Raw genomic sequence first — 115,343 nt, forward strand, 5'->3', positions numbered from 1 at the left:
CTTTTCATTGTCATGGCATTGAATATATCCGAAATCGCCACAATCTTTGCATAGGGGTGTATCTTGGAAGACTCGACGCCTAATGGATAACCACTTCCGTCGACTCGTTCATGATGCTGCAGCGCCGCTAACTTAACACCCTCATTAATAGCGGTTACTTTCAGCAATACTTGATAGCCGAGAACGGTATGCCGCTTCATCTCTTCTGATTCTTCAGCATTCAATTTAGTTGGTTTATTCAAAATGTTCCTATCTATCTTTGCATTACCGATATCGTGAAGCAGACCAGCAAGAGCGGCCTGCATCCAATCTTTCTTTGGAAAGTCATTCCACTGCGCTAACATGTAGCAGCTCATCGCAGACATAACGCTTTTGTGATACAGGTAATCTTCATTCTTAATTGTTACCGGCGAGAAGGTTAGAATCTTATACTCTTGAATATGAACCAGAAGAGCCTCAAGCTGATTCCTTATTTCAAGAATAGAGATCCCCATACCACTCATCACTTGATTAGATACACTCTTAAGAAGTACAACCGTACGGTCATATTGTTCTAAAAGAGGAGATTTCACGGTCGTTTCTTTAGAAAGTTCCTGCGTTTTGTCACCGACTGCTTCTTCTTCCTCTTTCTTGTCCCCAGGTAGACCTACAACGACGGTAGGGACAAGAAAGGCTTGAAGGATTTCTAGCTCACGAGAAGTGACCACTTTTCCTTTATGAAAAAGCACACTGCCAAGTGGGGTCAGAACGTCTTGTGCAATTTTATCGCCAAGCTTAACTTGCGAAACCGCTACCGTTGCCATAGCTCTCTCCTCCATCCATCTGCGGTTGCTTTACACTTCTTTAAGTTTCATCCGTTTCTGAAGGTGTTCCTTCCGCCTCGACGTCTTCTGCCAGCTCATCCAGGTTTTCCTGTTCATCACTTCGCGCTACTCGTGTTACAGTCGCAACAGAGTCATCCTCACGAATATGAATGAGTTTAACGCCCTGTGTATTACGGCCCATTGTAGAAATACCATCCATGCTCATACGAATCATCGTACCAGAAGAGGTCATAATCATAAGATCCTCATCGTTTTGGACAACTTTAAGACCAACAATCGGTCCATTCTTATCCGTAACATTCAAGGTCTTAATTCCTTTACCGCCACGACTCTGTATCCGATAGTCACCGATTGGCGTACGTTTACCATAACCTTTGGATGTAACAATAAGCACTTCATTCTCAGGTACTACAATATCCATATCGATGACAAAATCATCATCATCGCTGTTAATGCCTTTAACTCCTGTTGCGGAACGCCCCATTGGTCGTACATCTTGTTCTGGGAATCGGATAGACATCCCCTGACTCGTACCCATAATGATCTCCTGGTTACCATCCGTCAGCTTAACACCAATTAACTCATCCTCTTCACGGAGGTTAATTGCGATTAGACCGATTTTACGAATGTTCGAGTAATCATCAAGTGGCGTCTTCTTAACAACACCCTGCTTAGTTGCAAAGAACAAGAAACGATCTGGCTCGAAGGATTCCACTGGGATAACCGCATTAATCGTTTCACCTTGTTCGATCTGCAGCAAGTTAATGATCGGTGTCCCTCTTGCAGTCCGGCTCAGATCAGGAATCTCATAAGCCTTTAATCGGTACACTTTTCCTTTGTTTGTGAAGAACAAGAGGAAATGATGCGTATTAGATACAAATAGATGTTCGACAAAGTCGTTGTCCTTCGTATCCATCCCAATGATACCTCTACCTCCGCGCTTCTGGCTGCGGTAAGTTGTAACTGGGAGACGCTTCACGTATCCAGAATGAGTGACTGAAACGACAACATCTTCGCGTGGAATGAGATCTTCATCCAAAATCTCCTCATCACTTGCCATCAATTCAGTACGACGGTCATCACCGAATTTCTCTTTCACTTCATTCAGCTCTTCGCTGATGATTTGTAGAACAAGCTGTTCATCAGCCAAAATAGCTTTGAACTCCGCAATTTTTTTCTGCAGCTCGGCATACTCGGCTTCAATTTTATCGCGCTCGAGTCCAGTGAGTCTTTGCAGACGCATATCAAGAATGGCCTGAGCTTGATCAAAGCTGAGATTAAATCTCGTAATAAGGCCTTCACGTGCTTCATCTGCTGTCTGCGACGAACGGATAAGCTTAATAACCTCATCTAGATGGTCAAGCGCAATACGCAGCCCTTCAAGAATATGCGCGCGTGCTTCCGCTTTTTTAAGCTCAAATTGCGTACGGCGACGAATAACTTCGATTTGATGCTGTAAGTAGTAATACAGAATATCTCTTAAGTTGAGAACACGTGGTTCGCGATTAACAAGAGCGAGCATGTTGTAACTAAAGTTCATCTGCATTTGAGTTTGTTTATAAAGATTGTTAAGAACAACACTTGGCGTAACATCGCGACGCAGCTCGATCACGACACGCATACCGTTGCGATCAGACTCATCACGAAGATCCGTTATGCCTTCGATTTTCTTTTCCCTAACTAGCTCTGCGATTTTCTCAACAAGGCGAGCCTTATTTACTTGGTATGGCAATTCATGCACGATAATACGTGCCTTACCGCCATTCTCTTCAATAGTCGCACGAGCACGCATAGTAACCGAACCGCGGCCCGTTGTATAGGCTTGACGAATTCCTTCGCGTCCCATTACGAAACCAGCCGTTGGGAAATCGGGCCCTTTTATATAGTCCATCAATTCAATTGGTGTAATGTCTGGGTTGCGAATTAGAGCTTGGACCCCATCAATAACTTCACCTAAGTTATGAGGAGGGATGTTCGTTGCCATACCAACTGCAATACCCGTCAATCCATTAACTAGCAGGTTGGGAAACCGCGCTGGTAAAACAACTGGCTCCTGCTCTTCTCCATCATAGTTTGGAATGAAGTCAACCGTTTCTTTATTTATATCACGAAGCATCTCCATCGCAATCTTGGATAGTCGTGCTTCTGTATAACGCATCGCTGCTGCAAAGTCTCCATCAATGGAACCAAAGTTGCCATGACCATCAATAAGCATATAACGGAGCGAGAAATCCTGTGCCATACGTACCATTGTCTCATACACAGCAGAGTCACCATGCGGATGATATTTACCAATGACTTCGCCAACAATTCTGGCAGATTTCTTATATGGTTTGTCCGAAGACATACCTAGTTCCGACATCGCATACAAAATGCGGCGGTGCACCGGTTTTAATCCGTCTCTTACGTCGGGGAGCGCACGGCTTACGATAATGCTCATCGCATAATCCATAAACGATTCTCGCATCTCGACGCCGATGTCGCGATCTCGTACTTGCGAACGTTGTTCTTCCGCCATTGTTGACCTCCTAAAAGTTTTCGAAGAAAACTTGCTTCGAAATCATACACCAGTATAACAAATGCTGGAAATCTGTTTATTATAGTGTTTGCACAATAATGCCTTTATTAAACGTTCCAAATGATATTCTTGCACTTCGGCAATTTTTCACATCAATCTGGAAGCGGTAGGTATCCGCCCTATCCACGATAGTTATGTCGCCATAAACTAAAAAGAACACATCAGCGAGAACCTACAGTAGACCTAAATATTGAATAACGCAAAAAGTAGGCATTATCCTTATTATAACACCGTTTTCCACCTCTGTCTCCTGCATGCTTCGTATTCCTCAGATCTACAACTATTGATTCCGAAAGGCGGAGCCCTATTGGCTATTCAGCGTATTAAAAGCAAGTGGGCAAAAACCAATGTTCTATTAAAATCCGAAGAGCTCCGTGATCAAATACCCCTTACTAGCATGTGGAGCCCTCTATCTTTAAAAGAAATGCTAAATGAATATGAAATGGTCTATATAAAGCCTGATCGTGGTACGTTTGGAAAAGGCGTTATCCGTGTCGAGAAGCAAGTAAATGATCACTATAGCTTTCAACTAGGAAAAAAGAAACGGGTTTTCTCTTCTTTTGAGAATATGTTAATCCCATTACAGCGTAAAGTTGCTTCTCGTTTTTATTTAATTCAGCGTGGCATTCATCTTTTGACGTATTTGGGACGTCGCTTTGATTTAAGAGTTATGGTACAGATAAACAATAACAATGAATGGGAGTCTACCGGTATCATCGGCCGTCTTAGTCACCCGAATAAAATCATCACGAATTATCATGGCGGCGGCACGCCTATGTCGATGAATAAGCTTATGGGACGTCATCTCACCTTGCGTGAAACTGCTGATTTCAGCATTCAATTACAGAAGCAAGGCGTTGCTATAGCTAAACAATTACAAACCGAATATCCTAGACTTAAGGAAATAGGCATTGATGTTGCTGTAGATACCGGACTGAAACCTTGGATTCTTGAAGTAAATACACTGCCGGATCCTTTTATATTTCGTAAACTGGAGGATAAACGTGTCTTTCATAAAATCTATCGCTATTGCAAAATGTATGGTCGTTTCTAGCCGATTTACCTTCTAAAGAAATACAAAAAAGCCATCCGGACAACCGGACGGCTTTCGTTTTAAACGAAACATTATTCTCTTCTATACATCTAGGTTCTTAACGAACTTAGCGAACTGTTGAATGAATTCACGCCGTGGCTCAACGTTATCACCCATCAGCGTCTCAAACATATTATCGGCTTCAATAGCGTCATCTATCGTTACCTGCAGCATGCTTCGACTTTCTGGATCCATTGTCGTTTCCCATAATTGGGTAGCATTCATTTCACCTAGACCTTTATAACGTTGGATATTAACTTTTACGCCTTCTCCAAACTCAGCGATAATATCATCCCGCTCTTTTTCACTTTGAGCGTAGCGGATGACCTTATTTCGTTCAATTTTAAAGAGTGGCGGCTGTGCAATATAAATATAGCCGGCTTCAATAATTTTGCGCATGTAGCGGAAGAAGAAAGTTAACAGCAGCGTACGAATATGCGCACCATCAACATCGGCATCCGTCATGATAATGACCTTATGGTAACGAGCCTTTGCAATGTCAAAATCATCAGCAATACTTGTACCGAGTGCCGTAATAATAGCGCGAATCTCTGTATTGGATAAAATACGATCCAAACGAGCTCGCTCCACGTTTAATATTTTTCCCCGTAGTGGTAGAATCGCTTGGAAATGACGATCACGGCCTTGCTTGGCCGACCCACCAGCGGAGTCACCTTCTACGATATAGATTTCACTGATTGAAGCATCTTTGGATGAACAGTCAGCAAGCTTACCTGGTAATGAACTAACCTCAAGGGCACTCTTACGGCGGGTGAGCTCACGAGCTTTACGCGCTGCTTCACGCGCACGCGCGGCTTGAAGACCCTTCTCTACGATTTTCTTAGAGACAGCTGGGTTCTCGTTAAGAAACTCCGTAAATTTCTCAGCGAAGAATGATTCCACGATACCGCGGACTTCACTGTTTCCTAGTTTTGTTTTCGTCTGCCCTTCAAATTGCGGCTCTGGAATTTTGACCGAGATGATCGCTGTCAAACCCTCACGAACATCATCACCAGATAAATTGGAGTCGCTATCTTTGATCGCATTCATTTTACGAGAATATTCGTTAATTATTCGTGTCAGCGCACTCTTGAAACCAGATTCATGCGTTCCGCCTTCATGCGTGTTAATGTTGTTCGCGAAAGAATAAATGTTCTCTGTGTAGCTGTCGTTATACTGGAGCGCAACTTCAACTTGAATGTTGTCTTTCATGCCTTCAACGTAAATTGGAAACTCGTGAAGAGCCTCGCGACTACGATTCAAATACTTAACAAACTCGATAATACCGCCATCGAATTTGTACGTATTCGTCATCTCTGTTCGTTCATCGAGGAGTACAATTTCGATCCCTTTGTTCAAAAAGGCAAGCTCACGAATACGTGATTGAAGTACTTCGTATTCATAAACGAGCGTTTCTGTGAAAATCTCAGAATCTGGTTTGAAGTGAACGGTTGTTCCCGATTCTTCTGTATCGCCAACAACTTTCACATCATACTGAGGAGCACCTCTGCGGTACTCTTGTTGGTAAACTTTTCCTTCACGCTTTACAGTAACGACAACCTGCTCGGATAAAGCATTAACAACCGATATACCTACCCCGTGAAGTCCGCCTGATACTTTGTAGCCTTCTCCGCCAAACTTACCTCCAGCATGAAGAACCGTCATAACAACTTCAAGGGTGGAACGCTTCATCTTGGCATTCTCACCGACCGGAATCCCCCGGCCATTATCAACGACAGTAATGCTGTTATCTTCATGTATAGTTACTAAAATACGATCGCAATAGCCAGCGAGCGCTTCATCGATACTATTATCAACGACTTCCCATACAAGATGGTGAAGGCCTTTGGTGCTAGTGGACCCGATATACATACCCGGACGTTTACGTACGGCTTCTAAGCCTTCTAGTACTTGTATTTGATCCTCATCATACCCGTGCTGCTGATTTAATGACATGCTGGAATTCACTGCTCCTCTCAACTGCTCTTGACACATCAATAAGCTTAATCGTCTTAGTTATAACGCTTAATTCGTCGCAAATTGATGGGAACGTTTCTTAAGCGTGGAGGACGATATCGGCGAATAATAGATTCTGTGCTGCGTCACAACAATCGATTTCGCTTCTTCTTCTCCTATGATTTCAACGTCTTTCCGCTTCCGAGCCTGTGCGACGAACTGCTTGGACAGCTTGGAGGATTGCTCGATGGAAATATCAAAAATCGCCACAAGCTCCGATGCACGAATAATTTTTTCTCCGCCCAAATGAATATACATAGCAGCTCCACCCTTCACTTCTTCGCTATCAGCATTAACGTGCTACTTGACCATCCCGCACATAATAAATTCGGGAATCATGCAGCTTACTCACATTGACGCTTTCAAGCCCGGTCGTCGTAATAAACGTTTGTACTTTACTTTGAAAGGTTTCAATTAGCTGCGTCTGCCGGTTCTGATCGAGCTCTGACAAAACGTCATCAAGCAGCAGCAGCGGATACTCACCAATTTCTTCGTGGATGAGTTCAATCTCTGCCAGCTTAAGTGATAACGCAGTCGTTCTTTGTTGTCCTTGAGAACCATATATGGACGCTTCTTTGCCGTTTATATAAAAGGCCATATCATCACGATGAGGGCCGACTAATGTCATTCCTCGGCGCATCTCCTGATCCTTTACCTGTGTTAACTTTATCATAAATTGCTCAAATAAAACAGATTCTTCTTCTATGGCGTCCGTTTCAAACGATGGCCGGTAGACAATGGTCAGCTCTTCTGCACCAGCTGTAATGCCCGAATGAATATGTTGAGCCCACTTTTGCAGCTTATGAATAAAGTTTTGCCTTTTTTTCACAATTTTAACACCATGCTCGGCAAGCTGCATATTCCAGACCTCCATCATGGTCTGCTGAGCGCTCCCTGGTGAGGCTGTTTTCAAGTAATTATTACGCTGCATCAGCACCTTGGCATATTGGCCTAATGAATATAAATAACCGGGCTGTACTTGGCCGATTTCCATATCAAGAAACCGCCTGCGTATGCCCGGTGTGCCTTTAACGATTTCTAAATCCTCCGGTGCAAACATAACTACGTTTAGCGCACCTACAAAGTCACTTAATTTACGCTGCTCTAGTCCGTTGATTCTGGCTCTCTTCCCTTGTGTGGACAAGGTCAAATCAAGTGTTAAGGGGCCATATTTCTTCTCAACTTCGCCTCTTATCCTCGCTTCTGAAGTATTCCAGCCAAGGAGTTCTTTATCCTTACTTGTTCGGTGAGATTTAGTCAGTGCGAGGACAAAAATAGCTTCAAGCAAATTTGTTTTTCCCTGTGCATTTGGACCAACAAATAAATTCACTTGATTGTCGGTTTTAATTTCAAGCTTTTCATAGTTCCGATAATTGCTCAGTTGAATGGAATTTAAATACACGCCGCTGCCTCCCGGGTTGTTGCTCGCGATTAAGCCCTTTGGCGCATTACCGCTTCACGACCGTAAAGACATGAAATCCTTCTACTTCTACAAGATCTCCCGGATAAAGCTTGCGTCCACGGCGGTCATCCGGTTCTCCGTTAATAACAACCTTTTTCTCCTGAAGAAAAAACTTAGCAGCTCCACCTGTATCGATGCAGCCAGCTAGTTTCAAAAATTGCCCCAGCGCTATATATTCCGTCGAAATTTCGACTTCGTTATCGTTCATTGTTTATTTCCTCCTGTTTAACCCGTTGTTCGGTACGGCAGTATAAGGTGCAAACTATGTGGGTGATCAGTCGGCTTAATAATAATGGGGCTCATTGCTCCTGTAAAGCCGATAAACAAATATTCACTGTCAATAACCTTGAGCGCATCAAGCATATATTTGGAGTTAAAGGCGATACGAAGAGATTCCCCTTTGAACTCTTTAACTTCAAGCTGTTCCGTAACACGTCCGAGCTCCGTTGAGCTAGATGAAATTTCGATAGTCCCATCTTCTTGCGTAATTAATCGCACAATATTCGTTTTCTCTTCACGTGACATCAGATAAGCACGATCAATTGCATCCATTAATTTTTTTGTATGCAGAACTAGTTCTGTTTTGAAGTTCTGCGGAATAATCTTAGAAGTGTCTGGGTAAGTACCGTCTAAGATACGGGAGTAGAATAACATATTCCCCATTTTGAAAAGCACCTGGTTAGCGGTTACTACGATTTCGACCTCACTGTTATCATCTGCTACCAGCTTCGACAATTCATTCAGTGTCTTGCCTGAAATGACAATGTTCGAGAATTTATAATCGTTTTCTGCTTGAACAGTTGCGGTACGACTTGCCAAGCGATGACGGTCTGTAGCAACAAATTTAAGCTGTCCTTCACTTAAATTCCAAAGTGCACCCGTTAGAATTGGCGTCTGTTCGCTTGTGGACGCAGCAAATACGGTTTGTCTGATCATCGATTTAATGAGATCGCCAGGAACCGTGATTGACTCACTCTCTTCAATTGTCGGCAATACAGGAAATTCCTCCGGATCAAGTCCAACCATTTGGATATCTGTCGAACCTGAACGAATCGAGGTTTGATGATGATCCTTGACTTCAATCTCAATCTCATCGGATGGCAGCTTCTTTACGATCTCAACAAAAAATTTGGCTGGAAGGACAACACTTCCTGGTCTCTCAACTTTAGCAATGACAAATTCTCCATTCTCAACAGGAATGAAGCTTTGAATAGATATATCGGTATCACTTGCTGTTAACGTGACGCCTTGATGTGTGACATCAAATTTGATTCCGCCAAGAATCGGTATCGCTGGTCTTGATGAGGATGCTTTGGATACTTGTTGGATCGCATCGTTTAATTGATCTTTTCTGATGGTTAACTTCATGATTTCACTCCTAGATTGAATGCTGCGAAAACGGGTGCGGAATTCGCTTCGTTTCACCTTATATTGATGATGTTTTTTAGTTATTTAAAGATAGTCGTAGTAGTAGGGACACTGAATATGTGGATAAGTGGATAATTCCCTGACAAAGTAAGCCTATCCACATGTGTATAGAGTGTGCATAGGCTTAAAGGTTGTTCACGTGTGATTTTTAATTTTTTCAGTCAAAGTTTGAACAATTTTGTATAAGTCATTATCCACTTTTAACTGCTGCGTTATTTTCTCATGGGCATGTATGACTGTCGTGTGATCACGGCCGCCAAATGCTTCACCAATTTTGGGCAGGGAGTGGTCCGTCAGCTCTCGAGACAAGTACATTGCTACCTGTCTTGGAAAGGCAACGGCCTTCGTACGCTTACGTGCTTTAAATTCATCAAGCTTAAGACCGTACAGCTCCCCAACCTTCTGCTGGATATCCTGCATCGTAATCATTTTTGGTCGACTTGATGGAATAATATCTTTAAGTGCTTCAGCAGCAAGATGGGACGAAATATCTTCGTTAATGAGCGAGGAGTAAGCGACAACACGGATCAACGCACCCTCGAGCTCTCTAATATTCGTATCAATATGACTTGCGATATACGCCATAGCTTCGTTCGGGATCTCTAGATTCTCAGCTTTCGCCTTTTTTCTTAAGATCGCGATACGTGTTTCTAAGTCGGGCGGTTGAATATCGGTAATGAGTCCCCATTCAAACCGTGAGCGAAGTCTTTCCTCTAGGGTAGGGATTTCTTTGGGCTGCCGGTCACTGGAAATAACGATTTGTTTGCGTTCTTCGTGGAGCGCATTGAAGGTATGGAAGAACTCTTCCTGTGTCTGCTCCTTGCCAGCTAGAAACTGTATATCATCGATGAGCAGTACGTCGATGTTTCTATATTTATTACGAAAGCTCTCGCCTCGATTATCACGAATGGCATTAATAAATTCATTGGTAAACTTCTCCGAGGATAAATAAAGCACGCGAGTACTCGGATTATGTTCAAGAATGTAATGGCCGATCGCATGCATTAAATGCGTTTTGCCAAGTCCTACACCGCCATATAAAAATAATGGATTATAAGCCTTGGCAGGAGCTTCCGCAACAGCGAGAGATGCAGCATGGGCAAATCGATTGTTAGCTCCAATAACGAAATTATCGAACATATATTTGGGATTCAACATATGCGAGAAGGTTTCTTCCGGCCCGACGTGAACTGTAGGGAGGATTTGTGGCTGAATTACGGCAGGTTCAGGCGGTTTATTTTCTTCAATTACAAATTTGATGTCATACTGACGGCCCATAAATTCTTGCAGCGTCGTCCGCACAAGCTTTGTATAACGACTCTCTAGCCACTCGGCCGCAAAAGTCGTAGGTGCTGTCACAATAACCATTGATTCACCACTAAAAGAAGCTTTAGTTGCTTTAAACCAGGTATCAAAACTTGGTTTACTAAGCTTCGTTTGAATGATCGACAGCACCTGCTGCCACATTTCGTGCGTATGGCTATCCACAGATTGTCACTCCTTATCCAATTCAACGAAAAACGGCACTGCTGTGCATAAATGGTGTCGAAATATACGGTTTGCTGTAGATTCCATCCACATTACTAACTTCGTGTATAAATTATTATCAGATGGGGATAAATGTTGTTCACATTATTATCCACAGCCTGTTGATAATGTTGTTTGTCACTCGATGTCATCCACACCGAAAACAAGTCTATCATAGCAAAAGAACCCTTGATATTCAACGATTCTGCGGAATTTATCCACAAATTCTATAGGTTGTGTATAAAAGTTATGGACAACACTAGATATTGTTTATATCTTGTTATCAGTTCGACATAATGCGGGAAACATAGAAAAAAGTATCCACATGTTATTAAAATATTATTTTTACCCCATCATTTGAATGTTATCCACAACACCAAGTACGCATTCATTCAGGTTGACTTTCAGAGGGTGACATGGTTTAATTAAAAAAGGCGTTTTTTCGCGATTACCGTTCGCAGTTGAGTTAGCGAACTGCGATGCTGTTTACGCTTTTTGAGGAAACTGATCATCGACGATCGTGAAAACGACGTGAAATAGGTTTTCGCAAGATGCATTAGTTAGGTTATAGGAGGTGCAATAAAATGAGACCGACATTTAGACCGAACGTGAGCAAACGTAAGAAAGTTCATGGTTTCCGCAAACGTATGGCTTCCGCAAATGGACGTAAAGTGCTGAGCGCCCGCCGTCAGCGTGGAAGAAAAGTATTGAGTGCGTAAGCTTAAGACCACTTCAGGTGGTCTTTTTTTCATTTTTATGGGAATCATTAGATTATAAGGGTATGGGTGAAGATACAGCCATGCAAAGAAAGCTGCGATTACGTAAGCGCGAGGATTTCAGCCGTATCTATAGGAATGGCAAATCGTTCGCAAATAATCAATTTGTCGTCTACTGGTCGCGTCAGCATCAAGCAGATCCGTTTCGGCTTGGCGTATCGGCTAGTAAAAAAATCGGTAATGCTGTTGTGCGTAACCGAATGCGTCGTATGGTGAAGGAGATTGTTCGACAGCATACGGAGCGAATGGCAGGTCAGCTGGATTTTATCGTAATTGTACGTAAACCGGCTGTCGGCATGAAGATGAAGGAATTGGAGAAAAGCTTGCTTCATGTCTTTAAACGCGCGGGGCTTTTGAAGCAGTCTCGGTAACGCTTGAAATCGCTTTTTCAGGCGCCGGAGGCTTGTTTCTTTGTGCCATAAAATGTGATATAGTTTACGTGAAATGAATTTGCTGGCGGGTAGTCCATTTGGACATGACGCCTTGATGGTGCGCAGAGAGGAGTTTTACATGTTGTCCCGTATTTCGAAACGTACATGGTTTACTGCACTTGCTTTGGTTGCGGTGATGCTATTTTTAAGCGGCTGCTCATCAGCTACTCACCCAGTTTCAATGGATCAACTGTCGCACGGAAACTTCTGGCAGCGAAATGTAGTGTATTATTTCTCATTAGCACTTGAAACTTTTGCGAAATGGTTTGGCGGAGAGTATGGTATAGCGATTCTATTAATGGTAGTTATCGTAAGAACGTTGATACTTCCTCTTACAATAAAGCAATATCGCAGCTCGAAGGCGATGCAGGCTCTGCAGCCGGAACTTGCTAAATTGAAGGAAAAGCATAAAGACAACCCGCAAAAGCAGCAGGAAGAAACAATGAAGCTGTTCCAACAGCATCAAGTTAATCCGCTGGCAGGCTGTTTACCTCTAATTGTTCAAATGCCAATTTTTATCGCTTTGTATAACTCGATCTATATGAATCAAAACATACGTGAGCATACGTTCCTGTGGCTCCAGCTTGGCGAGAAGGACCACACTTATGTGCTGCCAATTCTTGCTGCAATCACAACCTTTATTCAATCGAAGATGATGCAGTCGCAACAAAAAGCAATGCCTGCCATGCAGAGCATTATGTTAATTTTCCCTGTTTTAATCTTCGTCATGGCATTAAATTTCCCAGCAGCACTACCGCTTTATTGGATATTCAGTAATATCTACACCATCATTCAGAACTATTTCTTGTACGTACGCAACTCTAAGGGCAAGGAGAGTGTACCTGCAAAATGACGAAAATCTTAGCATCGGGAAAAACGATCGAAGATGCTGTACGGAATGGTTTAACAGAATTGCAAGTATCCGCAGATCGTGTGAATGTAACGGTGATCGGACAGCCTTCAAGAGGGCTGTTCGGTTTCATTGGCGCGAAGAAAGCAAAGGTGGAGCTGGAGCTTCTACCTGAGCTTCCGATTGTGGAGACACAAGTAACAACTGATCCAATTACGGAAACGGAGCGCTTTGTTACTGAAGTGGCACGTACGATGGGGCTTGACATTACCGTCACTCGACAAGATTCGAGAGATGGTGTAGTACTCGCATTGTCTGGAAGCGGCGATCTTGGCATGCTTATAGGACGTCGGGGTCAAACGTTGGACGCTTTGCAATACTTGGTCAATATTGTGGCCAACCGTTATTCTGACAGTCATCTACGAATCGTCCTTGATGCTGAGGATTTTCGTGAGCGTCGTCGTAAGACGCTAGAGGATTTATCCGATCGATTAGCGGGGCATGTCATTCGCACCAAGAAGGAAGTTGTTCTTGAGCCTATGTCTCCCCAGGAGCGGAAAATCATTCATTCGCAGCTGCAAAACCACGCCAAAGTAAAAACGTTAAGCAAGGGCGATGAGCCCAATCGACGTGTTATTATTTCGCTTAAGTAAGACTGCATATTGTCCTAATCCCTAGCAATGGCTCTTTACGGTCATTGCTCATTTTTTTAAAGTGCGCCTTGGAGGCTTATAAAGACATGATGAATCAGGATACAATTGCCGCCATCTCGACTGCTGTCGGTGAGGGCGGCATTGCCGTTATTCGGGTAAGTGGTCCGGATGCAGTTAGAGAATCGGCAAAGTTGTTTCGTTCCAAATCGAATATAACGGATGCGATATCGCATACGGTTCACTATGGTCACATTGTGGATCCCGTAACTGGTGATATCGTCGAAGAGATCATATTAACGTTAATGAGGGGACCGCGTTCTTTTACTGCTGAAGATGTAGTGGAGATCAGTACGCACGGCGGTGTTGTCGCTGTTAAGCGTGTGCTGGAGCTGTTACTGCGTGCAGGAGGAATTCGGATTGCGGAGCCTGGTGAATTTACGAAGAGAGCTTTTCTTAATGGACGTATTGATTTAACTCAGGCTGAGGCCGTTATTGATTTAATTCGATCCAAATCGGATCGAGCATTCTCTATCGCAATGAAACAATCAGAGGGAGCACTCTCTAAAAAGGTGAAGTCACTGCGGCACACCTTAATCGAGACATTAGCTCATATTGAAGTCAATATTGATTATCCAGAGCATGATGTAGCGGATCTGACAAGTGCTTTTATTAAGGAACACTGCCTTGAGGCTTCGAGCGAAATTAATCGTTTATTAAAATCAGCTCGTGAAGGCAAAATATTAAGAGAAGGGATCGTAACCGCTATTGTCGGGCGTCCCAATGTCGGTAAGTCCTCGCTGCTTAATGCACTTGTGCAGGAGAATAAAGCCATTGTTACAGATATACCTGGTACGACTAGAGATGTCATTGAAGAGTATGTAACGGTTGGCGGAATACCGCTTAGGCTGCTTGATACAGCTGGAATTCGGGAAACATCAGATGTTGTGGAGCGTATTGGCGTGGAACGTTCTAGATCTGCACTTGAAGGAGCAGATTTGATTCTATTCATGTTGAATGTGAATGAGCCGCTGCATGAGGATGATCGTCTTCTCATGGAGCAGCTGCGTAACCGACAAGTTGTGATTTTATTGAATAAAACAGATTTGCCTGTAAATCTTGAAGTTGCTGAGCTGGAGAGCATCTTTGATGCGCAATCCATCGTTCGTTTATCTGTTCTTGAAGAAAAGGGTTTAGATGTATTAGAGGGCGTCATAAGTCGAATGTTCTTCAATGGGGAACTGGAATCGGTGGATCTGACCTATGTCAGTAATGTTCGACATATTACGTTACTAGGTCATGCTTTACAATCTCTTACAGATGCTGTTGAAGCTGTTGATATTGGAATACCCATTGATATTGTGCAAATTGATGTCAGAACAGCCTGGGAGCTGCTTGGAGAATTGATAGGTGATTCGGTATCGGAGTCGCTCCTCGATCAAATTTTCTCTCAGTTTTGCTTGGGTAAATAAAGGTCATTTTCAAGAAGGTAAGTAAGGAGGGATATTTAATGGGTTATGAAGCAGGACAATATGATGTAATTGTTATAGGAGCAGGGCATGCGGGATGTGAAGCTGCTCTTGCAGCTGCCCGTATGGGTTGTGAAACGTTATTATTAACCATTAACTTGGATATGGTTGCGTTCATGCCATGTAATCCGTCGATCGGTGGTCCAGCTAAAGGGCATGTTGTACGGGAGATTGATGCTATTGGTGGAGAGATGGGACGTAACATCGATAAGACCTTCATTCAAATGCGGATGCTAAACACAGGGAAAGGTCCAGCTGTCCATGCGCTTCGTGCGCAAGCGGATAAATTCCTTTACCAGCATTTCATGAAGCAAACCATCGAAGAAACGAAGCATTTGACTCTACGTCAAGGAATGGCGGAAGATCTTATTGTCGAGGATGGAGTTTGCGTCGGTATCGTTACGAAAACTGGAGCAGAGTATCGTGCTAAGTCTATTGTCGTGACTACAGGTACTTATCTGCGCGGAAAAGTTATTATGGGTGAATTAATGTATGAAAGCGGGCCGAACAATCAGCAGCCTTCGATTAAGCTCTCGGCTAGTCTGAAGGCAAATGGATTTGAACTCGTTCGATTCAAAACGGGTACGCCTCCTCGTGTGCATAAGGACACGATTGATTTTAGTAAAACTGAAATACAACCCGGTGATGAGAATCCGAAGTTTTTCTCCTATGACACTGAATATTCCGATAATGAGCAGCTGCCATGCTGGCTTACTTATACTTCTGAAGAGACGCATAAGATTATTAATGATAATTTGCACCGCGCTCCGATGTTTTCGGGTGCAATTGAAGGGACAGGACCTCGATATTGTCCTTCTATTGAAGATAAAATTGTGCGTTTCGCAGATAAACCGAAGCATCAGATCTTTTTGGAACCGGAAGGAAAGCATACATCGGAATATTATGTACAGGGATTATCCACTAGTATGCCGGAAGATGTTCAGCTTAGTATTTTGCGATCCATTCCTGGCTTAGAAAAGGTAGAGATGATGCGTACCGGCTATGCCATTGAATATGATGCGGTGGTTCCTACACAGCTTTGGCCTTCTTTGGAAACAAAGCCACTGCCAGGATTATTCACAGCGGGTCAAATTAATGGAACTTCCGGTTATGAAGAAGCCGCTGGACAGGGTGTCATGGCAGGCATCAATGCTGCACGCAAAGTTCAAGGAAAACCTCCGGTCATTGTGGATCGTTCACAGGGCTATATTGGCGTTCTTATTGATGATCTGGTGACTAAGGGAACAACGGAGCCATATCGACTATTGACTTCTAGAGCTGAATATCGTCTGCTGCTTCGTCATGACAATGCGGATCTTCGTTTAACACCGACTGGTTATGAGATCGGCCTTATTCCTGAGGCTAGACATCATAGATTTTTGCGTAAGAAAGAGCTAGTTGAGCAGGAGATTGAACGCTTGAAAACGGTCAAAGTAAAACCCGATGAAGAAGTACAAACCCTATTGGCTGCATTCAACTCGACTGCACTTCAAACTACAGTTGATGCACTTTCCATGCTTCGTCGTCCTGAAATTACTTACGCCTTCGTGGATGCTATTTCTCCATCGCCAGAAGAATTATCGGATGAAATGAAGGAGCAGGTGGAAATTCAAATTAAATATGCAGGATATATTGAGAAGCAGCTCATTCAAGTTGAACGTCTTGCAAAGATGGAGAAGAAGCGCATTCCGGATGATATTGATTACAACACAGTCCATAGCTTAGCGATGGAAGCCAAACAAAAGCTTTCGAATATTCGTCCGCTATCTATTGGTCAAGCTTCACGCATTGGCGGCGTAACGCCTGCTGACATCTCGATTCTACTTGTCTATCTAGAACATTATAATCGGGTTAAAGCTGCACGGGGGTAAAAAGATGAATCAAACGGAACAATGGTTTTCCGAACTGCTGAGTGAACATGGCATTACATTATCCGAAGAGCAGCTGCATCAGTTTGATACGTATTATCGTCTGCTTGTCGAGTGGAATGAAAAAATGAATTTAACTGGAATTACAGAGAGAGAAGCGGTGTATGAGAAACATTTTTACGACTCCATCTCTCTGGCCTTTGTTAAAGACATGACATCAATTAAACGTCTAGCGGATATTGGGTCTGGAGCTGGGTTTCCAAGTATTCCACTCAAAATATGTTTTCCTGACCTTCATATAACGATTGTTGATTCTCTAAATAAACGCATCCAATTTCTTCAACATTTGGTTACTGAGCTTAAGCTTGAGCATGTGGAATGTGTACATGGAAGAGCGGAGGATATAGGAAGACTTCTTGAACATAGGGATTCTTATGATCTTGTTACTGCTAGAGCTGTTGCGAGATTGGCAGCCCTTAATGAGCTTTGTTTACCTTTTGTTCGTAAGCATGGCGTATTCGCAGCAATGAAGGGCGCTGATCCTGCTGACGAGCTGAAGGAAGCAAAACGCAGCATGTTTGAACTTAAGGCGAAGCCTCTTTCTTCTCATCATTTGAAATTGCCTTTCGAGCAGTCTGATCGACATCTCATCTTAATTGAGAAGACGAGTGGGACACCTAGCAAATATCCTCGAAAAGCGGGATTGCCTTTAAAGCAGCCCCTTATATGATGCGAAGGTTATGCGGAGTTTATTGTTCCACGTGAAACAATTGATTTCATTCAGATTATCTTTAAGTCAAGCAGGAAATCAACTTAAAGCCGACGAATTAATAAAGACGACAATACTCGGCACTTTGAAATCGGGTGGTAGTTGACGCGATGAAAGAACAATTTTCACGATTATTTGGCCTTAATGATCAGAAGAGCAATCAAGATGAAGTCAAACAGCTTATCTTAAACGATGTGGATCCCAGTCCGTATCAACCCCGAACCGTCTTTGATGATGATCGGATTGATGAACTGAGTCAAACGATTAAGACGCATGGTGTTATTCAACCTATCGTTGTTCGAGTGCGTAATGGACGTTATGAGATTATAGCGGGGGAACGTCGTTTTAGAGCAGTGAAGAAATTAGGGTTGGAGACCATTCCAGCGATCATTCGTGAATTCAATGATTCTCAAGCGGCTTCCATTGCACTTATCGAAAACCTGCAGCGAGAAGGATTAACGGCGATTGAGGAAGCTTTTGCTTATCAAAAGCTAATTGATCTTCACCATTTAACCCAGGAGAGCTTGGCTCAACGTCTGGGGAAGAGTCAATCCACTATCGCGAATAAAATTCGTTTGTTAGGACTTGGGGAACGAGTGAAGAATGCGTTAATGGAACGCAAAGTTACAGAGCGTCACGCAAGAGCTTTGTTATCGCTTGATACGGAGGAATTACAAGACAAGGTTCTTGATGACGTTATTTCGAAAGAGCTGAATGTTAAGCAGACAGAAGCTCGCGTTGCTTTTTATAAAGAAGCAACAACTTTGAAGAAATCAAAACGTGTTTCCTTTACAAAGGATGTGCGGCTTGCCCTCAATACGATACGGCAATCTATTGATATGGTTTCTGGTTCAGGGCTGCAAATTAAGACCAAAGAGCAGGACCATGAGGATCACTACGAAATTATTATTAAAATTCCAAAGCGTTAAAACTATCTATAATGTAGTTCAGAGCCGTCCTGGTTAAGGACGGCATTGTCGTTTCTGCATTAAAAAGATAGGCAATATAAACTTTGCTAGGCTATTGTATTTGAATAACTACATGGAATGATTTTTAATGAACGTGGTAATAAGCAAGCTCCACTACCTTAGTACCTAAAGTAAATGGTCAATCATTCCCATGCTCACTTTGGTCCGTGGTTTATGCTAGGGTGACTGTTTTGAATTTATAAGCAACAACAAGTTATCTACGTAGAGGTGAATGGTTTGTCTAAAACGATTGCGATTACGAACCAGAAGGGCGGTGTCGGAAAGACGACAACGTCCGTTAATCTAGGAGCTTGCCTAGCATCACTCGGCAAAAAAGTTCTCTTAGTTGATATTGACCCTCAAGGGAATACCACGAGCGGTATTGGTATTAATAAAGCGGATGTTGAGTATTGCATTTATGATGTGCTTATTAATGATGTACATCCTAAGGATGCGACAGTTCCGACCAATATAGAAGGTCTTAATATTATTCCGGCTACTATTCAACTGGCTGGTGCAGAGATTGAATTAGTCCCGACTATTTCACGTGAGCTGCGGTTGAAGAAGGCTCTTTCTCTTGTGAAGAGTCAATATGATTATGTATTGATTGATTGTCCCCCGTCACTTGGTATTTTAACAATCAATTCACTTACTGCTTCTGATTCCGTCATTATTCCCATTCAATGTGAATATTACGCTCTTGAAGGATTGAGCCAACTACTGAACACGGTTCGACTGGTCCAAAAGCATTTGAACACCACCTTGCAAATTGAAGGTGTCCTTTTAACGATGTTTGATGCGCGTACCAATCTTGGCATTCAAGTTATAGAGGAAGTTAAGAAGTACTTTCAACAAAAGGTATATCAAACGATAATTCCACGCAACGTTCGACTAAGTGAAGCCCCTTCGCATGGTCAATCCATTATTACTTATGATCCTAGATCTAAAGGGGCCGAGGTTTATCTTGAACTCGCGAAGGAAGTGATTATGTATGAGCAAACGGCTAGGTAGAGGACTTGATGCGCTTATCCCATCACTCTCTGTTAATGATGACGATAAAGTTACTGAAATTCCATTAAATCAACTAAGACCGAACCCGTATCAGCCCAGAAAAACATTTGATGATGATGCGATCAAGGAATTAGCAGAATCCATAAAACAGCACGGAGTCATTCAACCAATCATTGTGCGGACGGTGTTGAAAGGTTATGAAATCATTGCGGGTGAGAGAAGATTCCGCGCTTCTCAATATTGCGGTAACGCAACGGTTCCTGCTGTAATTCGAAATTTCTCTGATCAACAGGTAATGGAGATTGCTTTAATTGAGAACCTTCAGCGTGAGGATTTGAACGCTATTGAGCTTTCTCTTGCGTATCAAGCGTTAATGGATAAGTTTGACTTGACCCAAGAAGAATTATCGATGAAGGTTGGCAAGTCGAGATCGCATATCGCAAATTTCCTTCGACTGCTAACTTTGCCGGAACAAATCAAAGATAATGTTTCACGTGGAACATTATCGATGGGTCATGCAAGAGCGCTTGTAGGCGTGAAGGATGATTCACGAAAGAAAGAATTGGCTGATCATGCAATAGCGAATGAATGGAGTGTTCGCGACTTAGAGGAAGCTATTCAAAAGCTGGACCAGCAGCTTCCGCTTAAGACGAAGCCAACTTCAAAGAAACGAGATCCCTATATTGAAGAGCTGGAAGAAACATTGAGAGATCAGTTTAAAACCACAGTGAAAATAAAACAGCAGAAGGATAAGGGACGGATCGAATTGTTGTATTACAACAAGCAAGATCTCGAACGGTTGTTGGAATTGCTGAAGTAAGCTGCTCTTATTCATAACTGTTTCATCTATAGCATACTTGAACGGTTATCTGGGTTATAGATGCCGATCGAGTATGCTATTATTAGCATATAGGAAGATAAAGGTTGCCATCCAAATGTGAAGAAACACATTGATTTGGAGATAATAATGCGAAATGAGGAAATAGGAAAAGAACCAGTAAAGCAGGTTTAGATGATTTCGTAGCTATGTGGATGTTGAGGGTGAGAGAAGAAAGACCGTAATAATAAGGGAGGTCTAGTATGATGTCGGTACAAACGGAATCGGTGATCTATCTAGATCATGCAGCTACTTCCTGGCCTAAGCCTCCTGAGGTTATTCAAGCTGTTGTGAAGGTGATGGAACAGGATGCGGCAAATCCGGGACGAGGCAGTCATCAAATGGCTGTTAGGGCAAGTCGTGTACTGTTTGAAGCTCGGAAGGGAATCGCAAAGCTGTTTCGGGTGAATAACCCGAATGATATCGCATTCGCGCTAAATACAACTATGGCACTTAATATGGCGATTAAAGGGATGGTTCAAGCCGGAGATCATATTATTGCAACAGCAGTTGAACATAATTCAGTTCGAAGGCCATTGGAGTATCTAAAGAGGGTGCTTTCAATTGAGGTTACCTATTTGGAATTAAATGCTGAAGGCGCATTGGATATTAAACAGGTGGAGCAAGCTATTAAATCGAATACGAAAATGGTAATTGTTAATCATAGTTCTAATTTGTTGGGGTCATTAATTGACGTAGCTGCCATTGGAGAAATCACACGAAGAAAAGGTGTAAAGCTATTAGTGGATGCTGCCCAAACCGCGGGCATGATTGATATCGATGTGGAGGGTATGGGGATTGATTTGTTGGCTTTTCCCGGCCACAAAGGGCTATTAGGGCCTCAGGGGACAGGTGGGTTATATATTCATCCAACTGTTGAGTTAACGCCGCTCCTGCATGGTGGTACGGGCAGTCAGTCGGAGTCGGTGGAGCAACCTACAGTCAGACCAGATCGATACGAAGCAGGCACACAAAATACACCAGGTATAGCTGGATTACATGCAGGCATACAGTTCGTCTTGCATGAGACGGTTCAAAAAATCCATACTAGAGAATGGATTTTGACACAACGGTTAATGGAAGGTCTGCAGACAATGAATGGTATAAACATTCTGGGTCCTGCATTAGGTCATCCTCGTACAGGCATCGTATCTTTTGTTATTGATGGAGCAGACCCATCCGAAACGGCATTTATTCTAGATCAGCATTATAAAATTGCTGTGCGGTCAGGTTTTCATTGTTCACCGCTAGCGCATGGAACCGCAGGGACATTGGAGACGGGTGCAGTGAGGGCGAGTGTAGGCTGCTTTTCAAAGGAGTCTGAAGTTGACGCCCTAATCGATGCCGTGAAAGAAATCAAACAACATTACAGCTAATGGGATTGACAGGGGAGCGTAATCATAATGGATCAAATCATACAACGTCCTGCAGATTGGGTAACAGTAGGACTAACAGCAGCAGTGATTATTCTTTCAATTAGAAGTCTGGCATTGGGCAGAAAACTCAAACGGTTAAAGAAAAGCTATGGAGAATTTATGAACGGGACAGGTGTTGAAGGTCTAGAGCCCATTATTATTGATATTAAGGAACGCATAAATGGGCAAGAGGAAAGCTATAGTAAACTCAAACACAGTGTAGAAAAGCAAAACGAAATTTTGAAACAGAGAAAAGGCAATGTCGGTCTACTGCGTTACAATGCATTTGGCGATCGTGGAAGTAATCTAAGCTTCTCCATTGCTATTGTTGATGACCAAGAGGATGGACTGGTACTAAGTGGTTTACATAGCCGTGAGGAAACGTTTGTTTATGCGAAACCCGTAAAACAAGGACAATCAGAGTATTCCCTTACACCAGAGGAGAAGCAGGCTATTATTCAGGCTGTGCAATCGAAATAGAAGAACGAACACTTCGGGCAACTGCAGAGAACAAGCTTTGTGCAATGATGTCGGACATGCGCATAACAAGATGCAGGCGAGTATTCTGTAAGACAAAGTATTCCATGAAACCCCCGACGTTTACGATCCCTGTGATATGAATATCACCAACAGGGGGAAGGTCTTTGTTGACCCCGGCACCAGGACGAACGGGTCCTGTTCCAACTTGGATACAGCCTACGCTGGCGGCCTGACCGAGGCAAGCATCGATACCAATAACAAAGGGCTTGCGGACATATTTATTAATATGAATTAACGTATCATCTAAATTCATGGCGTGAACAGGATCTTCTAATGTACCATAGAGATCAAAGAAAGGGCTTCGATATTTACTTAGAGAAGTTCCTACAAGTGGACCAAGGGAATCGCCCGTAGAACGGTCTGTTCCTACACATACAACGACAATTCTTCGATCCTTTGGTAAATTGTCAATCAAGTAAGCAATGCGATTAACAAGGACACCGGTAACGTTAGGCTCTGTATAAGGCACTTTAAGGGATGATTCTTTCACGCTAGATAGTTTCATAGATTTCCCTCCCACAATCTCATCGACCTCTAGGTCATAGAAACGGTTAACATTTACTAGTGAAGAACAGAAGAGGGAATTCAACTTTCCTAAATGGCTAGCCACTTCTTCTTGGTTACTAGTATATGGATAGGACAACCATTTTATACGTAGTTGGATGAGTAAAACACGATTAAAATGCAGAAGGAGGAGAGCTGATGCTACTTGCATTCGATTCAACGCAGCAAGCTTTGAGGGCAGAGATGCTATTAGAATACGCTGACATTGATATAGACATATGCCCAACGCCGAAAGGGATAACAGCTGGCTGTGCACTCTCTATTCATTTTCCGGAAGAAGATTTACTAGTCGTTACAACCGTTATCACTAATGAGCATGTGGAGATTCGTGGGGTCTATCGTCAGGTTGGTGACCAGTTTGAACAGATATCCATCTAAAAAGAGGTAGGGAAGAGAGGAGAGGGAGCTGTGGAACCGAAAAAGTTTGAACTCGGCGATATTGTGCAAATGAAAAAGCAGCATCCATGTGGAACTAATGAGATGGAGATCATACGCATGGGAATGGATATTCGAATTAAGTGTGTAGGTTGTAAACACAGTGTGCTCATTCCAAGGGCCAAATTCGAGAAAAACATGAAAAAGGTGCTGCGATCAAAGGAGACAAATGAGGGAGAAGAGGGGTAAGGAGACAGGTAATCGATTGCAGTTGAATTTTAGTGTTAAGACTTGCAATCAGACAAGCATCATGATAAGATAATTTCTGCTGACACAAATGGAGAGGTACCCAAGAGGCCCAAGGGGGCTGACTCGAAATCAGTTAGGCGTGTCAAAGCGTGCGTGGGTTCGAATCCCACTCTCTCCGCCATACTTAATAAGCTGAACGGTTCATTATGAGCCGTTTTTTTATTGTCTTTTTTCAATTTCAGACATAGAAAAAAGGGCTCTTGCGAGCCCTTTCTCGACGGTGGTTAATCGAAACGTAATTAGTCATCACTACTAGCCTTTTTGAAGAAACCTCGGTTTACTGGTATGACCCAGTGCGTGTGTTACAGACAGTAGTCTTTGGCACATCCCTCCGCCTCTATGCTGAGTGGACAAAATCACTTTGCGGCTCTTGCTCCAAAAGGTTCAACGGAACCACACCTCTCTTTACACCGTCACAACTATGATGCTCAGGAAGCGACAATCTTATACATCATGCTATACAAATTTTAATTATGCAGTCGTTTCCACTTGCGGTCTTTGTTCGAGGTTTCTGGGAAAGGTTCGCCTTTATGAAGCTCAACTTTCTTGGGGTTATTGATTCCCATGTGAAAAGAGGCTTCACCAATTTCAATATACTTGCCGTCGTTCGGCGCGCGGTCACCTGGTCGGTATTCTGTCCATTCACCCATTGAGGCTGCATCTCCTTTGTAACTTAGTGTGCGGACATAATTAGTCCAGTAGTTAGTGTGCGACTTTAATGGACAGAACATGAACGGAAGAATGCGGCATTGAGACTAATATATATGAGGTACTTGCGGAAAGGCCCTAGTATTTGATATAGTATTCAGGTATGCGAGAAACTAATCTCGCTCCTTGCTCCCTTTATTGGGGGCCGCTAGTCCAAGAGGAGGTGAAACAAATGCGCAAATATGAAATAATGTACATTATTCGTCCGGACGTGGAACAAGAATCAGTTCAAGCACTAACTGACAAGTTCCAAGGCATCATCGGAAACGGCGGAGAAGTCACAAAGCATGATGTGATGGGTAAACGCCGCCTTGCGTATGAGATCAACAAGATTCGTGACGGTATTTACGTGCTCGTTCATTTTAATGCAACTCCAGAAGTTGTAGCTGAACTTGACCGCGTCATGAAGATTACGGATGAGATTATCCGTTTCTTGATCGTCAAAGACGTAGCTTAGTCTTAAACAAGCGCAAGGATTGTCTGATTGGAGGCGAAAAACGATGTTGAACCGCGTTATTCTCATAGGTAGATTAACGAAGGACCCTGAAATGCGTTATACACCTGCAGGCGTTGCGGTAACGCAATTTACGCTCGCAGTGGATCGTCCGTTTACTAGCGGTGGTCAAGGTGAAAGGGAAGCAGATTTCATCCCGATCGTTACTTGGCGGCAGCTTGCAGAAACATGTGCTAACTATTTACGCAAGGGCCGTTTAACAGCAGTTGAAGGCCGTATCCAGGTTCGGAATTATGAGAACAACGAAGGCAAGCGCGTCTACGTGACGGAAGTCATTGCTGATAACGTTCGTTTCTTGGAATCCGGTAATCGTGATGGCGGTGGCTCACGTGAAGAGGGAAGCGGCAGTTCAGGCGGCGGAGGCAATAGTGGTCAAGGTGGAAACCAAGGCGGCTATGGTGGAGGTTCACAAGGTGGAGGCAACCGTTCCGGAGGCACACCAAAGAACGACAATCGTGATCCGTTCTCAGATGACGGACGCCCGATCGACATATCGGAAGATGATTTGCCATTCTAATCGAAAGGACGGATGAACATGAGCTTTAAACAAAGAGATACTGGCGGCGACGAGCGTCCAGAACGCAAATTCGGCGGTCGTAAAGGCCGTAACAAACGTCGTAAAGTATGTTTCTTCACTGCTAACAAAATTACACACATTGACTATAAAGATACGGATCTGCTTCGTAAATTTATCAGCGAACGCGGTAAAATTTTGCCACGTCGTGTAACAGGAACTAGCGCGAAGTACCAACGTCTACTGACAATCTCCATCAAGCGTTCACGTCAAGTAGCGCTTTTGCCTTACACAACGGAATAGATCTTATCAATCAAAGGCAGCCTAACGGCTGTCTTTTTTTATTTCAGAGATGTTTTTCTATAACTCAAAGAGGTATCACATGACGACACGAACAAAAACCGTCTTCTCTCGGAAGGCGGTTTTTGCTTGTGAAAAATAAATGGATATGTAGGTTAGAAGCGGTTTGCTTGCTCCTGGGCATAGTCGCCGATTATCGGTAACTTGAACCATTTTCCCTGTAAAGCAAGCAGCATGAGCACAATCCACAGTACAAATGCCACCGGTGCTAAAAAAATACCAAGAATCCAACCGATAAAAGGGATAAAGCCGAGCACAATATTAAGAACAATAAATACAACGCTTATGATAATGGACTGCATCGCATGAAACTTAACGAATCGGCTTTTCTTCTCCAGTACAAGAAATAAGATGCCAGTAATAAACATCCCAAAGTAACAAAGTAAGCCTAAAATCTTAGGATCAATACCGGTTGATGATGGTTCTGGTGAAAGAGAGGGTGATTGCATGTTTAAATTCATTCCTTTCCAAATGGATTAACTATTATGTATTCTGATTATATCAGATGTATGCAATTTCAGGGAAATAATGCTAAGTAAGCTTTATCCATAACTGTTATTAAGCAATCGTTAATGATTTGTAACCTTCATATAACGACAATCGTTTACAATAGTGTAGAATTTGTTTAAATAGAAATAAGAGAATGGGAGAGGGCTTTTTTAATATGGATAAATCAGCAAGATCTTTATCATCAAAAAGAAGTAAATGGTTCCTATCTATATTGGCAATTGTAATCATAGCTGGAATTGTAGGCTACTATAACCGTTCTGCTTTAGCGATGTGGGGTTTTGATGTGTTCTTGTCTGATAATGTAGAGAAGAAGCTCGAGAAGTCCTATAAACCGCTTGAAGGTCGTGTGACAACGCCTGTAGCTTACAAGAAAGAAAGTCCATTTTCCCTGCTTCTGCTTGGCGTTGATCAGCGGGATAAGGAAATTGGACGCTCAGATACGATGATTTATACCGTTGTCAGGCCTATTGATGACGCTATTCTAATGGTATCTATTCCACGTGATACGTACACGGAAATTATAGGTAAACAAACAAAATCAGGGAAGCAATGGAGTGACAAGATTACACACGCGTATGCATTTGGCGGAGCCAAGATGTCATTGGACACGGTCGAGAATTTATTTGGCTCCCATGTAGACCATTATGCTACAATTAACTTCCAAGGTTTCCGTGACGTCATTGACGCTATGGGAGGCATTTCATTGCCGATTACCGAGGATTTAGTTAATCGTGGTGCAGATCATGAGAAATTCACCGTTAAGGCTGGCCAAGACTCATACAATGGTAAGGATGCACTTAACTACGTGCGCTATCGGGAGGATGCAGGCGGCGATACAAGCCGGGCTGGTCGTCATCAAGTGTTTTTGAATGCTATCATGAGTGAGGCTTCCAAAGTCGGGCAATGGACTAAAATTCCAACTCTCATGGATACGATGGGTAACAATTTCAGTACGGATTTAACACCGGAGCATATGATTGATTTGGCAAAAAGCATGCTGCAAGCGAACAACAGAACGATCTATAGCCATACTCTTAAAGGAGATGGACATCGTTTAGTTGATGGTGGGGCTTGGTACTTTTTTGCCGATGAAGAGGATTTGACAGCTACCCAAGCTTTAATTAAGGCTTGGCTTGATCCGGCCAAGACAAAGTCCGAGTTACCGTTGCCCGTAGAATACCAAGTGAAGGACAAGAAGCCGGTAGAATCGCTCTCAGCGAAGCCGGAAGCAGCCGGGAGTAAGTAATTACGGTCTGTGGCCGAGGCCCGTTACTAAGTGGCTCCTTAAGTCTGCACAGGACTTTAGAAGAACGAAAGTGGGCGAAATCATTGAATATTGCTTTTTTCCTATTACCTAAGCAAGAGGTTGTTTGGTTGACACTTGATGCAACGCTGCGTCAAACATTGGAGCGGATGGAGCATCATCGTTATACAGCAGTACCGATTCTGGATAAGAATGGCGCTTACGCGGGTACGCTTACTGAAGGTGATTTATTGTGGTTTATGAAGAATAACCCTAGTGTATCCTTTGAACAGGCTAATAAAGTGAAGCTAGCCGACGTCCAAATGCGTCTGAACAATCAAGCTGTAAGCATTGATGCGAATATGGTCGATCTGGTCTCATTGGCTAAAGTGCAGAACTTTGTACCAGTTGTGGATGATATGAATCGGTTCATTGGTATTGTAAGACGGAGCGATATTATTGATTATTGTGCGAAGCTGATAGTGAATGGAAATACTCTTGGGGATAAAGAAATGGCCGCTGGTTAATCAACCATGCGATTGCGCTCTTGTCCGAAGCATAGTAGGATAGAAGGTAACAGTTGGAAAAGAATCTTGGGATTCATAACGGCGTCGTCCTCCTGGGGGATGACGCTTTTTTAAAATGTAAGAAAGTATAAGTTTTTTCCATACTTTGCTTATATTTCAGAGGGAAGAAACTTGCTTCGCCGCCAAGGACGGCGTTAGCTGTTTCTTCTTGATAAGCAGGAGGCAGATGAATGAATAGAAGTCGAGGTAGGAAGCAAAGCGGAAGGCGTCCGCTTCGTGCATTTATGGCAATCGCTATTGTTGCAGTAATTATTTTAGGTGGTTATCTAGCCTATTCCCTTTTCCAATCAGATGAGAATGCACCTGGCAAACAGCCGGGTCAATCAGCCGATGGGGGAAGCAATAACGGTAAGAATGGGACAGGCGAAAACGGGCAGGATGGCAATGGAGAATCAAGCGGCGATAAGGATGGAAATAAAGACGGCACGCAAGTGAATCCAACCGAAGCATTGGAAGCAGATGTTACGGAAGCAGACGTCTCTAAGATGTATGACACGGTCATTGCTGGAGGAAGAGTCATTAATCCGGAGACGAAGCTGGATCAAGAGGGATTGAACGTCGGCATCATCGATGGCAAAATCGGGGTTATTACGGCGAAGTCCTTGCAAGGAAAACGGGTTATTGATGCAAAGGGACTTATTGTATCACCCGGCTTCATCGATAATTTATCCTATGATCCTAACCCACTTGGAGTTTGGCAGAAGATTGGTGATGGGGTAACGGCGAATATCGCGATGCATGGCGGTACATCCACACCGAGCAAATGGTACAGCTATTATGAGCGGAACCATACTCCCGTTAATTTTGGAGCCTCTTACTTCTACACACAGGCTCGCAATCAATTTAAGCTAAGCCGATATGCTGCAGCGAATTCAAGCCAGATTGCGGAGCTTAGGACGCAAGCAGAGAAAGCGCTCAACGATGGCGCTTTAGGCATTTCCTTTAGTCTTGAGTATGTTCCAGGAATCGAGGCTGCCGAGATCGTTCCTCTTATGGAGCTAGCTGAGGAATATAATGTTCCGGTGTATTTTCACGGTCGATATTCCGATGCAGAAGAGCCAGGAACTGAGCTTGAAGGAACGCAAGAGCTTGTTGATTACGCAGAGAAAACAGGCGCTGCGGTACATATTGATCATATCAACAGTACAGGCGGAACCTTCTCTATGAAGGAAGCGCTGGCTATTATTGACAAGGCAAGAGCAAAAGGATTTGATATTACAGCTTGTACGTACCCCTACGATTATTGGGGAACCTATTTGAACTCTGCACGCTTTGATACGGGTTGGCAGGATCGTTTCCGCATTACCTATAAGGATTTGCAGATCGCAGGAACAACAGAACGTTTAACGCAGCAAACGTTCTCGATGTATCAGAAGCAAGGTAAGCTTGCTGTTGCTTATGCGATTCCGCCGCAAGCGGTTATAGACGCATTCAAAGAACCTTATGTGATGATTGGAAGCGATGCTATATTAGAGCCGGGCTTTAATAATCATCCGCGTGCTTCAGGAACATTTGCACGTACAATTGGGTTGTATGTTCGTGAACAGAAGGTCATGTCTCTGATGGACGGTATTGCGAAGCTCAGCTTACTTCCTGCACAGCGGTTAGAGAAGCAAGCCCCTGCATTGAAGAAAAAGGGACGTCTGGCCAAAGGCATGGATGCTGATATCGTGATTTTCGACTACAACACAATAAGCGATCGTTCCACGGTCGAGCATCCGGATCTTATGTCTGCTGGTATTAATTATGTCATGCTTGCAGGTCAGGTTGCATTGGATAATGGTAAGCTGAACAAAAAGGTGCATGTTGGGGAACCGATCCGCAGTCACTTCGACCGTGTGAATGAGATGGCGGGCACGCTGCAATGGGAGGATAAAAGTTATCCACTTGTGAGTTATAATAGCGCAGCCTATGTTGATCTTGCAGCACTGTCTGAGCATAACTACGGTGTAACCTGGGACAAGCTAACGCACACCTACAATTTATCGGAAAAAAGTAAATCATCCGATCCAGCTGTTGTTCCACCAACTCAGTCGCCGAGCAAAGGCGAGCTAATGCTGGATCGAGGGTATACAGCAAAGTCAGGAAAGCTATCCACTGCTGTGGTATCTATTGGCAAACGAGCCTTTGTTCCCATTTCTTATCTTCAAGGGATTGGATTACAAGCAGAGAATGACGGCGATGTGTGGACGATTCAATAGAATGCGCTATTCTTACTAGCTTCATCTACATGGAGGCAGTGAGCGAAACACCGGACAACTCCGAACTATGTTGTCCGGTGTTTTATGTTATAATGGGGAGTAAAGCTTAGATAAAGAATGAGTAACTTAGCAAGAGGTGAACGGTTTGAAGACCGGAGTGAAGTCTGTTTTGTGGAGTGCCGTTGCGCTCCTATTGTTACTGTCAATTGCAGTCCCCTTGCTGAATGTGTTTACCGCTGTGGTTATGATGGTACCTACGGCAATTTTGTACACAATGCTTTCTAAACGAGCCTTCACCTTGCATATGCTTGTCGTATATGTGATTGCCGTTATCGTACTTGGGCCCCCAGCTATAATAGTTGGGTTGTTCTTCCTCGTACCATCAATCGTCATGGGGCATCTGTACCAGAAGCAAACGGCTGCTCGCAAAGTATTAACCGCGACGGTATTGACGCTACTTGCGCAAATGCTGCTAGAACTTGTTTTGTTTGATGTGCTGTTTAATATGTCACTGCTGACCGAACTCAGAAAGCTAATTCAACAAACCGTAGACAATCTGAATTCGCAAGGCTTGTTGATGAACAGCCTATCAGCTGAACTTACGGAAAGCTATATCCAGGTATTGATTCATTCGATACCGATGGCATTCATTACGGTTTCCTTCCTGTTAGCCGTTATTACACATGCTATCGTGAGACCGATTCTTCGATCGATGAAACTATCGGTTCCTGGCCTGCAGCCAGCTAAGGATTGGATGCTGCCGCGTATTTTCGTCTTTTATTATTTAATCGTACTTCTAGTTGATTTGGCCACGCCAGGCAACAATAATTCATTTTTTACGGTAATGCTGCTGAATTTGGTTCCACTCATGCGACTTGCCTTTTCGATTCAGGCGATGGGGTTCTTCTTCTATATTGCAGATCAGCGCAAATGGAACAAAGCAGTGCCATTGCTCTTATGCGCAGTAGTGGTGATTTTCCCGCCGCTTAGCTTGATCGGTGTTATGGATGCAGGCTTTCCGATTCGAAAAGCGTTTAAGAAACCTTGATCACAGGGGCGAATAAGTAGATGCCAAAGTTTCTCGTAAAACGATGGCACGGAATGCACCATTTGTGGGCGTTCGTGCTGATGATATTACTGACCGTAACGTTAGCTTCGTATGAATGGTTGTTTGGCTTGCTCGGGCTTCTTCTGTCCGGTGCAGTTGGCCTTTACTCCGTCATGGCGGAGCGAGCCTTCCGGCGTGATCTAAAGGCTTATTTAGGAACGATATCTTACCGAGTAAAAAGAGCCGGCAATGAAGTGATTAGCGAATTGCCGTTCGGCATTATTTTGTATAATGAGGATAAGACGGTGGAGTGGCATAATGCTTTTGTCACCGACATGCTGGAGCGGGAATCCGTAGTAGGTGAATCGCTAAACGACTTGTTTCCAATGCTGTCTCAGGCAAAGGAGCGGGAAGGCACTGTTGAGGCTGTTGTAGGCAACGCCGTATTTGAGCTGATGTTCCGATTCGATGAGCGCCTGCTGTACGTTCGCAACATCACGCAGCGCTGGCAGCTTGCCAAGCGATATGAGGAAGAGAAGCTTGCTCTTGGTATGGTCTTGATGGACAATCTGGAGGAAGTTACACAAGGGATGGATGATCAGCAGCGGGCGACGCTGCTGTCGAAGGCAACGGCAGAGATTACCGAGTGGGCCAGCAAGTTCCATGTCTACTTGAAACGGTTGACCTCGGATCGTTATCTTGTGATTACGGATCAGAAGACGCTGAAGCAGTTAGAACTCTCACGCTTCGTTATTCTTGACGAGGTACGGGAGATGACAGGGGAGAATAAGATTCCCATGACGCTCAGCATCGGCTTTGCTGCAGGGGCAGATAGCATTGTAGATCTTGGTCATTGGGTGCAGACAAGTCTTGATTTTGCTCTGGGTAGAGGGGGAGATCAAGCTGCCGTTAAAGTGGGACAGCGACAATCGTTCTATGGCGGCAAGTCCAACGCGGTGGAGAAACGGACGCGCGTTAGAGCTCGGGTCGTGGCTCATGCACTGCGTGATCTTATTAAAGAGAGCGACAATGTCGTGATTATGGGGCATAAGATGCCCGATATGGATTCGGTCGGTGCTGCTATTGGGGTACTGAAGGCTGCGATGATGTTTAATAAAGAAGCTTTTATCGTGCTGGAGGGTGTCAATCCAGCCATTCAGAAGATGATGGAAATGCTCAAGGAAGATGAACGGTTCACGAAACGGTTCGTGACACCAGAGCAAGCGCTCGGTCTTGTTGGATCTGGCACGCTTGCTGTTGTCGTCGATACGCATAAAGCGTCGATGGTGAAGGAGCCGAAGCTGCTCACGCTAACGGAAAAAATTGTTGTCGTCGACCATCATCGCCGTGGAGAAGAGTTCATTAACAATGCGATTCTGGTCTATATGGAGCCTTATGCTTCATCGACCTGTGAGCTTGTAACCGAGCTGCTGCAATATATTCATGACCGCGTTATGCTGGATGTACGAGAATCTACTGCGCTGCTAGCGGGTATTACGGTCGATACGAAGAGCTTCTCGCTTCGAACGGGTTCGCGAACGTTCGAGGCGGCATCCTTCCTTCGGCGCAATGGCGCTGATTCGATGTTGATTCAACGGATGCTTAAGGAAGATTTGGCCGAATACATTAAGAAAGCCGATATTATCAAGCACGCAGAAATCGTCTATGAGCATATTGCTATTGCAGTGACGGAGCAAGGGAGGCAGTTCTCGCAGCTGCTTATTGCACAGTCGGCGGATACACTGCTCAATATGACCGATGTGCTCGCATCATTCGTTATTGGTGAGCGACAGGATGGTTTGATTGGGATCAGTGCACGTTCGCTAGGACATATGAATGTCCAGATTGTAATGGAACGGATGGGCGGCGGCGGACATTTAACGAATGCGGCCGCTCAGCAAGAAGGTACAGTATTAGAAGTTGCCCAGCGCTTGAAGCAGGTGCTGCAGGAAATTGATAAGGAAGAGGGGTTATTTGAATGAAAGTGATCTTTTTGCAGGATGTTAAAGGACAGGGTAAAAAAGGCGAAGTGAAGGAAGTATCGGAGGGGTACGTTCGGAATTTCTTATTCCCTAAAGGGCTTGCGAAGCTGGCCTCTGACGGTAACCTCAAGACGTTGGAAGTGCAAAGCGCCTCCGAGCAAAAACGTAAGGAAAAAGAGAAAGAGGATGCCAATGCACTTGCAGCGCGCCTCGAGGCCATGATTATTGTCGTGAAGACCAAAGCCGGTGAGGGCGGTAAATTGTTCGGTGCGATTACAAGTAAACAGATCGCAGAAGCACTAGAAGCGCAAGGCTTTAAAGTGGATAAACGGAAGCTGGAACTGGAAGAACCTATCCGTACGCTTGGCGTTACTGAAGTTCTCCTTAAGCTGCACCCTGAAGTGAAAGCGAAGCTAAAGGTTCAAGCGACAGAGGAATAAACTAAAGGCATAAAAGGAGCCATACGAAACAAATGAGCAATGAGCTGATGTTTGACCGTGTGCCCCCGCAAAATGTAGAAGCTGAACAAGCTGTGCTTGGTGCGATTTTGCTGCAGTCAGAAGCATTGATTACGTCAATGGAACGGCTGCGCAACGAGGATTTCTATAACTCAGCGCATCAGCTCATCTTCGAAGCGATGGTGGAGCTTGGTGAAGCGAGCCAGCCAATTGACTTGGTGACGTTGACGGCTTATCTGCAAGACCGACATCAGCTGGAAGAGATCGGCGGCGTAAGCTATCTAGCAAGGCTCGCCAATTCTGTTCCTACGGCTGCAAATGTTGATTATTACGCTCAAATTGTAGAAGAGAAGTCTATGCTGCGCCGGCTGATCCGGACAGCTACTAATATCGTCTCCAATGGTTATGCGGGTGAGAATGAAGTTGGGATATTGCTAAGCGAAGCTGAGCAGCGCATTATGGAGCTGTCTAATCGTCGTTCGAGCACTGGCTTCGTGTCGATCCGTGATGTATTAATGGAGGTATTCGAGAAAGTCGAGCTTCTCTATTCCAATAAGGGTGGCTCGACGGGCATTCCATCAGGATTTATCGATCTCGATAAGATGACGGCAGGCTTTCAGCGCAATGATCTTATTATTGTAGCTGCTCGTCCTTCTGTAGGTAAGACAGCTTTTGCACTGAATATTGCCCAAAACGTAGGCGTTAGAGCACGTGAGACGGTTGCAATCTTCAGTCTTGAGATGTCAGCGCCCCAGCTTGTCCAGCGGATGATCTGTGCGGAATCCAACGTAGATGCGGGACGACTGCGGACGGGTTTCTTAGAAGGCGATGATTGGGAAAAGCTAACGATGGCGATCGGTTCCTTGTCTGAAGCGCAAATCTTCATTGATGATACGCCAGGCATAACTGTTACGGACATTCGTGCCAAATGTCGGCGGCTGAAGAAGGAACGCGGTCTGGGTATGATTCTGATCGATTATTTGCAGCTCATTCAGGGACGAGGCAAAGCCGGCGAGAATCGTCAGCAGGAAGTCTCTGAGATTTCACGTACCTTGAAGCAAATTGCCCGTGAGCTGGAAGTACCCGTTATCGCACTATCACAGCTAAGCCGGGGTGTTGAGCAGCGGCAGGATAAACGTCCAATGATGTCCGATCTTCGGGAATCCGGATCGATCGAGCAAGATGCGGATATCGTAGCATTTCTCTATCGGGATGATTATTATGACAAGGAATCCGAGAAGAAGAATATCATTGAAATTATTATCGCCAAACAGCGGAATGGTCCTGTTGGAACGGTCGAATTAGCCTTTTTGAAGCAGTTCAATAAGTTCGTTAGCTTAGACCGGCAGCACCAGGATCCAAGCCAAGCTTCCTAGAAAGAAGAATATTAGGTCTGTCATCGTTCTAATTCCGAACAATTGTATGGGCAACCGTGCAATTGTTCGTTTTTCGTTGACTTTAAAAGAGTGGACTGCTAAACTAATAATGCTGCCTGAGATTGGCAGTCATTTTGCTTGTGTGCAAAACTTGTAATGGGGGTATATCCATGTCAACGGTAGTTGTAGTTGGAACGCAATGGGGAGACGAAGGCAAAGGAAAAATTACCGATTTTCTAGCGGATGGTGCAGATGTAGTAGCCCGTTACCAAGGTGGTAACAATGCTGGACATACCATTCTTATCGGCAACAAAAAGTACAAATTGACCATGATTCCTTCTGGAATATTCAATGAAAATAAAGTATGCGTCATCGGGAACGGAATGGTTATTAATCCATCTGCTTTGATCGACGAAATTAATTATATACATGAACATGGGTTCTCATCCGACAACTTAAAAATTAGCGACCGTGCGCATATCATTATGCCATATCATCTGGTACTTGATGGTCTTGAAGAAGAGCGCAAAGGCGACAACAAAATAGGTACAACTCGTAAGGGGATTGGTCCTTGCTACATGGATAAAGCCGCTCGTAACGGTATCCGTGTTGCGGATTTGCTCGATGCGGAGGAGTTCGAAGGTAAGCTTCGCCGTCTTGTTGTTGAGAAGAACCAAGTCATTCAACAGGTATACGGCGGCGAGCCAATTGATTGCGATACGGTACTTACTGAATACCTAGGGTATGCAGAGAAGCTTCGCAAGTATGTAACGGACACATCTGTTGTGTTGAATGATGCGATTGATGGTGGGCAGAAGATTCTATTCGAAGGCGCTCAAGGCGTTATGCTTGATATTGACCAAGGTACGTACCCGTACGTAACATCGTCGAACCCAACAGCGGGCGGCGTATGTATCGGCTCTGGTGTTGGCCCGTCCAAGATTCAACAAGTAATCGGTGTAGCAAAAGCATACACGACACGTGTTGGTGACGGTCCATTCCCAACTGAGCTTAACAATGAAACGGGTGACTGGATTCGTGAACGTGGTCATGAGTATGGAACGGTTACAGGCCGTCCACGTCGTGTGGGCTGGTTCGACACCGTGGTTGTCCGTCATGCGCGCCGCGTAAGCGGAATTACTGGCTTGTCGTTGAATTCGCTAGACGTGCTGTCAGGTCTTGAAACGGTTAAGATTTGCACAGGTTATAAGCTGCGCGGCGAAGTAATTGAGCATTATCCAGCAAGCCTGAAGCTTATCTCTGAGTGTGAAGCTGTTTATGAAGAGATGCCAGGCTGGAGCGAGGATATTACAGATGTAAAAACATTGGAGGAGCTACCAGTCAATACACGTCGTTACGTTGAACGTGTATCGGAGCTTACTGGTATCCCGATCGCAATCTTCTCGGTTGGTCGTAACCGGGAGCAAACGAATCAGGTTCTACCAATCTACATCTAGTTCTAATGCATAGATTTGGGTAAGGAATGAGTAGAGGGCAGCTGTTTATCGCTGCCCTCTTTTTGTGCTTTTTGTATTGATTTCACAAACAATGAATGCTTCCCCCACTGACTGCCCATAATAAGAAGTATGGGCTAAAAGTAGTTACGATAAATGGCAATCTACTCATGAGTTAAAAGAGAAGATAGGTCAGTGGAGGATGATAGTGATGTGGAAAATGACAGGGTGGCTGGTGAAGACGGTTGCGGCAGGATTGATTATTAGTTTTTTGTCGATTTGGACGACAGGCTATATTGTGAATAGTTATGTAGAGACACTGCTGGGGCAGTTTAATATACCGCTGGATAAGAAGCCGTTTGCATTGGATGGTGTGTGGGGCAGCATGTGGGGAGCTAATCCTACATTAAAGTCGGATAGTGCCTCGGCAACAGATGGGAAAGCATCGACGGATAAGAAAGATGCTCAGAAGAGTGGAGACGGGGCAAGTAGCGGAACGGAATCACCTCTTGCTATAGATGCATTTAGTTCTAATCCATCAGGATCACTGAGTGATATTGGTGGCGGTTCGGGACCAAAGGGGAATAGCGGCTCTTCTGCGGGTTCAAGCGGAACAGGCAGCTCTAGCGACAATGGAAGTGCAAAGAGCGATGGGACGGAAGGCTCACATTCGACAAGCGACAGCGGAGCGGGAGAAGCGTTGAAGGATGGCGTGGCTATGACGACAGATCAGCTTAATGAAGCGAAAAGCCGATTAAGTGATGCGGATAAAGATCAGCTCTTCAACGTCATGAAGAAACTCCCGCAAACCGCATGGCAGCAAATATCAAGCTTGATGGAGGGTGGACTGACTGCGGATGAGATGACGCAGGTCCAGCAGCTCATTGCACAGCATTTGGACCGTGATGAGTATGATAGTATGATGAAGATTCTGAAGAAATATTAATCTTTTGTAGAAGGGCGATTTGTTGATCCTGAAAGTAGCGTATGTTACAGTATTATTCGAGCCAATATTTGTGATTTTGTAGGTCGAATAACATCAAACCGTTGTAACAGAACGCGAAAAGGAGACAATCATGCCCTTTTTTACGGACAAGGGTCGGATTAGGAAGGTTTGGCATTCCATACGGAACACCTTTCAAAGAGACCGATCGCAACAAGCTGCATCCAGAACTGAACACAAGAAGAACGACAATGTGACACCACGTTGGGTACATAAGAAGCCGATCACATTAGCAATTGGTGCAATTGCTGCGCTAGTCATCGTCGGATTCAGCGGCAATCAATACGTGAAGGCACATGCCGTCGATTTTGTTCAAGTATATATGAACGGTAATCTTGTCGGTGAAGTGGCCTCCCAAGACCAGGTTAACCAGCTTATTAGTCGCAAACAATCCGAATTGAAGAAGAACAATCCCAATATCACGATGGTACTCGAAACGGGAACGCTCAAATTCGAGCATAAGAGCGCTTACAAAGCGAAGCCTGCCAGCTCAGAGACGCTGCAGAAGCTTGAAGGTTTGTTTAGTGCTCATGCCAAAGGTGTTGAGCTGGTTGTAAATGGCAAGGCTATTGGCATCGTTAAGGACCAAGCGACCGCAGATGCGATTCTTAAGCGGGTCAAGGGTAAATATGCGCCTCAAACCGTGGCCAAGAAGCAAGCAATAGAGGTTACAGCACTTGCCTTCTCAAGCAGATCAGTCGCAGCAAACTCGAATCCGACGAGGTCAGCACTTAAGTCAGTTAACTTCCTTGAGAAGGTAACGACTGACGTCAAAGATGTACAACCCACCGATATTTTGAATGCTGATCAGGTATATTTAATGTTAGTCAAAGGTACGGTCAAGGCGACGAAGTATACGGTGCAGGAAGGCGACTGTGTAGGCTGCATCGCTCATAAATTCAACATTTCCAAACAAGTGATCTACGATAGAAACCCATGGATTCAGGATGATATGATTAAAGTGGGTGATGAGCTTGATCTGACCGTACTTAAGCCGCAGGTCACCGTACAAACGATTGAGAACGTGACAGAAACCGTCTCGATCGAGCCGATTACGGTCATTCAGAAGAACAGCAATATGCGTGCTGGTGAGCAAAAGCTTATACGGCAAGGTCAAAGTGGTAAGAAGAAGGTTGTATATAGACAGGTCAAGCAGAACGGCTATCTGATGAGCGAAGAACTGATTGGCGAGCAAGTGCTGGAGAGCACCGTCCCTGCTATAATTATGAAGGGAACAAAGGTGATTCTTGGTGAAGGCTCAGGCAACTTCGCATGGCCTGTATCTGGCGCGAGACTTACAAGCGGCTTTGGCCAACGATGGGGCAGGATGCATAAAGGTGTCGACCTCGTAGGAAACAGCAGCATTTTGGCCGCTGATAACGGTGTTGTCTCATTCGCAGGCACCAAGAATGGATTGGGTAACTGTATAATAATTAACCATAAAAACGGATATGAAACCACATATGGCCATTTGAGTAAAATTTCTGTTAGTGAAGGGCAGGTTGTAGAAAAAGGAGACAAAATCGGTGTTATGGGAAATACCGGACACTCCTTCGGTACACATCTCCACTTTGAGGTTCATAAGAACGGTGAACTGCAGAATCCGTTGAAATATTTATAAGGAACAGGGAGCACTGCTCAGCCTAATAGGCTGTGGCGGTGCTTCTTTGCTTCCATCCTATGGATCATCACGTTCTCACAACCTCCTCAAGATGAGGGAACTTTCATTGGGAACAAAGACATATCCTATGGTAGAATAGAAGGAGATTTGTCAGAGCTCAATGAGCTCTCCAAAGTGATGCTATAGGATGAATAAGATGTACAAGCGGCGACGGGCGGTGTAATGATGCACGGAAAAATATTAGTCGTGGACGATGAACAACCGATTGCGGATATTATAAAGTTTAATTTGGAAAAGGAAGGCTATCAGGTTATCTGTGCCTTCGATGGCGGTGAAGCGGTTCGACTCGCATTTGAAGAGCTGCCGGATTTGATTCTGCTTGATCTTATGCTCCCGGTCAAGGATGGGATGGATGTGTGCCGCGAGGTGAGAGCCCGCTTGCAGACGCCGATTATTATGCTTACAGCCAAGGACACAGAGCTCGATAAGGTGCTTGGCCTTGAGCTTGGGGCAGATGACTATGTGACCAAGCCGTTCAGCACACGGGAGCTGCTTGCCCGGGTAAAAGCGCATTTGCGCCGCCAGAAGGCGGAATCTGCAAGTGCTGCAGCAGTTGGGGCAGGTGCGACAGCGACGGAGGACAAGCAGGGACTTGGGATCTTTAATCTTTTTATCGATACGGATATGTATGTGGTCTATAAAGACAATGAGCCGCTTGATCTAACGCACCGTGAGTATGAGCTTGTGTACTATCTGGCCCGTAATTGCGGCAAGGTGATGACACGGGAGCATCTGCTGCAGGCGGTATGGGGCTTTGAATATTTCGGAGATGTTCGAACCGTAGATGTTACGATTCGCAGGCTGCGGGAAAAGATTGAGGATGATCCTAGCAGGCCCGAGTATATTCTTACAAGGCGCGGCCTTGGTTATTTGATGCGTAATCCCAAATCTGGAGGCTTCAGCTACGGATGAACGGTATACGGTTCTTTCGCACGATTCAAGTAAAGCTAATCATTATTTATGTGCTGCTTATTCTCATCGCTATGCAGCTGATTGGTGTTTACTTTATTAGTACGATGAAGACTTCGCTTACGTCAACGTTCACGAATAATATGAATGAACAGGCGAACCTAATATCCGCTATCGCTGCACAGACCTTATCCAATAAGCCGGATAAGACAGGAGCATCAAGCGAACAATCGACAGAAGAGTATTTGAGCATGCTGGTTAGCAACTTATTCAGTATCAATGAAGCGGAGATTCAGGTGCTTGATTCGAGCGGGAAGGTAATGGCTACTTCTCAGCAGTCCCACCAATCCTATATCGGGAAGAAGAATACGGCGCTCGCCGTGAGCCGTGCGCTTCAAGGCATTCCGAATAATGAGCAGGAAGTTATCGATGAGGACGGAGTGCGCAAGAAGATCATTGCCAAGCCTGTCGTGTTCAGTAAGAAAATCGTGGGAGCCGTCTATATGGTTGCTTCTATGAAGGAGCTTTATCAGACTGTCGATCGAATTAACCGGATCTTCATGTCCGGTATGCTTATTGCGCTCGGATTGACCGGCGTACTGGGTGTACTGTTGGCACATACGATTACGAACCCGATTAAAGGCTTGACCCGTCAAGCGGCAGCCGTTGCAGAAGGAAGATTTGATCAGCAGGTCCCTGTCTTGGGTAATGACGAAATCGGCCGGCTCAGCGAAGTGTTTAATGATATGACGATACGGCTGCGCGATGCGCTCTCAGCTAATGAGGAAGAGAAGGAGAAAATAACTTCTATTCTTGCCAACATGAGTGATGGTGTCGTTGCAGCAGATGAACGTGGCGTTGTCATGATTACGAATCGTCGCGCTCAGCAGATGCTGCGCGTAGAAGAGTGCGGGGGCATTCATCTGACCGAGCTATTCAGTATGGCAGATGATCAGCTCTCGGCGTTAATGAACGGGTATGAGTCCTCGGCGGTTATTCATCATGTGCGTTCTGATGGTGAAGAGGATGAGCTGATGCGCGTGACGTTCACGCCGATTCATAAGCGGGATAAAGGGATATCCGGGACGATTGCAGTGCTGCAGGATGTCACAGAGCAAGAACGTCTGGAGCAGTCACGTCGAGAATTCGTTGCGAATGTATCGCATGAGCTGCGTACGCCGCTGACGACAATTAAGAGTTATGCGGAGGCACTCAATGATGGAGCGCTGGATGAGCGAGAGCTGGGTCAGCGTTTCGTAGGCGTCATCCGTAACGAGACGGAGCGAATGATACGGCTTGTTACGGACCTGCTGCACTTGTCCCGATTGGATTCCAATCAAGCGACCTTGCGCCGGCAGCAGACGAATGTTCCCGAGATGCTGGAGGAAGTGGCGGATCGCTTCTCCTTCCAGATGCGCAAGAAGGCCATTCGAGCAGGCGTTCGTGTTGAGGATGGGATCACGTCCATATGGCTGGATCGTGACCAAATTGATCAGGTACTTGATAATCTCGTCTCCAATGCGATTAAGTATACGCTGGATGGTGGTCGAATTGAGATTATGGCTCGTAAGACAGATGCTAACAACATTGCGATTAGCGTCAGGGATACGGGAATTGGAATTCCGAAGAAGGATCTAAGTCGCATCTTCGATCGGTTCTACCGTGTAGATAAAGCTCGTTCACGTAATATGGGAGGAACAGGCTTAGGTCTATCTATTGCCCGGGAAATTGTTAAGGCACATGGAGGTACTATTGCACTTGACTCCGAATTAAACGAAGGCACCACTGTAACCGTTATGCTCCCTATTCAAGCGGGAGGTGAGTCCGCATAATGGAAAAGCTGAAGACTGGCCTATTAGCAGCACTTGTCATTCTTAGTCTCGTTCAAAGCTATTTGCTCGCTTACAGCATGCCTGGTCTTGGGGCTACGATTTCCTCGGCGCAGGATTTAATCAATCCTGGAGAGCCGATCGGCCAAGAGGAGAAAGTAGAGAACGTGATTTTCCCTGAGGATATGGTTCTGCATCTCGGTAAAGGGAAGCACACGGTGCTCTATCCTGCAACGAACTTCTATAATCTGATCTATGGCAAAATTCAGAGCCGTGAGTTCAAGGGCTTCCAGCGGAACTCCTTATCGATTGTGGATTGGAATGCGGTTCGTAATAATGATCTTGGCGTTGAGCTTCGCTTCGGACAAGGCGTTCCGGCTGAGCTGTTAAGCAAGGCGCTGAAGCTTGAAGGCGCTCAGTTGATGCAAGATGATGTGATAAGCCGAATCTGGATCTTCAAGAATAGTGATCATGACGAGGTTCGCACCTATTTCTTCAGTAATGACGGAATAACCATCTATGAATCTGTTCGCGCAGATCTTACAGCTCAGGATGTACAGATGTATGTCGGCTATGGAGAATTTCAAGTGCAGTATCAGCTTGTTGGTGATGATATATATCTGCCTCTTGGTCCCGTTGAGGGCCTCCAGTCTACGGTTGGTTATGCTTTGTATTCGCCCGATCAGATGCAGCATAACTTGTTCTTTGATCCTGGTGTGACGCGAACGATTAGCGACCGCAGTGGGTCGCAGATCTACACGGATGGCAAACGAGGTCTGCAAATCGAGCAGAATGGGAAGTGGATGAGTTACACGGATCCCGTTGCGGGTCAGGGGCTTAAGGATAACGAGATCGAGAATGTGTATGCTGCGATCTCTTTCATCAACCAGCATGGCGGATGGGACGGATTACATCGGTTTATTCATTTTGACACTCTTGAAGATAGTCAAATGGTACGATTCCAGCAGTATTATGGCTCGTATCCCCTCGTGTCGATACAGTCGTTCATGTTCGGACAGATGAAGCTGAGGCTGCAGCAGGGAGTCGTGTCCGAGTATGAACGTTCCCTCCTTACGCTTCAGAACAGGGCGGAGTCCAAGGAAATTCTTTGGCTGCCTGGCGGCGATCTGCTGAAGAAGACGTTCAATAATTATGCGCGTCGAAGTGAAGTGACAGCTGTGTATCCGGCTTTACTTGTTGCACCTGCTGATAAGAATAGGTTGAAGCTGAAGCCTATATGGGCGGTTCGTCTGCGAGATGGGTCGCAGGAGATGCTGCTTGAGGCAATGCCCAATGGGATGAAGCCGCAGGCTGGTGATCCAGGCGGGGCAGCAATTGCGAGTGGTACGAGTAACAGTGTGACGAAATCGGTGAATGATGCTGCAAAGGTGAGCGGCACCAAGGTGAAATCGTAGATGTTGAGGGGATGAACGGGTGGACTGGGGCAGAGCGAAGAGTGTGCTGATTTTTTCTTTCTTACTGCTGAATCTTCTGCTTGGCTATCAGCTCTGGTCCAGCATCCGTGAAGGACTGAGCACAAGCGGAGATATGAATGATCTGCCGGTAGATACGATTAGATTGATGCAGGATAAAGGGATCAAGCTGGCACCGGGTACGAGCATTCCTTCGGAGACACCGGAGCTTGGTGATCTAACTTTTCGGTCGAAGACGAAGCTTGGTCAAGGTGAGATTATTAAGCTGAAGCAGCCGGTAGAGACGAAAATCGTCTTCAATGCGGGTGAATTGCTAGCAGGCTTGAGTGCTGTTATTCCTGATCTAAATCTGTATGCATTCGACTCTGCTTATGTTCCTGATCTAAGCAAGTTTAAGCTTGATGCCGCTTATGAAGGGGTGTACATTCTCTATCGAACGAACAAGCAGAAGCCCATCTTTGATGTGAAGCTGGAGCTGTATTATAACAATCAGAAGATTGTTGCTTATCGGCAGGATGTGATCGAGTTTGTCAATTCACAGGGTTCGCCGTTACAGTCTGTGCTCCCGTCAGTAAGTATTTTGCAACGACTGGTTGAGGGGCAGTATCTGAAGAACGGTGCTATTATTAAAGATATTAAGCTTGGGTATCATGGGCCCAATTTTGCTAATTCAGAGACGCAGGTGTCTGCTCCTTCTTGGCGTGTCATGCTCGAGGATGGCGGTATTTATTACGTAAATGCGATCAGCGGAGAAGTCGTGACAGAGTAAGTTGGAGTGTTCGTGTAGGAAAGATACTGATTCACCCTTATGGGAGGGGGAATCAGTATCTTCTTACGGGCAGGGGAAAGGACAGGTTTGAAGGAACATGGGACTGCGATTTACGGTATTAGCCAGTGGGTCGACGGGGAATGCGACGATCGTGCAGAGTGATAGCGCGACGGTACTGGTAGATGTAGGGTTAAGCGCGAAGAAACTTGAAGAGCTCATGCGCGAACGAGGAGTGGCAGGCCATCATGTGGATGCCATCGTCGTTACGCATGAGCATTCGGATCATATTAAAGGCTTAGGAGCCTTTGCACGGAAGTTCGATCTGCCGATCTATGCGAATGAAGCCACGTGGGGCGCACTTGAACGTCATGTCGGGACAATCGCTCCAGAGAAGCGGGTCATCATGGAGACCGGTGAGGAGCTTACGTTTGGCTCACTGCGGACAACCTCTTATGCGATCTCGCATGATGCGGCTGAGCCGGTTGGGTATGTTTTCGACGAAGATGGCGTGAAGCTTAGCTTGGCTACCGATCTTGGTTATGTAAGCGATAAGGTAAGGCGGATGATTGAGGATTCGGATGTCCTTGTACTGGAGTCCAATCATGATGTAGAGATGCTGCGTATGGGACGGTATCCATGGAATATTAAGCGGCGGATACTGAGCGACATCGGGCATTTATCTAATGAAGCGGCAGGCGAAGCGTTATGCCAGCTGCTGACGGATCGCACGAAGCGAGTCTATCTGGCTCATTTGAGCCTTGATCATAATCAAATGGATTTGGCCAAGCTTACGGTGAATAGCATATTAGAGAGCAACGGATTTTTCTTTAAAAAGGACGAGTTTCCACTAAGGGAGACTTATCATGATCGGCCTACCCCATGGGATGAAGTGAAGCGACGATAAGGTCATCGAGCTCCGTATCGAGTGCAGCGGTTTTCAACTCTAGCTCTTGACGGGTAATAAGACCTTTATCAATCAGCAGCTCCGTGACTGCACTTAAGGTCAGCAGGATACGATAGTGATCCTCCTTAAGATCGGCTAGCTTAGCTACAAGATTCAAATGATCACGTACAGAGGATGCTTGTTGAGACATCATTCATTCGCTCCTTTTTCCTAATTGGGATTCAAAAATAAAGTCGGTAGACAGACCATTTAGCCACCTATAGAGCTTCCATTCGTGCTATAGTTATTAGCGAGCTAGTTGTACGTTTGTGTAAGGTTTATGCAAGAATTCGAGAATGTGGTGACTCTCTCATTCGGTGACTCTAGTCTCTATTACTATTGTAGACAATTCTTCCGATATCATTCCTAGATTTGTAAAAAAAACTATCTTGATGGGTGGACATCGAGAGGAGAGATTATAGATGAGCTTGTTCGATGACGATTTCTATTCTACGCGCGTATCTCGTCGTACCCGGTTCGAAAATCGTGCCGGAAAGCAGGTTTCCTTCGGGAGAAAGAGCGGACGAGGCTGGACCTCTACCCGTATAGCGTTAACATCGTCAGTGGCAAGCTCACTCGCGGCGATGCTGGTCTTCGGCCTTATCACTGGATTTCATCCAGGCGGTTCCCAGACCACAGCAGCTAGTCCTGCCATTCATACTTCGGTGCAATCGGGTGATCCACTGGAAAAAACGATCTCTGCAGCGGCTAAGGTGAGACCAGCGGTCGTGAGCATTATTAATGAGCAAGCAGTGTCTACTGGAACGGATGCAGGCTCTGACTCGGCTAAAGCTGGTGATGGTTCGGGATTGCAGGAAGCCGCACTTGGCTCGGGGTTTATTTTCGAGAAGGTGAAAGGCAAAGCGCTTATCATTACGAATAATCATGTTATCGCGGATGCGGTAGCGGTTAAAGCGGTTCTGAGCAATGGTGAGACTCGTGATGCGAAGATTATAGGTTCGGATGCGATTACGGATCTGGCTGTTCTGGAGATTGACGACAAAGGCATTGACACGGTGGTGAGCTTTGGCGAGTCGGATAATCTTCGTGCTGGACAATGGGTAATGGCGATCGGGAATCCCCTTGGCCTTAGCGACTCCTTATCGATGGGCATTGTGAGTAAGACAAAACGAATTATTCCGGTATCGCTTAGCCAAGATGGCGTATACGACTGGGAGCAAGAGGTTATTCAGATTGATGCTTCCATTAATCAAGGCAACAGCGGCGGTCCATTGATTGATCTGGACGGCAATGTAGTTGGGATTAATAGTATGAAGGTTGCCGAGTACGGCGTTGAGGGTGTTGGGTTTGCTATCCCTTCTCATATTGCGATGCCAATCATACAGAGCTTGCTGGAATATGGCAAAGTAAAGCGTCCTTATCTAGGTGTCTATACGATGGATCTGGATCAGTACTTAGCCCAGCAGGCTGCAGGAGCTAAGGGTGGAACCAATCCTTCAGGCGATGCAGCGACTGGTGATAAGGGTTCGACGGATGGAACGACCGGCGATAAGTCGGATTCTTCGGGTTCAGGGGATGGCACAGCAGCTAGTGGCGATGACTTGGTGCCGCCGCACGGAGATTTGAAGCTGCCCGATGACGTCCATCAAGGTGTTATCGTCCTACAGGCAACTGGACCAGCCGATGAAGCGGGTCTGAAATTCAACGATATTATCGTGAAGCTGGATAAGCAGCCGATCAGCAGTACGATGGATCTTCGCAAGTACTTATACGGGAAGAAACAGATTGGCGATGACATCGAAGTTACCTTTTACCGGGATGGGAAGAAGGAGACGACTTCGTTCACGCTGGGTGAGAAGAAGGACGATTAGGTTGGATAGATGTGCAGCCGTGTAAAGCGAAGGATCGTGTGTGAGAAGAAGGCTGAAGAGAGCCGATGAATAGAGCTGAAAAGAGCTGAAAAGAGCTATAAAGAGCTATAAAGAGCTATAAAGAGCTATAAAGAGCTATAAAGAGCCATAAAGAGCGGTAAAGCTTGGGATGGATTCTAGAAGAATAGCGTGTTTAAGCGGGACGCTAAAATGGAAGACTAAGAGATAGGAGCGAAGTGGATCAGCTCTATGTAGAAGGCCTGTGCGTGAGCGGCGGGTTATGCTGCAGAGTTGGTCCCTTTCGTGTGTTTGGCCGGATGACGAAGGGGCATGGACAAAGCCTTGCATGACCGAATTCGATGACAGTTGGGGGAATTGGACAGATGTATTGTGTATGTAAAGAACATGTAGAGCTGGCGATTGATAAGTTCGTAGATGATTATGAGGATGCGCCGGATATCGTAAGCTTGATTACGACGAAGTTCACGGATTGGGAAGCGCCGGCGACCTGCGATATGTGCAGCAACATTGCCGAGTATTTGGTGGTGTAGCAGATGCTGATTCAGATTGCGGCGGTTGGGAAGCTGAAGGAGAAGTATCTTGTGCTCGGCATCGCCGAATACGCGAAGCGTCTGGGGCCTTACGTGAAGCTCGTGCTCACGGAGGTGCCTGATGAGCGGGCGCCCGAGACGATGAGCGCAGCCGAGGAAGCCATTGTTCGCGAGCGCGAGGGTGAGCGGCTGCTCGCGCAGATTAAGCCGGAAGCGCATGTCGTTGCGCTTGCGTTGGATGGGGAGCTATGGTCAAGCGAGGATCTCGCGGGCCAGCTCGATCGATTAGCCACGTATGGGCGAAGCCACGTGGCTTTTGTTATTGGCGGGAGCAACGGTCTCGCGCCCGCTGTGTTGAAGCGCGCCCAGCAGAAGCTGAGCTTCGGGCGCATGACCTTGCCGCACCAGCTGATGCGGCTGGTGCTGGTGGAGCAGATTTATCGGGCGGTGAAGATAAATCGGGGGGAACCGTATCATAAGTAGGCGAAAGTTTTTCACAGTAGCAGCTTAACGAACACGCTCCTGCTTTAGACCTATCCAAAGTAAGCTTAAATGTAACAAGCAGACTGCCTAATAAGGTAGTCTGCTTGTTACATTTATTGATGTTTTATATGGAATAATCTTGATGTAGAAGTATCAATAATAAAAAAACGTGCTTATAAAATGTTTAGTTAGTGCGGGCATTTGTTATTATTTTCTTAACCTTCTCCAGAGTTTCAGAAAAATCAGTGCCGTCGTTATTCCACACTATAGCATCTGCTACTTGAAGATACTCTTCACTTAATTCGATTTCTTTTGCCCTTAATATCCTTTGTTCTAACTCTTCACTTGTATTATCTCTTATTTGAAGTCTTCTCTCAATACTTTCAATATTTGCACCAATAAAAATTGCAAAGACATTTTGGTGTAGTTGTTTTAGGGAAAGGATCCCAGCAAGGTCTAAAATAATACTATTACATTTGTTTTCAGCTACTAACTTTTCTATGCTTGATTTTAACGTGCCATAAAGTTCATTGTTATACTCAGTCCATTCGATAAAACGGTTGTTCAGAATCTGATTTTGAAATTCGCTATTGTCCATGAAAATGTAATGCGTGCCGTCTATTTCTTTATTTCTTGGAGCGCGAGTTGTCGCCGTAATGATCCTAGGGAGATTACTGCAAGTAATATGCTTTTGAATCTCAGTTTTTCCTGAGCTAGATGGACCATAAAGCGCAAAAATTATTCCCACAAAAAACTCCTCACTTCCTATTATATATGTATGGTATAATTTCTCAGTTAAGTAATTTGAAAATATATAAACAAAATATAGGTAACAGGGGGTAAATATGATTCTTCACAAAGCCCTACAAAATTTATTGTACAATGAATTTGATATTAAGCGAAAGATTGATTCGGAAAATGCAAAGCAACGGGTTTCTGTACGCGATGACTTCGAAAGAGACTATGGTAGAATCATTCATTCAGCTGCCTTCCGTCGATTACAGGCTAAAACACAAGTAATAGCAGTTAGTGAAGGGGATTTTCACAGAACCAGATTAACTCATTCCTTAGAAGTTGCCCAAATTGCGCGTGGAATAGCAACTTCATTAAATGATAAAGATATTTTCTTAAAGGATACAGAGGATAAGATTGATACTTCCCTCGTGGAGGCAGCAGCACTCGCGCATGACTTAGGGCATCCGCCTTTTGGACATCAAGGAGAGCGAGCGCTTAACAAATGCATGAGGAGATTAGATCTTAATTTTGAAGGAAATGCGCATACTTTTCGATTATTAACCCACTTAGAAGGTTCGAGGGGGATTGGACTCGATTTAACTAGGGCATCGTTGCTGTCTATTTTGAAATACCCGGCTGTTATGAAAGACATAAATAATATTAATGTTCTTGATAAGCCACCCAAAAGTAGTGTTTTCGATGAAGATGAGGCTATGTTTAAGTGGGTTATTCATGAATTTACACCAGATGAACAAAAATATCTACTAAAAACGTCAGATACTGAAGATGGAAAACATCTTAAAACTTTAAACAAAACACTAGAGTGTTCAATTATTGAGTTTGCAGACGATATTGCATATGCAACATATGACTTGGAGGATTCTCTGAAATTAAATCTTATTGAGCAAAAGCATCTTCGTGGGGTGCTTGAGAGTCATAAAGGCAAAACTTCAGATAGGATTACCGCGGCAATAGATAGATTTCTCTCAGACAATGATGATGAAAAATATAGAGTCAAACAATTATTCGCTGATCTGGTTTCGGGATTTATCAATGATATAACAGTAGAAGAAAAAATGCCTGGCCTCTCGTCTAAAAGGCTTCGGTTTAAAGCAGTGATGCCCTCGGCTACTATTGGGTTCCTTGAAGATTTGAAGAAGCTTGTATTAGAACATGTTATTATGTCTCAAAGGGTTCAGACCTTTGAATGGCGTGGCGGTAGGATAATAGAGAAATTGTTTGAAGCCATGATAAACGACAAAAAACTACTTCCAGAGGATGAGAAATGCTGGTGGAGTACATCCTCCGACAGCCACAATGCAAGGTTAGTTTGCGACTACATTGCTGGTATGACAGATAACTATGCGCTAAAAATGTACTCAAGGTTATTTGAAGCAACTGGCGGCAAGTTGTTCGACATTTGAATAATAGGCTCTGCCGAGTGTCTGACTTGATAGAGCCTATTAAATTATTTAAAGAGTGATAGTAGCTCAACTCGACGAAACGGTAATTAAATGAAGAGCTTCACAAGGAATAGGCTAATATCAGGGGTAACTATATAATTCTTAGTCAATACTATTTTCGCCGTTTTTTGAGTGATACGGTGAGCCTTATCATAAGTAAAGGCGAAAATTATTTTTGGTAGTGGAATGCTTTGATGGTTTTCTCGAATGAAAACGTAGCACCCTTGCTGAGGGTATTGGATTTGCAGGGAGACATTTTCCTGAAATGTTAAAGTGAATTTTCAGCTTAAGCCGCCAACACCTATTGGCGGCTTTTCATATATTCCAATTAAAATGAAGATTCTTCGCCGATATCCTCGTTAAGCTGAAAAGTAACACATATGATCTCGATTTACGTGTGATAGACATGTCTATAAATAAACCACAAGTTTTTTGTCACCAAATTGAACCTTTCTAGGCAATAGATCCAATATCGATTGTAAGACCTGAATGGAGGCTAGCCCTATGAAGGAAATAGATTTAAACCCTTGCCTTATCCGGATATGCCGCGATGGTTTCCTAGCAAACAGAACCCGTTCTTCCCCTCAAAAATCAGAGAGGAGACGATTGGAAAACCGCGAGACTGGAAAGGACAAAAAACTTGGAAATCCCCGCATTTTGTAAGGATACCATTTGGAGGGTCGCAAAAAGTTTAGAAAAACGAGACGGTTCAGACATGGAATGTTGTTGCGACATAAAGTTACACACTTTTTTGTTGTTTGTATATATTAGTGCGCGGTCTTAGTTGGCAGCGGACCACTTTTGTATTGAATTAGTGGTGCTAACCATACCATGCCTGTTCCCGATAAACATTGACCAGCCCCTCGCCTGAAGCCGCAGAGCCCATTCGGGTTTTTCCGGATTTCTCGACGGTGAAGTCCAGTGAATTCGACCACATTAACGCAAAGTTTCCATCGACCTTCAGCACATCATTCTGCAAGTCGACTACGACAGCTTCTTCGACAGGAATGGGCGCTTCCAGTGCTAGGATGCCTTTCCCTTTGGCACTTAGATTAAAAAGGCCTTCACCACCGAGTACGGCAGAGGAGATGCTCTTACGCGCAGTGACTGCGATGTCCAGCGTCGTCTCGCAAGCTAAGAACATGCCATCATCAAGTACAATATGGTCGTTGTCAACATCAATTAACCATAGATATTTATAGGTGGTTTCCAGCAAAATCGTTCCGGTACCTTTGTAGAGAGGTTTGATTGCACTGGTCCCGGTCACCGCACTGGATACCAGATTTCTCATCAAACCACCAACACCTTTAACACCTGAGGTCATTTCAATATTACCAATCATATACTGCATGGCACCTGCGCCCAGCATAACCTCACTGTTGTTTAGTTCGATCATAAGCTGCTTATTGCGCATGTTGCTCTTACTCATGAAGAAGTTTGATTGTGCCTCCGACAATGTTGTACTGCTTAAATCCTCCTTATACTCGATTACCGTAAATCCGCCAAGTTGTTCCTTAATCACAACATTATCGTTATCTTTCAGATTACTTATCGTGAAAGCCATAATGATACACTCCTCTTGTGGCAGTTATTATCGTAAAGATGTAAAAAAATCCCTTCAAGACATAGGAATTCGACAAGAAAGGTCGATATCCTTGCTTTTGTTGTTACATCCCATAAAGAATATGCATCGTCTGCATTCGATGTTTATGCCTATGACTACATCGTGAAGCCCATTGAGCCGGATAGACTTTACAAAACCGTGCAAAGAGTTATTTCTGAAAAACTTTAGACAAGGATAACCTTATTTGTTGGGAGAAGGTTCTGAGGATGTTTACGGGAACGGTGCTTAGTCTCGCACTATGAATATAACATGAAAGTACAACAGACGAAGAAGTTGCACATAGCCAGAAATAGTCCCTGACTTGAAAAGGATAGGGACTATTAAATAGGGTTCCAGCTATTCTACATCCGCTCCAATAATTGAATGGTACATGTAACATTGGATTTCGTCTCAACCTATGTCAAATATTCTGCTTACTATGGTTATTCGGAATGACAAATGAAACGGTTGTTCCTTGATTAGGCTTACTGAAAATAGACAAGCCTTGACCGTATAATTGTGTCAATCGTCGATTCGTATTGGAAAGTCCAATTCCGCCCTTTCCCTTCATTGTTGGACTCAACAGTTGAATTACCTTTTCTTGTTCCATACCCTTGCCATTATCTTTTACTTCAATAAGCGTGGAGCTATCCTGGCGAGTAATCCGAATATGAACCGTACCGCCTCTGCTCTGACTAAGGAGGCCATGCTTGACAGCATTTTCAATCAGTGGCTGTATGGAAAGCGGAGGAAGAAGCAAGGTGATGTTGGGTTCAACTTCCCATACGATAGACAATCTGTCTTCAAACCGGACTTTTTCAATATATAAATAGGCTTCTGCAAGCTCCAGTTCGTGGGAAAGCTCGACCAGTTCCCCCGTATTTAGAAAATCAAAGCTGATCCGTAAAAAAGATGCAAAAGCATCGCCCAGATTTCGCATCTTTTCCGTGTCTATATGACTAAGTGCCATAATTGAATTAAGCGTATTAAAAAGAAAATGAGGATGAATTTGTGCCTGAAGGTAGGCGGCTTCCATGCGTAAACGATCATTTATGGATTGCTTCAGCGTAGTCAACGCTCTGATTCGATATTTAAGTTCCAGAGCGTCTACAGGCTTGGTCACATAATCGTTGGCTCCCGACGAGAATCCGGTGTAGATGTCAACAGGCTGACTACGCGCGGTCAGCAGCAAGATCGGAAGCTCTGATGCGGAGTAACGCTCCCTTACTTTCTGCGTCAGCTCGTAGCCGGACATGTGTGGCATCATGACATCGGCAATCAGTAGATCCCACTGCCCCGTGCTTAGTAATTCCAACACCTCACGGGCTGAATTGGCTGTTGTGATGTTATATGGCTCCGTCGAGAGGATTCCAACGAGCACATTCAGGTTAACTGGGTCGTCATCAACGGCAAGAATATTCACCTTCCCATCATTCAATAGCGGCGGGATAACTACAGAGGCTGCCAATTCGCCGATTGTGGTGTTCCCAAAAATTAATCCGGCGCGACCTTCATCAGTTCCGTCCCTTATCTGGTGGAGATGAAGAGGGCGCTGCGACAATGGGAGATTCGAAACGTTCGCTAACGGTAGATCAAAACGGAATACGGAGCCCTTACCCAGTTCGGAGCGAACTGTTAATGTACCGCCATGCAATTCTACCAACTGCTTGCAAATGCTTAGACCAAGTCCGATTCCTCTCCCGTCGCTTACGCCATAAGGCCCTTGTTCATAAGGGAGAAACACGCGTGCCTGTGTGTCCTCATTCATGCCGACCCCGGTGTCGGAGACATGGATGTAAGCATGCCCATCCCGCGTCTCGGCGGCAATTGAGACTGTTCCTTCTTCCGTGTATTTGAGGGCGTTATGCAATAAGTTATACAAAATTTGCACGAGTCTTTTCTCATCGGCCATTACCGGCGGCAACGACCCCGCAATATCCATACTCAGTCGGATTGGCTTGCCCACAATCATAAATTTAAGCATGCCGATTACGCCTGGAACGATCGATTGAATCTGTAAGGGCTCCTGCTGCAGAACAATGCGATGCTCCTGGAGACGTGCGACATCAAGAAGATCACCAAGCATATGAGACATGCGGTGACTTATTGTTATAAGCAGTTCCATATCCTTAAGGCTGCTCTCATTCAACTTCTCTTTCTCTTTGGTTACAACGGTCTGAGCGATATTCATAATACCGTGCAGCGGTGTTCGCAGTTCATGTGACGTATTGGCGAGAAATTGATCTTTAAGCTTGTCGGCTTTTTTTAACTGCTCGTTTAGCTTGGCGTTCTCCCTGGAATGACGGAAGTATTTCTTGAACCAATAAGTTGAGAAGCCAATAATGGCTGCAATGATATCGATTGGATAGTAAACGCTGGTAACCCCTCTAAGAGAAATCCATAAACTCCAGAGAAAGCTTGACATAATGCCGGCTGCGGATAGAAGCAAGAAGACGACGTCGTTGTCGGCTTGCTGCCTGAAGATCATTGTTCCTATTGTATAAACAAACCAAGCAATGGGTATTAAATAGAAAAAAAGAAATATCCCTAGATCGACCGATCCATTCACCAGTGGAGCGGTTGCAGTGAGAATGAATCCCGAATAAGAAACGAGTGCTACGGAGTATACGCGCAACCATCCATTCTTTGGAGGTGCCGAAGAGAATCTTCTGAAAACAAGAAGAATAAAAAAGGATTGCCACAGGAGAGAGAGCAGTGTGATCTTCAGCGCCCATGTGTAATTGATCGGCAGCCACAGCAAGAGCAGGTTATCGTGACCGGCCACAACCGATACTCCGACCGCTAGCGTTAACAGAGCGACAATGAACAAAGCCCGTTCTCGAGGATTAAATAAGTAGAGGATACAAGCATACAAACCGTGAAGCAGCAAAATGATAAACGTAACCAGTTGAAATCCGATGGAGTACCAACGCACGTGGTCAATCGCTGCCTGAGAGCCAAAGCGAATGGAGCGCAGGATACCGCCGTTATAAGGATCGTCGAAGTTGGCCACTCGAATAAGCAATACAATCTCTGTCACCCCTTTTGCAGCATAGGAAGCTGTGTAGGAGATATTCTTGGGTTTGTACGTAGTAGCGTTTACGGCAGGTTTGCCGATAGCGCCTTCAGTCAGCCCGTTTATTTCCACGGCAGATGAGGCTTGTATGCCTTGAAGCCAGAATGCGATAGGCTGCTCCAGTGGATCGATTAGAATGCGCAGCCGATACGTTCCGTACCCATAGGAGGAACCCGAACCACTGTTTAGAACGCTGCTCCAGTCTCCCGGAACTTGTATATAACGGGATTGGTTCTCCGCCAACTGCGCATCCTGATGAGAGGCTAGTTTAGCAGGGTAGAATTGCCATTGGCCATCCAAAGGTAATGTGGGAGATTTTTCTAGGTCCCAACCGTGCATGTCGAGTACACCATTGACAGCACTGGGGTGCTCCGATGTGGAAAATACTTCGGACCAAGCCCATCGCAGGCCGAGGAGAACGCTAAGAAATAATAAAATTGTTGCAATATATTTTAGGGTGGTTTTATTTTTTATTCGCATCATCATACAAAAGAAATTCGACATAAATAGCGTTTATTCCTTTATTAGCCTATACTTTCTTCTCAAGGCCGCCCGCCCTTGCCGATGTCCCTAAAGGATATAGCCAATATACGAAATGACCGGAAAAGCTGTTTGCTTTCTCCGGTCATTTGTTACGTTATAATATGTATTTCCAAATAGTCCAAGAAATAAATGCTGATAGCCAAGATATAAATCCGAAAATCATCACGATTTTATTCTCACTCCAGCCATATTTTAAACTAAAGTGATAATGAATAGGAGCCATTCGAAATATTCTTAATTTGGTTTTCTTATAATACCAAACCTGCAAGATGACGGATAATTGCTCCGCTAGAACATAGTAACAAGCAGAAACGAAATACAAAATGCACGAAGTAATGAGGTCTCCATTGGATTGGTTCTCCCTTAACGATATCATTTAGTTATATTATACTTCCATTGAGTGGACAAATATTCCTTGTGCTCGGGAAATGGGAATATGTCATACCCTATTAAAAAGAACATACTATTCCAATATTTTACTAGAATTTAAAATAATCGGCAATGCAAAAAAGCTAAGCTGACAGCGTGTGCCGGTACTCTCGGAGCGCGCTGTTTAAGTTTGGTTTGTCGCGTGTTGTAAGTGTGAGACGCATACTGGGTATGGTTGTCAAGAATAATTCATTGTCATGAAGGGAAATCGGGACCCGCTGTAGAATTTTGTAGAATATCGTTATTATTCAGAATCGTTTGATTCATACAGAGAGGTCAATTTGATAGCACTTACGAGATTGGGGGGCTGCTAATGTTTAAAGAACAAATGAGGTATTCTCGTCTTGCGAATTTAACAAAATGGATAAATACGAATCTAGAATTACGTGAAGTATTGGTTCATGTGACTACGGCAATATCCGAAGAAATCGTCCAATGTGATTCTGTAGGTATCTATCTACCGCAGGAGGATGGGACGTTCAGAGGGTTTGTAGGCAAACCGGAGATCATTAACGGATTGACACTGGATATGCATGTCATTGATACTGAAATGGACTTATTGGCAAAAGAAGTAATTGAAACAAAAAAAACAATCTACATACCTGATACGTCAAAGGATAATCGACCGGATCCCAGAGCTGTTGAAGGATTTCGAATTAAATCTTTATTAGCTCTTCCCATCTCTCTTGAGCAGGAGTTATTTGGTATTGTTTTCTTATTTGATTATGGAATTGCGATGAACTTGACAGAGTCGGAAATTCAAACGGTTGAGGCTTATTTGAACATGGCGGCTGTTGCGATACAAAATGCAAATAATTTAACTCATAAAGAGAACCTCATTGCCGAAAAGCAGCTTTTGCTTGATGTGACTCGCGATTTGGCGATGTGCTCGACGATGCAGGAGAGTCTGGACAAATCCTTCTTTTACTTGGGAAAGATATTGAATAACTATAATATTGCCATTCACTTGTTAGACCCCATCACGAAAAGGGAAATTAGGCCTTCGAAGTTAAGCAAGGATAGTGACTGGACAGAAGAAGACTGGATGAAGACGCATAGTAAGATAACGATAGACGAAAGCAACGATGCCGTGCTTCAAGAGGTCATCAGAACGAAAAAAGCCGTCCTCATTCCGGATGTCTTTGCGGATGAGAGACCTAATCATGATCTTTGCCGTAATTTTGGCATAAACGGCCTTTTTATGCTTCCCTTAGTATCAATGGGCGAGATATTGGGCGTAATACCGGTTGTTAATCTTGAAGAAGGGGATTTGGTATATTCGGTAGCTACGATGCAGCTTGCGCAATCTATCGTGGATGCCACGGCCGCGACATTGTCCAACTTATTATATTTAGAAAAGCAAGAGATTATTATCAAAGAGAGAACATCGGAAATAACGGTAAAAAATAAAGAGCTTGAAAGAGTCGTGACCGAATTGCAACAGCTGAGTAGGGAGAAGGAATTAATTCTCAATTCGGCGGGCGAAGGCATATTTGGATTAGACCTTGACCGTAAGATTACATTTTGCAATCCGGCTGGTGCCTCGATGTTGGGCTATGAAACGAAGGGCGAACTGATCGGACAATCATCTAGCATTATTTTTAACGGGATGGATATGAAGAGTCAGGATTATGCCTCAGCTGCTAGGGATGACGATTGGGATAATTATTATAAGGATGAAAAGTTTTATAGAAAAGATAATTCCAGCTTTCCGGTTGAATTTGTCATCTCCTTCATAAGGGAGGGAGAAGAGACTGTAGGAGAAGTTGTCACATTTAAAGATATAACGCAAAGGAAGCAAATGGAGGCAGAAATCAAATACCATGCTTATTTTGATAGTTTAACCGATTTGCCTAATCGGGTTCTTTTGAAAGACAGACTCAATCAAGGATTGACCCAAGCGCAAATAAATGGTGAAAAACTGGCGGTTCTGTACTTGGATTTAGATCGTTTCAAATTCATAAACGATTCTTTAGGACATAGTTTTGGTGATCTTTTGTTACGCGATGTTGCGAAACGGTTGAGTGATTGCGTTCCGAAGGGTGCGACGGTATCAAGGCAGGGTGGAGATGAATTCACGATCTATTTACCCAATATCAAGAGTGAGACCGAAGTATTAAAGGTTGTTCATCTTGTCGTGGACTCATTCTCGGAACCCTTTCAATTATTGGAAAATGAAATCTATATTAAGGCGAGCATTGGCATTAGCCTGTTTCCTGATAATGGCGATACGACCGAAACGTTAATCAAAAACGCGGACACCGCAATGTACAAATCCAAAGAGATTACAGGAAACAGCTACCATTTCTTCAGTCAGGGAATGGATACAAGAACTTTCGAAACCGTTAAACTTGAAAATGCTTTATATAAAGCTTTGGATAAAGATGAACTGGTAATCCATTATCAGCCTCAAATTAACTATAAAACGAAACAAATCGTAGGAGTAGAGGCTTTACTAAGATGGAATCATCCGAAAAAAGGCATGATAGCGCCGGATCAATTTATTTCGATTGCGGAAGAAACAGCTTTAATCGTACCTATAGGTGAATGGGTTCTTAAAGAGTCATGTAGGCAGTTAAAGGAATGGCAGGAAAAAGGATACCCATCAATCAGTATGTCGGTTAATTTGTCGGTGCGTCAGTTTGAACAGAATAATTTATTTTCAATGATAAAAAACATCTTAGAGGCAGTAGGCCTTTCACCTGAATGTTTGCATTTGGAGCTTACGGAAAATTTAATTATCAAGAATACGGACTTAACCTTAAAAACGATGAAAGAATTAAAAGGGTTGGGAATCAAAATAGCCATTGATGATTTTGGGACAGGGTATTCATCATTAGGTTACTTGAAAAATTTGCCGATTGATACATTGAAAATTGATAAATCCTTTTTGCAAGATATTACAGAAGATGATGATAATGCAGCAATTACAAACACGATTATTACGTTGGCTCAAAATTTGAATCTTAGTGTCATTGCTGAAGGTGTTGAAACAAGACAACATGTAGAATTTCTATCTGATCGAAACTGTTATTTGATGCAAGGCTATTACTTCAGTCGCCCAATGAAGGCAGAAGATATAGCTGAAAAATATTTTATGATTAACGATCGATTCTAGAATTGGAGGACTTTATCTTGAGAGCAGCCCGTTCAGTATTGAATTTCCTAAAAGAAAATGGCGTTAAGCATATTTTTGGTATCCCGGCAGGTTCTGTTAATGCGTTTTTTGATGAGCTTTATGATATGCCTGAGATAGAACCGATTGTAACAAAGCATGAAGGAGCCGCCTCCTACATGGCAGCTGCCTATGCAAAGTACTCAGGTCAGCTAAGCGTTTGTATCGGCTGCAGCGGACCGGGAGGAACCAATCTAGTCACGGGTGCAGCCAATGCCATGCGTGAGCATTTACCTGTCTTATTTCTGACCGGTGCTGTCCCTGTGAATACAATGGGATTAAACGCTTCCCAAGAATTAGATGCTGCCCCAATCTTCCGTTCCGTTACAAAATATAGCGTCATCGTAAAAGAAGCAAATGATCTACTCCACGAAGTCATTAAAGCAAGTCAAATCGCGGTATCGGGCGTGCCAGGTCCTGTTCACATTGCGATCCCCATTGACGTTCAACACGCCAAAGTCGATAACTTTCAGATACCGGTTCTTCTTGAAAGAAAGTTTATGATTCCTGACCTTGAAACAATAAAAACGGCAGCCAGAGAGTTATCAAAGAGGGAGGATGGCTGCATTCTTGTCGGGCAAGGCGTGAGAGGCTCCGTTGACTCCTTAATCGAGCTGGCAGAAATGCTGAATTGGCCGATCGTCACAACTCCGCAAGCAAAAGGCTATATTCCAGACAATCATCCGCTTCTTGTAGGCATATTTGGTTTTGCGGGTCATAAAGCCGCCTCGGATCTTATTGCTGAAGGTGCCAGCCAAGCCCTGTTGATCGTGGGTTCAAGTTTGGGTGAAACCGCTACGAACAATTATAATACCAATCTTACAAAAGGCCGTTTCACGGTCCAACTTGACTTTGACCAGTCGGTGTTTGATCGGAAATATAAGACGGATATCCCGGTGTTGGGCGATATCCATTTAAGTTTGTTAATGATTATCGAGGAATTAAGAGTTCTGGGGTTATCAAGGGGAAGTGCGAACCTTGTCTTGGGGGAGAATGAACATCCCGTTGAAGATATTGAGGAATATAACACGAGAAATGTCCTGCTAAATATTCAAAAACATTTGCCTTCAACCACTCGATATACGATTGATATTGGAGAATTTATGTCCTATGTCATTCATCACATGAAGGTTCTGACTCCCGATTCCTTTGGTATTAACGTCCATTTCGGAGCAATGGGAAGCGGGATTGGATCGGCAATAGGCTCAAAGTTAGCCGAACCTGATCGCCCTGTCGTATGTATTACAGGGGATGGTTGTTTCTTCATGCACGGGATGGAAATCTTAACGGCGAAGGAGTACCGTTTACCCATTTTATTCATTGTGATGAATAATGCGCGTCTAGGAATGGTCTATCACGGACATTCGTTGCAATTTAAGAGAACAATTCCTTCTTTCGAACAGGAACCGATTAATATTGCTAAGATGGCGGAGGCTATGAGCATACCAAGTTATAGAATTAGCGGTCTCGACGATATCAATCAAGACGTCATAGACAAATTAATGACTTCGAACGGGCCAGCCATTCTAGAGGTAGCTCTAACAGATAACAATACGCCTCCTATGGGCGATCGGGTTAAATTTTTATCGTCCTTTGGGAAATAATCGTACTCTCATAAATGAGAGTACGAATGAGTAATGACTTTTATTATAGCCATGATGGTTTGTCCCTTAAAGGCATCTGGAACAGCGTCGCCAGTAGGGTTGGAGAAATAGTAACTTCCTATTTCCGCGTCATAGTAGTATCCCAATGGGATCAATGCTTGTATTAAATCATTTGGCAGCTCTTCTAAGCCGGTTTGCTCAGAAAAATAGGTTGTCTGAAAAATTTTCACATCTACATCTCCGATTCCGGTATGAACAACGAACAAGTCCTCATCATGCTGAAGCATCCACTGACTTTTCGAATATAAAGAAATTCTTGCCCCTTCTAATGCAGAGAGGGCATCTAAATTAATACCAAAAGTTTGATTGATCATTTTACGAATTTCTGCGCCTGTTACTTTGTCTGCGCACTGCTCCAAGTATGTATGAAGGGCCACTCTCGGTGTTAATGAAAGGACTTCTAAGGTCCCTTCCGTTGCGTTAGATAAAGCAGGGATCGCTTCTAAATCAAATTTGAAAATTTGGTTTACGATAGTGAAAATGTCAGAGCTGCTGATTCCTTTTTCGTAAGAATCAATAAGCTTGTCCATTCCTTCTGCCTTTGTATGCCGTTTCTCTTCCAGTTCTTTGGACATTAATAAGTAAACCCCCATTATAATAAATTTATAACATCTTAAGTTAACATTGAGCTGAGGATACAGAATAATTATACGGTAAATTTAGGAAGAATGCAGCAGGAAGGCTATTGTGAAACAATAAAACTCCAAGCCACTTGTGGACTTGGAGTTTATTCATTTGCACCGTATACGCGGATGCTATAAAGGCAGGTCGCGTTTACGAAATAGAATAATGGCTAGGCTAAATGAAAGCAATCCGATGACCGAGAGAATGATAGAGGAGACACCCAAATCTGCATTTCCGTTTACAATTTCACCTGGCCTATATAAGGAGAAGATGGAGATGTTTCTTAGCCAATTGATTTTTTCGCTGATTTTACCCAATAGATCCAAGCTGAAGAACCCAAATGTAATCAATCCGGAAATGCTGAGCGCCTTCTTCTCGTCATTGGATAGAGAGGACACCAGGAAGGAGATGCCACCAACAGCAAAGAAGAGCAAGAACGCGGTAGCATTCATCTGAATGAATGTGGATGTATCAAATGTATAATCGTCTCCCAGAAACCATGCGTTTCCGACAAACCCGGCGATGGTCGTAACCGCCATGATTACGAATAGTCCAGTTGTCAAAACGCTTGCCTGCGTGAAAGCGACTTTCCCGCGTGTCGTCGGGGTGGACAATAAATAGGCCATGGAGCCTTGATCCACCAATCTGGCCATTAGCTGAGTGGATACCTGGACGCATACGATAGAGAGGATGAGAACCAAAATTAATCCGTAGTATTCCCCCGAAATGAATGCCTCGGCACTGCCAAAGCCATTGAGGCCAAAGGCTTTTCCCACACCTTCCGGCATGGACCCAACCAGCTCATCGATGGCTTTCGTGTTTTTAGCGATACTGGGATATAGCCAAAACATGAGCATGATATAGAACGCAGACCCGAATGCATAGTTCATGAAGCTCTTCATGTACACTTTCATCATCTGTTTATATAAGGTGACATTCATGATATTGTCCCCTTCCGATCATAATAATTCATGAATATATCTTCGAGGTTTTGCGTGAAAATATCGATATTGCGCACCTTGTACTTGGCCGTCTCTTCCACAAACTTATCGTAATTACCCTGAACGGAAACTCTCACCCTAACCCCTTCGTGCGATTCAATAAGCAAACCAGAAGCTATGAATGATTTCGCGTCGGTTTGGTTTTCGAAGGTGACTTCGAAGAGCTTCCGCTGCATGGACTGCAGCTCGTGGATATCCTTAACAGCAATGATGACACCGTCCTTGATTATCGCAGCCCGGTCGCAAGTCCTCTCGATTTCTGAGAAGCTGTGTGATGACATCAGAAACGTTTTCCCTCGCGCCTTCTCCTCCAGCACAATTTCAATAAACACCTTCTGCATAAGGGGGTCGAGACCTGATGTTGGTTCATCCAGAATAATCACATCAGGGTCATGCATGAATGCGGCTACGATCCCGACCTTTTGCTTCATGCCTTTGGACATTTTCCGGATGGGAGTATGAACGTCGAACTGCAGACGGTCGATTAAGCTTGCGCGCTTGGACAGGTCTTTCATTCCCTGCATATCAGCCATGAAATCCAGGAATGTCTTACCTGTCATCCCTTCAAAAAAAGATATTTCTCCAGGCAGATACCCGACGCAGCATTGCGCTTTCCCCTGCTCCTTCCAGGTATCCAGCCCATTTATCTTGACATATCCTTTGTCCGGCTTCATAAAGCCCATGATATGCCGAATCGTCGTAGACTTGCCTGCTCCGTTCGGTCCCAGAAAGCCGAAAACCTCGCCTTCCTTCACCGAAAATGATACATCGAAAATTCCTTTCCCGTTTGAAAATGTCTTTGTTAAATGTTCAACGATCAACATTGTCGCCACCTCCAAGAATGAGGAAATGAAATATTATGATTACTATATTTCATATGTTATAATATACCCGGCCGACAATGTCGTCAACAATTTAATGAAATATATTTATTTGAATAGTTCATTAATTACATAAAATAAACGATGGAGTTAGGGTGAACGGTAATGAATGGTTTTGAGAAAAGAGCCAACCTGATCAAAGAGAAAATCATGAAAACCACCTTGGAAATGCTGCGGACATCGGACCCCAAGAGGATTCGAATCGCCGATATTTCCAAGATGGCTAAAGTTTCGCAGGTTACGATCTATAATTATTTCGGAAGCAAGGAGGCGCTGCTCCGCGAAGTGTTCAAAAACTACTTCGACAAGGCCATCCGCGATTTCGAGGAATATATGAATGAAGGGCATTCGTTAAAGGAAAAGATTGAGCATATCATTTTTCTGAAGAAAGAATCCTATAAGGATTTCCCACCGGGTCTTATTAAAGAACTATTAATGGAAGATAATGAACTATCCCGTTATATCGAAGAGCAGTACAGGGAGAGAACGATCCCATTGACCGTTCGGATTATTAAGGAAGGTAAAGACAGCGGCGAAATATCGGACGATGTCTCCACCCAGAACGTCTTAGCCTTTATTCAACTGTATATGAATCAGTATGAAACGATACTGGAAATGGCCCAGAAAAGCGAGGACATGAATAACTTTCTCGAAGGAATGGCCCATATGTTCTTTTACGGTGTTTGCGGGAAAAGGTAAATTGCTTATGCAAACTGAAGATAGACAATTTAGCGGTTACTTTGGTGGACTTCTTGCTTCCCGGATCTTTTCGCATGGAGAAAATTGGCTCCGACAACGCCCGTAACAATCATGACTGCACCCAATAGATGAAAGTACTCAAGCTGCTCCTTCAGAAATAAAACCCCGGCAAAAATAGTAACTAAAGTGGATAAATTGTTGAACGCGCTCATCCTGGAGGCACCCAAACGCGACAAGGCAAAGTTAGATAATAAGAGAGAGATCAAGGACGCAACTATACCCAAGTACAGTATAGACAGCACAAATGTTGGACTCCTAAAAGGTTCGAAGTATAGGTTAAGCGTTCCTTTCGAAACGTGAGCGATAACAGCCATGCCGTTGAAGGCCAGAAAGCCGATGGCGGTAACCACATACGTTAAATCTTTATAGTTGAATTTTCGCATCATTTTTCTGGCTAGAACGCTGTATCCGGCCAAGGAAAGGACCGACAACAGAATCAAAATCGTTCCTACGGTATGATTCGCCTCCAGTCGGTTCCCTTTCATGATGAAAATGAAGAGTACACCCGCTACCGATAATAAAATGGAGGCTTTCTGCCATGGACTGGCGTATTCTTTCAAAAAATAAGCCGCTAAAACCATTGTAAAGATAGGGGCTGTGGCTTGAAGAATCGCGGCTTCAGAAGAGGACGTATAGACCAAGCCGAAAGTTTGAAGCCCAAAAAATAGGGTCGGGTATAATAAAGCCAGTGGCAGCATGGTCACTATATCTTTGATACTAAAGCTTAATCGAACCCATCCGCACAAGATTGGAATTGAAGCAGCCACGAAAGAGACGGTAAATCGGTGCGCCAATATGTCCAAAGGACTTGCATGCGTGAGCGTCAATTTAACAAAAATAAAGGCAAAGCCAATGATGATGGCATATAGCACGGCGGCCATATAGGCATTAGTCTTTTGTTTATTTTCCATAGTCACAGTCCCCTAAGCCCATGTTATCGATTTTTCCACTCTTCATGAGCTATCTGTACTCTCTTCCATAACTCGTCCCGTTCTTGATTACTATAGTTAACGAGCTGCTCTCCAAATACATCTCCTAAAACTTCAAGCCATTGTGATTTTTTAGTAATCTCCGTCTTCTCCAGGCCACTAATCCCAATTTTGTTCCACATGCAGCCTCGGAGTTCATTACTTCCTGTCGCATGCCTTTGCCTAATAAGAAACACATTAAACCAAGGGGAATCCGTTGAGCGACTATAATACTCATGTTTCGGCTTAAACTCTTCAAGATCTGTAACAACAGCAGGGTCAAAATCCACTCCAACAAATGAAGCTAGAGGATCATGTTCTAAGCGCCAACCATTCCTAACAACGTTAGACTCCATAACTTTATAACTTAATGGGGCTTGTTCATAAATACCAGGATGGAGTGGAAGAGGTTCATATGGCATATCCCCTAGTCCAACATCAATAATCCATATTTCTTCCTCCTGTTGTTCGTTCACTAAGTTGACAGTTAGCCCAAGGTGAAATGAATTAATACGAGGCTCGGCTCCTAATGGTTGGACTCCAGCTCGATGCAAAGATACTTTGTAGCCTAATGAACGGAGAAGAACGTAAAATGCTCCATTCAGGTGAAAGCAATAGCCACTTCTATGGTTTAAAATGAGTTGAACGGATTCTCTAAAATCTATACCTGCTGGCTTTCCTGCAAAAATGTCAACGGTTTGCCATGAAAGATTGTTCACATGAGCCTTATGCAGTTCAAATAAATAGGGCTTGGTAGGGGCCTGAATTTCTGCAATACCGATTCTTCTTAAATAAGCTTGTATTTCCTCTCTCGTCATCATATACATTCTTGTCACCTCTAATTTCTAAAAATCGCCTTTGGGAGCTGTTTCCTTCCGGAGGTCGTAGAACCATTGTAAAAGGGAAATATACTTCGTACAATGCAAAAAAGGAACAACTGTACCGGTATAGTTGTTCCTTTGAGTTCAGCGTGTCTATAGGATTACAGTCGCGGTGTATCACTCAGAGGAGTCCAAGTTTTTTTATGAATTAATTGTTGTGTAACAACTCTATATGTTGTAATATGGAAATCATTTTAAAAATTTATAGTTAGAAATGAAAAAATTACGAAATGTGGTGAAAGAAATTGTCTTCTGAAGCTCAAACAGAGATGATTGCCAAGAGCTATACAAAAAAAGGATTCAAAATTATTAAATTATATGGCTGGCTGCTGTCTTATCCTATGAAATATAAAGGGTACCTGTTTTTATTCATGATTTGCGGCTTCTTACTGTCACTTTATGAAATGGCATCCCCTAGGTTTATCCAGTATCTCATTGATGACGTAATTCCCGCCAAAGATACCAATAAGCTCATGCTGTTATTAGGCGTGCTAGCATGTATTTACTTCCTTCAAATTGCAATTGTATCGATTCGAAAATTGTTAGAACGAATATTTGTAGAAAAGGCTGTTCGTGACCTGCAGTTCTCCATCATAAACCAACTGCGCAGGCTCGGTTTCTCTTTTTATGAAAACCACCCGGCAGGTGGGTTGTTGTCATTGTTAAACACAGAAGTTGCTGCGGTTAGCAATCTATATCGAAATTATTTTCCGGAACTGACTGAAAAAATGATTTTACTTATCGTCGCATTCATTACCATGGTTGCTATTCATCCGGGTCTATGTTTGATAGCCATTCCGTGCTTTTTGGCTTACTACTTGTTTGGCCCTCGCTACGAACGGATCGCGACTTTACTAGGGTTGAAGTCGAGGGAATACGAGAAGGAATTTAACAAGAAAATGTACGATAGCATTTCGTCATTGTTAGAGTTAAGGGCCTTTCGGAGAGAAGAATGGAACTTGTCCCGTCTAACGGAGACACTGCAATTGCAAAACGATTCCCTGCGGGTTCAGTTCTATAACTACTATAAGAGAGCTGCAGCTAGAGGCATTTCGATTTCTACGGGGGCGCTCGCTGTATTTATTTATGGTTCGGTACTGATGCATAATAAAGAGATTTCGGTGGGGCAGTTTGTAGCTTTTACCTTTTATTACTTTTTATTTATGAGGGTGTTGGCTCGCATTACGCAAATGTTGATCGAACAAAAGATATTTATGCTTCAAGCGGAAACTGTATATGAGTTCATGACAAGGGAGCCTGATGTAAAAGAAGCGCAGACGTACTTAAGCGAGATACCGGATGTAAGAGGGGAAGTTGAGTTTGTCGGGGTTCATTTTGAGTACCCTGGAAACAGGAAGGTGATTCAAGATTTCCATCTGCATATCCGTCCGGGTGAACGAGTTGCGTTAGTCGGCACAAGTGGTAACGGAAAATCGACATTAATAAAATTATTGAGCAGGTTTTACGATCCTCAATTGGGTGACATTTTGCTTGATGGGGTTTCCATAAAGGAACTGCCATTTAGCCATTTAAGGGGGGCTATAGGCTATGTGTTTCAAGAAACTTATTTATTCGGAACGACCGTGCGTGAGAATATTCTCTTTGGCAAGCCAAGTGCGGCAGAAGATGAAATCATTTCAGCTGCAAAAGCTGCTAATGCGCATGATTTTATTATGCAGCTGCCGAGTGGATATGAAACGGCAATAGGCGAGAGAGGTGTTAAGCTTTCGGGAGGGCAGAAGCAGCGAATCGCAATAGCAAGAATGTTTATCAAAAATCCACAAATTGTTGTACTTGATGAAGCGACTTCCGCCTTGGATAACATTAGCGAACTTGAGGTGCAAAAGGCGCTGTATGCGCTGTTGAGAGGCAGGACGACGATTGCTGTAGCCCACCGTTTATCGACCATTGCCGATTATGATCGCATTATTGTGCTGGAACACGGGAAGATCGCGGAATCGGGAACATACGACAGCCTAATTAGCAAGAAAGGAATATTATACGAATTAGCGAATGCACATGGAGGGCTTGAGTGAAAAACATTAGATGGATTTGGGGCTATTATAAAAAATACAAATTCAGTTTCTGGTTAGGCTGCAGTATGCTCCTGACGTATAGTTGCTTCGGCGTGCTCATGACATGGATCCAAAAGCGAATCATCGATGATGTCTTTATGGAGGGGCATTATGAGCTGCTAGTGAGATACTTGATCATCTTTGTTCTGTCGTATGTATTATTTAATTTATTGTACCTGTATGGATTTAAATTTTTGCAAAGCTGCAATTATCGAATACACGGCGCCATTGTAAGTGATGTGATGAAGAGATTGTATAAACTGCCTGCCAAAAATATTCATAATGAGCGAACAGCCAAGTATGTGAATTATGTAACTGGGGACGTCGCGGAAATAATCCGTTTTTTGAACCATCAATTACCCGAGGGATTGTCTAATTTCATGAGTGTTATCGCTATTTCGATCGTAATAGGAATAACAAGTCCCGCTATTCTGCTGCTTGTTATTATTTTGGCTGCTTTTTACCTTGTTCTTGGGAAATATATCGGCAAACGAATTAATACATCAACCCATGAAACGAAGAAGCATAAAAGCGAGCTGCTCGTCCATATGGAAGAAGCCATTTCTTCAACGAGAGAAGTCATTGCGTTCCATAGAGGCGAGTGGGAGATGCGGAAAATGGACGGCGCGTTTCAGAATTATTACTCATCCCTTCTTAACGATTGGAAAGTGTTGAATAAAAAATTGATTCTAAGTGAGCCGGTGCATCGCTTTGCCGCTTTGGGGGTACTTGGATATGGCGGGTATCAGGTCATTCAGGGGGATTTATCGATAGGCGCATTTTTTATTGCCTTTCAATTAGCTGGCCAGCTGATGGGTTCGATCCACGGACTGTTTAACTTTGTTGTAGATGATCAAAAAAATTTCTCCGTACATGTCGAACGGTTGAATGAAGCTGTGCTTCTCACACGGTTTGAGGATGGACAAGCTCAGATAAAGGGGCCTGTCACAAGCATCAAGTTCCAGGATGTTCATTTTCGATATTCGGATGATGCTCCTCTCGTGTTGAATGGATTGTCTCTACAAATGGAAACAGGACAAAAGCTTGCATTTGTCGGGTCTAGCGGCGGGGGGAAATCAACGATCACACAGCTGCTGCTCCGGTATTATAGTCTAAGCCAAGGCGAGTTGCTTATAAACGGTGTGCAAATCAACCAACTTGCATTTGATTCCTGGATGGAACGGTGCGCTGTAGTGTTTCAGGAACCGTACTTGTTCCCGGATACAATTCGAAATAATATTTTGCTCGGACGAAATATCTCTGATGACATGCTGTATGAGACTTGCAAAGTCGTTAAAATTGACGGATTAATAAAGTCATTGCAGGACGGTTATGAAACGCAGCTTGGGGAAAGAGGAATCAACTTGTCCGGTGGGGAAAGGCAAAGAATTGCGCTGGCGCGGGCATTGGTTGGTAATCCGGAGATACTCATTCTGGACGAAGCAACATCTGCTTTGGATACAGCATTGGAAAAGGAGATACAACAAAAAATTGATGAGATCCGATCCCGGCAAACGACAGTTATTATTGCTCATAGATTGTCGACCGTTCAGAATGCAGACACTATCTTTGTTATAGATCGAGGAAAGGTTGCTGCACAGGGAAGACACTCGGAATTGTTAGAACGGAGCGAAAGATACAGAGAGTTGGTATACGCTCAAAGGGAAAATATGGAGTTGCAAAATATTTAGCGCAGCTTAACGCAAATCGGTGAAATGTAAATACGTCATGTCCATAGTAACCAAATGAAGCCGTACCTGCTTATAGGTACGGCTTTTTTACCGTTGATTGCTTCTGCTGTAAGTATCTTCAAGCTTCTTAGGGAACCCTATTACAAGGGCGGCAACGAAGCTGACATTTTGCTCATATTGGTCTTTTGCATTAATGCAGGTTGTATGTGAAAATACGATGTTGGAGAGTTTTTTCACAGTTACGATTATCGGCTTTATGGCCAAGAAGGATAGCAGAGAGGTGGATTTACGTGCAACAAATATTACAGAGTTTGATTAGTGTAACAAGTGATTTTCTTTGGTCTAAACTTTTGATCGTTCTTCTTCTTATTTGTGGTTTTTACTTCACATTCCGATCGAAATTTGTACAAATAGGCATGCTGAAGGAAATGTTTGTTGTTCTAAAAGAATCCAATGTAAGGTCAAAAGACAGCATCTCACCTTTCCAGGCATTCTGTATCAGTATGGCAGCCCGAGTCGGGACAGGCAATATTACGGGAATCGCGATTGCGATTGGTTTAGGCGGCCCAGGAGCTGTCTTTTGGATGTGGGTGATTGCGATCATTGGTTCGGCATCCAGCTTTATTGAGAGTACTTTAGCACAGGTGTATAAAGTGAAGGATAAGACAGGATTTCGCGGCGGTCCTGCATATTATATGGCATTAGGCCTAAACAAGCGTTGGATGGGAGTTTTATTTGCTGTGTTGATTACGCTGTCATTCGGCCTCGTATTTAACGCGGTCCAGTCAAACACGATTACCTTAGCCTTTGAAAATTCATTCGGCACAAATCGTTTAATGCTTGGACTTGTAATGACTGCTGCTTTTGCGGGTATAATCTTCGGCGGTATCAAGCGTATTGCCAAAATGTCCGAGTATATTGTAGTTACCATGGCCGTGCTGTACATCTGCGTTGCCCTATTCATTGTGCTGGCCAACATCACAAAAATGCCGGAAGTTCTGGAGCTTATTGTGAAAAGTGCGTTCGGATTTGAACAATTCGCGGGAGGGACTTTTGGTGCAATAATTTTGCAAGGCGTGAAGCGCGGTTTGTTCTCGAACGAAGCTGGTATGGGAAGCGCGCCGAATGCTGCAGCAACTGCAACCACTAGTCATCCCGTAAAACAAGGGCTTATACAAGCGTTCGGCGTGCTCACGGATACGTTAGTTATTTGTTCGAGCACAGCCTTCATTATTTTGCTATCCAATGCTTATAAGCAGCCTGGGCTGGATGGCATCCAACTGACACAAGCCGCATTAAGTGATCATATCGGTTCCTGGGCTTCCGGCTCTCTGGCCATTATGGTTTTCTTGTTTGCATTTAGTACGTTAATTGGAAATTATTTTTACGGAGAAACCAATATTGAATTTTTAAAGTCAAAGAAATCGGTGTTACTGTTTTACAGATGCAGTGTTCTGGCCATGGTTGTTTTCGGCTCTGTAGCAAAGGTTCAGCTGGTATGGGATTTGGCTGACTTATTCATGGGTTTTATGGTTGTTGTTAACTTAGTTGCCATACTTCTATTATCCAAAGTGGCCTTTGCCGCCTTGCATGACTACAAGCAGCAGAAAAGAGCAGGGAAAGACCCCGTCTTTTATAAAGACAGCATTAAGGGTTTAGATAACATTGAATGTTGGGACGACTCGCCTTCGAGCTCAGAAATGACAAGATAACGGATATATGGTTAGTTGGGGAGTTCCCGAGCCTGAAGCAGGCAGGGAGCTCCTTTTTTTTGTAGGATCCTTCACCGTATACCATTTCATCTGGGAAGGTCAGGCAAGCTTGATGCGGCTCGTGCTATTTTTTTTGAAAAAACATGCAATACACAGGTAAATTATCGAATTGTACTTCTCTGCTTAGAGTAAATCCAAATCTCCGATACAAATTTACATTTTCTTTATTCTCCGTATCCAGCGCGACTCCCTGCGATTTATTGTCCGCATTTACCGTATTCAACAGGTGCTGCAGCAAGGCTTTACCGATTCCCTTGCCCTGAGCCTTCGGATTTACTCCAATCATAATGAGGTAGTGATGCGCCAATAGGGGAGCAGCGGATCTGGTGATTCGCATATAGGAATTAAGGAGACTTAACGTTTTTCCGGGCATTTGAACAATCAATGGAATAAACCTCCCGATTAACAACAAGCCCCCTCCCATATTCTGAAGCTTGCTTGTGTGCGGCTTCTCCACGACGTAGGTACCAAGCAAGCTCTCATTCTCAAAAGCGCCCCAAACCTCTTCATGAAGCAAAAAACTTTTATCAAACATAAAGGATACAAAAGCTTTCACGCTGCTCCTTGCTTTCCTATCAACCTCTGAATTTCCAAATAAATGCAGGAATAAGGGGTCTTGAGAAAATGCCTGACTCATGAGTGATACGAATAAGGATTTATCTGACTTTTGCAGTTTCGATATTCTATCTGGCGTACTCATGCTTCCTCACCTGGGTTGTTTATGGCTTTTCCGTAATGATCAACGGCGAAGCTAAATAACACTTTAAGCATAAATAATAAGCAGGTGATCAACATATAAGGCTCTATATCCGGCAGCATCGGTATCCAGCCTAGGCCGACAGATAAGAGCAAGCCTGCAACAAATAGCTGTGAATGCTTTCCGATAAGAGCATTCACGATAAAAGCTCCTGCGATCGTATAAGCCCATACTCCTATTACATGCCAAACATTTGTGTTTAATAAAAGCGCAACAAGCACGATATGAAAGTGTATCGCAATGAATACGATTCGATTCGTTTTTCGTGCCGCATAGAAGTTGCTGGTTGAAGCTGTGAAATTGGCTATACAGCCGGAAAATATATCGAAAATGAGTAACAATGCCAAGGCGCTGCGCCACACCGGCAAATGGTCCGTAAGTTCAGGAAATATCAAATATAACGCCGTTGTCAGCAGTCCGCCAAAAAGCAGTATGGCCAGAATAGACCCTACACGCTGCCTTTCACCAAAAACATCATGCAAAAATGAAGGAATCCGTAACTGTTTCATTCAAGTGCACCTCCGATTAAAGTTATGTACTAAGTAGACTGTCTCTATCCAAAACAACTATAACTGTAATGATCAGATATTTCAATAGTTTTATACTTATTTTATTCATTCACTCTAAAACTTGAGTTGAACTGCTTGTGAGCTGGAGAAGATGAACATAATCTAACAAAATTACAGCTTGACCTTGCAGTATACTTCAACGTTTATGCTTTATCTATAATCAATTGCGGTTCTATATGACGGAGGACCGAGATGAAGTTGGAGGTAATGTATAATGAGAGTATTAGAGGTAATTGTAATCCTGGTCATCCTGGCAGCCGCAGGGGGAATTCTCTTTGGGAAAAGAGACCGACGGCTGAATGCAGCGTTGTTGTTGTCCGTGGTGTTGGTTGCTTTGCTGCATGGAATTATAGATCAGTTTCGCGTACAGATGGTTCCGGCCTACGCTGTGGCGTTGGTACTAATCATCGTATTGATCCGTAGACTGTTTAAGCCTCACAGCGAAGCCCGTTCTAAAGCGCTGTTGAAAAAGAGTCTGCTATCTATCGTAGTTTTGGCCGTTTCTGGTGTGTCTGTATATTTAAGTATGCTCCTGCCCGTCTTCTCCATGCCCGAGCCGACCGGCAGCTATGCGATTGGCACCATTTCCCGGCATCTCACGGATCAATCCCGTGGTGAAACCTTCAGTGCTGACCCTAACGACAAGCGGGAGCTCATGGTGAATGTCTGGTATCCGGTTGATCGGAGCAAGGCCGAAGGGAAGCCGGTGGAGCATTATCCTTCTGAACTGGGGGAAGCAATTAGTCTGGTGTTTGGCATACCCAAGCAGCTATTCAGTCATGTAACAGCGATTCCTACGCATGTTGTCAATGGGGCAGAGCTGTCTACGGCTAAAGCCAACTATCCGGTACTGCTGTTCTCGCCCGGCGTCCGTTCGACCCGGTTTCAGAGCATGACAGCCATAGAGGAACTAGTCAGTCACGGGTACATCGTTGTGGGTATGGACCATCCCTACACATCGGCCAAGGTCACATTTCCTGACGGCCGCGCTATTTTTTATGAACCGGAACCTAAGTTTCCGACAGCGGCAGAGCTTTACGAGAATAACGTAAAGGGTGTTGGGATTCGCGCAGCAGATGCCCGATTCGTACTCGACATCATTACGCAATGGAACACGAAGGACCCTAACGGGCTGTTCGAAGGCAAGCTGGATCTCGATCATGTCGGAATATTTGGACACTCCTATGGCGGGGCAACGACTGCAGAGGCACTGGCGCAGGACAAGCGATTCAAGGCAGGCTTAAGCCTAGAAGGTGGATTCTGGGGAAGTGTTGCCCATACCGGCTTGCAGCAGCCATTTATGTATATAATGTCCGGCGGCACCGCCGAGAGCCTTGATCCATCGACCACGAAGAAGGACAAGGTATTTTATGAGGAATTTGCCCCCGATCTGAAATCGGTCATGACGAAAAGCACAAATGATACCTACTATTTGACCGTCGATCATTTTATTCATCAGAGCTTCACGGAGATAGCGCTGCTGTCCCCGTCGCTTTTTGCCAAGAATATTGACCCTGTGCATAATATCGATATTACCAGATCCTATGTAAGAGCCTTCTTCGATCAATATTTAAAAGGGAACAGCCGGCGCTTCTGGAGGGTCCATCACCTGAATATCCCGAAGTGAAGTTTGACAAGGTATACACGAAAAAGAGAATGCAAACGGAATAAAGACGTTAAAAGACTGGGGGAACAGGCATGGAAGGAATGACACGCGGTGAACTGGCAAAGCGAACCGGGTTAAGCACGGCAACCATTCGCTACTACGAGGAGAGTGGCATTCTGCCTGCTCCCCAACGGATAGCGAATGGGTACCGGATATATATGGATGATTATCTGGTGAAGATTAAGTTCATCAAAGATGCCAAATCATTAGGTTATTCACTAAAGGAAATCCAAGAAGGGCTGCAAATGCTCAGTCAAGACATGGAGGCGGAGACATTACAGGGATTAGTACGCGATAAGATCTTTGAGATTGATGAGAGAATTAAATCGCTGCATTCCATACAAACGATGCTTGCAGGATTGCTTCAGACACCTAAGAAGACATTCATAACTACATGCAATCGTTTCGTAATTCGGATGAGTAAGCGACGGAATTGGATATAGGAAGCCGGGCGCGCTGTCCCTCCACTCGGCCTTATTCAGCTTGGCTGCGGAGGGGGTCGCTTTCGGATCCGCTTTGGTCAGGGGTATACCCCTGCTATCACTTTGTCTTTTGGGTTACGGTACCTTTCACATCACCAATCTTTATTTTTCCGTTTCCGGATTGTGTAATCATGGCGTCCTTCCCCACATGGTCGATATCCAGCGTCCCGTCTCCGACATCAATGACAGCCGATCCGTCCACATGAGCTACCTTGATGTGTCCATTGATATTATCAATTTCGATGTCCGAGGTGATATCATGGAGGTTCAAATCCCCATCTCTGCTATTTATATTTAGAGGTCCCTTCGTATTTAATACATCAATATTTCCGTTTACATTATCGATCTTTACTTCGGATGACATATCCGATACCCGAATATTGCCGTCCTTGTGGGACTTGATCTCAAGCTGGAGATGCTTCGGAACCTTAATCTGAAGATTAACGGAGCCTGAACCCATGGAGAGAAACTGGCCCTTAAACGAAGCATCCAAATATGCAGTGTCTTCTCGCCCCTGCAGGTCCAGCTTTAGTTTATCCTTGTTGATATGATTAGAGCTTACATGAGCCGTAACTTGAATGACATCAGAGTCCGTATTTCCTACAATCTCAATTTCTCCATTTTTGTTGTCAATGAGAAGTTTCTTGAGATCGCCTACCTGTAACTTAAGCTCTTTTGCGCCCATTGGTTCCTCTTTTGCACCACATGCAGCAAGAACAAACAGCATTGATAATACGATTAAGCATCGCAAACCCTTCATATTCTCTCCCCATTTCAGATGTGTAGGTAAAGGCAGATCTATATTACTGTACAGCCGTCATTTGTTTCTTAGTTAGGTCACATCGCGGTTTACAAATAAGGGGTACGATATCAAATGCATCACCATGAGATGGATGGCGACAAGGATAATAGAGAATCCAAAGGTTATTCCCTCAATCGATGGATTGCCAAATACAAATGGGGTGAAATCAGTATGGGAAAACACAAAGTATTTGGTCCAGGACCAGCCATTCATTGCGATAGCGATAACGAATCCGGCTACCGAGATGAGAAGGGAAATGACAATGGAGAACGTCGTGCTTCGAAAAGCGGCAGAAATCATAAACGCCAATGTGATCGTGAGCAGCATGTACGGGATATTGAACAAATATCCTCCGAGTAGAGCCTGTATCATGGAAGCTTCTCCTACGGTGTTGTTTTTCACATACAGATAGGAATCTCCTAATCCACCAAAACCGAACAGAAGACCGCCCAATAGAATGGATAAGAGTATACCGACCAATAATAGAAAGAGTCCGAAAAGAATAGCGGTCATATATTTGGAGAAGTAGATCTTGGTACGGCTGACCGATCGTGTTAATAACAGCTTAATCGTCCCAGATACGAACTCGGCGGCGACGATTTCACCTGCGATAATGATGGAAATGAGGGAAACGGCCACGATCAGATTACTAACCTGATTCACCGCAAAATTCCATGCATTTGTTGTGGGTGCAATACCCTTATCAAGATAATATTGATTCAGTAAAATGTTTTTCTCTGCTTGTTTAATCTCAATTTTTAGTGCATCTGTCTTTGCCGCCTCTTGCTTATAATGGGTATTCTCTTGTTCAAGCTGCGCTCTCCAATCCTTACTAAAGGTGTTTCCGGACGCTTTTAGATTTACAATCTGGAGCAAGACGAAGAGCACCACAAACGCGATCATGACCCATGTGCGCTTCCTCTTATAGATTTTCATGTTTTCGTTGAGAATGAGCATGTTCAATGTTCTTCGCCTCCCGTAATTTCAATGAATTTGTCCTCAAGTGTCCTCTTTATGGTGTTGACGCCGAACACCTTAATTCCTGCATCCATAAGCTTTTGGTTAATTTCAGGAACACGAGCTTTGGGAATGCGTACCCGTACCCGTTCTTGGTCTTTGATGATTTCCGCACCAGACATTAAGGATTGTAGAACCTGTACAGCCAGATCGGGACGATCGACTTCAAACTGGACCTGAGCGAGTTCATCCTGCACCAGATCCGACAGGTTATGGATGCCGACCAACTTCCCCTTTTGCAAAATCGCGACTCGGTCACACATCATCTCCATCTCGGACATCAGATGACTTGAGATTACGACACCAACCTCTTCTTGCCGCGCCAAATTTATCAAATGCTCCCTTAGTTCGCGGATTCCAGCCGGGTCTAGACCATTTGTGGGTTCATCAAGAAGGAGCAGAGAAGGCCTATGCACGAGCACGACGGCAAGGCCCAGGCGTTGCCGCATGCCAAGGGAATAGGTCCCGACTTTATCGTTAATGCTGTGCTCCAATCCGACTAAACCAATGACTTCCCGAATTCTTTGTTCTGTCACGCCTTTGGTCATTCTGGAGAAATGAACCAAATTGTCATAACCGGACAAATACTTGTACAAATCGGGGTTTTCGACAATGACACCCACATGCTTCATTGCTTTTTCAAAATGAGTACGTGTGTCGATTCCATTAATTAACACTTGGCCGTCGGACTTGGAGATTAAACCGACGGTCATGCGAATCGTGGTTGTTTTCCCCGCTCCGTTCGGACCCAAGAGGCCGAGGATTTCTCCCTTTTGCACATCTAACGATAAATGGTTTACAATTACTTTGTTTCCAATTTTTTTGGTGAGATCACGAATTTGCAGCAGCGACAATGATTATCACTCCATTCTTTTGAATTTCATCCGATCCAACATCAAGCTACCAAACGGTTGTCATAATGCACAGTTACAAAGCGTCATAACCTTGATATGACAGGGAATAATGGGTTGCTTAAGGCCGTCTGTCGCCATTTCATTTTTTTGATGATCGGAGTTGCACGCATGCACCTTATAAAAAAACAAGGCTCTTGGCAGGATTGGGCTATGCTCACAATCCGCACATTATGGGTAGTAGCTGTTATTATTTTCATGTATCAGGATAAACCAAATTTTCCTTTTGGAATGGTGTTGGTTGCTCTCCTGGTTTGCAACTCTGTTCCTTTTTTATTTGTGCGGAAAAATTATGCCCATTATCTTGCAGCAGAATGTTTACTTGCTGGTGGCTTGTCGCTTATTCTTGCGTACCACTATGAATTGCTGCGCTTATTTCCTCCTGTCCTTTTTACGATAGCATTCTATAGCCGGGGCAAATCGCATTTGCTCTCCCTGCCCATTGCTGTAGTCCTGTTTATTTTAAGCGCACAAGGAGCTGCTTTTGTGTCGTCATCCTCGCATCCTTTTTGGCAAAGCTTAACCGATGCACTCTTTTTCTATGGGGTTAGCTTTGCACTTCAAAAAGGTGCGGCGGCCATCAATGGCATTAAACAAAAGCTTACGGTGATTAACGAGCAATATAGCATTCTAGAGCAATATTCTTCGCAAATTGAAAGAATGACGCTGCTGGAAGAAAGATATCGCATGGCTCGCGAAATGCATGATACGATTGGATATAGCTATACATCGTTGATTCTAGGAATGGAAACATTACGACCTCATATTCATTCAAACGAAGGCGAAGTAAAGCTGCTGGGAATGCTGGAACTGGCAAGAACCGGATTACAAGATATTCGCCGTCAAGTGCATCAAATGGATCCTATAGAAGATGCTCTACCTCTGGATCGGGCCTTAATACAACTGATAGATGATTTTAAGTCCAATACTGGCGTCCGCCTTTTCTTCCGCACGATGGGTGAACCCTATCCTGTGATGAAGCAGGCCAAGCTTGTCTTGTACCGTTGTCTGCAGGAGTCTCTAACCAATGCGAGTCGGCACGGTCAGGCGAGCTCCATTCAGGTTATTCTTCAGTATGATCCTGCTCAGGTGATGCTGCAGGTGCAGGATAATGGAAAGGGCAAGGAACAAATTCAATATGGATTTGGGCTTACGGGCATGATGGAGCGTCTCTCTGCGCTGCAAGGCAAGCTCTATATCGATTCGAAGAGAGATGAAGGTACGATGGTCATTTGTACCATTCCGAATCAGACGAATGAAGGCAGCCAGCAGATTAGGATCTTATTGGCGGATGATCAGCCGTTGATTCGTGAAAGTTTGAGGCTGCTGTTAGGGGAGGAAAAAGATTTTCAAGTACGGGTTGCTGGAACCGGAAATCAAGCGATCGATCTATGTGAGAAGGATAAACCGGATATTATATTGATGGATATCAACATGCCGGAAATGGATGGTATGGCGGCCACAAAAATGATTAAGGAGACATGGCCGGGCATTCGTATCATTATGATAACAACCCTGGAGGATATCTCTTATGCAGCGGAGGCTCTTCGTCTGGGAGCGGAGGGGTACTTGCTGAAATCTATCCATCCCAAAGAATTGGCGGCGACCATACGGTTAATATATAGCGGAGGTACGATGATTTCGCAGGATGTGGCCCATCAATTGTTCCAACATCAGAATGTGATTACAGCTCTTAATCCATATGATTTAACCGAGCGGGAACTGGATGTACTCCATGGATTAACCGAGGGACTTCGAAATAAAGCTATCGCTCAAAAACTATATCTATCCGAAGGCACGATCAGAAACTACATTTCTTCTATTTATTTGAAGTTACAGGTCGCAAACCGCGATGAGGCGGTAGAGAAGACAAAAAATGAACACTTATTTCGTAGTTGATGGAGAAAGTGATATAGCACATCCAGTCGATCCATGGGTAATATTTAGCGATACGATAAAGTTGTTTGTTTCAGTATATGGTATCATTGCTTTGATGAAAGAAAAGAAGTCTTGTTATTGATGGTTTACATGTAGCCACTAATCAAAAGCAATCTACCTAATGACGCTAATAAAATTCTTATCTATTAGAATTAACAATAACGAATGGAGGACATAAATGATGTCTAATTTTCCAAATTGCCCAACATGTAATTCAGAATATACTTACGAAGATGGAAGTCATTTTGTTTGCCCAGAATGTGGTCATGAGTGGACTTCAGAATTAGAAACTGAGAATAGTGAAGATAAAAAGATTATCAAAGATGCAAATGGAAATGTCTTAAACGATGGTGATTCTGTAACAGTAATCAAAGACCTTAAAGTAAAAGGAAGCTCATTAGTCATAAAAATAGGTACAAAAGTAAAAAACATACGATTGATTGATGGAGATCATGATATTGATTGTAAAATTGATAGTTTTGGAGCTATGAAATTAAAATCTGAATTTGTTAAAAAGATATAAATGCGGCTTTAATGCAACAGAATGAATTTGTATGGGAATGCCTTTGAAATGGAGGGATTCCCTTGTTAATTGGAATTTATGGAAATTGAATTTAAATGAAGACCATGAACTCTATTATAGAGCATGGTCTTATTTTTGCATTTCAACCAATCCGGCTTGAAGTGTTGTGATATGCTCGTTTCAAAAATAATGGACTAGGCTACCGGAGGGGGAAGATCCGGACAAAGACAGGCTCTTCACATTGTTATTGCGCTGTGTACCCACCGTCGACGAGTAGGCTCGTTCCGGTAATGAAGGAGGCATCGTCGCTCGCCAGGAAGAGAACCGCTTTCGCCACTTCCTCCGGCATGCCGAGCCGCCCCATCGGATGGAGGCCGACAAGATGAGCAGTAATCGCTTCAGTACGACCTGCAATGAGCGACGTGTCAATATAACCAGGACAAACCGCATTGACGCGAATACCTTCTTTGGCATAGTCAATGCCTAATGTTTGGGTCAGCAGCTTGACGCCGCCTTTGGCCGCTGCATAGGCAGTTACGCCACCCTTACCGGCGTGGCTATGAATAGAGCCGCAATTGACGATTGCTCCTCCCGTCCCCTGCGAAAGCATCTGTTCAATGGCATATTTGTCACATATAAAGACGCCCGACAAATTGATGTCGACCGTTCTCTTCCATGCATCGACACTGAGCAAATGGGCTGGAGCATCATTCGCAATACCCGCATTCGCGAATAAAATATCCAGCTTGCCGTATTTGCTTACTGTTTCAGCGATCATATGCTGCACGTCCGCTTCTTTCGTAACATCTGTTTTCACGAACAAAGTGTCCAAGCCATTCGCATTAAGCTGCTCCGATAACGCTTGACCTTGATCTGAAAAATCGGCAATAACGACCTTGGCCCCTTCGGCCGCGAACAAGCGGACGGTCTCTGCTCCGATCCCGCTTGCTCCGCCTGTTACAATAGCTACTTTATTAGAGAATCTCATCAGATAAACCTCCGCTGCTTGATGTATGTAATCTTTGAAAGAACGCTTCATTTTATTCCTTCGTCTCTTGTCGGGCAAGCTCCTTACGTACGATTGGTGCGACCCTGGTGCCGAGCAGCTCGATGGCACGCATGGTTTCACGGTGCGGCATCGTGCCGACATTCACATGTAGGAAAAACCGAGTAACCCCTAAATTTTTGCGCAATAGAATAATCTTTTCCGCCACATATTCAGGATCGCCGACATAGAGGGCCCCCCGAAGGCTGCGTGCGTCATCATAAGTTGCGCGGTCGTAACGCTGCCCCCAACCTCGCTCACTCCCGATGACATTCATTTGGGCCTGTGTTGAAGGAAAGAATAGATTAGCAGCCTGTTCGGTTGTTTCTCCGACAAATCCATGTGAATGGGTCGCAATCAACAGTTTTTCAGGATCGTGTCCCGCCTGTGCGGCTGCTTTTTTATAGAGAGCGACTAACGGAGCGAAATTCTCAGGCATTCCACCGATAATGGCGAACGCGATCGGTAAACCCAGCATTCCTGCACGAATAGCAGACTGGGGGCTTCCGCCGCTAGCGATCCACACCGGCAGAGGGTTCTGAACCGACCGGGGATAGACACCAAGGTTATCGATAGCAGGACGATGACCGCCGCGCCAAGTCACCTTTTCCAAGGATCTGATCGCAAGCAGCAGCTCCAGATTTTCCTCGAACAATTCGTTATAATCATCCAGACTGTATCCGAAAAGCGGAAAGGATTCAATGAACGAACCTCGGCCCGCCATAATCTCAGCCCGGCCGTTAGAGATGCCATCTAGGGTGGAGAAAGCTTGATACACACGAACCGGGTCGTCTGAGGACAGCACGGTAACGGCACTCGTGAGCCGTATCCGCTTGGTCATGGCAGCAGCAGCTGCTAGTACAACAGCGGGCGAGGTGCCTGCGTAATCGGGTCGATGATGTTCCCCAATTCCATAGACATCAAGACCGACCTGATCGGCCAGAACGATCTCCTCAATCGCATTGCGCAGCCTCTGGGCATGGCTAATGACCTCTCCTGTCACTGGATCCGGTGTGGTCTCCAAAAATGTACTAATTCCTATTTCCATATTGATTGCCGAATCTGCCATTGTGATTCGCCTCCTTCATTACCTATAGTTTACTCGTTTTTTTATAGTTTCTCAATTATAGTAAGTTGTTATCGAGACGAAGTATAGAGAATTAACATAAATGAAAGAAGAGCTAGTGTGATAAGGGTTTCTCCTTGATTTATTTGGTTTATTTATTAGGTTATAATTAGCATTAATTAATGAAGAAGCATCCGAATACATGTAGGGGGTGAAGCATAATGGCTAAATCAATCGTAGAAAAGCTGAATCTACAAAAGTACGATCAAGTAGCAGTATTAGACAAACCTGAAGGAACAGATTATTTTGCAGAGTTGACGGGCTATGATACTACGCTCAAGAATCGCGCGTATGATCTCATATTTGCTTTTGTGTTAGATATGGAGTCATTAAAGGAACTAGTTGAACATGTGATTAAACATGAGCATCTCCATAAAAATGGCTATCTTTTTGCGGCATATCCTAAAAAGGGAAACAAAGTCTACCCAACATTTATTCATCGTGATGACTTGCTTGCGGGTCTAGGCAGCGATGAGAATGGATATATCGGGACAAGCAATATTAAATTTGCACGTATGGTAGGACTGGATGATGTCTTTACAGTTGTTGGGCTAAAAGAGGACGCTGGGAGCAAAGATCGAACTTCTTCACAATCAAGTCAACGTGTAGATGACTATATCTCCCTAATTCCAAGTGTAGAAAAGGATTTGGAGGACACTCCAGAGCTGCTTAACATGTACCAATCGCTTACCCAAGGGTATCGCAAAGATTGGGCACGGTATGTCTATAGTGCTAAACAAGAGGAAACAAAAGCAAAGCGACGAGAAGAAATGAAGCTGATTCTTCAGGCGGGTTATAAGAGTCGTGAGCTATATCGCAAAGAACAATCCTAGCCCAAATAAACCAACCTAGTAAAGCCTCACTGCGGGTTTGGCGAATGGGCAAGCATTTTTGAACTCATCCCAACCCGTCTTCATCATGATCGCTGCTGATCCTGGATGAGAAGGTATTTTAATAGAAATGTAAGTTGACTATGGCTGTCCCAGGATATTCTCAAATCGGACAAACAAAGCTGCAGACCAATAGGTCTGCAGCTTTGTTTGCATTCATGCTTGTAACGGTCGTTTATGTGAAACCATTTATACGGCGTCCACTTAACTTTAACATAGTTTGGATATTATTATGAATGGAATACAAATATTTCCGTGACTTAAGTCATGACATTGAATACAAAAATAGATAATTATATAGTATCCAACATTTTTCGACAAAATATTCAAAGTAAGAGGTATTTATATAGTGAAATAGGTATTTATACAGGGTATATAGTCCTGATTTCCTATAAATCATAGATTAAACCTTCTATCTATGCTAAAATCTCCCTAATATCGTCTTTATTAACCAAATTAATTAATTGTCAGAATGAGATATTTCGAGAGAAGTGAACAAATATTTCACCATCTCTATGAGATATAGATTAACAAATTTAGAAGTATCAGGAGGAGAAGTATGAAGAACAAATCAATCATGAAGTTAGTTTCATCATTTTTACTTGTTTGTATGTTATTGTCTTCAGTTAGTGTGGCTTTTGGCGCCACAGCAACTACAACATCAGATATAAAGGGTCATTGGGCAGAAAGCCAAATTAATGCCTGGATTGAAAAAGGATTTATTAAAGGGTATTCAGACGGTAGCTTTAAGCCGGATAACACGGTCACTCGAGCAGAATTTATCGCATTGATCAATCGGTCTTTTGGATTCACTGAAGAAGCAACAATATCATTCACTGATGTGGCTTCAAGAAATTGGGCCTACACTGAAGTAGCTAAAGCTGTTAAAGCGGGCTACATAACGGGTTTTACAGATGGAACGATTGGGGTTAACAAACTGATAAGCAGACAAGAAGTCGCTGTTATTGTCGATCGATTGTTGAAGCTCTCTGCTACAGCTAGCGCTGAGAATTCATTCAAAGATACAAAATTAATTGCTAGCTGGGCGAAGGATGCAGTAAATGCTTCTGTAGCTAAAGAAATATTGAAAGGCTACCCAGCAGATAATACGTTTAGACCAACAAATTCAATTACGCGTGCAGAAGCAGTCGTTACATTGGATCGCGCAATATCATTTGATAAGGTGACTTATAATACTGCTGGAACTTTCGGCCCTGCCACTGGTGTGGAAACAGTTAATCATGATGTTGTGATTAATACTGCTGGCGTAACACTACGGAACATGATTATTAATGGCAAGCTTACTTTCGCTGCAGGAATTGGCAGTGGGGATGCAGTATTGGATAATGTTACTGTTAAAGGTGAAACTTCCGTCCAAGGCGGAGGAGAAAACAGTATTCACTTTAAAAACTCCGTTCTCCTTACGATTACTGTAGAAAAGAAAAATGGAATTGTACGTATAGTAGCAGAAGGAACAACAACTGTTGCGCAAGTAATCGTTAATTCACCGGTAATCATTCAAGAAACGGATGCAACTGGATCCGGCTTCAGTAATGTTAAATTGTCAGATCTTCTTCCAGAAGGCGCTAAAGTAACTTTAAAAGGTACTTTTGATAATCTTGAAGTTGATGGAAATAAAATTAGCGTAAACATTCCTGAAGGTAGCGTTCAAAAGGTTACAGTAAATACAACTGCAACAGGTTTGATTCTTGATCTTGGTAAAGATGCGAAAATTGTAAGCCTAATCCTTGATGCAGTAGCTCAGTTTTTAGGAACAGGTACAATTGAGACTGCTACTCTTAACGCCATAGCTAAAGCAGGTACAACATTTGAAAAACAACCAAACAAAATACTGGATGCAGGTGTAACACCGACACCAACTCCACCAACAACACCAACAACGCCTGTAAACGTAGCTAACGTAATGAGTTTGCCAGCATTAAAAGTAGCGTTAGCGGATTCTGTAATAAAAACAATTAATATTACAGGTGATATCAGCACAACAGAAAAAATCATTGTAAGCCGTGCCGTAACCATTAATGGTGGAAATCATACCGTAACTTTCACAGGCAATGCACTAGGATGGAACGGAAATTATGTATTCCAAGTCTACAATGTAACGGGTGCAACTGTATTTAATAACATCAAAGTAACGGGAGCAGATGCAGCAATCTTAGTTAATGGATCCAACGTAACATTAACAGGAACAGTTGATGTATCTGTAAATGAATTTGGTGGCATTGAATTAGGCAAAGGCGTAGGCGTAGATACACAACCAGCTTTAACTATTACAGGAGCAACACTTGTAAATACAACAGAAGTATACGGACAACCAACAATATGGGAAGACGGCGTAGATGTAGATAGAGTAACAGGTGGGAACTTAACTAAAGTCACAAAAGGCTCCCAGCCGCAATACTATGTAACTGCTGGGCACTCATTAGATCCAGTAGCTAATGTAGCGGATTTGCCAGCATTACAAGGAGCACTAACGGACTCCACAAAAACAACGATTAATATTACAGCAGATATCAGCACAACGGATAAAATCATAGTAAGCCGTGCGGTAATCATTAATGGTGGGAATCATACTGTATCCTTCACAGGTAATGAATTAGAAAAATGGAATGGAAATTATGTATTCCAAGTCTATAATGTAACGGGCGGAAATCAAGTTGTATTTAATAACATCAAAGTAAGTGGAGCAGATGCAGCAATCTTAGTTAATGGATCCAACGTGAAATTAACGGGAGCAATTGATGTATCAGGAAATGAATTTGGTGGAATTGAATTATCAAAAGGCGTAGGAGTAACTACACAACCAATCCTAACTATTTCAGTAGGCGCAGTACTTACAAATAAATCAGAAATATATGGACAACCAACGATATGGGAAGACCCATCAAATGAAAGTATTGCAACTATATCGGGTGGAGCTACTTTAACAAAAATAACAAAAGGCTCCCAGCCGCAGTACTATGTAGATGCGGAGAAATCATTAGATCCAACAACCGTAGCTGAAGTAGAAAATTCAGAAGAATTAAAAACAGCGTTAGAAAATCTTACAAAAACAACTATTAAAGTTACAGCAGATTTCAGCACAGCAGAAAAAATCATAGTAAGCCGTGCTGTAACCATTAATGGTGGAAATCATGCCGTAACCTTCACAGGCAATGCAGTAGGATGGAACGGAAATTATGTATTCCAAGTCTACAATGTAACGGGTGAAACCGTATTTAAAAACATCAAAGTAACTGGAGCAGATGCAGCAATCTTAGTTAATGGATCAAACGTGACATTAACGGGAACTGTTGATGTATCTGGGAATGAATTTGGTGGTATTGAGTTAGGAAAAGGTGTAGGAGTAAATTCGCAACCGTTATTAAATATTGCAGGTGCAACGTTTACAAATTCATCAGAAAAGTATGGACAACCAACGGTATGGGAAGATGGAGTAGATGCAAACAGAGTAACAGGTGGAACTTTAACAAAAGTCCCAAAAGGCTCCCAACTACAGTACTATATAACTGTTGGGAATTCAGTAGACCCAACAATTGTTTAGATCCAAATATCTAAGCTAACGTAGCCGAATAGAAGCCTTAAAGGTGGCTGTCCCAAAAGTCACTTCTCAAATTTTTGTGCCCCACTTTGGATTATAACGATAAGAAAAAGAAGCCTCCAGCTCCACTTTAATAGTGGTTCTGGAGGCTTCTTAATTTAGGTTGTGTCATCTATACCAATGGACTTTTGGCCTTTTCGATCTTCATGAGATTTATCGTGACGTCTCGAGAGAGAATAGAAGCGTATTTGAGGGGCCCTCATGACTGGTCATATACTTTTTGCACTTGTTTGAGAAAAAGGACTACGTCCCTGATATCAGCTTCACTAAGCTGGCTAGACCGCTGGATTGCCAATAGTTGTTCTACATACTGCAAGGCTACCGTTGTATTGCCTTCCTGCCAATTGATGAGAAGGATCAATTCTTTACGAACCATCGGTTCATCGTCAGCGATCAGCACTTTATTCACGGTAATCCTCTGGCTCGTCTACCTTAGCAGTGTGCCTCATTTTACCTACTCACTGCCTGATGACACGGTTATCGTTACCGAACTGACCATTACATTGAAGAGGATAGGACTTTATGTTGAATCCTATGAATAAACCCGTTACAATCGTCATAGTCGGCGCGGGAAATCGAAGTATGATCTATGATTTTATTAGCATTCAAACATTGGAACATATCTAACGGCAGGATTCGTCCACACCAATAGAAAGCTTTAAACGCTGTGTCGTGGATAAGAGAAAGGGGAATGATTGGGCATGGTACAGATCAAACAGCTGACATTGGAACAATTCGAGGAGCGAATCGCACTAACTCAGTTTGCTTTTCAAATGGAGATGTCCACGGAGGGAATAGAGGAAGCCAGAGCATCTTTCCGGCCGGATTTGGAATGGGGTGTCTTCGATGAACAGGGGCGTCTACAGTCCATGCTGACTATCTACCCATTTGAAGTGTGGATACAAGGGCAGGCTATTTCCATGGGCGGTATTGCCAGCGTAGCCTCTTGGCCGGACTCCCGGCGGCAGGGCGGTGTCTCCAAGCTGATGATACATGCGCTTGCTACGATGAGAGAGAATGGGCAGACGATTAGTATGCTTGCCCCTTTTTCCTTTTCCTTTTATCGTAAGTATGGTTATGAAATGGTTGTAGAGCGAAAGGCATACACGATGGAGACCGCGCATATTCCTCCCCGCGTGGATGTGCCGGGACATGTACGCCTAGTTGAGAAACGAACAGAACTATTCAGTGGTATATATGAGGCTTATGCTTCTCAGTATAGCGGCATGCTAAAGCGAGATGACAACTGGTGGAAGCGAAAGATTTGGTCCAAGTCCGGCAGTGCGGCTATCTATTACGGCGAGAGTGGGGAAGCGGAGGGATACGTGATTTATCAGGTCACGAATCGGACGTTTACCGTGCATGAGTGGGTAGAATTAACCGATGCGGCCCGTATGGCATTATGGAGCTTCGCAGCCAACCACGATTCAATGATTGACAAGTTGACCTTGACGGCATCCATGGACGATTCACTATCCTTTCTCGTGCCGAATCCCAGGTTCAAGCAAGAGGTCGTGCCTTACTTCATGTCACGTATCGTGGATGTCACTAGTTTCGTGGAAATGTATCCATTCTCTCCCTCCAATCAGGAGGAAGCGCTGCTTCTTAAGCTGAGTGATGTACATGCACCATGGAATGATGGTGTGTTCCGAATGGAGTTCTCAGCAAAAGGATCAGCCCGGTTGGAGAGAATGAACGGTACGGGAGCCAGTCTGCCTGCTGTGCAATGCGATATTGGGACGCTGACGGCGTTATTAGCTGGAAACCGGAGACCGGATATGCTCAGACGGGTCGGCGGGCTTCATGGGGATGCAGCGGCGATGGAGCTGCTGGAACGGAGAATTCCCAATCGCCATACCCACTTAATGGATTTCTTTTAATGGTAACACAACGAACCCCTATATTAATTATCAGCAATGGTACTCCTAAGGCTGCATTAGTTTCGAGTATAAATAAGAAAAGGGCCAACGAAATATTCGTTGGCCCTAATAGTTATTTAAAAGAAGCATAGCCTTGATCTGCCATCACAACACTACCGTTAATTGCTTCAGCATCTTTTAGAGATATGAGGTACACGGTGTTGGCAACCGACTCAGGCTTGGTCAATTCCCCGCCCATTACGTTGGCGCGCATTTTATTAAGCAAGCCGTTATCTTTAAAGCCTTGAATGATAGGGGTATCGACGGCTCCAGGCGCCACTGCAACTACGCGAATACCGTAAGGCGATAGCTCAAGTGCAGCTGATTTACTCATCATGATGACAGCACCCTTCGTCGCATGGTAAGCGAATGTACCTGGTGAAGCTAGGAAACCGAAGACAGAGGCTGTGTTAATAATGACGCCTTTGATACCGAGATCCTTCATCTTGTTACCAGCAGCCATGATCCCATAGGCAACGCCATGTTGATTGATGTTGATCGTCCGATGATACAAGTCCATGTTTTGTGTCAGCACAGGTCCTGCTCCGCCAATACCAGCATTATTAAACATGACGTCGATTCCATCATAGATTTCGACCGCTTTATCTACAAGCTTCTCAACTTCTTGTTGTTTAGAAACGTCCACTCGAATGAATACGGCTTCTCCGCCTGCATTTTTTATGAGTTGAACCGTCTCTTGTCCGCCTGTCTCATTATAATCGGCTACCACGACTCGATCGCCTTCTCTTGCGAATTTCAAGCATGTTTCCCGACCAATTCCACTAGCTCCGCCTGTAATCACAACCACTCTACTCGTATGCATACGAAAAACCTCCAGTGTATGAATAGTTATTTACTTCATCACTTGTTTTTATTTACACATACATAAGTAAAACTAAAGGTGGTCACATACATGCAGCTGGAGCAGTTAGCATTTGTTATTGAGGTAGCTTGTTGACAAAAACCGACTAAACCGATAAGATATAAAAATATAATTGACTGACCAGTCAATCTGGAAGAGGTGATTATCATCGCAAGCATGAATCAGCCTACTCAACGGGATTTGAGAAAGACGCAGTTACTGGAAATCGCAGTTGAGCGCTTTGCCAAATACGGTTACCAGAACACGAAAATCTCGGATATCGTTAATCAGGCAGGCGTGGCGCAAGGAACGTTCTACTGGTATTTCAAGAGCAAGGAAGTTGTTGCGCTTGAAATTATTCAGTCCGGAAGGGAGCGGTTGCTTGAAGTTATAAGAAAAGGTTATCGCAGTGAAGGCGGTTCTGTTCAGGATATGGTTACGGGCTCGCAGCGTCTGTTGGCTGACATCTTCCGATTCGCGCAGGAGAATCGATATTTTATGGAGCTGCTGCTCACAGGTAATGGAGAAGAAGAGGCGATTCGTAACGCATTTCGGGAAACTCGCATCGAGATGGAAGAAGCGTTCAAATCCAATATCGAGCGTGCAATGGAGCTCGGGATGCTGCCGGATACGATAGACTTGCATATGCGTGCGGCGCTGCTGGTGAGTCTTATCGAAGGAATCGTAGCAAGGTGGCTGTTCGGGCCTGTACCTCCAAATTCGGATTTGGCTGAGCGAACGGTAGAACAAATGGCTGCAGAAACGGTTCGTTTTGAATTTTTTGGATTGTTAGGCATATGACAACGGTACGTATAGGAGAGGATGATGTGAGATGCTGACGTATGTGTTGAGACGTATAGCCATGATGGTTCCAAGCGTCGCCGGAATTATCATGATCACCTTCATCCTGACTAGGGTACTGCCGGGTGATCCCGCCCTGATGATAACGGGAGAACAAGCCCTACCGGAGTTCGTAGAAAAGGTTCGAGAGCAATACGGGTTTAATCAACCGCTGCTTGTTCAGTTCTGGGACTACCTCAAGCAGCTAATCAGGGGAGACTTCGGATTTGCTTGGCATACGGGACACTCTGTGGCTGCAGACTTTATTTCACGCTTCCCTGCCACGTTAGAGCTTACATTTGCCAGCATGGCGATTGCTTTGATCGTAGCTTTGCCACTGGGCATTATTGCGGCATCTCGGCAAAATTCTATTTTTGACCATATCGCCCGTGTTCTCTCGTTCCTAGGTTCTTCGGTTCCGATCTTTTGGCTGGGGCTGCTGTTAATTACGTTGTTTTATTCGAAGCTGGGCTGGCTGCCCGCACCAATAGGTCGTATTAGCGCGAGTATTAATCCTCCAACTCATATAACGGGTTTGTATGTGCTGGACAGCTTGCTTAGTTGGGACTTGGTTGCGCTGAAGGATTCTCTCCTTCATCTCTTGCTGCCCGCATTCTGCCTGAGTATGGGGACAATGGCAATCGTGACGAAAATGATCCGAGCGAGCATGCTTGAGGTCATCCGGCAGGACTTCATGAGAACAGCTAGGGCAAAAGGGTTGTCAGAGCGAGCTGTCATTTACAAGCATGGTCTCATTAACTCCTTGATTCCAACGTTAACGGTAATTGGCCTTCAATTTGGTTATCTGCTCGGAGGAGCCGTCATAACGGAGACGATCTTTGTGTGGCCGGGAGTCGGCAATTACGTAACGGAATCGATTCTCTCCGCAGACTATGCGCCTATTCAAGCGATGACGCTCATTAGCGCGGTATTGTATGGCTTTTTAAATCTCACAGTTGAATTGCTTTATGGGGTGCTCGATCCTCGGGTGAGATATGAATAGGTCGATAGGGAAGTCAATTCGCGTCTTCTTGAGGAAAATAATACGAAGACGGCTAGTGTTCGTCGGTCTGGTCTTCGTTCTGTTATGGATCGTGCTGGCGCTGCTGGCTCCATGGATTGCGCCATACGGGCCAAACGAGATACGAACGGAAGACAAGCTGCTGCCGCCGAATATGGCTCATTGGTTTGGCACTGATAATTTTGGACGGGACATTCTTAGCCGTATTCTCTACGGTGCGCGGGTGACGGTATGGACAGGCATCGTATCGGTCGGTATTGCTTGTGCCGTTGGGGTTCCGCTTGGCGCTATTGCTGGCTATTTCGGAGGGAAAGTTGGCAATCTCATCATGCGTGTGATGGACACACTGCTGGCTTTTCCATCTCTAATCTTAGCCATGGCGCTTGCGGCATCGATAGGGCCTGGGCTGCTCGGCGCACTGCTTGCGGTCGGAATTGTGGCCATTCCGGAATTTGCACGCTTGATGTATGGACAGACCGTCGTCATTAAGGAAAAGGAATTTATCGAAGCCAGTAGAGCCATTGGTGTACGGAATAAATCGATTCTCTTTCAGCATGTCCTGCCCAATGCATTTGCCCCTTTAATCGTGCAAATTACGCTTGGGCTAGGTTCTGCCGTATTAACGACGTCCAGCCTTAGCTTTATCGGTCTGGGGGTAAGGCCTCCGACTGCTGAATGGGGAGCCATGATCTCCTATGGACGGGATTATATTATTTCAGGCGAATGGTGGATGACGGTATTTCCCGGCATCGCAATCGCTTCAACGATATTCGGTTTTATTTTGCTGGGGGACGGACTGCGCGATGCTCTTGATCCGCATGGACGCTCCTCCAAGAAGGAACAGAGATAGATAACCTATAACTTACATTGGGAGTGGACGCTATGAAACAACAAAAGTATTTTATCTTTATTTCTGCCCTATTGGTTGTGCTGCTTCTATCCGGCTGCGCCAAGAGCTCGAATCCAAAGGAAAACACAAGCCCAAGCACCACTGGTGAGACGCAAACGAATACACCAGACACCTCTAAACCTGCAGCGGGAAAAACAATTACGATCGCTTACTCGCAGGGTGCTGGACAAACAATGGATCCGCATGATGCAGGCGATTTAACCTCTGCTTCCTATGCTTTTGCCTTGTATGATCAATTGGTAACTAGCGGAACGGAAGAGAAAGACGGCAAGACATTGGGCCGTACGGATCAAATCGTTCCTTCTCTAGCTGAGTCATGGAAGGTGTCCGATGATCTTAAGACGTACACATTTGTCCTTCGTGATGGCGTGAAATTTCAAAGCGGCGAGCCTGTTAATGCTGATGCGGTTGTATATTCGTTCGAGCGGGTTCAGACCAAAGGTGAAGGCGGATCTCTATACACGCTTGCGAACCTGAAATCGGTAACCAAAATCGATGATAAGACCGTTGAATTCAAGCTTGGAAGTCCGAATCACTTGTTCCTGAAATATCTGGCGACCTTTTCGTTCTCGATCGTTGATCCTTCCGTTGCCAAGAAGAACCCGGAAGATTACTTGACCCAGCACTCCGCAGGCTCTGGTGCTTTTACGTTGGAGAAGTGGGATCCAGCTACCGAAGCGGTATTCGTAGCTAACAAGAACTACTGGAAGGGCGCTCCGAAAGTCGACAAAATCATTGTGAAGTTCGTAGCGGAAGCTTCCAACCGTGAATTATTCCTTGAAAAAGGAGACGTTGACGTCGCTCTTGATATCCCAGCGAAGGATGTAGAGAGCCTTTCGAAGAAGGATAACCTGACGATTAGCTCAGAGTCCTCGAACCGAATCGTTTACTTGGGAATGAATGCGAAATTCAAACCGTTCGACCAGTTGAAAGTAAGACAAGCCATTAATTACGTGATTGATCAACAGAAGCTGATCAAGGACGTTGTGTATGGTCAAGCATCTCCGCTGAAAAGCTCGATTTCGAGCAAATCACCAGCCTTTACTTCCGAAGGCTATGAATACAGCTATGATTTGAATAAAGCCAAAGCCCTTCTGAAAGAAGCGGGCTACGAGAAAGGCTTTACCTTCGATCTTACTGTGAACTCTTCTACTCAGGATTATGAAGATATCGCAGTTCTGCTTAAAGCAGAGCTTGAGAAAATCGGAGTGACACTGAACATTAATAAAGTAGCACCTGCACAATATCGCGAGCTGATTAATAAGAAAGCAGCGGCAGCTTATCTAGGCAAATATACGTCGCTTGTGAACGACCCTTCTTACCATTATGGATTTCTCTTAGATAGCAAAGGCGCTTCCAACTACACCGGCTATTCCAGCAAGGTTGTCGATGATTTGTTGGCAAAAGCGAATGTAGAGCCAGATGAGGCGAAGCGGACGGAGCTGTACAAACAAGTTCAGAAGCAGGTTACGGCTGATTCTCCGTGGGCATACCTTTACGAAAGTAATTTGATTGCTGGCTTGAACAAGGATGTGAAAGGGTATATCTTCTACCCGGACGAGATCATTCGTTTCAGCTCACTGTACAAATAAGGAGAAGACCCCCGAGTGGCACGGGGGTCTTACCTACTTTTATCTCTTCTGTAGGAGGCAGCTATGACGAAGCTTTTGGAAATCGATCAATTATCTATCGAATTCGCGGGTCCTTCGGGGCCGATTCGGGTGGTGAGCGGCATCAGCTTGGACATTGAGCCGGGTCAAACACATGGAATCGTTGGGGAATCAGGGAGCGGGAAAAGTGTGACCTCCTTATCCGTTATGCGATTGCTGCCCAAAGGTCAGGCGCGGGTCGTGGAAGGTGATATACGTCTGAACGGGCAGAGCTTGCTTGAGATGTCTGAATCCCAGATGCAAAAGGTTCGCGGCAATCGAATCTCTATCATCTTCCAGGAGCCGATGACCGCCTTGAATCCGGTATTTAAGATCGGCCATCAAGTTCGAGAAGCGATTCGCCAGCATACGAAGAAGAGCAAGCGAGCAGCTCAGAAGGAAACCATCGGACTGCTGGGCGAGGTGGGAATATCCTCGCCCGAGCAAATTGTGGACGTTTATCCACATCAGCTATCTGGGGGAATGCGCCAGCGGGTAATGATTGCTATGGCTATGGCCTCGAATCCGGAGGTACTGATCGCTGATGAACCGACGACGGCATTGGACGTTACGATTCAGGCCCAAATTCTTGACCTGATGAGGAAACTCCAGCAGGAGCGGGGAACGGCAATTATTCTTATTACTCATGATCTAGGTGTAGTAGCTGAAATTTGTGATCGGGTCTCTATTATGTATGCCGGTCAAATTGTTGAACAGGGGGATGTGAAGACACTGTTTAAGGAGCCTAAGCATCCTTATACAGCTGGCTTACTGAATTCTATGCCTCAATTCACAGGTAAAGAGAATCGATTGCAGGCGATCTCCGGACAAGTTCCCCATCCTACGGAATATACCGCTGGATGCCGCTTTGCGGTTCGATGCCCTTCTAGAATGGATGCCTGCGATATTACCGAGCCTGCGCTATATGATTTCGGCAGCGGTCACAGGTGCAAATGCCATCTCTATAGGGAGGGATTCGAATGAAGCCTATTCTCGAGATAAAGGATTTAAAAAAACATTATCCCGTGAAGAAAGGGTTATTCGGTCGCGTGAGCGGGACGGCCAAGGCGGTGGATGGCATTTCCCTCACCATTGATAAAGGGGAAACTTTTGCTATCGTAGGCGAATCTGGCTCAGGAAAAACAACGCTCGGTAAAACCCTGCTGCGCTTAATTGAGCCGACGTCCGGAAGCATATTCTTCAACGGAACAGACATCACGGAACTGGGTGCTGAACCAATGAGGAAGCTTAAAACAGATATGCAGATTGTGTTTCAAGATCCGTATGGTTCGCTGGACCCCAAATGGACCATTCGCCGTACTTTGGAGGAGCCCTTGCGCACGCATTATAGCTTGCCTGCTCAAGCCATCACGGAAAAAGTGGATCACATCCTGGAGGTTGTCGGTTTAACGCCGCAGCATGCTCTTCGGTTTCCGTATGAATTGTCAGGCGGACAGCGTCAGCGAGTCGGCATTGCAAGGGCACTCATTCTGGAGCCCAAATTCATCGTATTCGATGAGCCTGTATCAGCGCTGGATGTATCGATTCAAGCGCAAGTCCTGACTTTACTGCAGGATTTGCAGAGCCGTCTATCCCTCACGTATTTATTCGTTTCTCATGACTTATCCGTTGTTCGGTATATTAGCGATCATGTGGGAGTCATGTATTTAGGCAAAATGATGGAGGTCGGGCCCACGGAGGCGTTATTCTCGAAGCCGCTTCATCCGTATACACAAGCCCTTATCTCGGCTATTCCGCAGTCCGATCCAGATAAAAGAAGCGAGAGAATCGTGCTCTCGGGAGAAGTCCCAAGTCCACGTAATCCGCCTTCCGGATGCGTATTTCATACCCGTTGTCCGCATGCCATGCCGCAATGCCGCACCATCCAGCCTGAATGGCAGCAGATTTCTGAGGATCGGTATACCGCTTGTCATTTATATAACAATTAAAGAGAAAGAAAGTGGGTTTTATTATGCAGGTAACAACAAAATGGCAAGGCAAAAAGTTTTTTCAATCGACAGGGCCTTCTGGCTATACAATCAACATGGACGCAACACCTGCTTGGGGAGGAGAGGGCAACGGAGCTTCACCAATCGAGCTGTTAGTGGCGAGTTTGGCTGGCTGTATCGGTATGGACATTACGTTGATTCTGGAGAAATTCCTGCCTTCAATCAAGCAGATTGAAATTATTGCAGACGGAGTCCGCAAGGAAGAAGCTCCAAAAGGATTTGCCTCCATCGAGCTAACCTTCAAGGTGGACGGAGATATTCCGGATTACCGAATATGGAAAGCGATCGAGCTGGGAACGGAGAAGTACTGTTCGGTATCCGACTCCTTGAATGCCGTCATTACGCATAGACTCGTTCTTAACGGCGTGGAAGTGTACAAAGACTAAGCTAGTTGAGCATTCTCAGGGGTAGAGACATTGAGAGACATTTTATTATGAAATGTCTCTTTTTATTTGGACCAAGATAGCGGCGTCAAGACGCAAAGATCCCAGCTCAGAGTAGAGCTGGGATCTTTGCTGATGAATCATATTTTTAGAATTATGCCACGGCGTTCCTGCGTTCCACAATGTAACAGGCTATTCCGATGCTTAGGCCAAGCCCAACAAGCAGGGCTCCAACCCAAGGGAGGGAGGTTAGGCTTAGATGAGTAATGACCCATCCGCCAATGAAGGCACCAGCTGCATTTCCCAGATTACCAGCCGAATGAGTAGCGGTAGAGGCAAGTGCTGGCGCTGACTTAGCTAGACTCATAACCCGTACTTGAAGCCCAGGCATCACCGCGAAGGAAGTAGTCCCCCACAGAAAAATGGTCAACACAGCAGCCATTGGACTATGAACCGTAAAGGTAAAGAGCGTAAGAATGGCACATGTCGTAAAATAAAGTCCCAGCAGCGAGGGCATCAGCTTCCAGTCTGCAAGCTTCCCGCCAACGATATTCCCGATCGTTACACCACAGCCGAACAAGACCAGAATCCAGGTTACACGGTGCTCGGCAAAACCAGTCACTTGCTCAAGCAGCGGAGTGATATAAGTAAATACGGCGAATAGACCAGCATTGCTTAATGCGCCCATCAGCAGGTATAGCATCAGCTTGGGCCGGATGAGAGCAGTAATTTGCTGTGCAATACTGGCTGGCTTGTCTTGCCTTAATTGCGGAATGAAGATAAATATACCGATTAGTGCTATAACCCCCATAATTGCAATCGCACCAAACGAAGCTCTCCACCCCATGTTTTGTCCGATAAATGTACCCAGAGGAACCCCGATGATATTGGCAATGGTTAGACCCGCCATCATAATGGACACGGCCCCGGCACGTTTGTCCGGACGTACAAGATTGGAGGCGATGACGGCTCCAACTCCGAAGAAAGTACCGTGAGTTAATGCCGTAATCATACGAGCTGCCATAAGAACGGCATAGTTCGGAGCGATTACAGAAATTCCATTACCGAGAATGAATAGTCCCATGAGCAGACATAGCAGCTTCTTTTGCGGAATTCGGTGGGTGAGAATCGTTAGTATGGGAGCGCCGATCGCTACTCCCAGAGCGTACATGGTAATGAGTTGTCCTGCCGATGAAATACTAACATGTAGATCATCAGCCACATTGGGCAGAAGACCCATGATGACAAATTCAGTCATTCCAATCGCAAAGGCACCTACGGTAAGAGAGAGTATAGAGATGGGTAGAGGCTCTTTGACTGTTTGTTTCTTGCTAATACTTGAAGTTAAATTCATGGATGTCGTTGTCAACCTTTCTTCTTATGTGAATAAATCACAAGTAACGGAGAAATTCCCCTTGATAATCATAATGCACTTAAGACTTACGGTAAAGTGGATGTCTTGGTCAACAATGCGGGGATTTCCCTTGCAGCCGCCATTCAAGAAATTCAAGGCGATTACCGAAGGGGTCATTTAAATAGAAACGTTTGACGCCCTCATCCTGTCGTGCATCGTCATCCATTACTTGTATATGGTTGGTCAGCAAGTAATCACGTAAATGCTCTAAGTGGAGGACAGCAAACGCTGGATGTGCCTTTGTGGCAGGATTGAAATCCTTTTGAACCCCTATATGTACTTGATGATTGCCACACTGAAACCAAACACCGCCGCGTTTTCTCAGGTTTTCGGGTTTGGGCAGTTCTGTCCAGCCTAATAGTTCCGAGAAAAATCTTCTCGCTTCATCTTCACAGCCTTCAGGAGCTGCTAATTGAATATGATCAATGCCACAAAATGAAAAATCCATCATAAGACCTCCATGAATTTCATTTAATGAAACTAAGTTTCATTATTAATTTATCATAAGCATGCTAATAATTACCACTATCGGTTATTGAAAATTGAGTAAAGAGCTGCATAAGGTTCTGACGCGGGGTGCATTTTATGCTCCTATTATTCATGGGTTGAAGCAATGTTATAATATAAACGGCTCTAAATCATAATCAGTGTGCTAGCCATCACGAAGTACCTAGCGAAGCGGACGGAATCGTTCTGAAGAAGCGATAGCGGTCGCCTTTGTCTCCGTATTTCTACCCCTGAGGGATAGAATCAAGAAATAGGGAGACAACAGCGATCGTAAGAATGATCCGTCCGCGCAGCGGGCTTCTACGCACCATGCTTCGCATTATCCAGCACTTATTTTAGTGTTGAGCCATATAAACAGTCTAGATTTGATCGTAAGATTCGATCTTATCAGAGAGGATGCGGCAAGCATGAACAAAACCGATCGTTTATTAGCCATCGTACTTGAGCTGCAGCGCAAGGGAGGGTTAAGAGCGGAAGATCTGGCAGCTGGTTTTGAAACGAGTACGAGAACTATATATCGAGATATTCAAGCTCTTAGCGAGGCAGGCGTTCCGATTGTTGGCACACCTGGGCTAGGCTACTACTTAATGGAGGGGTACTTTTTACCGCCGCTAAGCTTCACGGTGGAAGAGGCCGTGGCGCTGCTGATTGGCACGGACTTTGTCGAACAAAAATTTGACACCGGTTATGGCATGAAGGCGCAAAGTTCCAGAGAGAAAATCGAAGCCATTTTACCGAAGAGTGTTCGCCAAGAGACATCCAGGGTGCGTACGACCATGAGACTGCTGGCTGTAGGTGATGCACGTATTAGCGGACAAGAGAAAGAATACTTAGAAGCCTTGCGCCATGCGATATTGGAGGAGCAGAAGGTAAGGTTCCATTACTCCAAAAGCATGCCTGAGGCGGATGGGAATCGTCATAGCATTCGTACTGCTGCTCCTTATGGACTTGTGCTTGTTCGGGGATCATGGGTATTGATAGCACGATGTGATCTGCGGCAGGAGCTTCGCCATTTCCGATTATCTCGAATGAGCGATTTGACCGTTCTGGAAGACCTTTTCACGTTTCCATCTGATTTTAATTTGCTGGATCACAAGCCTGTAGATGATCGGCAGGTACTTGTGCGTATTCAAGTACACCCACATATCGCGGATAAAGTGAAGGAATCCAACAACTTCTTCATGGAAGCTTTCGAGGAACATGAGGATGGCTTGCATGTAACGTTTCGTGTCCGTCAGCCTGAGGATTTGCTGCATTGGGTGCTCGGCTGGGGAGCGAATGTCGTGGTGCTTGAGCCTGAATCGCTGCGAATTCAGGTTCGTGATGAAGCTGAAAAGATGTTTAAATGCTACTGACATACTGTTGTCAGTAGCATTTTTGTATAGTAAGAACAGATGAAGAAAAGGAGCTGTTCACAAGCCTATGAATACAACCGAATCCCTGCAGCATTTTGAAGAAATTACGGAACATTACCTTCAAGAATTAGATAGCTTTAGTATGGAGCAGTTGAGGTATCAGCAGATTGAGAACGAATGGTCGCTTGGACAAATGTACCTGCATCTGATTAACTCTTCTCTTTACATGCAGCTTCGTAATGTGGATCATTGCATGATACCAAGTGAGGACTCTGTTGTTTCTACAGGGGAAAAAACAGAGACGGGGAAAGCGATATTTGATCAAGGAGGCTTGCCGCCTGTGCGTATTCAAGTTCCGCCCTCACCGCAATACACGCCTGAGCAGCCCCAAAGCAAAGAGCAGCTCGTCGAAGGACTGAACGCTGTACTGAACCGAATGAGGGAGATCGAGCCGACGCTTGAAAAGGCAGATTTGCAGCATACCGCCCTCCATCCTCGATTCGGTGCGTTACATGCAAAAGAATGGTTTATGTTCGTCGAGATGCACTACCGTCACCACCTGCAGCAGAAGGACCGTTTGAAAAAGGAGATAGAAAGTAACACGTAAGGCTGCGAGTAGGAGTGGAAACATGGCAGAAGAATTAATACACGAGCAAAGGCGCTACTGGGTCGGTGTCGTTTCCGCTTCCCATGTCAGAATGGGCGTACAGGGTGGGTTCGCTCAGCTTTGTCATGGTAAGTCCGCACCTTTAAGGAGGATGCATCCTGGCGACTGGCTCATCTACTATTCTCCTCGAATTGATATGGCAAAGGGAGAGCCGCTGCAAGCCTTTACCGCGATTGGTCAGGTAGCCGATGATAGGGTTTATGAATATCAGATGTCGGATACCTTTGTACCCTATCGTCGGAATATCCGGTATTCTAACTGTGAAGAAGTGAAGATTATTGACCTATTGAACCAGCTTAGCTTCACTCGAGGGAACCGAAATTGGGGGTATCAATTCCGCTTTGGTCATTTCGAGATCGGATGTGAGGATTTTCTAACAATCGCCAAAGCTATGCTGGGTGATGTTCAGGGGATGCCGATCAATGACATGAAAGCATCAGGTAAGGAACAAAACGACAAGCCGGAATAAGACTGCCGCCGCAGATTTATTCCGGTTTTTCTTATCTATGTCTTTGGATGCAGCAATCGGGAAATGCGCTTTAGGTGGGTGCATTATTTAATTATTTTCCAGATGCGAGTCTATTTCTACTATAAAAATCCAGTGGGTATACCGATAGTAGAAATATATAACCTTGAAGAGGAGTCATACTTGTGAACCGAATTTCTAGCAATTCCTCACTTAATTCGTCACCGCTGCAGCATTCCAGTGTTGCAAAAGCTACAACAAACGCATTTGATAAACGAATAAAAGACTTAATGGAACAAACGACTAAACTAAATGAACAAATTGAAAAGGTCAATCAAAACAAAAACCTCGATGAGAAAATACGTATGGAAAGAACGACAGCGATTCGTGATCAAATCCAACAAATTGAGGCGCAAATCAGCCAAATAAGAGCAGAGCAATTGAGCAAACAACAGAAAGATTCCGATAAAGCGGATAAGAATAATGATGCTAAAGATGATACAAAGATGGATATTGCAATAAAAATCGGTGTGGCCTTTGATACTGTAAAAACGATGAATAAAACGAAGGGCCAAATGGAGCGGGAATCCCAAAACCTTAAAAATGATGTGCGAAAAGATCGTTTTTTTCTGGAGAATAAAGTCGTTGATTCCCCTGATGATATTCGGAGTCTATCCATGATGAAGGAGAATTTAGAATCGACAACAGTCAAAAGCAAACTTCACGCCAGCAATGAAATTGATGCGAAAATAACCATGTTAGACAAAAATATTAGTAAAGCGTACGACAAAATAAAAGATACGATGGGTCAGACTGTGCGAAATGAAAAGCAAGAGAATGAGATCGGTACTATTCCTGAGGAGCAGCCAATCGAAGATAATACGACTAAGCAAGATAGTAAGTCCGAGGGCAGTAAGAAGATTGAACACAAGCAGATTGATATCCGAATATAGGTCATACAGTGGGCAAAATAGAAACAACAACCCCGTTTCAAGCAACGGGGCTGTATCTTCGTATGCCTAGCTTTATCTAAAGAACCTTCTCAAGGAATTGACGTGCACGCTCATTATCAGGTCTTTTGAAAAATTGTGCTGGGGGCGCCTTCTCTACGAGATGACCTTTATCCAAAAAGTAGATGGTATCGGCTGCTTCTTGGGCGAACCGCATTTCATGCGTAACAATGACCATGGTCATCCCGGACTCGGCAAGGCCTCGAATGACTTCTAGCACCTCTTTAACCATCTCGGGATCGAGTGCGGAGGTCGGTTCATCGAACAGCATAATTTCCGGCTCCATCGCCAGACTGCGAAGGATGGCTACGCGTTGTTTTTGTCCGCCGGACAGCTTGGATGGGAAGGCTTCCGATTTATCTGTAAGTCCAACGCGTTCCAAAAGCTCCAGAGCTTTGCTGCGAGCTTGCTCCTTGGTCCAGCCCTTCACTTTCATGGGGGCAAAACAGATGTTATCGATGACGTTCATATGTGGGAACAAATGAAAATGCTGAAATACCATTCCGATCTTCTGTCGGACTTGTAGGATATTGGTCTTCGGATCTGTGATATCCTTGTCATTGATCGTGATTCGGCCGCTCGTAGGGGATTCTAACAGGTTTAAACAACGAAGAAACGTTGATTTGCCCGAGCCGGAAGGACCAATGACAGCTACAACTTCACCTTGTGTAATAGTCGTAGAAATGTCGTGCAGTACGGTTTGTTTGCCGAATGACTTCGATAGCTTCTCCACTTTAATCACTGCGACGCATCCTCCTCTCAAGAATTTGAGTGACAAAGGTAAGAATAAGCACCAGCACATAATAAACAGCCCCTACAAAAACTAAGGGTTCAAAATATTTGAATGTATCGGAACCCACCACATTTGCACGGCGCATTAGATCTTCGACACCAATGACCGATACAAGGGAAGATTCCTTGAGGAGCGAAATACATTCATTCACAAGCGCCGGAAGTATATTTTTAACCGCTTGCGGCAGAATGATGCTGACCATCATGGTCTTATAAGGAATCCCGAGGGACATGGCTGCTTCACGCTGTCCTTTGTCCACGGATTGAATGCCGCCACGGATCGTTTCTGACAAATATGCTGCGGAGTTAAGTCCAAAAGCTAACCCTGCGGCCATTAGTGGGGAAATATCATATTGGAATAATTGGGGAGTCGCGTAGTAGATCAGTACAAGCTGGAGCAGCAGCGGTGTTCCCCGAAATATCGACGTATACACGTTTGCGAACCATCGCAGCGGCCGAATATGGGAGATTTTGAACAAGGAAAGAATAGTTCCCCATATGAAACCAAAGAGCGCAGATACCAACGTAAACAAAAGGGTGATGGTTATCCCTTTCAGGATATAGGGAATATATCCGTTAAGCACACTAAAATCTAAATTCATTCCTCGACCCTCCTTAGCTTCTTTTCACTGTAATCATGCTAGTATATCCACGAAATAATGTCCCTAACGGGATAACCCGCAGGGACATTAACAGCGTTTTTCTTACTCAAACCACTTCTTAATAAGCTGATCTTTCACTCCATTATCGCTAAGCTCTTTCAATGCTTTGTTTATATCGCCCACTAATGGAGAGCCTTTAGGAAGGGCTATCGCATATCCCTCTTCCTTCTCAGCGGGGATAACAGTAAATTTCAAATCCGGATTGTCCTTCACATAGCCTTTGGCCACTGCATCTTCAATGATGGCCGCATCGATGCGATTCGATTTAAGCTCTTGAAACAGATCGGGGATCCGGTTTAGTTTTTTGATTGCGGCATCTTTGAGATCAGCAACGACCTGTTCTTGAGTAGATCCAAGCTGAACCCCTATTCGCTTATTCTTGAGTTCTTCCAGCGTTGCATAGGGCGCATCGACCTTCGAAGCAATGGTATTCTTCGCCACAAAATAAACGTCGGAGAAGTCTACATTCTTCTGGCGTGCCGGTGTGATCGACATGCCGGACATAACAAAATCCACTCGTTTCGACTGAAGGGCTGCTATCAATCCATTGAAATCCATGCTTTGAATTTTCAGCTCATAGCCCAGTTTAGTTGCTATAGCTCTCGCAATATCAATGTCAAAACCGATGATATCGCCGTTATTCTTAGCATCTACATTCTCGTAGGGCGGATAATCGGGTGAAGTACCAAGAATGAGAACCTTCTTATCCCCTGAAGACGATGCTGCTGGGTTGGCATTTGAGTTAGAAGCACTTTTACCGCTGCCGCATCCAGCAAGTGTAAGCAGTCCAATAAGCAAAATGGTAATGAGCTGTATACCCTGACTTTTTTTCATGATGTTCACTCCTGTTGTCCATTCTTTTTCTTTGCATAAATATGCAACTTTAAATATAACAGCTGAAGAAGCTGTCTTCTAATGGGAAAATATTCTTTGTTAAAAAAAGGAATACTTTCTCGCCAAAAAGTGGTCTTTACATATCATTTCCAGCTATCCTTAGGTTATTAATCTGTTTTTAAACTCATGGCCTGTTTGCCTAGAGGGGTGACATCTAGTCACTATTTTTTGTCATTTGAAACTTTAACAGCAAAAGTGATACAATTCATATAACAGCATACAATTCCAAGTGAAGTTTAGTGGCTTGGGAGAGGTTCTAGCGACACCCTCTATAAAAAACTAAGGAAACGGTTCCTCCTTGGGTACCGTTTTTTATTTTTTAAGAAGCTATTTTCATGCTTTTGTCCTAGAGTCTCTCGTGCGTTTGCCTAGTGAAGGGTAGAACAGAGAGGAGTTATATATGATGCAATCAAACAAAGCGATTGTCGTCTTTAGTGGTGGGCAGGACAGTACGACATGTTTGTTCAAAGCCATGAAGGAATTTGATACGGTGGAGGCAGTTACGTTCGATTACGGCCAGCGTCATAAGCTGGAACTGGAATGCGCTGCTCGAATTGCAGCGGAATTCAATATTCAGCAGCATGTGCTGGATATGTCTTTGATTAATCAGCTAGCTCCGAACGCACTAACGAGAACCGATATAGCTATCGAGCAGAAGGAAGGCGAGCTGCCTTCGACCTTTGTGGATGGACGCAACCTGCTGTTTCTTTCCTTTGCAGCTGTACTTGCGAAGCAGAAAGGCGCCAAGCACATTATAACGGGTGTGAGCCAGTCTGATTTCAGTGGATATCCAGACTGTAGGGATGTCTTCATCAAGTCGCTCAATGTCACGATAAATTTGGCGATGGATTATGAATTCGTCATTGATACCCCGCTGATGTGGCTGACCAAAGCGCAGACATGGCAATTAGCCGATGATTTGGGCGCTTATGATTATGTAAAGAACAATACTCTAACCTGCTACGAGGGGATCATTGCGGATGGCTGCGGCGAATGTCCGGCTTGTCTGCTGCGTGCCAGAGGGGTTGACCAATACGAAGCGGCGAGAAGGGAAGGGCGGCGACTATGATTCAGCAAATCTACCCATCGGCTGCGCATCCTTTCCGATATGAATTGAATAAAGACATGCAGTTTGCCGCCGCTCATTATGTCCCAAGTGAGAGCGCGGGCGCATGCAGCCGGGTGCATGGACATACCTATTTTGTCAATGTCACAGTCGCAGGAGACGAGCTCGATGAGAGCGGGTTTCTCGTTAATTTCTCACAGATTAAGAAGCTTATACACAACCGCTTTGACCATTCCTTGCTGAATGATCATTCCGCTTTATTTAGTGATGAAGATCCGAATCGTTATCCAACGACGGAGAATGTGGCAAGAATAATAGCCGAACTTGTCAGCGATTTTCTTGCCCAGACAGTTAACAAGCCGCAATGTGTGCAGATTTTTTTGAGGGAAACACCTACTAGCTATGTGATCTATCGTCCTTATGCGGCGGGAGGCAATCGTCATGAGTAGCCGTTTTCCCGTCATGGAAATTTTCGGCCCTACGATTCAAGGTGAGGGGATGGTCATTGGTCAAAAGACGATGTTCGTCCGCACAGCAGGCTGTGACTATCAATGTGCTTGGTGTGATTCAGCTTTTACGTGGGACGGCACGGGGAAAGAAGATATTCGGATGCTGACAGCGGAGGAGATCGCCGCGGAATTACGCGAAATAGGAGGTACTACTCATGTTACGATTTCCGGAGGAAATCCAGCGCTTCTGCCCCATTTGAACGAGCTTATTGATCGGCTGCATGAGCAAGGAATCACGGTTGCCTTGGAGACGCAGGGCAGCCTCTGGAAGAATTGGTTTTTGCAAATTGATGAATTGACACTCTCACCTAAACCGCCGAGTTCGGGCATGACGACAGATTGGTCGCAATTAGATGCGATTGTTGCTCAGCTCACAGAGCATGAACGGGCTTTCAGTCTCAAGGTTGTTGTATTTGATGAAGCAGATTTGCAGTATGCGGTCACGGTGCATGAGCGGTACAAGCAGGTTCCCTTCTACCTTCAGGCGGGGAATGACGATGTCATTCAGGAGGATACATCGGTCTTATTAAACCGTCTTATCGAACGGTACAAGTGGCTGGTGGACATGGTTATCGCATCCTCAGCACTGACGAATGTCAGAGTGCTACCCCAATTACATGCCTGGTTATGGGGCAATAAACGAGGCAAATAAGAATAGGCAGCGATGATAAGGAGAGATGGATAGTGGCAGGTCGTGACGAAGCAGCTTTAGAAGGAATTAGCCTATTAGGCAATCAGGGAACACAGTATGCGGCTACTTATACGCCATCGATATTAGAGGCGTTTGATAATAAACATCCTTACCGGGATTACAGGGTGAAGTTTAACTGTCCAGAATTCACAAGTCTTTGCCCGATCACGGGACAACCGGACTTTGCGACTATTTATATCGCATACATTCCCGATCTTAAGATGGTGGAGAGCAAGTCGCTCAAGCTCTATCTATTCAGTTTCCGCAACCATGGTGATTTCCATGAAGACTGTATCAATATCATTATGAATGATCTAATCAACCTAATGTCGCCGCGTTATATCGAGGTTTGGGGTAAATTCACTCCGCGGGGAGGCATCTCCATCGATCCATACTGCAATTATGGACGTCCAGGTACTAAGTATGAGGAAATGGCCTCATACCGCATGATGAATCATGACCTGTATCCGGAGAAAGTCGATAATCGGTAGTCAAGGAGTAGATGATGTGGGAGACCAACGGTTTAAGGATTCTGTAGAGACAACGCTTAAGGTTATCGGGGGCAAATGGAAGCTGGTAATCCTATGCCATCTTATAGATGGGGTAAGACGATTCGGGGAATTGAAGCGGGATATGCCCCATATTACACAGAAGATGCTGACTCAGCAGCTTCGTGAATTAGAGCTGGATGGCATTATCGATCGCAAAGTGTACACACAAGTACCGCCCAAAGTGGAATATTCCTTAACAGAATATGGCTTGACGATCAAGGATGTTCTTAATGTCCTATCCAAGTGGGGCGATCAGCATCAACAGATTATCCCGCCTTTACCGGCGGATGACAGGTAGTAGGATAGGAATCATTCATCAGAATTGAGAATCTCCAATCGAACGTTGGAGGTTCTTTTTTATTGGTTCTTTTTGTTTGTGATCGCTCCAATAAGTGTCGATAAGCCTCCCTATAGTATCCAAATGGGTACTACGTTACAGAAAGGTGCGTACTATCTTTTTCAAAAGTTAGGTCGTAAAATAAGGCGAATCAAACAAACTACTTACTTTAGGAGTGAAGAATCCATGAAACTTCAATTAGCGTTAGACCTGGTCAACACCGAAGAAGCAAAGCAGTTGGTGAAAGAAGTGGAATCCTATATAGATATCGTTGAGATCGGTACGCCGGTCGTCATTAATGAAGGACTGCGAGCAGTTACTGCAATTAAAGAAGCCTTTCCACATCTACAAGTACTAGCAGATCTGAAGGTTATGGATGCAGCGGGCTATGAAGTGATGAAAGCTTCTGAAGCAGGCGCGGATATCGTCACGATACTTGGCGTAGCTGAAGATATGACCGATGGGTATCGATGCGCATGTTGTTGGTGAAACGGTAACTCCTAGTCTTGGGAAAGAGGACATTCTGCTGATTGGTTCCGGTTCTGGGGAGACGAAGTCGTTAATACCCATAGCTGAGAAGGCGAAGCATTTAGGTGGAACCGTTGCTGTATTAACGATTGCACAGGAATCGACCATGGGGCGGCTAGCGAATCTTGTCGTGGAGCTGCCAGGCTCACCCAAGGACCAAGCCGGAAGCGAGTATCCGACGATCCAGCCCATGGGAGCCTTATTCGAGCAGCTTCTCTTGTTATTCTGTGATGCTGTTATCTTGAAGCTGATGGAGAAACGAGAATTAGACTCTACAACGATGTATGGCAGGCATGCCAATTTAGAATAAAGCGAAGTTAATGGGGCTGTCAAAAAATGAATGGAATAAACGAACAAAGATGCCTGATCATATGATCCTGGCATCTTTGCTCGTTTATTAGGGTTCAGTGTACCTATTTAGAAGCAAGTAAAAGTAGTAATTTGGTTGAGATCCATCCCTTGATACATCCAGAACCTACCGTTCCATCTAAATCCAGCGACGGATGTACGTCCTACGAATACGGGATAAAACCAGAATTGCTGACCATTTCTGAGCCAGATATAAGTGTTTCGAAACAAACAACCGGCGATCGCGCCGGGGTCAACAGCAAATGCAGAAGCAGCAGGCATTTGGGGTGTGAATGATGGAGGTGGAGCTGTTGGGCCTTGTGAACCTTGCGGTCCTGATGGTCCTGATGGTCCTGATGGTCCAGGTGGTCTTGGCGGTGGAGGGGGCATGAATCCCATTAGAAATGTCACTCCTTCTTGTGTGGGCTGCAACATCATATGCAAGTGAGAATGTGATGGATTGGACGTATGGCCTCTATTATTCGCCTTTGAGTGCTGGGTGGAATCATTATTTGGTGTAGATAGGCTATAAAAGTACAGCTAACTTGGTACCAAGTATCGATACGAGTAGTCTAGAGGATGTAAATTGATTGCCTGACCATGTCAGAAGATTATCGACATACCCGAGCGTATCCGCATTGATAGTGCCGATAATTCGCTGCATGGCTAGTAGATCGAAGCTCGTCACCTTATCATTCGAAACGATGGGGCTGAGTGCTCCTAGAGCAAGAACCTCGCCCTTGGTTGGCTGCTTTAGCTTCCCATCCTCATTATAATACTGGGATAAATAATCAGGCCCTTTGGTGCTGATGTCTATGATGAACAAGATGTCAAGCTGGGGACTGGATACACTTACCTTATACTGATCCTCGTAGAATACATTGAATTTGTATTCGTTATTATAGGTGTCCACATCAAACAGCTTGTGCAGCCTGTTATCCTTGAACGAATAGATGTAGAAGAAACCGTATCCTCCGCTGCCTCCGGAATCGATACTGACGAGGATATCGGGGATATGATCCTTATCGAAATCCCCAAGAAACAGTCTCGCATTGTATCCGGCATTGTTTGGGAAGCTGACGGTCATGCTTCTGTTCGAGTGGCCATCTTGAATGACTAGTGTAATTTGGTCAGCAAATTCACTCGCAGCATCAGCCTTATTGCCAATTAGATAAACAAGATCAAGTTTTCCATCTCCGGTTACGTCCCCTCGCTTCCTGTCCAACACGACTCTGTTTCTTGTAAAATATTCATAAGCATGTGTATGGTAAAGCGTGCTCATCTGGATGCCCCCTATTCTAAAGTCAATCCTGCTCCTGCCTATACGTATGTGGGCAAATAGCAAATGGCTTGTGTGTTTGCCCAGATTACGGAGAGATTCGAGTTAAACCGAAGAGGTTGGGAATTATAAAGCAATAAACAAGCTACCAGCGCAAGATCAAGCACGGGAAGCGCAGCAGTTCGCAAAAATCAGCCAGTTATCCGAGCAGTATGGCTTAAATGCGAAATATTCCTCGCAGGTATATAGAGTCATTATTGACAAAGATGGATGAGCGGCTGCGAGTCCTCTGCTATGCAAAATTCATCAATCGTTACCTTTTACTGTGATTGCAATCACAGTGCTCATAATCTTTCCCACGTATACTTGGTTCATATGTTGATTCAAGAAAGTGAGGGTATCATGATGCTAAACGAACAAACGATACAGGTGATCAAATCGACAGTACCGGTACTCGAGATACATGGAACGGCTATTACGAAAAGGTTCTACGAAAGGTTGTTCACGAGTCATCCGGAGCTGCTTAATATTTTCAATCACGCCAATCAGAAACAGGGCAGGCAGCAGGCTGCGCTCGCTAATGCGGTATACGCCGCTGCGGTTCATATCGACAAGCTAGAAGCTATTATTCCGGTAGTGAAGCAAATTGCGCATAAGCATCGCAGTCTGGGCGTGAGACCGGAGCATTACCCGATTGTAGGCGAGCATTTGCTTGGGGCAATCAAGGAGGTGCTTGGCGATGCAGCAACGGAGGAGATTCTGCAGGCATGGGCGGAGGCATATGGCGTGATCGCGGACGCTTTCATTGGCATTGAAGCCCAAATGTATGAGCAGACCGAGCAACAGTTAGGCGGCTGGGCAGACTTTAGAGCCTTCAAGGTAGACAGGAAGGTTAAGGAGAGCGATGTGATTACTTCGTTCTATCTCATTCCAGAGGATGGCAAGTCGATTGCGAGCTTCGAGCCTGGACAGTATATTAGTGTAAGAATGTCTATTCCCGGTGAGCCGAATACGCATATTCGTCAATACAGCTTGTCCGATTCACCGGAGAAACCCTATTATCGAATCTCTGTGAAGCAGGAAGTAGAGACTAGAGATAAGCCTGCTGGCCATGTGTCCAATTACTTGCATCAAGAGGTTAAGGAAGGCGATGTATTATGGCTGTCTGCGCCTGCTGGCGATTTCGTATTGGATCAACAGGATGAGCGACCGGTCGTACTCATTAGTGGCGGGGTAGGCTTGACGCCAATGGTGAGTATGCTAAATACAATGGTGGAGAAGCAGCCGCACCGTCCTGTAACGTTCATCCATGCTGCCCAGCACGGCAAGCTTCATGCCATGAGGGAATCGGTTGAGCAGCTAGCTCGCATACACCCTCAGCTGTCAGCTTATTGGTGCTACAACCAGCCGACTGATCTTGATAAAGAGACTAATGCCCATCATCGAGAGGGTTATATTGACTCAAAATGGCTTCAATCGATTGTTCCTACGCGAGATGCTGGCTTCTACTTCTGCGGTCCGACTCCGTTTATGCGGGCTGTGAACGGTATTCTGAAGGAGTGGGGCATTCCGCAATCTGATATTCACTTTGAATTCTTTGGTCCGGCCAGCAGTCTGGAGCCTGTAGGTGCGGAGATAGGTTAACCTCATAAGGTCGCAACAAAGGATAGTTTTGACGGGAATCCCGTCAGGACTATCCTTTGTTGCGTATTTTGCGGGTCTATGACATGGACTCGTTCCTTGCTTTAATCGTTCTGGCATATTCCGTCGGCGTCATGCCAACCGTTTTCTTGAAGTGTCGCGAGAAGTAATGGATGCTGCTGTATCCGAGGAGATTCGATACTTCTGTCAGATTGTATATCTCTTCGCGAATGTATTTTTTGGCGTGCTCGATTTTCAACTGATTGACATAAGCGATAATCCCGATCCCTACAGTTCGCTTGAACAGGATGTTCATCTGTGTTCTGCTCATGCTGAATTGCGCGCACAAGTAGTCCAACGTCATTTTGCTCGACAAATTCCGTTCGAGATATTCGATGATTTGCTTACTCAGATGCGCGCTTTGATTTTCTCTTGTTGTCGATAACAGTGCGGCTTGTGGCATGTCTGACCGTTCATTGCGTATGATCAATATAAGTAACTGTTCCAGATAGATTTTGAAAAGCTGCTCTGCGGCGAATGGTGCATCTTGCTTAGGCGTGACCGGGAACAGATTCAGACCAAAGGAATTCAGAGTTTCCTTCATTAATCTCGCTAACACCGCATGCTCAACTTGTCCAATGCGAAACAGCTTATGTTCGTCAAAAAACTTCATCGCCTCGTTATCGCAGCGAAACGTCACAATGAACAAATTTGGCGCCTTATTGCCGGTGCTCTCCAATTGATGGTACTCATTCGGACTATGAACGAGTATATTACCCTGATTGAGCCGATAGTAGCCTGATTCTGTATTCGCGTTCACTTCACCTTTATCCACGTAGACCATTTCCCAGAAATCATGACTTTCCCCGTTATACCGTTGTTGATTGGATAACTCGAAATAGTAACAGGTGTAGATGTCGTTAACGACAATCTGTTCACTGAGTCTATAAGGTATAAAGTCCATCATCAGTTCCCCTCCGATATAAGTATAAATAATCCATTCTATAATGCAAATGGAAATGCAAATAAATAGATGCATTATCTAAATCAAGTGAATGAATGAAGTGATAGTATTGTGACTGTCAGATTGCATACCAGATAAGGAGATGACAGTACGATGATTAAAGTCGGATTGATCGGTTTGGGGTCGATGGGACGTGTGCACCTGGATATCTACGCGCGGCTTGAGAGCGAGGGATTTCCGATTAAGCTGGTTGCCATTTATGATGTCGATGAGCAGAAGTTTAGGGGGAATACCCAGGAGAGCAACGTAGTCGATTTGGGTACGGCGTACGACTTGTCCAAGATCAACACTTATACGGATTCAGAGCTATTTTATCAGGAAGAAATGGATATGGTGGATATTGCGCTGCCCACTTATTTGCATGATGCGTTCACGATCCGATCATTGAATAAGGGGCTTCATGTGCTATGCGAGAAACCGATTGCGCTAGATTCGGACAGCGGGACGGCCATGGTGGAGGCTGCGGCGGCATCGGGGAAAAATTTGATGATCGCGCATTGCCTTCGTTTCTGGCCTGAATACGAGTATTTGAAAAGTATAATAGACAGCGAAAAATATGGAAAAGTAAGGGTGGCCACCTTCTATAGAGGTGGCAATGTGCCGGGATGGTCCTATGAGAACTGGATGCTGCAGGTAGATAAAAGCGGCGGCGCGCTCGTTGATTTGCACATTCACGATGTAGACATGATCAACTGGCTGTTCGGCAAACCGGAAGCGGTATCGGCGCTGTGCAGTGAACATTATGATATTGTCTCGGCGCATTTTCGTTTTTCGGACGGGAAAATCATTCATGCACAGGCAGATTTATCGCTGCCGGGGGAAGTCGGGTTCGAGATGAGTTACCGCGTTCATATGGATACGGCGACGCTTGTGTTTCAAGATGGCAAATTAACTGTCTATCCGGCGGATGGGTCGTCCTGGGTCTATGAGCATGAAGGGAATCTTGGATATTATCGAGAAATCAAATATTTCGCGGAACGACTGCGGAACGAAGAGGCTGTAATAACGTCGCGGCCTGAGGATTCTCTTCTTGCGCTGCGGATCGTCGAAGCTGAGCGGCAATCTTCCGGCAGAGGCGGGCAATTCGTGCCGATCGCCGAATGATGAAGACGGCATGCATCAAAATTCGAATGCATGATGACAACAATACGCGATTCAAAGAATCACTAACTTATTGCATTATAGGAGGCAGTTATTATGGAAATCGGCGTCATTCATTTACTTGACACAAGTGTGAAGGGGAATATGTTTCAGGTTGTCAGCGAATATGGCTTTCATGTCTGTCAGCTTTGCGGGTGGGACAGCGAACTTTGTACACCTGAAGTGGCCGAACGCGTAGTCAAAGAAGCACGTGAAGCAAATGTACGCATTTGCGCGATATGGGCAGGTGTTCCGGGTCCGGCGGAATGGAATTTTACAGAGGGACCCGTCACACTGGGGCTTGTACCTGAGCAATATCGCGAGGAACGGATCAAGGCGCTGAAGGGATGGGCGGACTTTGCGGCATGGGTTGGCGCGCCTGCGATTATTACCCATTGCGGATTTATTCCGGAGAATATGACAGATCCAGAATATCCGCAAGTTGTAGCTGCGATTCGCGAGGTGGCGGCCTATTGCGAAAGTAAAGGGATCGGCTTCTGGTTCGAGACCGGCCAAGAAACGCCGATCGTGCTGCTTCGCACCATAGAGCGGGTCGGCACATCCAATCTGGGCATTAACCTGGACCCCGCGAATCTGGTCTTGTACGGCAAAGGCAACCCGATTGACGCACTTGATACGATCGGCTCCTATGTGCGCAATATTCATGTGAAGGACGGGCTGTATCCTATCGACGGTGACCGGCTAGGCGAAGAAGTGCGGGCAGGCGCGGGGAAGGTGAATTATCCGGTGTTCATACGCAAGCTTAAGGAAATAGGATTTACAGGCGAATACATTATCGAACGCGAAATATCGGGAGAGGAGCAGCGGAAGGATATTTTACAGACGACAAACGATTTGAAGCTGTGGATGCAGGGAGAGTAGACTGAAAATGATATCGAAGCTGAAAGAACCGTCAAGGCGTTAGCCCCTGACGGTTCTTTGTGATAATCGGACCTGTATCAGAGGATTGTTGGAATCTGCAAGGATGTGTCTGACTCCGCCCGTTTCTCCAATCGGTACTCGCCGGGGGTGACCCCTGTAATTCGTTTGAACATCCGTGTAAAGGAATTCGCGTTGTGATAGCCGACTTTATTTGCGATTTCATGAATTTTATCATCTGATTCAACCAGAATAACCTTTGCTTTGCTAATGCGAATATCCTCCAGGTACTCGTTAAACGTCTTGCCGGTCTTGTTCTTAATATATTTCCCCATATAACCAATCGAAATATTAAGTTTGCTGGCGATGTCCTCCTGACTGATATCTTCACCGCTGTGACGCTCCATATAGGCTAGGACATAGTCGACAATGGGATCCTTGTCAGCCTTCTTGTTGTTGATTAATGCGACGGCCCTCTCGATCAACACACGATAGAAAAAGAAATATTGGTCTATGGTTACGAATTCTTTTATTTGTTCATAAGGGGCGAGTTCAGATAGCAGATCTCCGACCTCGATTTTCTGCGACATCAGCACCAATAATATTTCGGAACTGATGTCATTCGCCATCTTCCTGTATTCAACAGCTCTTCCTTTTGTATGAAGACGCTGAAGCAGCCGATGAATGATTTGCATAATGTCGGTTGCATTTCCTGCTGCCAAATGTGCCGACAGCTTCTTAAGTTCGGACGGTGGAATCTGGAGGCCATTTTTCTCCCCGTCCAATTCGGTAATTAACTGTGTATTCGCATTGAGTTTGCGTTCGTGGATCATTTCCAACGTTTCTTCGTAAGCGTTTGTGAAATCGCTATGATTTCTCAGTCGCGGATTGGTGGCAATCGTGACGTAGGACTCGTTCTGATCATTGAACAGCCGAACAAGATCCTGCAGCGTTGCGAACAGCATTTCCTGAATAGGAAGGGGATCGTCATCGAAAATAATGGAGACCATCAGGTCCTTCTCGATCTGCAGCGTCTCGGACTGTTTAAAGCGCAACA

At 44.5% G+C, this 115,343-nt stretch carries 108 protein-coding genes, 1 tRNA gene, 4 pseudogenes and 1 riboswitch (2 of these 114 cut by a window edge); of the genes and pseudogenes, 74 read left to right on the forward strand and 39 right to left on the reverse strand.

What is annotated here, in order from left to right:
* Together EKN16_RS23410 and gyrA are read right to left on the reverse strand one after the other, a co-directional pair.
* Window positions 1-803: the 5' portion of an HD-GYP domain-containing protein gene (locus tag EKN16_RS23410; protein WP_125662867.1), read on the reverse strand. It extends 289 nt beyond the left edge of the window; 803 of the gene's 1,092 nt are visible here — the first part of the coding sequence; it begins with the start codon at window positions 801-803; the stop codon falls past the left edge of the window.
* 40 nt (window positions 804-843) lie between these two features.
* Window positions 844-3,342, reverse strand: coding sequence for a DNA gyrase subunit A (gyrA, locus tag EKN16_RS23415; RefSeq protein WP_125662869.1), 2,499 nt, complete (start codon window positions 3,340-3,342; stop codon window positions 844-846).
* 367 nt (window positions 3,343-3,709) lie between these two features.
* Between gyrA and EKN16_RS23420 the strand changes: the two genes are divergently transcribed.
* Window positions 3,710-4,456: a YheC/YheD family protein gene (locus EKN16_RS23420; RefSeq protein WP_125662871.1), complete on the forward strand. Its 747-nt coding sequence runs from the start codon at window positions 3,710-3,712 to the stop codon at window positions 4,454-4,456.
* An 81-nt stretch (window positions 4,457-4,537) separates the two neighbouring features.
* Here EKN16_RS23420 and gyrB read toward each other — a convergent pair whose 3' ends face one another.
* The 6 genes from gyrB to dnaA all read right to left on the reverse strand — a co-directional run bounded on the left by gyrB (window position 4,538) and on the right by dnaA (window position 10,889).
* On the reverse strand, window positions 4,538-6,451 hold the full coding sequence (gyrB, locus tag EKN16_RS23425) for a DNA topoisomerase (ATP-hydrolyzing) subunit B (RefSeq protein ID WP_125662873.1): 1,914 nt from the start codon (window positions 6,449-6,451) through the stop codon (window positions 4,538-4,540).
* Between the two features lie 69 nt (window positions 6,452-6,520).
* Complete coding sequence (gene remB / locus EKN16_RS23430) at window positions 6,521-6,769, reverse strand: extracellular matrix regulator RemB (protein ID WP_125662875.1); 249 nt, start codon at window positions 6,767-6,769, stop codon at window positions 6,521-6,523.
* 34 nt (window positions 6,770-6,803) lie between these two features.
* Window positions 6,804-7,913 carry a DNA replication/repair protein RecF gene (recF, locus tag EKN16_RS23435; RefSeq protein WP_125662877.1) on the reverse strand — a complete coding sequence of 370 codons (1,110 nt, stop codon included), beginning with the start codon at window positions 7,911-7,913 and terminating at the stop codon, window positions 6,804-6,806.
* Window positions 7,914-7,959: 46 nt separating this feature from the next.
* A complete protein-coding gene (gene yaaA, locus EKN16_RS23440; RefSeq protein ID WP_125662879.1) occupies window positions 7,960-8,181 on the reverse strand; it encodes a S4 domain-containing protein YaaA in 222 nt (73 codons plus the stop codon).
* Between the two features lie 17 nt (window positions 8,182-8,198).
* A complete protein-coding gene (dnaN, locus tag EKN16_RS23445; RefSeq protein ID WP_125662881.1) occupies window positions 8,199-9,341 on the reverse strand; it encodes a DNA polymerase III subunit beta in 1,143 nt (380 codons plus the stop codon).
* 195 nt (window positions 9,342-9,536) lie between these two features.
* On the reverse strand, window positions 9,537-10,889 hold the full coding sequence (gene dnaA, locus EKN16_RS23450) for a chromosomal replication initiator protein DnaA (RefSeq protein WP_125662883.1): 1,353 nt from the start codon (window positions 10,887-10,889) through the stop codon (window positions 9,537-9,539).
* Between the two features lie 623 nt (window positions 10,890-11,512).
* On the opposite strand from dnaA, the gene rpmH reads away from it, so the two are divergent.
* The 12 genes from rpmH (at window position 11,513) to EKN16_RS23510 (ending at window position 22,552) form a co-directional block, all read left to right on the forward strand.
* Entirely contained in the window at window positions 11,513-11,647 is a 135-nt protein-coding gene (rpmH, locus tag EKN16_RS23455; RefSeq protein ID WP_090574515.1) for a 50S ribosomal protein L34, read from the forward strand.
* Window positions 11,648-11,727: 80 nt separating this feature from the next.
* Window positions 11,728-12,075, forward strand: a complete 348-nt coding sequence (gene rnpA / locus EKN16_RS23460) for a ribonuclease P protein component (RefSeq protein ID WP_125662885.1) — start codon at window positions 11,728-11,730, stop codon at window positions 12,073-12,075.
* 115 nt (window positions 12,076-12,190) lie between these two features.
* A complete protein-coding gene (locus EKN16_RS23465; RefSeq protein WP_408636316.1) occupies window positions 12,191-12,988 on the forward strand; it encodes a YidC/Oxa1 family membrane protein insertase in 798 nt (265 codons plus the stop codon).
* On the forward strand, window positions 12,985-13,638 hold the full coding sequence (gene jag, locus EKN16_RS23470; protein WP_125662887.1) for an RNA-binding cell elongation regulator Jag/EloR: 654 nt from the start codon (window positions 12,985-12,987) through the stop codon (window positions 13,636-13,638). The genes EKN16_RS23465 and jag overlap by 4 nt, the downstream gene beginning before the upstream one ends.
* Window positions 13,639-13,727: 89 nt before the next feature.
* Window positions 13,728-15,107: a tRNA uridine-5-carboxymethylaminomethyl(34) synthesis GTPase MnmE gene (gene mnmE / locus EKN16_RS23475; protein WP_125666585.1), complete on the forward strand. Its 1,380-nt coding sequence runs from the start codon at window positions 13,728-13,730 to the stop codon at window positions 15,105-15,107.
* 38 nt (window positions 15,108-15,145) lie between these two features.
* Window positions 15,146-17,035, forward strand: coding sequence for a tRNA uridine-5-carboxymethylaminomethyl(34) synthesis enzyme MnmG (gene mnmG, locus EKN16_RS23480; RefSeq protein WP_125662889.1), 1,890 nt, complete (start codon window positions 15,146-15,148; stop codon window positions 17,033-17,035).
* 4 nt (window positions 17,036-17,039) lie between these two features.
* Entirely contained in the window at window positions 17,040-17,762 is a 723-nt protein-coding gene (gene rsmG / locus EKN16_RS23485) for a 16S rRNA (guanine(527)-N(7))-methyltransferase RsmG (protein ID WP_125662891.1), read from the forward strand.
* A 149-nt stretch (window positions 17,763-17,911) separates the two neighbouring features.
* Window positions 17,912-18,730, forward strand: a complete 819-nt coding sequence (gene noc / locus EKN16_RS23490) for a nucleoid occlusion protein (RefSeq protein ID WP_125662893.1) — start codon at window positions 17,912-17,914, stop codon at window positions 18,728-18,730.
* A 276-nt stretch (window positions 18,731-19,006) separates the two neighbouring features.
* Window positions 19,007-19,780, forward strand: coding sequence for a ParA family protein (locus EKN16_RS23495; RefSeq protein WP_125662895.1), 774 nt, complete (start codon window positions 19,007-19,009; stop codon window positions 19,778-19,780).
* Entirely contained in the window at window positions 19,761-20,600 is an 840-nt protein-coding gene (locus tag EKN16_RS23500; RefSeq protein ID WP_125662897.1) for a ParB/RepB/Spo0J family partition protein, read from the forward strand. The genes EKN16_RS23495 and EKN16_RS23500 overlap by 20 nt, the downstream gene beginning before the upstream one ends.
* A gap of 263 nt (window positions 20,601-20,863) precedes the next feature.
* Window positions 20,864-22,033, forward strand: a complete 1,170-nt coding sequence (locus EKN16_RS23505; RefSeq protein ID WP_125666587.1) for an aminotransferase class V-fold PLP-dependent enzyme — start codon at window positions 20,864-20,866, stop codon at window positions 22,031-22,033.
* 27 nt (window positions 22,034-22,060) lie between these two features.
* Window positions 22,061-22,552, forward strand: coding sequence for a DUF4446 family protein (locus EKN16_RS23510; RefSeq protein ID WP_125662899.1), 492 nt, complete (start codon window positions 22,061-22,063; stop codon window positions 22,550-22,552).
* On the opposite strand, the gene yyaC is transcribed toward EKN16_RS23510, so the two are convergent.
* Complete coding sequence (yyaC, locus tag EKN16_RS23515; RefSeq protein ID WP_125662901.1) at window positions 22,527-23,117, reverse strand: spore protease YyaC; 591 nt, start codon at window positions 23,115-23,117, stop codon at window positions 22,527-22,529. The genes EKN16_RS23510 and yyaC overlap by 26 nt on opposite strands.
* A 197-nt stretch (window positions 23,118-23,314) precedes the next feature.
* On the opposite strand from yyaC, the gene EKN16_RS23520 reads away from it, so the two are divergent.
* The 3 genes from EKN16_RS23520 (at window position 23,315) to EKN16_RS23530 (ending at window position 23,981) form a co-directional block, all read left to right on the forward strand.
* On the forward strand, window positions 23,315-23,554 hold the full coding sequence (locus EKN16_RS23520; protein WP_125662903.1) for a putative Se/S carrier protein: 240 nt from the start codon (window positions 23,315-23,317) through the stop codon (window positions 23,552-23,554).
* 30 nt (window positions 23,555-23,584) lie between these two features.
* Complete coding sequence (locus EKN16_RS23525) at window positions 23,585-23,800, forward strand: DUF951 domain-containing protein (protein WP_125662905.1); 216 nt, start codon at window positions 23,585-23,587, stop codon at window positions 23,798-23,800.
* Between the two features lie 90 nt (window positions 23,801-23,890).
* Window positions 23,891-23,981 (forward strand) — tRNA-Ser (locus EKN16_RS23530).
* Between the two features lie 346 nt (window positions 23,982-24,327).
* Here the strand turns inward: EKN16_RS23530 and EKN16_RS23535 are convergent.
* A complete protein-coding gene (locus EKN16_RS23535; RefSeq protein ID WP_125662907.1) occupies window positions 24,328-24,510 on the reverse strand; it encodes a YjzC family protein in 183 nt (60 codons plus the stop codon).
* A 230-nt stretch (window positions 24,511-24,740) separates the two neighbouring features.
* Between EKN16_RS23535 and rpsF the strand changes: the two genes are divergently transcribed.
* Genes rpsF through rpsR form a run of 3 tightly spaced genes read left to right on the forward strand, consistent with a single transcriptional unit; the run spans window position 24,741 to window position 25,899 of the window.
* Entirely contained in the window at window positions 24,741-25,025 is a 285-nt protein-coding gene (gene rpsF / locus EKN16_RS23540) for a 30S ribosomal protein S6 (RefSeq protein WP_125662909.1), read from the forward strand.
* Between the two features lie 43 nt (window positions 25,026-25,068).
* Window positions 25,069-25,599, forward strand: coding sequence for a single-stranded DNA-binding protein (ssb, locus tag EKN16_RS23545; protein ID WP_125662911.1), 531 nt, complete (start codon window positions 25,069-25,071; stop codon window positions 25,597-25,599).
* An 18-nt stretch (window positions 25,600-25,617) separates the two neighbouring features.
* Window positions 25,618-25,899 (forward strand): 30S ribosomal protein S18, encoded by a 282-nt coding sequence (gene rpsR / locus EKN16_RS23550; RefSeq protein WP_125662913.1) that lies wholly within the window; start codon window positions 25,618-25,620, stop codon window positions 25,897-25,899.
* Window positions 25,900-26,051: 152 nt separating this feature from the next.
* Here rpsR and EKN16_RS23555 read toward each other — a convergent pair whose 3' ends face one another.
* Window positions 26,052-26,405 carry a DUF4870 domain-containing protein gene (locus EKN16_RS23555; RefSeq protein ID WP_125662915.1) on the reverse strand — a complete coding sequence of 118 codons (354 nt, stop codon included), beginning with the start codon at window positions 26,403-26,405 and terminating at the stop codon, window positions 26,052-26,054.
* A 272-nt stretch (window positions 26,406-26,677) separates the two neighbouring features.
* Here EKN16_RS23555 and EKN16_RS23560 point away from each other — a divergent pair, with 272 nt between their 5' ends.
* From EKN16_RS23560 to EKN16_RS23630, 15 genes are all read left to right on the forward strand, one after another.
* Window positions 26,678-27,712, forward strand: a complete 1,035-nt coding sequence (locus tag EKN16_RS23560) for an LCP family protein (protein WP_232015971.1) — start codon at window positions 26,678-26,680, stop codon at window positions 27,710-27,712.
* An 83-nt stretch (window positions 27,713-27,795) separates the two neighbouring features.
* A complete protein-coding gene (locus EKN16_RS23565; protein WP_125662918.1) occupies window positions 27,796-28,236 on the forward strand; it encodes a CBS domain-containing protein in 441 nt (146 codons plus the stop codon).
* A 230-nt stretch (window positions 28,237-28,466) separates the two neighbouring features.
* Window positions 28,467-30,497, forward strand: a complete 2,031-nt coding sequence (locus EKN16_RS23570) for an amidohydrolase family protein (protein WP_232015974.1) — start codon at window positions 28,467-28,469, stop codon at window positions 30,495-30,497.
* 136 nt (window positions 30,498-30,633) lie between these two features.
* Entirely contained in the window at window positions 30,634-31,545 is a 912-nt protein-coding gene (locus tag EKN16_RS23575; protein WP_232015975.1) for a DUF2232 domain-containing protein, read from the forward strand.
* Window positions 31,546-31,565: 20 nt separating this feature from the next.
* Window positions 31,566-33,527 (forward strand): DHH family phosphoesterase, encoded by a 1,962-nt coding sequence (locus EKN16_RS23580; protein WP_125662922.1) that lies wholly within the window; start codon window positions 31,566-31,568, stop codon window positions 33,525-33,527.
* On the forward strand, window positions 33,524-33,967 hold the full coding sequence (gene rplI / locus EKN16_RS23585; RefSeq protein ID WP_125662924.1) for a 50S ribosomal protein L9: 444 nt from the start codon (window positions 33,524-33,526) through the stop codon (window positions 33,965-33,967). Before EKN16_RS23580 ends, rplI begins: the two co-directional genes overlap by 4 nt.
* A 32-nt stretch (window positions 33,968-33,999) precedes the next feature.
* Window positions 34,000-35,361, forward strand: coding sequence for a replicative DNA helicase (dnaB, locus tag EKN16_RS23590; protein ID WP_125662926.1), 1,362 nt, complete (start codon window positions 34,000-34,002; stop codon window positions 35,359-35,361).
* 170 nt (window positions 35,362-35,531) lie between these two features.
* Entirely contained in the window at window positions 35,532-36,818 is a 1,287-nt protein-coding gene (locus EKN16_RS23595; RefSeq protein ID WP_125662928.1) for an adenylosuccinate synthase, read from the forward strand.
* Window positions 36,819-37,026: 208 nt separating this feature from the next.
* Window positions 37,027-37,761 carry a hypothetical protein gene (locus tag EKN16_RS23600; RefSeq protein WP_125662930.1) on the forward strand — a complete coding sequence of 245 codons (735 nt, stop codon included), beginning with the start codon at window positions 37,027-37,029 and terminating at the stop codon, window positions 37,759-37,761.
* Window positions 37,762-38,011: 250 nt separating this feature from the next.
* Window positions 38,012-39,439, forward strand: a complete 1,428-nt coding sequence (locus tag EKN16_RS23605) for a M23 family metallopeptidase (protein WP_232015976.1) — start codon at window positions 38,012-38,014, stop codon at window positions 39,437-39,439.
* 225 nt (window positions 39,440-39,664) lie between these two features.
* A complete protein-coding gene (gene yycF, locus EKN16_RS23610) occupies window positions 39,665-40,411 on the forward strand; it encodes a response regulator YycF (RefSeq protein WP_125666591.1) in 747 nt (248 codons plus the stop codon).
* Window positions 40,408-42,240, forward strand: a complete 1,833-nt coding sequence (gene walK / locus EKN16_RS23615; protein WP_125662934.1) for a cell wall metabolism sensor histidine kinase WalK — start codon at window positions 40,408-40,410, stop codon at window positions 42,238-42,240. The genes yycF and walK overlap by 4 nt, the downstream gene beginning before the upstream one ends.
* Window positions 42,240-43,652, forward strand: a complete 1,413-nt coding sequence (locus EKN16_RS23620; protein WP_221226612.1) for a YycH family regulatory protein — start codon at window positions 42,240-42,242, stop codon at window positions 43,650-43,652. Before walK ends, EKN16_RS23620 begins: the two co-directional genes overlap by 1 nt.
* Before the next feature lie 19 nt (window positions 43,653-43,671).
* Entirely contained in the window at window positions 43,672-44,439 is a 768-nt protein-coding gene (gene yycI / locus EKN16_RS23625) for a two-component system regulatory protein YycI (protein ID WP_125662938.1), read from the forward strand.
* A 97-nt stretch (window positions 44,440-44,536) separates the two neighbouring features.
* On the forward strand, window positions 44,537-45,343 hold the full coding sequence (locus EKN16_RS23630; protein WP_125662940.1) for an MBL fold metallo-hydrolase: 807 nt from the start codon (window positions 44,537-44,539) through the stop codon (window positions 45,341-45,343).
* On the opposite strand, the gene EKN16_RS23635 is transcribed toward EKN16_RS23630, so the two are convergent.
* Window positions 45,312-45,533 carry a hypothetical protein gene (locus tag EKN16_RS23635; protein ID WP_125666593.1) on the reverse strand — a complete coding sequence of 74 codons (222 nt, stop codon included), beginning with the start codon at window positions 45,531-45,533 and terminating at the stop codon, window positions 45,312-45,314. The two genes, EKN16_RS23630 and EKN16_RS23635, sit on opposite strands and share 32 nt — an antisense overlap.
* A gap of 271 nt (window positions 45,534-45,804) precedes the next feature.
* Here EKN16_RS23635 and EKN16_RS23640 point away from each other — a divergent pair, with 271 nt between their 5' ends.
* The 3 genes from EKN16_RS23640 (at window position 45,805) to rlmH (ending at window position 48,248) form a co-directional block, all read left to right on the forward strand.
* On the forward strand, window positions 45,805-47,214 hold the full coding sequence (locus EKN16_RS23640; RefSeq protein WP_125662942.1) for a S1C family serine protease: 1,410 nt from the start codon (window positions 45,805-45,807) through the stop codon (window positions 47,212-47,214).
* 383 nt (window positions 47,215-47,597) lie between these two features.
* Complete coding sequence (locus EKN16_RS23645) at window positions 47,598-47,765, forward strand: CxxH/CxxC protein (RefSeq protein ID WP_125666595.1); 168 nt, start codon at window positions 47,598-47,600, stop codon at window positions 47,763-47,765.
* Between the two features lie 3 nt (window positions 47,766-47,768).
* On the forward strand, window positions 47,769-48,248 hold the full coding sequence (rlmH, locus tag EKN16_RS23650; protein WP_125662944.1) for a 23S rRNA (pseudouridine(1915)-N(3))-methyltransferase RlmH: 480 nt from the start codon (window positions 47,769-47,771) through the stop codon (window positions 48,246-48,248).
* A 184-nt stretch (window positions 48,249-48,432) separates the two neighbouring features.
* On the opposite strand, the gene EKN16_RS23655 is transcribed toward rlmH, so the two are convergent.
* Window positions 48,433-48,996 carry a guanylate kinase gene (locus EKN16_RS23655; RefSeq protein ID WP_164522963.1) on the reverse strand — a complete coding sequence of 188 codons (564 nt, stop codon included), beginning with the start codon at window positions 48,994-48,996 and terminating at the stop codon, window positions 48,433-48,435.
* 97 nt (window positions 48,997-49,093) lie between these two features.
* Here EKN16_RS23655 and EKN16_RS23660 point away from each other — a divergent pair, with 97 nt between their 5' ends.
* Complete coding sequence (locus EKN16_RS23660) at window positions 49,094-50,407, forward strand: anti-phage deoxyguanosine triphosphatase (RefSeq protein WP_125662948.1); 1,314 nt, start codon at window positions 49,094-49,096, stop codon at window positions 50,405-50,407.
* Window positions 50,408-51,266: 859 nt separating this feature from the next.
* Here the strand turns inward: EKN16_RS23660 and EKN16_RS23665 are convergent.
* The 3 genes and pseudogenes from EKN16_RS23665 to EKN16_RS33210 form a co-directional block, all read right to left on the reverse strand.
* Window positions 51,267-52,010, reverse strand: a complete 744-nt coding sequence (locus EKN16_RS23665) for an AIM24 family protein (RefSeq protein WP_125662950.1) — start codon at window positions 52,008-52,010, stop codon at window positions 51,267-51,269.
* Between the two features lie 460 nt (window positions 52,011-52,470).
* Entirely contained in the window at window positions 52,471-55,629 is a 3,159-nt protein-coding gene (locus EKN16_RS23675; protein WP_125662952.1) for a hybrid sensor histidine kinase/response regulator, read from the reverse strand.
* Between the two features lie 133 nt (window positions 55,630-55,762).
* A pseudogene (locus EKN16_RS33210) lies at window positions 55,763-55,960 on the reverse strand (phospho-N-acetylmuramoyl-pentapeptide-transferase); the annotation flags it as partial.
* A gap of 450 nt (window positions 55,961-56,410) precedes the next feature.
* On the opposite strand from EKN16_RS33210, the gene EKN16_RS23685 reads away from it, so the two are divergent.
* Both EKN16_RS23685 and EKN16_RS23690 read left to right on the forward strand, forming a co-directional pair.
* Window positions 56,411-59,215: a bifunctional diguanylate cyclase/phosphodiesterase gene (locus tag EKN16_RS23685; protein ID WP_125662954.1), complete on the forward strand. Its 2,805-nt coding sequence runs from the start codon at window positions 56,411-56,413 to the stop codon at window positions 59,213-59,215.
* A gap of 17 nt (window positions 59,216-59,232) precedes the next feature.
* Window positions 59,233-60,876, forward strand: coding sequence for a thiamine pyrophosphate-binding protein (locus EKN16_RS23690; RefSeq protein ID WP_125662956.1), 1,644 nt, complete (start codon window positions 59,233-59,235; stop codon window positions 60,874-60,876).
* Window positions 60,877-60,884: 8 nt separating this feature from the next.
* On the opposite strand, the gene EKN16_RS23695 is transcribed toward EKN16_RS23690, so the two are convergent.
* From EKN16_RS23695 to EKN16_RS23705, 3 genes are all read right to left on the reverse strand, one after another.
* Complete coding sequence (locus EKN16_RS23695) at window positions 60,885-61,511, reverse strand: hypothetical protein (RefSeq protein ID WP_125662958.1); 627 nt, start codon at window positions 61,509-61,511, stop codon at window positions 60,885-60,887.
* Between the two features lie 180 nt (window positions 61,512-61,691).
* Window positions 61,692-62,501, reverse strand: a complete 810-nt coding sequence (locus tag EKN16_RS23700) for an ABC transporter permease subunit (RefSeq protein ID WP_125662960.1) — start codon at window positions 62,499-62,501, stop codon at window positions 61,692-61,694.
* On the reverse strand, window positions 62,498-63,385 hold the full coding sequence (locus tag EKN16_RS23705) for an ABC transporter ATP-binding protein (RefSeq protein ID WP_125662962.1): 888 nt from the start codon (window positions 63,383-63,385) through the stop codon (window positions 62,498-62,500). The genes EKN16_RS23700 and EKN16_RS23705 overlap by 4 nt, the downstream gene beginning before the upstream one ends.
* Window positions 63,386-63,547: 162 nt before the next feature.
* On the opposite strand from EKN16_RS23705, the gene EKN16_RS23710 reads away from it, so the two are divergent.
* Window positions 63,548-64,141 carry a TetR/AcrR family transcriptional regulator gene (locus tag EKN16_RS23710; protein WP_125662964.1) on the forward strand — a complete coding sequence of 198 codons (594 nt, stop codon included), beginning with the start codon at window positions 63,548-63,550 and terminating at the stop codon, window positions 64,139-64,141.
* 29 nt (window positions 64,142-64,170) lie between these two features.
* On the opposite strand, the gene EKN16_RS23715 is transcribed toward EKN16_RS23710, so the two are convergent.
* A complete protein-coding gene (locus EKN16_RS23715; protein ID WP_125662966.1) occupies window positions 64,171-65,112 on the reverse strand; it encodes a DMT family transporter in 942 nt (313 codons plus the stop codon).
* A gap of 23 nt (window positions 65,113-65,135) precedes the next feature.
* Window positions 65,136-65,996, reverse strand: a complete 861-nt coding sequence (locus EKN16_RS23720) for an arylamine N-acetyltransferase family protein (protein ID WP_125662968.1) — start codon at window positions 65,994-65,996, stop codon at window positions 65,136-65,138.
* A gap of 323 nt (window positions 65,997-66,319) precedes the next feature.
* Between EKN16_RS23720 and EKN16_RS23725 the strand changes: the two genes are divergently transcribed.
* From EKN16_RS23725 to EKN16_RS23735, 4 genes are all read left to right on the forward strand, one after another.
* Window positions 66,320-68,086 carry an ABC transporter ATP-binding protein gene (locus EKN16_RS23725; protein ID WP_125662970.1) on the forward strand — a complete coding sequence of 589 codons (1,767 nt, stop codon included), beginning with the start codon at window positions 66,320-66,322 and terminating at the stop codon, window positions 68,084-68,086.
* A complete protein-coding gene (locus tag EKN16_RS23730) occupies window positions 68,083-69,816 on the forward strand; it encodes an ABC transporter ATP-binding protein (protein WP_125662972.1) in 1,734 nt (577 codons plus the stop codon). The genes EKN16_RS23725 and EKN16_RS23730 overlap by 4 nt, the downstream gene beginning before the upstream one ends.
* Before the next feature lie 193 nt (window positions 69,817-70,009).
* Window positions 70,010-70,135, forward strand: a complete 126-nt coding sequence (locus EKN16_RS33545) for a hypothetical protein (protein ID WP_260182432.1) — start codon at window positions 70,010-70,012, stop codon at window positions 70,133-70,135.
* Entirely contained in the window at window positions 70,107-71,528 is a 1,422-nt protein-coding gene (locus EKN16_RS23735; protein WP_125662974.1) for an alanine/glycine:cation symporter family protein, read from the forward strand. The genes EKN16_RS33545 and EKN16_RS23735 overlap by 29 nt, the downstream gene beginning before the upstream one ends.
* Window positions 71,529-71,652: 124 nt before the next feature.
* On the opposite strand, the gene EKN16_RS23740 is transcribed toward EKN16_RS23735, so the two are convergent.
* Window positions 71,653-72,288, reverse strand: a complete 636-nt coding sequence (locus EKN16_RS23740; protein WP_125662976.1) for a GNAT family N-acetyltransferase — start codon at window positions 72,286-72,288, stop codon at window positions 71,653-71,655.
* The gene (locus EKN16_RS23745) at window positions 72,285-72,854 is read right to left on the reverse strand and encodes a hypothetical protein (protein WP_125662978.1); all 570 of its coding nucleotides are present in this window, start codon (window positions 72,852-72,854) and stop codon (window positions 72,285-72,287) included. The genes EKN16_RS23740 and EKN16_RS23745 overlap by 4 nt, the downstream gene beginning before the upstream one ends.
* 274 nt (window positions 72,855-73,128) lie before the next feature.
* On the opposite strand from EKN16_RS23745, the gene EKN16_RS23750 reads away from it, so the two are divergent.
* Together EKN16_RS23750 and EKN16_RS23755 are read left to right on the forward strand one after the other, a co-directional pair.
* Window positions 73,129-74,541, forward strand: coding sequence for an alpha/beta hydrolase family protein (locus tag EKN16_RS23750; RefSeq protein ID WP_232015977.1), 1,413 nt, complete (start codon window positions 73,129-73,131; stop codon window positions 74,539-74,541).
* A gap of 71 nt (window positions 74,542-74,612) precedes the next feature.
* The gene (locus EKN16_RS23755) at window positions 74,613-75,023 is read left to right on the forward strand and encodes a MerR family transcriptional regulator (protein ID WP_125662980.1); all 411 of its coding nucleotides are present in this window, start codon (window positions 74,613-74,615) and stop codon (window positions 75,021-75,023) included.
* A 97-nt stretch (window positions 75,024-75,120) separates the two neighbouring features.
* On the opposite strand, the gene EKN16_RS23760 is transcribed toward EKN16_RS23755, so the two are convergent.
* The 3 genes from EKN16_RS23760 to EKN16_RS23770 all read right to left on the reverse strand — a co-directional run bounded on the left by EKN16_RS23760 (window position 75,121) and on the right by EKN16_RS23770 (window position 77,735).
* On the reverse strand, window positions 75,121-75,789 hold the full coding sequence (locus EKN16_RS23760; protein ID WP_232015978.1) for a DUF4097 family beta strand repeat-containing protein: 669 nt from the start codon (window positions 75,787-75,789) through the stop codon (window positions 75,121-75,123).
* A 105-nt stretch (window positions 75,790-75,894) separates the two neighbouring features.
* Window positions 75,895-76,800, reverse strand: coding sequence for an ABC transporter permease (locus tag EKN16_RS23765; RefSeq protein WP_232015979.1), 906 nt, complete (start codon window positions 76,798-76,800; stop codon window positions 75,895-75,897).
* A gap of 23 nt (window positions 76,801-76,823) precedes the next feature.
* Window positions 76,824-77,735, reverse strand: a complete 912-nt coding sequence (locus tag EKN16_RS23770) for an ABC transporter ATP-binding protein (RefSeq protein ID WP_125662986.1) — start codon at window positions 77,733-77,735, stop codon at window positions 76,824-76,826.
* Between the two features lie 168 nt (window positions 77,736-77,903).
* Here EKN16_RS23770 and EKN16_RS23775 point away from each other — a divergent pair, with 168 nt between their 5' ends.
* Window positions 77,904-79,691, forward strand: coding sequence for a helix-turn-helix transcriptional regulator (locus EKN16_RS23775; protein WP_125662988.1), 1,788 nt, complete (start codon window positions 77,904-77,906; stop codon window positions 79,689-79,691).
* A gap of 220 nt (window positions 79,692-79,911) precedes the next feature.
* Window positions 79,912-80,253: a zinc ribbon domain-containing protein YjdM gene (locus EKN16_RS23780; RefSeq protein ID WP_125666599.1), complete on the forward strand. Its 342-nt coding sequence runs from the start codon at window positions 79,912-79,914 to the stop codon at window positions 80,251-80,253.
* 244 nt (window positions 80,254-80,497) lie between these two features.
* Here the strand turns inward: EKN16_RS23780 and EKN16_RS23785 are convergent, their stop codons facing one another.
* Together EKN16_RS23785 and EKN16_RS23790 are read right to left on the reverse strand one after the other, a co-directional pair.
* Complete coding sequence (locus EKN16_RS23785) at window positions 80,498-81,241, reverse strand: SDR family NAD(P)-dependent oxidoreductase (protein ID WP_125666601.1); 744 nt, start codon at window positions 81,239-81,241, stop codon at window positions 80,498-80,500.
* Between the two features lie 52 nt (window positions 81,242-81,293).
* Window positions 81,294-82,367, reverse strand: coding sequence for an LLM class flavin-dependent oxidoreductase (locus EKN16_RS23790; protein ID WP_179955563.1), 1,074 nt, complete (start codon window positions 82,365-82,367; stop codon window positions 81,294-81,296).
* A gap of 218 nt (window positions 82,368-82,585) precedes the next feature.
* Here EKN16_RS23790 and EKN16_RS23795 point away from each other — a divergent pair, with 218 nt between their 5' ends.
* Together EKN16_RS23795 and EKN16_RS23800 are read left to right on the forward strand one after the other, a co-directional pair.
* The gene (locus tag EKN16_RS23795) at window positions 82,586-83,257 is read left to right on the forward strand and encodes a YdeI/OmpD-associated family protein (RefSeq protein ID WP_125662990.1); all 672 of its coding nucleotides are present in this window, start codon (window positions 82,586-82,588) and stop codon (window positions 83,255-83,257) included.
* A gap of 616 nt (window positions 83,258-83,873) precedes the next feature.
* Window positions 83,874-86,876, forward strand: coding sequence for an S-layer homology domain-containing protein (locus EKN16_RS23800; RefSeq protein ID WP_125662992.1), 3,003 nt, complete (start codon window positions 83,874-83,876; stop codon window positions 86,874-86,876).
* Window positions 86,877-87,132: 256 nt separating this feature from the next.
* Here the strand turns inward: EKN16_RS23800 and EKN16_RS23805 are convergent, their stop codons facing one another.
* On the reverse strand, window positions 87,133-87,342 hold the full coding sequence (locus tag EKN16_RS23805) for a response regulator (RefSeq protein WP_125662994.1): 210 nt from the start codon (window positions 87,340-87,342) through the stop codon (window positions 87,133-87,135).
* Between the two features lie 292 nt (window positions 87,343-87,634).
* Between EKN16_RS23805 and EKN16_RS23810 the strand changes: the two genes are divergently transcribed.
* The gene (locus tag EKN16_RS23810; RefSeq protein WP_125662996.1) at window positions 87,635-88,813 is read left to right on the forward strand and encodes a GNAT family N-acetyltransferase; all 1,179 of its coding nucleotides are present in this window, start codon (window positions 87,635-87,637) and stop codon (window positions 88,811-88,813) included.
* 112 nt (window positions 88,814-88,925) lie between these two features.
* Here EKN16_RS23810 and EKN16_RS23815 read toward each other — a convergent pair whose 3' ends face one another.
* Window positions 88,926-89,675 (reverse strand): SDR family NAD(P)-dependent oxidoreductase, encoded by a 750-nt coding sequence (locus EKN16_RS23815; RefSeq protein WP_125662998.1) that lies wholly within the window; start codon window positions 89,673-89,675, stop codon window positions 88,926-88,928.
* 216 nt (window positions 89,676-89,891) lie between these two features.
* Between EKN16_RS23815 and EKN16_RS23820 the strand changes: the two genes are divergently transcribed.
* From EKN16_RS23820 to EKN16_RS23850, 7 genes are all read left to right on the forward strand, one after another.
* Complete coding sequence (locus tag EKN16_RS23820; protein ID WP_164522965.1) at window positions 89,892-90,515, forward strand: TetR/AcrR family transcriptional regulator; 624 nt, start codon at window positions 89,892-89,894, stop codon at window positions 90,513-90,515.
* Window positions 90,516-90,546: 31 nt separating this feature from the next.
* A complete protein-coding gene (locus EKN16_RS23825; RefSeq protein ID WP_125663000.1) occupies window positions 90,547-91,557 on the forward strand; it encodes an ABC transporter permease in 1,011 nt (336 codons plus the stop codon).
* On the forward strand, window positions 91,550-92,425 hold the full coding sequence (locus EKN16_RS23830) for an ABC transporter permease (protein WP_125663002.1): 876 nt from the start codon (window positions 91,550-91,552) through the stop codon (window positions 92,423-92,425). The genes EKN16_RS23825 and EKN16_RS23830 overlap by 8 nt, the downstream gene beginning before the upstream one ends.
* Window positions 92,426-92,457: 32 nt before the next feature.
* Window positions 92,458-94,077 (forward strand): ABC transporter substrate-binding protein, encoded by a 1,620-nt coding sequence (locus tag EKN16_RS23835; RefSeq protein ID WP_125663004.1) that lies wholly within the window; start codon window positions 92,458-92,460, stop codon window positions 94,075-94,077.
* Between the two features lie 63 nt (window positions 94,078-94,140).
* Window positions 94,141-95,118, forward strand: coding sequence for an ABC transporter ATP-binding protein (locus tag EKN16_RS23840; RefSeq protein WP_125663006.1), 978 nt, complete (start codon window positions 94,141-94,143; stop codon window positions 95,116-95,118).
* Window positions 95,115-96,083 carry an ABC transporter ATP-binding protein gene (locus EKN16_RS23845; RefSeq protein WP_125663007.1) on the forward strand — a complete coding sequence of 323 codons (969 nt, stop codon included), beginning with the start codon at window positions 95,115-95,117 and terminating at the stop codon, window positions 96,081-96,083. Before EKN16_RS23840 ends, EKN16_RS23845 begins: the two co-directional genes overlap by 4 nt.
* Window positions 96,084-96,106: 23 nt before the next feature.
* Window positions 96,107-96,529, forward strand: coding sequence for an OsmC family protein (locus EKN16_RS23850; RefSeq protein WP_125663009.1), 423 nt, complete (start codon window positions 96,107-96,109; stop codon window positions 96,527-96,529).
* A gap of 151 nt (window positions 96,530-96,680) precedes the next feature.
* Here the strand turns inward: EKN16_RS23850 and EKN16_RS23855 are convergent, their stop codons facing one another.
* Both EKN16_RS23855 and EKN16_RS23860 read right to left on the reverse strand, forming a co-directional pair.
* A complete protein-coding gene (locus EKN16_RS23855; RefSeq protein WP_125663011.1) occupies window positions 96,681-97,880 on the reverse strand; it encodes an MFS transporter in 1,200 nt (399 codons plus the stop codon).
* A 109-nt stretch (window positions 97,881-97,989) separates the two neighbouring features.
* The gene (locus EKN16_RS23860; protein ID WP_125666607.1) at window positions 97,990-98,388 is read right to left on the reverse strand and encodes a VOC family protein; all 399 of its coding nucleotides are present in this window, start codon (window positions 98,386-98,388) and stop codon (window positions 97,990-97,992) included.
* A 466-nt stretch (window positions 98,389-98,854) separates the two neighbouring features.
* Between EKN16_RS23860 and EKN16_RS23865 the strand changes: the two genes are divergently transcribed.
* The 4 genes from EKN16_RS23865 to EKN16_RS23880 all read left to right on the forward strand — a co-directional run bounded on the left by EKN16_RS23865 (window position 98,855) and on the right by EKN16_RS23880 (window position 101,888).
* The gene (locus EKN16_RS23865) at window positions 98,855-99,802 is read left to right on the forward strand and encodes a helix-turn-helix transcriptional regulator (protein ID WP_125663013.1); all 948 of its coding nucleotides are present in this window, start codon (window positions 98,855-98,857) and stop codon (window positions 99,800-99,802) included.
* 67 nt (window positions 99,803-99,869) lie between these two features.
* A complete protein-coding gene (locus EKN16_RS23870; protein ID WP_125663015.1) occupies window positions 99,870-100,409 on the forward strand; it encodes a DinB family protein in 540 nt (179 codons plus the stop codon).
* 22 nt (window positions 100,410-100,431) lie between these two features.
* Window positions 100,432-100,938 carry an EVE domain-containing protein gene (locus tag EKN16_RS23875; RefSeq protein WP_125663017.1) on the forward strand — a complete coding sequence of 169 codons (507 nt, stop codon included), beginning with the start codon at window positions 100,432-100,434 and terminating at the stop codon, window positions 100,936-100,938.
* Between the two features lie 182 nt (window positions 100,939-101,120).
* Window positions 101,121-101,888 carry a FlxA-like family protein gene (locus EKN16_RS23880; RefSeq protein WP_164522966.1) on the forward strand — a complete coding sequence of 256 codons (768 nt, stop codon included), beginning with the start codon at window positions 101,121-101,123 and terminating at the stop codon, window positions 101,886-101,888.
* A 76-nt stretch (window positions 101,889-101,964) separates the two neighbouring features.
* Here the strand turns inward: EKN16_RS23880 and EKN16_RS23885 are convergent, their stop codons facing one another.
* The 3 genes from EKN16_RS23885 to EKN16_RS33220 form a co-directional block, all read right to left on the reverse strand.
* Window positions 101,965-102,687 carry an amino acid ABC transporter ATP-binding protein gene (locus tag EKN16_RS23885; protein WP_125663021.1) on the reverse strand — a complete coding sequence of 241 codons (723 nt, stop codon included), beginning with the start codon at window positions 102,685-102,687 and terminating at the stop codon, window positions 101,965-101,967.
* A complete protein-coding gene (locus tag EKN16_RS33215; protein ID WP_232015983.1) occupies window positions 102,680-103,339 on the reverse strand; it encodes an amino acid ABC transporter permease in 660 nt (219 codons plus the stop codon). Before EKN16_RS33215 ends, EKN16_RS23885 begins: the two co-directional genes overlap by 8 nt.
* A gap of 102 nt (window positions 103,340-103,441) precedes the next feature.
* Entirely contained in the window at window positions 103,442-104,233 is a 792-nt protein-coding gene (locus tag EKN16_RS33220) for a basic amino acid ABC transporter substrate-binding protein (RefSeq protein WP_232015985.1), read from the reverse strand.
* A gap of 304 nt (window positions 104,234-104,537) precedes the next feature.
* Window positions 104,538-104,582: riboswitch (PreQ1 riboswitch) on the forward strand.
* A gap of 114 nt (window positions 104,583-104,696) precedes the next feature.
* On the opposite strand from EKN16_RS33220, the gene queC reads away from it, so the two are divergent.
* The 7 genes and pseudogenes from queC to hxlB form a co-directional block, all read left to right on the forward strand.
* A complete protein-coding gene (gene queC, locus EKN16_RS23895) occupies window positions 104,697-105,362 on the forward strand; it encodes a 7-cyano-7-deazaguanine synthase QueC (protein WP_179955641.1) in 666 nt (221 codons plus the stop codon).
* Window positions 105,359-105,808 (forward strand): 6-carboxytetrahydropterin synthase QueD, encoded by a 450-nt coding sequence (gene queD, locus EKN16_RS23900; protein ID WP_125663025.1) that lies wholly within the window; start codon window positions 105,359-105,361, stop codon window positions 105,806-105,808. Before queC ends, queD begins: the two co-directional genes overlap by 4 nt.
* Window positions 105,801-106,520 (forward strand): 7-carboxy-7-deazaguanine synthase QueE, encoded by a 720-nt coding sequence (gene queE / locus EKN16_RS23905; RefSeq protein ID WP_125663027.1) that lies wholly within the window; start codon window positions 105,801-105,803, stop codon window positions 106,518-106,520. Before queD ends, queE begins: the two co-directional genes overlap by 8 nt.
* A 32-nt stretch (window positions 106,521-106,552) precedes the next feature.
* Window positions 106,553-107,050: a preQ(1) synthase gene (queF, locus tag EKN16_RS23910; protein ID WP_125663029.1), complete on the forward strand. Its 498-nt coding sequence runs from the start codon at window positions 106,553-106,555 to the stop codon at window positions 107,048-107,050.
* Between the two features lie 16 nt (window positions 107,051-107,066).
* On the forward strand, window positions 107,067-107,408 hold the full coding sequence (locus EKN16_RS23915; protein WP_125663031.1) for a winged helix-turn-helix transcriptional regulator: 342 nt from the start codon (window positions 107,067-107,069) through the stop codon (window positions 107,406-107,408).
* Window positions 107,409-107,633: 225 nt separating this feature from the next.
* A pseudogene (locus EKN16_RS23920) lies at window positions 107,634-107,906 on the forward strand (orotidine 5'-phosphate decarboxylase / HUMPS family protein); the annotation flags it as partial.
* Between the two features lies 1 nt (window position 107,907).
* Window positions 107,908-108,285, forward strand: a pseudogene (gene hxlB / locus EKN16_RS23925) (6-phospho-3-hexuloisomerase); the annotation flags it as partial.
* 107 nt (window positions 108,286-108,392) lie between these two features.
* On the opposite strand, the gene EKN16_RS33225 reads toward hxlB, so the two are convergent.
* Together EKN16_RS33225 and EKN16_RS23935 are read right to left on the reverse strand one after the other, a co-directional pair.
* A complete protein-coding gene (locus tag EKN16_RS33225) occupies window positions 108,393-108,761 on the reverse strand; it encodes a transporter (protein ID WP_375782049.1) in 369 nt (122 codons plus the stop codon).
* An 88-nt stretch (window positions 108,762-108,849) separates the two neighbouring features.
* Complete coding sequence (locus tag EKN16_RS23935; RefSeq protein ID WP_125663038.1) at window positions 108,850-109,605, reverse strand: FG-GAP repeat domain-containing protein; 756 nt, start codon at window positions 109,603-109,605, stop codon at window positions 108,850-108,852.
* Window positions 109,606-109,726: 121 nt separating this feature from the next.
* Between EKN16_RS23935 and EKN16_RS33820 the strand changes: the two are divergent.
* Window positions 109,727-109,876, forward strand: a pseudogene (locus EKN16_RS33820) (chorismate mutase); the annotation flags it as partial.
* A gap of 131 nt (window positions 109,877-110,007) precedes the next feature.
* A complete protein-coding gene (hmpA, locus tag EKN16_RS23945; protein WP_125666611.1) occupies window positions 110,008-111,246 on the forward strand; it encodes an NO-inducible flavohemoprotein in 1,239 nt (412 codons plus the stop codon).
* A gap of 76 nt (window positions 111,247-111,322) precedes the next feature.
* On the opposite strand, the gene EKN16_RS23950 is transcribed toward hmpA, so the two are convergent.
* On the reverse strand, window positions 111,323-112,210 hold the full coding sequence (locus EKN16_RS23950) for a helix-turn-helix domain-containing protein (protein WP_164522969.1): 888 nt from the start codon (window positions 112,208-112,210) through the stop codon (window positions 111,323-111,325).
* A 150-nt stretch (window positions 112,211-112,360) separates the two neighbouring features.
* Between EKN16_RS23950 and EKN16_RS23955 the strand changes: the two genes are divergently transcribed.
* Both EKN16_RS23955 and EKN16_RS23960 read left to right on the forward strand, forming a co-directional pair.
* Window positions 112,361-113,371 carry a Gfo/Idh/MocA family protein gene (locus tag EKN16_RS23955; RefSeq protein ID WP_125663041.1) on the forward strand — a complete coding sequence of 337 codons (1,011 nt, stop codon included), beginning with the start codon at window positions 112,361-112,363 and terminating at the stop codon, window positions 113,369-113,371.
* Window positions 113,372-113,464: 93 nt separating this feature from the next.
* A complete protein-coding gene (locus tag EKN16_RS23960; protein ID WP_125663043.1) occupies window positions 113,465-114,289 on the forward strand; it encodes a sugar phosphate isomerase/epimerase family protein in 825 nt (274 codons plus the stop codon).
* Between the two features lie 77 nt (window positions 114,290-114,366).
* On the opposite strand, the gene EKN16_RS23965 is transcribed toward EKN16_RS23960, so the two are convergent.
* Window positions 114,367-115,343, reverse strand: partial view of a helix-turn-helix domain-containing protein gene (locus EKN16_RS23965; protein ID WP_232015987.1) — the final stretch only. It continues 1,144 nt past the right edge of the window; only the last 977 of its 2,121 coding nucleotides appear in the window; its start codon lies off the right edge, out of view; the stop codon is at window positions 114,367-114,369.

It is taken from the genome of Paenibacillus baekrokdamisoli, assembly GCF_003945345.1.
In the GTDB taxonomy this organism is placed as follows: domain Bacteria; phylum Bacillota; class Bacilli; order Paenibacillales; family Paenibacillaceae; genus Paenibacillus_Z; species Paenibacillus_Z baekrokdamisoli.

Bases quoted from the DNA above. Each gene is read 5' to 3' on its own strand.
- gyrA (WP_125662869.1), bottom strand. From the start codon at position 3,342: ATGGCGGAAGAACAACGTTCGCAAGTACGAGATCGCGACATCGGCGTC.
- gyrB (WP_125662873.1), bottom strand. From the start codon at position 6,451: ATGTCATTAAATCAGCAGCACGGGTATGATGAGGATCAAATACAAGTA.
- remB (WP_125662875.1), bottom strand. From the start codon at position 6,769: ATGTATATTCATTTGGGCGGAGAAAAAATTATTCGTGCATCGGAGCTT.
- yaaA (WP_125662879.1), bottom strand. From the start codon at position 8,181: ATGAACGATAACGAAGTCGAAATTTCGACGGAATATATAGCGCTGGGG.
- dnaN (WP_125662881.1), bottom strand. From the start codon at position 9,341: ATGAAGTTAACCATCAGAAAAGATCAATTAAACGATGCGATCCAACAA.
- rpmH (WP_090574515.1), top strand. From the start codon at position 11,513: ATGAGACCGACATTTAGACCGAACGTGAGCAAACGTAAGAAAGTTCAT.
- rnpA (WP_125662885.1), top strand. From the start codon at position 11,728: ATGCAAAGAAAGCTGCGATTACGTAAGCGCGAGGATTTCAGCCGTATC.
- EKN16_RS23465 (WP_408636316.1), top strand. From the start codon at position 12,191: ATGGTGCGCAGAGAGGAGTTTTACATGTTGTCCCGTATTTCGAAACGT.
- jag (WP_125662887.1), top strand. From the start codon at position 12,985: ATGACGAAAATCTTAGCATCGGGAAAAACGATCGAAGATGCTGTACGG.
- mnmE (WP_125666585.1), top strand. From the start codon at position 13,728: ATGAATCAGGATACAATTGCCGCCATCTCGACTGCTGTCGGTGAGGGC.
- mnmG (WP_125662889.1), top strand. From the start codon at position 15,146: ATGGGTTATGAAGCAGGACAATATGATGTAATTGTTATAGGAGCAGGG.
- rsmG (WP_125662891.1), top strand. From the start codon at position 17,040: ATGAATCAAACGGAACAATGGTTTTCCGAACTGCTGAGTGAACATGGC.
- noc (WP_125662893.1), top strand. From the start codon at position 17,912: ATGAAAGAACAATTTTCACGATTATTTGGCCTTAATGATCAGAAGAGC.
- EKN16_RS23500 (WP_125662897.1), top strand. From the start codon at position 19,761: ATGAGCAAACGGCTAGGTAGAGGACTTGATGCGCTTATCCCATCACTC.
- EKN16_RS23505 (WP_125666587.1), top strand. From the start codon at position 20,864: ATGTCGGTACAAACGGAATCGGTGATCTATCTAGATCATGCAGCTACT.
- EKN16_RS23510 (WP_125662899.1), top strand. From the start codon at position 22,061: ATGGATCAAATCATACAACGTCCTGCAGATTGGGTAACAGTAGGACTA.
- yyaC (WP_125662901.1), bottom strand. From the start codon at position 23,117: ATGAAACTATCTAGCGTGAAAGAATCATCCCTTAAAGTGCCTTATACA.
- EKN16_RS23520 (WP_125662903.1), top strand. From the start codon at position 23,315: ATGCTACTTGCATTCGATTCAACGCAGCAAGCTTTGAGGGCAGAGATG.
- EKN16_RS23535 (WP_125662907.1), bottom strand. From the start codon at position 24,510: ATGGGTGAATGGACAGAATACCGACCAGGTGACCGCGCGCCGAACGAC.
- rpsF (WP_125662909.1), top strand. From the start codon at position 24,741: ATGCGCAAATATGAAATAATGTACATTATTCGTCCGGACGTGGAACAA.
- ssb (WP_125662911.1), top strand. From the start codon at position 25,069: ATGTTGAACCGCGTTATTCTCATAGGTAGATTAACGAAGGACCCTGAA.
- rpsR (WP_125662913.1), top strand. From the start codon at position 25,618: ATGAGCTTTAAACAAAGAGATACTGGCGGCGACGAGCGTCCAGAACGC.
- EKN16_RS23555 (WP_125662915.1), bottom strand. From the start codon at position 26,405: ATGCAATCACCCTCTCTTTCACCAGAACCATCATCAACCGGTATTGAT.
- EKN16_RS23570 (WP_232015974.1), top strand. From the start codon at position 28,467: ATGAATAGAAGTCGAGGTAGGAAGCAAAGCGGAAGGCGTCCGCTTCGT.
- EKN16_RS23580 (WP_125662922.1), top strand. From the start codon at position 31,566: ATGCCAAAGTTTCTCGTAAAACGATGGCACGGAATGCACCATTTGTGG.
- rplI (WP_125662924.1), top strand. From the start codon at position 33,524: ATGAAAGTGATCTTTTTGCAGGATGTTAAAGGACAGGGTAAAAAAGGC.
- dnaB (WP_125662926.1), top strand. From the start codon at position 34,000: ATGAGCAATGAGCTGATGTTTGACCGTGTGCCCCCGCAAAATGTAGAA.
- EKN16_RS23595 (WP_125662928.1), top strand. From the start codon at position 35,532: ATGTCAACGGTAGTTGTAGTTGGAACGCAATGGGGAGACGAAGGCAAA.
- EKN16_RS23600 (WP_125662930.1), top strand. From the start codon at position 37,027: ATGTGGAAAATGACAGGGTGGCTGGTGAAGACGGTTGCGGCAGGATTG.
- yycF (WP_125666591.1), top strand. From the start codon at position 39,665: ATGCACGGAAAAATATTAGTCGTGGACGATGAACAACCGATTGCGGAT.
- walK (WP_125662934.1), top strand. From the start codon at position 40,408: ATGAACGGTATACGGTTCTTTCGCACGATTCAAGTAAAGCTAATCATT.
- EKN16_RS23620 (WP_221226612.1), top strand. From the start codon at position 42,240: ATGGAAAAGCTGAAGACTGGCCTATTAGCAGCACTTGTCATTCTTAGT.
- EKN16_RS23630 (WP_125662940.1), top strand. From the start codon at position 44,537: ATGGGACTGCGATTTACGGTATTAGCCAGTGGGTCGACGGGGAATGCG.
- EKN16_RS23635 (WP_125666593.1), bottom strand. From the start codon at position 45,533: ATGTCTCAACAAGCATCCTCTGTACGTGATCATTTGAATCTTGTAGCT.
- EKN16_RS23640 (WP_125662942.1), top strand. From the start codon at position 45,805: ATGAGCTTGTTCGATGACGATTTCTATTCTACGCGCGTATCTCGTCGT.
- EKN16_RS23645 (WP_125666595.1), top strand. From the start codon at position 47,598: ATGTATTGTGTATGTAAAGAACATGTAGAGCTGGCGATTGATAAGTTC.
- rlmH (WP_125662944.1), top strand. From the start codon at position 47,769: ATGCTGATTCAGATTGCGGCGGTTGGGAAGCTGAAGGAGAAGTATCTT.
- EKN16_RS23660 (WP_125662948.1), top strand. From the start codon at position 49,094: ATGATTCTTCACAAAGCCCTACAAAATTTATTGTACAATGAATTTGAT.
- EKN16_RS23665 (WP_125662950.1), bottom strand. From the start codon at position 52,010: ATGGCTTTCACGATAAGTAATCTGAAAGATAACGATAATGTTGTGATT.
- EKN16_RS23675 (WP_125662952.1), bottom strand. From the start codon at position 55,629: ATGTCGAATTTCTTTTGTATGATGATGCGAATAAAAAATAAAACCACC.
- EKN16_RS23685 (WP_125662954.1), top strand. From the start codon at position 56,411: ATGTTTAAAGAACAAATGAGGTATTCTCGTCTTGCGAATTTAACAAAA.
- EKN16_RS23695 (WP_125662958.1), bottom strand. From the start codon at position 61,511: ATGTCCAAAGAACTGGAAGAGAAACGGCATACAAAGGCAGAAGGAATG.
- EKN16_RS23700 (WP_125662960.1), bottom strand. From the start codon at position 62,501: ATGAATGTCACCTTATATAAACAGATGATGAAAGTGTACATGAAGAGC.
- EKN16_RS23705 (WP_125662962.1), bottom strand. From the start codon at position 63,385: ATGTTGATCGTTGAACATTTAACAAAGACATTTTCAAACGGGAAAGGA.
- EKN16_RS23710 (WP_125662964.1), top strand. From the start codon at position 63,548: ATGAATGGTTTTGAGAAAAGAGCCAACCTGATCAAAGAGAAAATCATG.
- EKN16_RS23715 (WP_125662966.1), bottom strand. From the start codon at position 65,112: ATGGAAAATAAACAAAAGACTAATGCCTATATGGCCGCCGTGCTATAT.
- EKN16_RS23720 (WP_125662968.1), bottom strand. From the start codon at position 65,996: ATGTATATGATGACGAGAGAGGAAATACAAGCTTATTTAAGAAGAATC.
- EKN16_RS23725 (WP_125662970.1), top strand. From the start codon at position 66,320: ATGATTGCCAAGAGCTATACAAAAAAAGGATTCAAAATTATTAAATTA.
- EKN16_RS33545 (WP_260182432.1), top strand. From the start codon at position 70,010: ATGCAGGTTGTATGTGAAAATACGATGTTGGAGAGTTTTTTCACAGTT.
- EKN16_RS23740 (WP_125662976.1), bottom strand. From the start codon at position 72,288: ATGAGTACGCCAGATAGAATATCGAAACTGCAAAAGTCAGATAAATCC.
- EKN16_RS23745 (WP_125662978.1), bottom strand. From the start codon at position 72,854: ATGAAACAGTTACGGATTCCTTCATTTTTGCATGATGTTTTTGGTGAA.
- EKN16_RS23750 (WP_232015977.1), top strand. From the start codon at position 73,129: ATGAGAGTATTAGAGGTAATTGTAATCCTGGTCATCCTGGCAGCCGCA.
- EKN16_RS23755 (WP_125662980.1), top strand. From the start codon at position 74,613: ATGGAAGGAATGACACGCGGTGAACTGGCAAAGCGAACCGGGTTAAGC.
- EKN16_RS23760 (WP_232015978.1), bottom strand. From the start codon at position 75,789: ATGCTGTTTGTTCTTGCTGCATGTGGTGCAAAAGAGGAACCAATGGGC.
- EKN16_RS23765 (WP_232015979.1), bottom strand. From the start codon at position 76,800: ATGAAAATCTATAAGAGGAAGCGCACATGGGTCATGATCGCGTTTGTG.
- EKN16_RS23775 (WP_125662988.1), top strand. From the start codon at position 77,904: ATGCACCTTATAAAAAAACAAGGCTCTTGGCAGGATTGGGCTATGCTC.
- EKN16_RS23780 (WP_125666599.1), top strand. From the start codon at position 79,912: ATGTCTAATTTTCCAAATTGCCCAACATGTAATTCAGAATATACTTAC.
- EKN16_RS23785 (WP_125666601.1), bottom strand. From the start codon at position 81,241: ATGAGATTCTCTAATAAAGTAGCTATTGTAACAGGCGGAGCAAGCGGG.
- EKN16_RS23790 (WP_179955563.1), bottom strand. From the start codon at position 82,367: ATGGCAGATTCGGCAATCAATATGGAAATAGGAATTAGTACATTTTTG.
- EKN16_RS23795 (WP_125662990.1), top strand. From the start codon at position 82,586: ATGGCTAAATCAATCGTAGAAAAGCTGAATCTACAAAAGTACGATCAA.
- EKN16_RS23800 (WP_125662992.1), top strand. From the start codon at position 83,874: ATGAAGAACAAATCAATCATGAAGTTAGTTTCATCATTTTTACTTGTT.
- EKN16_RS23810 (WP_125662996.1), top strand. From the start codon at position 87,635: ATGGTACAGATCAAACAGCTGACATTGGAACAATTCGAGGAGCGAATC.
- EKN16_RS23815 (WP_125662998.1), bottom strand. From the start codon at position 89,675: ATGCATACGAGTAGAGTGGTTGTGATTACAGGCGGAGCTAGTGGAATT.
- EKN16_RS23820 (WP_164522965.1), top strand. From the start codon at position 89,892: ATGAATCAGCCTACTCAACGGGATTTGAGAAAGACGCAGTTACTGGAA.
- EKN16_RS23825 (WP_125663000.1), top strand. From the start codon at position 90,547: ATGCTGACGTATGTGTTGAGACGTATAGCCATGATGGTTCCAAGCGTC.
- EKN16_RS23830 (WP_125663002.1), top strand. From the start codon at position 91,550: ATGAATAGGTCGATAGGGAAGTCAATTCGCGTCTTCTTGAGGAAAATA.
- EKN16_RS23835 (WP_125663004.1), top strand. From the start codon at position 92,458: ATGAAACAACAAAAGTATTTTATCTTTATTTCTGCCCTATTGGTTGTG.
- EKN16_RS23840 (WP_125663006.1), top strand. From the start codon at position 94,141: ATGACGAAGCTTTTGGAAATCGATCAATTATCTATCGAATTCGCGGGT.
- EKN16_RS23845 (WP_125663007.1), top strand. From the start codon at position 95,115: ATGAAGCCTATTCTCGAGATAAAGGATTTAAAAAAACATTATCCCGTG.
- EKN16_RS23850 (WP_125663009.1), top strand. From the start codon at position 96,107: ATGCAGGTAACAACAAAATGGCAAGGCAAAAAGTTTTTTCAATCGACA.
- EKN16_RS23855 (WP_125663011.1), bottom strand. From the start codon at position 97,880: ATGAATTTAACTTCAAGTATTAGCAAGAAACAAACAGTCAAAGAGCCT.
- EKN16_RS23860 (WP_125666607.1), bottom strand. From the start codon at position 98,388: ATGGATTTTTCATTTTGTGGCATTGATCATATTCAATTAGCAGCTCCT.
- EKN16_RS23865 (WP_125663013.1), top strand. From the start codon at position 98,855: ATGAACAAAACCGATCGTTTATTAGCCATCGTACTTGAGCTGCAGCGC.
- EKN16_RS23870 (WP_125663015.1), top strand. From the start codon at position 99,870: ATGAATACAACCGAATCCCTGCAGCATTTTGAAGAAATTACGGAACAT.
- EKN16_RS23875 (WP_125663017.1), top strand. From the start codon at position 100,432: ATGGCAGAAGAATTAATACACGAGCAAAGGCGCTACTGGGTCGGTGTC.
- EKN16_RS33215 (WP_232015983.1), bottom strand. From the start codon at position 103,339: ATGAATTTAGATTTTAGTGTGCTTAACGGATATATTCCCTATATCCTG.
- EKN16_RS33220 (WP_232015985.1), bottom strand. From the start codon at position 104,233: ATGAAAAAAAGTCAGGGTATACAGCTCATTACCATTTTGCTTATTGGA.
- queC (WP_179955641.1), top strand. From the start codon at position 104,697: ATGCAATCAAACAAAGCGATTGTCGTCTTTAGTGGTGGGCAGGACAGT.
- queD (WP_125663025.1), top strand. From the start codon at position 105,359: ATGATTCAGCAAATCTACCCATCGGCTGCGCATCCTTTCCGATATGAA.
- queE (WP_125663027.1), top strand. From the start codon at position 105,801: ATGAGTAGCCGTTTTCCCGTCATGGAAATTTTCGGCCCTACGATTCAA.
- EKN16_RS33225 (WP_375782049.1), bottom strand. From the start codon at position 108,761: ATGATGTTGCAGCCCACACAAGAAGGAGTGACATTTCTAATGGGATTC.
- EKN16_RS23935 (WP_125663038.1), bottom strand. From the start codon at position 109,605: ATGAGCACGCTTTACCATACACATGCTTATGAATATTTTACAAGAAAC.
- hmpA (WP_125666611.1), top strand. From the start codon at position 110,008: ATGCTAAACGAACAAACGATACAGGTGATCAAATCGACAGTACCGGTA.
- EKN16_RS23950 (WP_164522969.1), bottom strand. From the start codon at position 112,210: ATGATGGACTTTATACCTTATAGACTCAGTGAACAGATTGTCGTTAAC.
- EKN16_RS23955 (WP_125663041.1), top strand. From the start codon at position 112,361: ATGATTAAAGTCGGATTGATCGGTTTGGGGTCGATGGGACGTGTGCAC.
- EKN16_RS23960 (WP_125663043.1), top strand. From the start codon at position 113,465: ATGGAAATCGGCGTCATTCATTTACTTGACACAAGTGTGAAGGGGAAT.